The organism is Vibrio sp. KUL70, from assembly GCF_059725515.1.
This window is the reverse complement of the sequence record NZ_AP045835.1, coordinates 749051-864393: the sequence shown is the minus strand read 5'-3', so window position 1 is coordinate 864393 and position 115343 is coordinate 749051. Positions and strand designations below refer to the sequence as shown.

At 45.5% G+C, this 115343-nt stretch carries 98 protein-coding genes and 2 pseudogenes (2 of these 100 running past the window's edge); 40 read left to right on the top strand and 60 right to left on the bottom strand.

Annotated features, from left to right (window positions below):
- Window positions 1-3944, top strand: partial view of a pullulanase-type alpha-1,6-glucosidase gene (pulA, locus tag AC6I7V_RS17900; RefSeq protein WP_498011780.1) — the 3' portion only. The gene continues 475 nt to the left of window position 1, outside the view; 3944 of the gene's 4419 nt are visible here — the last part of the coding sequence; the start codon falls outside the window, past its left edge; the stop codon is at window positions 3942-3944.
- A 554-nt stretch (window positions 3945-4498) separates the two neighbouring features.
- Here the strand turns inward: pulA and AC6I7V_RS17895 are convergent.
- Together AC6I7V_RS17895 and lamB are read right to left on the bottom strand one after the other, a co-directional pair.
- Window positions 4499-5329 (bottom strand): MalM family protein, encoded by an 831-nt coding sequence (locus AC6I7V_RS17895; protein ID WP_261883391.1) that lies wholly within the window; start codon window positions 5327-5329, stop codon window positions 4499-4501.
- Window positions 5330-5495: 166 nt separating this feature from the next.
- Complete coding sequence (lamB, locus tag AC6I7V_RS17890) at window positions 5496-6737, bottom strand: maltoporin LamB (protein WP_261883390.1); 1242 nt, start codon at window positions 6735-6737, stop codon at window positions 5496-5498.
- 432 nt (window positions 6738-7169) lie between these two features.
- Between lamB and glgX the strand changes: the two genes are divergently transcribed.
- The 3 genes from glgX to AC6I7V_RS17875 all read left to right on the top strand — a co-directional run bounded on the left by glgX (window position 7170) and on the right by AC6I7V_RS17875 (window position 12016).
- On the top strand, window positions 7170-9152 hold the full coding sequence (glgX, locus tag AC6I7V_RS17885) for a glycogen debranching protein GlgX (protein WP_255232171.1): 1983 nt from the start codon (window positions 7170-7172) through the stop codon (window positions 9150-9152).
- A 242-nt stretch (window positions 9153-9394) separates the two neighbouring features.
- On the top strand, window positions 9395-11152 hold the full coding sequence (locus AC6I7V_RS17880; RefSeq protein ID WP_498012367.1) for a sensor domain-containing diguanylate cyclase: 1758 nt from the start codon (window positions 9395-9397) through the stop codon (window positions 11150-11152).
- Between the two features lie 126 nt (window positions 11153-11278).
- Entirely contained in the window at window positions 11279-12016 is a 738-nt protein-coding gene (locus AC6I7V_RS17875) for a tRNA (adenine(22)-N(1))-methyltransferase (RefSeq protein ID WP_498012366.1), read from the top strand.
- Window positions 12017-12099: 83 nt separating this feature from the next.
- Here AC6I7V_RS17875 and yihG read toward each other — a convergent pair whose 3' ends face one another.
- Window positions 12100-12987: a 1-acylglycerol-3-phosphate O-acyltransferase, YihG family gene (gene yihG / locus AC6I7V_RS17870; RefSeq protein WP_498012365.1), complete on the bottom strand. Its 888-nt coding sequence runs from the start codon at window positions 12985-12987 to the stop codon at window positions 12100-12102.
- A gap of 122 nt (window positions 12988-13109) precedes the next feature.
- Window positions 13110-14081 (bottom strand): GlxA family transcriptional regulator, encoded by a 972-nt coding sequence (locus AC6I7V_RS17865; protein ID WP_498011779.1) that lies wholly within the window; start codon window positions 14079-14081, stop codon window positions 13110-13112.
- 118 nt (window positions 14082-14199) lie between these two features.
- Here AC6I7V_RS17865 and AC6I7V_RS17860 point away from each other — a divergent pair, with 118 nt between their 5' ends.
- Window positions 14200-14991: an MBL fold metallo-hydrolase gene (locus AC6I7V_RS17860; RefSeq protein WP_498011778.1), complete on the top strand. Its 792-nt coding sequence runs from the start codon at window positions 14200-14202 to the stop codon at window positions 14989-14991.
- Window positions 14992-15085: 94 nt separating this feature from the next.
- On the opposite strand, the gene AC6I7V_RS17855 is transcribed toward AC6I7V_RS17860, so the two are convergent.
- Window positions 15086-17080, bottom strand: coding sequence for a TonB-dependent receptor domain-containing protein (locus AC6I7V_RS17855; protein ID WP_498011777.1), 1995 nt, complete (start codon window positions 17078-17080; stop codon window positions 15086-15088).
- 557 nt (window positions 17081-17637) lie between these two features.
- Between AC6I7V_RS17855 and AC6I7V_RS17850 the strand changes: the two genes are divergently transcribed.
- Both AC6I7V_RS17850 and AC6I7V_RS17845 read left to right on the top strand, forming a co-directional pair.
- Window positions 17638-18420, top strand: a complete 783-nt coding sequence (locus tag AC6I7V_RS17850) for a ferredoxin--NADP reductase (RefSeq protein ID WP_498011776.1) — start codon at window positions 17638-17640, stop codon at window positions 18418-18420.
- A 294-nt stretch (window positions 18421-18714) separates the two neighbouring features.
- Complete coding sequence (locus AC6I7V_RS17845; RefSeq protein ID WP_498011775.1) at window positions 18715-19713, top strand: 2-hydroxyacid dehydrogenase; 999 nt, start codon at window positions 18715-18717, stop codon at window positions 19711-19713.
- 62 nt (window positions 19714-19775) lie between these two features.
- Here AC6I7V_RS17845 and AC6I7V_RS17840 read toward each other — a convergent pair whose 3' ends face one another.
- Both AC6I7V_RS17840 and AC6I7V_RS17835 read right to left on the bottom strand, forming a co-directional pair.
- On the bottom strand, window positions 19776-20648 hold the full coding sequence (locus tag AC6I7V_RS17840; protein ID WP_498011774.1) for a patatin-like phospholipase family protein: 873 nt from the start codon (window positions 20646-20648) through the stop codon (window positions 19776-19778).
- A gap of 171 nt (window positions 20649-20819) precedes the next feature.
- Entirely contained in the window at window positions 20820-21989 is a 1170-nt protein-coding gene (locus AC6I7V_RS17835; RefSeq protein ID WP_498011773.1) for a glycerate kinase, read from the bottom strand.
- 230 nt (window positions 21990-22219) lie between these two features.
- Between AC6I7V_RS17835 and AC6I7V_RS17830 the strand changes: the two genes are divergently transcribed.
- A complete protein-coding gene (locus AC6I7V_RS17830) occupies window positions 22220-22429 on the top strand; it encodes a hypothetical protein (protein ID WP_498011772.1) in 210 nt (69 codons plus the stop codon).
- Between the two features lie 217 nt (window positions 22430-22646).
- On the opposite strand, the gene AC6I7V_RS17825 is transcribed toward AC6I7V_RS17830, so the two are convergent.
- The 6 genes from AC6I7V_RS17825 to AC6I7V_RS17800 form a co-directional block, all read right to left on the bottom strand.
- Window positions 22647-23543, bottom strand: a complete 897-nt coding sequence (locus AC6I7V_RS17825) for an L-ribulose-5-phosphate 3-epimerase (protein ID WP_498011771.1) — start codon at window positions 23541-23543, stop codon at window positions 22647-22649.
- A gap of 8 nt (window positions 23544-23551) precedes the next feature.
- Window positions 23552-24199, bottom strand: a complete 648-nt coding sequence (locus tag AC6I7V_RS17820) for a 3-keto-L-gulonate-6-phosphate decarboxylase UlaD (RefSeq protein WP_498011770.1) — start codon at window positions 24197-24199, stop codon at window positions 23552-23554.
- Between the two features lie 4 nt (window positions 24200-24203).
- Entirely contained in the window at window positions 24204-25025 is an 822-nt protein-coding gene (locus AC6I7V_RS17815) for a pyridoxal phosphatase (protein ID WP_498011769.1), read from the bottom strand.
- A gap of 20 nt (window positions 25026-25045) precedes the next feature.
- Complete coding sequence (locus AC6I7V_RS17810; RefSeq protein ID WP_498011768.1) at window positions 25046-25744, bottom strand: L-ribulose-5-phosphate 4-epimerase; 699 nt, start codon at window positions 25742-25744, stop codon at window positions 25046-25048.
- Window positions 25745-25753: 9 nt separating this feature from the next.
- Complete coding sequence (locus AC6I7V_RS17805) at window positions 25754-26221, bottom strand: PTS sugar transporter subunit IIA (RefSeq protein ID WP_498011767.1); 468 nt, start codon at window positions 26219-26221, stop codon at window positions 25754-25756.
- Window positions 26222-26293: 72 nt separating this feature from the next.
- Window positions 26294-28126: a PTS ascorbate-specific subunit IIBC gene (locus AC6I7V_RS17800; RefSeq protein WP_498011766.1), complete on the bottom strand. Its 1833-nt coding sequence runs from the start codon at window positions 28124-28126 to the stop codon at window positions 26294-26296.
- Between the two features lie 348 nt (window positions 28127-28474).
- On the opposite strand from AC6I7V_RS17800, the gene ulaR reads away from it, so the two are divergent.
- From ulaR to AC6I7V_RS17785, 3 genes and pseudogenes are all read left to right on the top strand, one after another.
- A complete protein-coding gene (ulaR, locus tag AC6I7V_RS17795; RefSeq protein WP_498011765.1) occupies window positions 28475-29230 on the top strand; it encodes an HTH-type transcriptional regulator UlaR in 756 nt (251 codons plus the stop codon).
- Between the two features lie 119 nt (window positions 29231-29349).
- Complete coding sequence (gene ulaG / locus AC6I7V_RS17790) at window positions 29350-30417, top strand: L-ascorbate 6-phosphate lactonase (protein ID WP_498012364.1); 1068 nt, start codon at window positions 29350-29352, stop codon at window positions 30415-30417.
- A 66-nt stretch (window positions 30418-30483) separates the two neighbouring features.
- A pseudogene (locus AC6I7V_RS17785) lies at window positions 30484-30725 on the top strand (hypothetical protein).
- Window positions 30726-30730: 5 nt separating this feature from the next.
- Here AC6I7V_RS17785 and AC6I7V_RS17780 read toward each other — a convergent pair.
- The 4 genes from AC6I7V_RS17780 to AC6I7V_RS17765 form a co-directional block, all read right to left on the bottom strand.
- Window positions 30731-31027, bottom strand: coding sequence for a hypothetical protein (locus AC6I7V_RS17780; RefSeq protein WP_498011764.1), 297 nt, complete (start codon window positions 31025-31027; stop codon window positions 30731-30733).
- 40 nt (window positions 31028-31067) lie between these two features.
- Complete coding sequence (locus AC6I7V_RS17775; RefSeq protein WP_498011763.1) at window positions 31068-31406, bottom strand: Fis family transcriptional regulator; 339 nt, start codon at window positions 31404-31406, stop codon at window positions 31068-31070.
- A gap of 218 nt (window positions 31407-31624) precedes the next feature.
- Window positions 31625-32602, bottom strand: a complete 978-nt coding sequence (locus tag AC6I7V_RS17770) for a Gfo/Idh/MocA family protein (protein ID WP_498011762.1) — start codon at window positions 32600-32602, stop codon at window positions 31625-31627.
- 3 nt (window positions 32603-32605) lie between these two features.
- Window positions 32606-32905 carry a putative quinol monooxygenase gene (locus AC6I7V_RS17765; protein ID WP_498011761.1) on the bottom strand — a complete coding sequence of 100 codons (300 nt, stop codon included), beginning with the start codon at window positions 32903-32905 and terminating at the stop codon, window positions 32606-32608.
- A 106-nt stretch (window positions 32906-33011) separates the two neighbouring features.
- Here AC6I7V_RS17765 and AC6I7V_RS17760 point away from each other — a divergent pair, with 106 nt between their 5' ends.
- Window positions 33012-33893 carry a LysR substrate-binding domain-containing protein gene (locus tag AC6I7V_RS17760; RefSeq protein ID WP_498011760.1) on the top strand — a complete coding sequence of 294 codons (882 nt, stop codon included), beginning with the start codon at window positions 33012-33014 and terminating at the stop codon, window positions 33891-33893.
- Here AC6I7V_RS17760 and AC6I7V_RS17755 read toward each other — a convergent pair.
- The 3 genes from AC6I7V_RS17755 to soxR form a co-directional block, all read right to left on the bottom strand.
- Entirely contained in the window at window positions 33885-35081 is a 1197-nt protein-coding gene (locus AC6I7V_RS17755) for a winged helix-turn-helix domain-containing protein (RefSeq protein WP_498011759.1), read from the bottom strand. The two genes, AC6I7V_RS17760 and AC6I7V_RS17755, sit on opposite strands and share 9 nt — an antisense overlap.
- A gap of 114 nt (window positions 35082-35195) precedes the next feature.
- Window positions 35196-35843, bottom strand: a complete 648-nt coding sequence (locus tag AC6I7V_RS17750; protein ID WP_498011758.1) for a DsbA family oxidoreductase — start codon at window positions 35841-35843, stop codon at window positions 35196-35198.
- Window positions 35844-35969: 126 nt separating this feature from the next.
- A complete protein-coding gene (soxR, locus tag AC6I7V_RS17745) occupies window positions 35970-36416 on the bottom strand; it encodes a redox-sensitive transcriptional activator SoxR (protein ID WP_255232187.1) in 447 nt (148 codons plus the stop codon).
- Window positions 36417-36500: 84 nt separating this feature from the next.
- Between soxR and AC6I7V_RS17740 the strand changes: the two genes are divergently transcribed.
- Entirely contained in the window at window positions 36501-37703 is a 1203-nt protein-coding gene (locus AC6I7V_RS17740) for an MFS transporter (RefSeq protein ID WP_498011757.1), read from the top strand.
- A gap of 79 nt (window positions 37704-37782) precedes the next feature.
- Here the strand turns inward: AC6I7V_RS17740 and AC6I7V_RS17735 are convergent, their stop codons facing one another.
- Window positions 37783-38580: a Cof-type HAD-IIB family hydrolase gene (locus AC6I7V_RS17735; RefSeq protein WP_498011756.1), complete on the bottom strand. Its 798-nt coding sequence runs from the start codon at window positions 38578-38580 to the stop codon at window positions 37783-37785.
- 264 nt (window positions 38581-38844) lie between these two features.
- Here AC6I7V_RS17735 and AC6I7V_RS17730 point away from each other — a divergent pair, with 264 nt between their 5' ends.
- From AC6I7V_RS17730 to glpD, 9 genes are all read left to right on the top strand, one after another.
- Window positions 38845-40008, top strand: coding sequence for a glycosyltransferase family 2 protein (locus AC6I7V_RS17730; protein ID WP_255232190.1), 1164 nt, complete (start codon window positions 38845-38847; stop codon window positions 40006-40008).
- Window positions 40005-40661, top strand: coding sequence for an START domain-containing protein (locus AC6I7V_RS17725; protein ID WP_255232191.1), 657 nt, complete (start codon window positions 40005-40007; stop codon window positions 40659-40661). Before AC6I7V_RS17730 ends, AC6I7V_RS17725 begins: the two co-directional genes overlap by 4 nt.
- A gap of 29 nt (window positions 40662-40690) precedes the next feature.
- A complete protein-coding gene (locus tag AC6I7V_RS17720; protein ID WP_498011755.1) occupies window positions 40691-41098 on the top strand; it encodes a glycine zipper family protein in 408 nt (135 codons plus the stop codon).
- Between the two features lie 86 nt (window positions 41099-41184).
- Window positions 41185-41523: an ArsR/SmtB family transcription factor gene (locus AC6I7V_RS17715; protein ID WP_032550585.1), complete on the top strand. Its 339-nt coding sequence runs from the start codon at window positions 41185-41187 to the stop codon at window positions 41521-41523.
- Between the two features lie 130 nt (window positions 41524-41653).
- A complete protein-coding gene (arsB, locus tag AC6I7V_RS17710; RefSeq protein ID WP_255232193.1) occupies window positions 41654-42709 on the top strand; it encodes an ACR3 family arsenite efflux transporter in 1056 nt (351 codons plus the stop codon).
- A 539-nt stretch (window positions 42710-43248) separates the two neighbouring features.
- Window positions 43249-44103: an MIP/aquaporin family protein gene (locus tag AC6I7V_RS17705; RefSeq protein WP_255232194.1), complete on the top strand. Its 855-nt coding sequence runs from the start codon at window positions 43249-43251 to the stop codon at window positions 44101-44103.
- A 59-nt stretch (window positions 44104-44162) separates the two neighbouring features.
- The gene (glpK, locus tag AC6I7V_RS17700) at window positions 44163-45689 is read left to right on the top strand and encodes a glycerol kinase GlpK (protein ID WP_498011754.1); all 1527 of its coding nucleotides are present in this window, start codon (window positions 44163-44165) and stop codon (window positions 45687-45689) included.
- Window positions 45690-45890: 201 nt separating this feature from the next.
- The gene (locus AC6I7V_RS17695; protein WP_372067361.1) at window positions 45891-46676 is read left to right on the top strand and encodes a DeoR/GlpR family transcriptional regulator; all 786 of its coding nucleotides are present in this window, start codon (window positions 45891-45893) and stop codon (window positions 46674-46676) included.
- A gap of 237 nt (window positions 46677-46913) precedes the next feature.
- The gene (gene glpD, locus AC6I7V_RS17690; RefSeq protein ID WP_498011753.1) at window positions 46914-48473 is read left to right on the top strand and encodes a glycerol-3-phosphate dehydrogenase; all 1560 of its coding nucleotides are present in this window, start codon (window positions 46914-46916) and stop codon (window positions 48471-48473) included.
- A 156-nt stretch (window positions 48474-48629) separates the two neighbouring features.
- Here glpD and AC6I7V_RS17685 read toward each other — a convergent pair whose 3' ends face one another.
- On the bottom strand, window positions 48630-49820 hold the full coding sequence (locus tag AC6I7V_RS17685) for an MFS transporter (RefSeq protein ID WP_498011752.1): 1191 nt from the start codon (window positions 49818-49820) through the stop codon (window positions 48630-48632).
- A gap of 150 nt (window positions 49821-49970) precedes the next feature.
- Between AC6I7V_RS17685 and AC6I7V_RS17680 the strand changes: the two genes are divergently transcribed.
- The 5 genes from AC6I7V_RS17680 to AC6I7V_RS17660 all read left to right on the top strand — a co-directional run bounded on the left by AC6I7V_RS17680 (window position 49971) and on the right by AC6I7V_RS17660 (window position 57315).
- Entirely contained in the window at window positions 49971-50738 is a 768-nt protein-coding gene (locus tag AC6I7V_RS17680; protein WP_498011751.1) for an ABC transporter ATP-binding protein, read from the top strand.
- A 15-nt stretch (window positions 50739-50753) separates the two neighbouring features.
- Complete coding sequence (locus tag AC6I7V_RS17675) at window positions 50754-51665, top strand: iron-siderophore ABC transporter substrate-binding protein (protein ID WP_498011750.1); 912 nt, start codon at window positions 50754-50756, stop codon at window positions 51663-51665.
- Window positions 51662-53659, top strand: a complete 1998-nt coding sequence (fhuB, locus tag AC6I7V_RS17670; RefSeq protein ID WP_498011749.1) for a Fe(3+)-hydroxamate ABC transporter permease FhuB — start codon at window positions 51662-51664, stop codon at window positions 53657-53659. The genes AC6I7V_RS17675 and fhuB overlap by 4 nt, the downstream gene beginning before the upstream one ends.
- A 210-nt stretch (window positions 53660-53869) precedes the next feature.
- On the top strand, window positions 53870-54826 hold the full coding sequence (locus AC6I7V_RS17665; protein ID WP_255232203.1) for a GntR family transcriptional regulator: 957 nt from the start codon (window positions 53870-53872) through the stop codon (window positions 54824-54826).
- Between the two features lie 332 nt (window positions 54827-55158).
- Window positions 55159-57315 (top strand): TonB-dependent receptor, encoded by a 2157-nt coding sequence (locus tag AC6I7V_RS17660; RefSeq protein WP_498011748.1) that lies wholly within the window; start codon window positions 55159-55161, stop codon window positions 57313-57315.
- A 71-nt stretch (window positions 57316-57386) separates the two neighbouring features.
- Here AC6I7V_RS17660 and AC6I7V_RS17655 read toward each other — a convergent pair whose 3' ends face one another.
- Window positions 57387-58919: a phospholipase D family protein gene (locus tag AC6I7V_RS17655; RefSeq protein WP_498011747.1), complete on the bottom strand. Its 1533-nt coding sequence runs from the start codon at window positions 58917-58919 to the stop codon at window positions 57387-57389.
- 207 nt (window positions 58920-59126) lie between these two features.
- Here AC6I7V_RS17655 and AC6I7V_RS17650 point away from each other — a divergent pair, with 207 nt between their 5' ends.
- The gene (locus tag AC6I7V_RS17650; RefSeq protein WP_498011746.1) at window positions 59127-59591 is read left to right on the top strand and encodes an ASCH domain-containing protein; all 465 of its coding nucleotides are present in this window, start codon (window positions 59127-59129) and stop codon (window positions 59589-59591) included.
- Between the two features lie 85 nt (window positions 59592-59676).
- On the opposite strand, the gene AC6I7V_RS17645 is transcribed toward AC6I7V_RS17650, so the two are convergent.
- Window positions 59677-60558, bottom strand: a complete 882-nt coding sequence (locus AC6I7V_RS17645) for a LysR substrate-binding domain-containing protein (RefSeq protein ID WP_498011745.1) — start codon at window positions 60556-60558, stop codon at window positions 59677-59679.
- A 166-nt stretch (window positions 60559-60724) separates the two neighbouring features.
- On the opposite strand from AC6I7V_RS17645, the gene AC6I7V_RS17640 reads away from it, so the two are divergent.
- Window positions 60725-61912: an MFS transporter gene (locus AC6I7V_RS17640; protein ID WP_498011744.1), complete on the top strand. Its 1188-nt coding sequence runs from the start codon at window positions 60725-60727 to the stop codon at window positions 61910-61912.
- A 60-nt stretch (window positions 61913-61972) separates the two neighbouring features.
- Here AC6I7V_RS17640 and AC6I7V_RS17635 read toward each other — a convergent pair whose 3' ends face one another.
- From AC6I7V_RS17635 to AC6I7V_RS17625, 3 genes are all read right to left on the bottom strand, one after another.
- On the bottom strand, window positions 61973-62533 hold the full coding sequence (locus AC6I7V_RS17635) for a sugar O-acetyltransferase (protein WP_498011743.1): 561 nt from the start codon (window positions 62531-62533) through the stop codon (window positions 61973-61975).
- Window positions 62534-62633: 100 nt separating this feature from the next.
- The gene (locus AC6I7V_RS17630) at window positions 62634-63629 is read right to left on the bottom strand and encodes a LacI family DNA-binding transcriptional regulator (RefSeq protein ID WP_498011742.1); all 996 of its coding nucleotides are present in this window, start codon (window positions 63627-63629) and stop codon (window positions 62634-62636) included.
- A 94-nt stretch (window positions 63630-63723) separates the two neighbouring features.
- Window positions 63724-65163 (bottom strand): 6-phospho-beta-glucosidase, encoded by a 1440-nt coding sequence (locus AC6I7V_RS17625; protein ID WP_498012363.1) that lies wholly within the window; start codon window positions 65161-65163, stop codon window positions 63724-63726.
- Window positions 65164-65642: 479 nt separating this feature from the next.
- Between AC6I7V_RS17625 and AC6I7V_RS17620 the strand changes: the two genes are divergently transcribed.
- Together AC6I7V_RS17620 and AC6I7V_RS17615 are read left to right on the top strand one after the other, a co-directional pair.
- Window positions 65643-66482 (top strand): DMT family transporter, encoded by an 840-nt coding sequence (locus AC6I7V_RS17620; protein ID WP_255232811.1) that lies wholly within the window; start codon window positions 65643-65645, stop codon window positions 66480-66482.
- A gap of 129 nt (window positions 66483-66611) precedes the next feature.
- Window positions 66612-67514 carry a homocysteine S-methyltransferase family protein gene (locus AC6I7V_RS17615; RefSeq protein ID WP_498011741.1) on the top strand — a complete coding sequence of 301 codons (903 nt, stop codon included), beginning with the start codon at window positions 66612-66614 and terminating at the stop codon, window positions 67512-67514.
- A 15-nt stretch (window positions 67515-67529) separates the two neighbouring features.
- Here AC6I7V_RS17615 and AC6I7V_RS17610 read toward each other — a convergent pair whose 3' ends face one another.
- From AC6I7V_RS17610 to AC6I7V_RS17600, 3 genes are all read right to left on the bottom strand, one after another.
- On the bottom strand, window positions 67530-68585 hold the full coding sequence (locus AC6I7V_RS17610) for an alcohol dehydrogenase family protein (protein ID WP_498011740.1): 1056 nt from the start codon (window positions 68583-68585) through the stop codon (window positions 67530-67532).
- Window positions 68582-69103, bottom strand: a complete 522-nt coding sequence (locus AC6I7V_RS17605; protein ID WP_255232213.1) for a TetR/AcrR family transcriptional regulator — start codon at window positions 69101-69103, stop codon at window positions 68582-68584. Before AC6I7V_RS17605 ends, AC6I7V_RS17610 begins: the two co-directional genes overlap by 4 nt.
- A gap of 186 nt (window positions 69104-69289) precedes the next feature.
- Window positions 69290-70225, bottom strand: a complete 936-nt coding sequence (locus AC6I7V_RS17600) for a LysR family transcriptional regulator (protein ID WP_255232214.1) — start codon at window positions 70223-70225, stop codon at window positions 69290-69292.
- A gap of 125 nt (window positions 70226-70350) precedes the next feature.
- Here AC6I7V_RS17600 and add point away from each other — a divergent pair, with 125 nt between their 5' ends.
- On the top strand, window positions 70351-71349 hold the full coding sequence (add, locus tag AC6I7V_RS17595; protein ID WP_032553834.1) for an adenosine deaminase: 999 nt from the start codon (window positions 70351-70353) through the stop codon (window positions 71347-71349).
- A gap of 172 nt (window positions 71350-71521) precedes the next feature.
- On the opposite strand, the gene AC6I7V_RS17590 is transcribed toward add, so the two are convergent.
- Window positions 71522-72067 carry a glutathione peroxidase gene (locus tag AC6I7V_RS17590; protein WP_498011739.1) on the bottom strand — a complete coding sequence of 182 codons (546 nt, stop codon included), beginning with the start codon at window positions 72065-72067 and terminating at the stop codon, window positions 71522-71524.
- Between the two features lie 72 nt (window positions 72068-72139).
- Window positions 72140-73456: an ABC1 kinase family protein gene (locus AC6I7V_RS17585; protein WP_255232219.1), complete on the bottom strand. Its 1317-nt coding sequence runs from the start codon at window positions 73454-73456 to the stop codon at window positions 72140-72142.
- Window positions 73457-73698: 242 nt separating this feature from the next.
- Between AC6I7V_RS17585 and AC6I7V_RS17580 the strand changes: the two genes are divergently transcribed.
- Window positions 73699-76053, top strand: a complete 2355-nt coding sequence (locus AC6I7V_RS17580) for a putative bifunctional diguanylate cyclase/phosphodiesterase (protein ID WP_498011738.1) — start codon at window positions 73699-73701, stop codon at window positions 76051-76053.
- Window positions 76054-76157: 104 nt separating this feature from the next.
- On the opposite strand, the gene AC6I7V_RS17575 is transcribed toward AC6I7V_RS17580, so the two are convergent.
- From AC6I7V_RS17575 to AC6I7V_RS17515, 13 genes and pseudogenes are all read right to left on the bottom strand, one after another.
- Window positions 76158-76655, bottom strand: a complete 498-nt coding sequence (locus AC6I7V_RS17575; protein ID WP_498011737.1) for a MarR family winged helix-turn-helix transcriptional regulator — start codon at window positions 76653-76655, stop codon at window positions 76158-76160.
- A gap of 287 nt (window positions 76656-76942) precedes the next feature.
- The gene (choV, locus tag AC6I7V_RS17570) at window positions 76943-78151 is read right to left on the bottom strand and encodes a choline ABC transporter ATP-binding protein (RefSeq protein ID WP_255232222.1); all 1209 of its coding nucleotides are present in this window, start codon (window positions 78149-78151) and stop codon (window positions 76943-76945) included.
- A gap of 2 nt (window positions 78152-78153) precedes the next feature.
- The gene (gene choW / locus AC6I7V_RS17565) at window positions 78154-78996 is read right to left on the bottom strand and encodes a choline ABC transporter permease subunit (RefSeq protein WP_255232223.1); all 843 of its coding nucleotides are present in this window, start codon (window positions 78994-78996) and stop codon (window positions 78154-78156) included.
- A 53-nt stretch (window positions 78997-79049) separates the two neighbouring features.
- Entirely contained in the window at window positions 79050-80015 is a 966-nt protein-coding gene (locus tag AC6I7V_RS17560; protein WP_498011736.1) for a choline ABC transporter substrate-binding protein, read from the bottom strand.
- A 99-nt stretch (window positions 80016-80114) separates the two neighbouring features.
- The gene (gene betA, locus AC6I7V_RS17555) at window positions 80115-81827 is read right to left on the bottom strand and encodes a choline dehydrogenase (RefSeq protein ID WP_498011735.1); all 1713 of its coding nucleotides are present in this window, start codon (window positions 81825-81827) and stop codon (window positions 80115-80117) included.
- 27 nt (window positions 81828-81854) lie between these two features.
- Complete coding sequence (betB, locus tag AC6I7V_RS17550) at window positions 81855-83315, bottom strand: betaine-aldehyde dehydrogenase (protein WP_255232226.1); 1461 nt, start codon at window positions 83313-83315, stop codon at window positions 81855-81857.
- 67 nt (window positions 83316-83382) lie between these two features.
- Window positions 83383-83985 carry a transcriptional regulator BetI gene (betI, locus tag AC6I7V_RS17545; protein WP_255232227.1) on the bottom strand — a complete coding sequence of 201 codons (603 nt, stop codon included), beginning with the start codon at window positions 83983-83985 and terminating at the stop codon, window positions 83383-83385.
- Between the two features lie 333 nt (window positions 83986-84318).
- Window positions 84319-86757: pseudogene (locus AC6I7V_RS17540) on the bottom strand (family 20 glycosylhydrolase).
- A gap of 143 nt (window positions 86758-86900) precedes the next feature.
- Entirely contained in the window at window positions 86901-87530 is a 630-nt protein-coding gene (locus AC6I7V_RS17535; RefSeq protein ID WP_076650568.1) for a bifunctional 4-hydroxy-2-oxoglutarate aldolase/2-dehydro-3-deoxy-phosphogluconate aldolase, read from the bottom strand.
- 20 nt (window positions 87531-87550) lie between these two features.
- Window positions 87551-88498: a sugar kinase gene (locus AC6I7V_RS17530; RefSeq protein ID WP_498011734.1), complete on the bottom strand. Its 948-nt coding sequence runs from the start codon at window positions 88496-88498 to the stop codon at window positions 87551-87553.
- A gap of 91 nt (window positions 88499-88589) precedes the next feature.
- Window positions 88590-90104, bottom strand: coding sequence for a sodium:solute symporter family protein (locus tag AC6I7V_RS17525; RefSeq protein WP_498011733.1), 1515 nt, complete (start codon window positions 90102-90104; stop codon window positions 88590-88592).
- A 201-nt stretch (window positions 90105-90305) separates the two neighbouring features.
- Window positions 90306-90698, bottom strand: coding sequence for a RidA family protein (locus tag AC6I7V_RS17520; RefSeq protein ID WP_008216122.1), 393 nt, complete (start codon window positions 90696-90698; stop codon window positions 90306-90308).
- An 85-nt stretch (window positions 90699-90783) separates the two neighbouring features.
- A complete protein-coding gene (locus AC6I7V_RS17515; RefSeq protein ID WP_498011732.1) occupies window positions 90784-92217 on the bottom strand; it encodes an N-acyl-D-amino-acid deacylase family protein in 1434 nt (477 codons plus the stop codon).
- Between the two features lie 176 nt (window positions 92218-92393).
- Here AC6I7V_RS17515 and AC6I7V_RS17510 point away from each other — a divergent pair, with 176 nt between their 5' ends.
- Both AC6I7V_RS17510 and AC6I7V_RS17505 read left to right on the top strand, forming a co-directional pair.
- Window positions 92394-93668 (top strand): amino acid deaminase, encoded by a 1275-nt coding sequence (locus AC6I7V_RS17510; protein WP_498011731.1) that lies wholly within the window; start codon window positions 92394-92396, stop codon window positions 93666-93668.
- Between the two features lie 89 nt (window positions 93669-93757).
- A complete protein-coding gene (locus AC6I7V_RS17505; RefSeq protein WP_498011730.1) occupies window positions 93758-94621 on the top strand; it encodes a MurR/RpiR family transcriptional regulator in 864 nt (287 codons plus the stop codon).
- A gap of 93 nt (window positions 94622-94714) precedes the next feature.
- Here AC6I7V_RS17505 and AC6I7V_RS17500 read toward each other — a convergent pair whose 3' ends face one another.
- From AC6I7V_RS17500 to AC6I7V_RS17475, 6 genes are read right to left on the bottom strand one after another with little or no spacing between them, the layout of a single operon-like run.
- A complete protein-coding gene (locus AC6I7V_RS17500; protein WP_498011729.1) occupies window positions 94715-95374 on the bottom strand; it encodes an HAD family hydrolase in 660 nt (219 codons plus the stop codon).
- Between the two features lies 1 nt (window position 95375).
- Window positions 95376-96395 (bottom strand): ABC transporter ATP-binding protein, encoded by a 1020-nt coding sequence (locus tag AC6I7V_RS17495; protein WP_498011728.1) that lies wholly within the window; start codon window positions 96393-96395, stop codon window positions 95376-95378.
- Entirely contained in the window at window positions 96395-97180 is a 786-nt protein-coding gene (locus tag AC6I7V_RS17490) for an ABC transporter permease (protein WP_255232237.1), read from the bottom strand. The genes AC6I7V_RS17495 and AC6I7V_RS17490 overlap by 1 nt, the downstream gene beginning before the upstream one ends.
- Window positions 97180-98085, bottom strand: a complete 906-nt coding sequence (locus AC6I7V_RS17485; RefSeq protein ID WP_255232238.1) for an ABC transporter permease — start codon at window positions 98083-98085, stop codon at window positions 97180-97182. The genes AC6I7V_RS17490 and AC6I7V_RS17485 overlap by 1 nt, the downstream gene beginning before the upstream one ends.
- Window positions 98082-98939: an alkaline phosphatase family protein gene (locus AC6I7V_RS17480; RefSeq protein WP_498011727.1), complete on the bottom strand. Its 858-nt coding sequence runs from the start codon at window positions 98937-98939 to the stop codon at window positions 98082-98084. Before AC6I7V_RS17480 ends, AC6I7V_RS17485 begins: the two co-directional genes overlap by 4 nt.
- A gap of 26 nt (window positions 98940-98965) precedes the next feature.
- Window positions 98966-100048 (bottom strand): ABC transporter substrate-binding protein, encoded by a 1083-nt coding sequence (locus AC6I7V_RS17475; protein ID WP_498011726.1) that lies wholly within the window; start codon window positions 100046-100048, stop codon window positions 98966-98968.
- A gap of 211 nt (window positions 100049-100259) precedes the next feature.
- Between AC6I7V_RS17475 and AC6I7V_RS17470 the strand changes: the two genes are divergently transcribed.
- Both AC6I7V_RS17470 and AC6I7V_RS17465 read left to right on the top strand, forming a co-directional pair.
- Window positions 100260-100988: a UTRA domain-containing protein gene (locus AC6I7V_RS17470; protein WP_261883325.1), complete on the top strand. Its 729-nt coding sequence runs from the start codon at window positions 100260-100262 to the stop codon at window positions 100986-100988.
- 169 nt (window positions 100989-101157) lie between these two features.
- Window positions 101158-101565, top strand: a complete 408-nt coding sequence (locus AC6I7V_RS17465; RefSeq protein WP_498011725.1) for a hypothetical protein — start codon at window positions 101158-101160, stop codon at window positions 101563-101565.
- 134 nt (window positions 101566-101699) lie between these two features.
- On the opposite strand, the gene gabT is transcribed toward AC6I7V_RS17465, so the two are convergent.
- The 8 genes from gabT to AC6I7V_RS17425 form a co-directional block, all read right to left on the bottom strand.
- Window positions 101700-102971: a 4-aminobutyrate--2-oxoglutarate transaminase gene (gabT, locus tag AC6I7V_RS17460; protein ID WP_498011724.1), complete on the bottom strand. Its 1272-nt coding sequence runs from the start codon at window positions 102969-102971 to the stop codon at window positions 101700-101702.
- Window positions 102972-102986: 15 nt separating this feature from the next.
- Entirely contained in the window at window positions 102987-104414 is a 1428-nt protein-coding gene (locus AC6I7V_RS17455) for an NAD-dependent succinate-semialdehyde dehydrogenase (protein WP_032553797.1), read from the bottom strand.
- Window positions 104415-104501: 87 nt separating this feature from the next.
- Entirely contained in the window at window positions 104502-105584 is a 1083-nt protein-coding gene (gene aguA, locus AC6I7V_RS17450) for an agmatine deiminase (protein WP_498011723.1), read from the bottom strand.
- 9 nt (window positions 105585-105593) lie between these two features.
- Entirely contained in the window at window positions 105594-106460 is an 867-nt protein-coding gene (aguB, locus tag AC6I7V_RS17445) for an N-carbamoylputrescine amidase (RefSeq protein ID WP_255232244.1), read from the bottom strand.
- Between the two features lie 25 nt (window positions 106461-106485).
- Window positions 106486-107763: an NAD(P)/FAD-dependent oxidoreductase gene (locus tag AC6I7V_RS17440; RefSeq protein ID WP_255232245.1), complete on the bottom strand. Its 1278-nt coding sequence runs from the start codon at window positions 107761-107763 to the stop codon at window positions 106486-106488.
- A 31-nt stretch (window positions 107764-107794) separates the two neighbouring features.
- Window positions 107795-109279, bottom strand: a complete 1485-nt coding sequence (locus AC6I7V_RS17435) for an aldehyde dehydrogenase (RefSeq protein ID WP_255232246.1) — start codon at window positions 109277-109279, stop codon at window positions 107795-107797.
- Between the two features lie 36 nt (window positions 109280-109315).
- Complete coding sequence (gene puuR, locus AC6I7V_RS17430) at window positions 109316-109873, bottom strand: HTH-type transcriptional regulator PuuR (protein WP_255232247.1); 558 nt, start codon at window positions 109871-109873, stop codon at window positions 109316-109318.
- Between the two features lie 16 nt (window positions 109874-109889).
- On the bottom strand, window positions 109890-110636 hold the full coding sequence (locus AC6I7V_RS17425; RefSeq protein ID WP_498011722.1) for a gamma-glutamyl-gamma-aminobutyrate hydrolase family protein: 747 nt from the start codon (window positions 110634-110636) through the stop codon (window positions 109890-109892).
- Window positions 110637-110979: 343 nt separating this feature from the next.
- Between AC6I7V_RS17425 and AC6I7V_RS17420 the strand changes: the two genes are divergently transcribed.
- The 3 genes from AC6I7V_RS17420 to AC6I7V_RS17410 all read left to right on the top strand — a co-directional run bounded on the left by AC6I7V_RS17420 (window position 110980) and on the right by AC6I7V_RS17410 (window position 114668).
- Window positions 110980-112323 carry a glutamine synthetase family protein gene (locus AC6I7V_RS17420; protein WP_498011721.1) on the top strand — a complete coding sequence of 448 codons (1344 nt, stop codon included), beginning with the start codon at window positions 110980-110982 and terminating at the stop codon, window positions 112321-112323.
- A 17-nt stretch (window positions 112324-112340) separates the two neighbouring features.
- Window positions 112341-113816 (top strand): Na+/H+ antiporter NhaC family protein, encoded by a 1476-nt coding sequence (locus AC6I7V_RS17415; protein ID WP_498011720.1) that lies wholly within the window; start codon window positions 112341-112343, stop codon window positions 113814-113816.
- Between the two features lie 228 nt (window positions 113817-114044).
- Window positions 114045-114668, top strand: coding sequence for an esterase/lipase family protein (locus AC6I7V_RS17410; protein ID WP_261883317.1), 624 nt, complete (start codon window positions 114045-114047; stop codon window positions 114666-114668).
- Between the two features lie 57 nt (window positions 114669-114725).
- Here AC6I7V_RS17410 and AC6I7V_RS17405 read toward each other — a convergent pair whose 3' ends face one another.
- Window positions 114726-115343, bottom strand: partial view of an arginine deiminase-related protein gene (locus AC6I7V_RS17405; protein ID WP_255232252.1) — the 3' portion only. The gene runs 357 nt beyond the window's last position; the window shows 618 of its 975 coding nt (coding positions 358-975); its start codon lies beyond the right edge, outside the window — the gene reads right to left on this strand; the stop codon is at window positions 114726-114728.

Below are 115343 nucleotides of genomic sequence, written 5' to 3'. Positions count from 1 at the left end.
GTTCACGTCAGGACACCATGCTTAAGGGGTACGGGCTTGACCAAGAAGGCACCGATGTAAAACTTCCTGAAGCACAGCCTCCAGGTGAGTTGCCTGCTCCACCAGCTAATCATTTCGCCGTTCACCTTTATGATCCTCTAGGCGATAAGAAAGAAGAAGGCGCAGACAAAGACGGTTACGGCAACCTTAACCTGCACATCTGGAATGATTCAAAGTGTGCAGCTGGCGATCCAAGCTATTTCAACGATGGCTGGGAAGACATCAGTGTCACACCAGATGACTCAGACCAGTTCGGCCCAGTTTGGTATGTTCCTGTCACTGACGACTCAAGCCAATGTTTCAATCTTATCTTACGTAATGCCAACAAAGACAAACTGATTGGTGCTGACCTTGTTATCGACATTTCTGGCCAAGCAGACAACCCAGCTGTCACTTACATGGCTGGTAGTTCAACGTCTTATGCGACTCGCAGTGAAGCATTTGAGCTTGCAGGTCCATCTTCTGAGTTCACTATCGACAGTGTTGGCGCTATCCTGATTGACGACCAAACACTGGTTTGGAGTGCAGGTAAAGACGCAGATCAAGTTCAAATCATGTTTAGCTCCAATGGTGACTATCAAGTTTCAGAAGATGGCGTCGTTAGCGGTGCATCTATCGTTCTTTCAAGCGCAACACTGACAGACGCTCAAAAAGCCAAATTCCCACACTTAGCGGATTACCCGGCATTCGAACTTCCTGACTTACCAGCAGAGCTATCACTTAGCTCATTAATGAAGGGGAGTTTGATTGCACTGTCTTCTTCTGATGGTGCTGAAGGCGAGCCAGCAGCGCTGCGCTCTTCAACAGCGGTTCAATACGCAGGTGCACTGGATGCTATCTTTGCCGAAGCAGCAACTGACCTTGAATACGGCCCTATCTATGGTGATGACGGTGTCACCTTCCGCTTGTGGGCACCAACAGCCTCCGAGGTTGAGCTTGTTGTTTACAACAGTGACAAATCGGAAGCTTCTCGCCACACCATGCAAGAAGACAGTGCAACGGGCAGTTGGAGCGTTGAAGTCGAAACTGATTCAGTCGATAGCAAGTTCTACCGCTATGCGATGAAGGTATTTCAACCAAGAGAGCAGAAAGGTTACAGCTACGAAGTAACAGATCCATACTCTGTTAGCTTGTCTATGAACTCTTTCTACAGCCAAGCTGTGGATCTAGATTCTGACGAACTGAAGCCAGCTGGTTGGGATGGATTAGATGCCCCACATTCACAAAACCCAGACAATGGCGATCTTGCGAATATGGTGATCTACGAATCACACGTACGCGACTTCTCAGCACGAGATCAAAGCACAGACAACAAAGGTAAATACCTAGCGTTTACTGAGCAAAACTCAGTACCTGTGAATCATCTAAAAGAGCTTAGTGATGCAGGCATGACACACCTGCACTTAATGCCGGTATTCGACATCGCGACCATCAACGAAGATCCAAGCCAAGTCGCAGATATCGACGAACCATTCAGCAAGCTTTGTTCTTTGAACGAATCGATTAAGAACGACAGCCGTTACAGCGACTACTGCACTAGCGGTGGCACAATCGCCGAAGCCTTTGAAGAGCTTAAAGCGACAGATAGCAAAGACAACGCAGTAGTAGAAGGTCTTAACGAATACGTCCGTTCTGTCGACTCTTACAACTGGGGTTATGACCCATTCCACTACACAGTACCAGAAGGCTCTTACGCGACAGATGCAGAGGGTACCGCACGTATTCTTGAATTCCGTGAAATGGTTAAATCGGTCAAGCAAGATGTCGGCATGAACGTAGTTGTAGACGTAGTGTACAACCACACTAATGCTTCGGGCATGAATGACAAATCGGTACTCGATAAAGTCGTACCGCTATATTATCAACGTCTGGTTCCAGATTCTGGTCTCGTAGAAACATCAACCTGTTGTGAAAACACGGCGCCAGAGCATGCGATGTTCGCGAAGCTGATCGACGATTCCATTCAAACTTGGGTGGAAGCGTACAAGATTGATGCATTCCGTTGGGACTTGATGGGCCACCATCCACTATCTCAAATGCAAAAAACGTTGGCTGCAGCTCGTGAAGTCAATCCAGAGGTGTACTTCTACGGTGAAGGTTGGAACTTTGGTGAAGTTGAAAACAACCGTCGCTTTACACAAGCAACACAACCTAACCTAGGTGGCACAGGCATCGGTTCTTTCTCGGACCGACTCAGAGATGCTGTTCGAGGCGGTAGCCCATTCGATGGTGGTGAAGCGATTCGTAAGACTCAAGGCTTCGCAACGGGCGCAGCAACACTGCCAAATGAGCTAATGGCCGATGATGAAGGCAATGTTTCTGATGTTGAATTGAAGCGTGCGTTACACCAAATCGACCTGACGCGTTTGGGCATGGCGAGTAACTTAAAAGACTTCAAGATGGTCGACTTCGAAGGCAACACCCAAGTAGGTTCATCCATTGACTACAACGGCCAAGAAGCGGGTTACGCAGAGCAGCCATGGGAAGTACAGAACTACGTATCAAAACACGATAACCAAACATTCTGGGACATCAACATGTACAAGGTATCGAAAGATGCTAGCGTAGATGTACGTGTTCAAATGCAGACCATTGGCATGTCTACAGTGCTACTAGGTCAAGCGATGCCGTTTAATCACATGGGTGGCGAACTACTGCGTTCAAAATCGATGCAACGTGACTCGTACGACTACGGTGATTGGTACAACCTCGTTGACTTCACTCTTAACGACAGTAACTGGAACAAAGGTCTGCCAGCGAAAGATAAGGATGCGGACAACTACGACCAAATCGCTCGTGCAACTGCGGATCTAAACTCTCAGCCTCAAGCTGAACACATGGAGCGCATGTACAATAACTACAAAGAGTTGTTGATGCTTCGTTCTGCTTCGGATCTGATGACGCTACCAAGTGCACAAGAGATCATCAACCGTGTTGACTTCCGTAATACGGGTAAAGGCCAAACAACCGGTGTGATCGCAATGACCATCGATAACGGTAGTACTCAAACCGCGGATATCGACAGCTCAGTTGATGCTGTTGTCGTTATCATCAATGCGACGCCAGAGACACAAACAGTCGGTGATTTCGTTGACCACGAGAGCAAACCAATTGTTCTGTCTGGCTTTGAATTGAGTGCTGCGCACGAAAACAACGGTATTGCTGGAAATGCATCATTTACTGAAGGCAAGTTCTCAGTACCGGCTTGGTCTACCGCGGTATTCGTTCAACCACGAGGTTCTGAGCGTGGCCTAGGTCTACCAGTTGCAGAGAAGAAAGCGGATTTACCTCCATTTGGTAAAACCAAGGTCTACATTGCCGGCGGCTTTGAGCAAGCTAACTGGGATCCAGCAGCGATTGAAGTGCCTTACACCAACAGCGGTTTGTACACTATCAAGTTAGGCTTGGCGTCTGACACAGGCTACAAATTCACTCATGGTGATTGGGATTCAGAGATTAACTGTGGTGGTGATAACTGCCCATCGAACTTCACTGAAATGGGTATGTATGAGTTCTCGTTGGACGCTTCAGATGTTGAGAGCCCAGTTATTGTCGATGCGGAGCTTTCTGAAAGCTACAAAGACAAAACGTGGTACATCCCGGGCACTATCTCAGGTAACTGGGGTCACGACGATGCACAGAAGATGACCACTAATGCACAAGACGAAACGATGGTAAGCTTCACCACTGCGGAACTGGCTGCAAACCAAGAGTTCCAATTCAAGTTTACTTGTGGGGATTGGGGACAGTGTGAGCATGGCTACAGTGATGTCGTGGTTGCTGAAACTTCACTTGCCGTTACTGACAATGGTGGCAACCTAGCCTTTACGCCTGCAAGTGAAGGCACCTACACAGTGACATTTGATATCATCTCTAAACAGGTGAACATCGCAGCGAATAAGTAAGTAATCGCTCGTTCAAAGCCTACAAAAACGCTGACTCAGGTCAGCGTTTTTTTTGTTGTCCAAACACCTGTTAATAACTCGATCACATTTATTATCGAGTAAACGGTAGCTCACCCTAATATCAAATAACATTTCGGCTCATTTTAGCTATTTGATTGTACTAATACGAAGATTTGGATTGCTGTTAATCTTGAATCAACTGTCACCAGTAGCTATCTAAGACAACAACCAGTCTATTTATTTCGCTCCTTAGATACGTGTTATACCAGCATGATTTAAATTTCTTCTAAATACAAATAACAACCTTTTGGATAACTGTGAAATACTATTAATTTAATAACAGGTTTTCTATCACGAATACAATTTCAACAAACTTAGTCAAAGGCTATCATGATACCGGCGACAGCAAGCACTATTGTATTATTTGAGCGAAATACGCTATTGAGTGTAATTGAGAAATTTGAGATCAGAGAATAGGTTTTGAGACACAAATGAAAACACCTAGAGCAAGATAACTGATTCTCACTCTAGGTGTTGGGGGTCTATTTAATTGACTATTTTTTAGTATTAACAGCCTTAACAAAGACTTCTTGTGCGCCTTCAATGCCCAGTGCTTTGGCCTCATCCAATAAACTCAACGCTTTAGGAAGGTTATCTTCTTTAACTGCCGCTTGAATCGCATTGTGGTAGTAAGTTTGTGTTTCTGGTTGAACAGAGTCTACCTTAGTTCCTACAACTGGTTTTGCATTTGAGCTAGAACTCGAACCAAATGAGAAAAAACTCACTCTATCAAGTGTCACTTCAATCTTACCTACATTCGCATTTGGAACGGGGATATCTTCCATTTCAGGTAAGTAGTTTCCTCGACCTTCTGCATCTAAGCGAGCAGGGTGAATCACGTTAGTAAAGCCACCAAGATCCTCTTGCTCAGTATAAATAACCAAGTAAACAGATTCCGATGTCGTGGGTGGGTAGAAATCGTTTTCCGCGACTAGGCGGTTACCTAAATGTAACCTTGGCTTTGTATACTCAAAACTATCTTTACTATAGCGCTCCAGCTCACGACCGTTCTTGTCATAGATTACAGCATTAGGAACAAACGCTGTGTCTCCGATCATACTGGTAATCTTAATAGAGTATTCACCGCGATCCGCTGGAAGTTCAATAGCTACTACTGGGCTATTGATACCATTGTAATTTAATATTTGGCTTTCGGGTGTTACATCAAAAACTGCTGAACTAGGAAGCTTCATAGGAGCAAATTGAAGACCAGCAATAGAGTGAACTTGATCAGCTTGTGCCACTTGCACTTGCTCGACTACTTGCGCAGATTGGCAACCAGCCAATGCAACGCAACCGCTTAACATAAGAGCTCTAAAATACATAACCCTTCCTTTTTGTTATTTTTTTAAGAAATTTACTAACTTTAATTACCACAAAGAAAACTATTCACCTAGGGAACGATCTACTTAATCGTACATTCCTTAAAAAAATAGCCGACGCGAGCCGGCTATGAATTAGGACAGTTTAGGATTTGGTTAAGCTATGTGTTTACCACCACGCTTCAGCTTGGATACCGAATACGTACTCTGTATCGTCACCATTAAATGCATCTTTGTCTTCAGTATCTAGGATGTAAGAACCGTATACACGGATTTCAGGACGAGCCCAGAAGCTATCACCCATAGCCCAAGCTTGAGCTACTGTGAATTTAGCGTTACCAAAGTCTTCAGTATCTAACCCCATCAACGGATTATTCTTGTCACTAATGATACGCTCACCAGCATTGTAGCCAACCTCAAAGATCGTACGCATTGTGTCATTCCACTTGTACATAGGACGGACAACTACAGAGTATTGGTCAATGTCAAAATTCTTACTGGTGTAATCTCCGTTTGCATCACTACCACCTACATCACTACCAGATAAGTAGGCTACTTGGTGACCCATTTCCCATGATTCGCCTAGGTTCATTACACCCCAGTTAATAGCACGGAAACCAGATGTGTTGTTATAAGCCTCAGTACCACGGGCGTAGTATGTGCCTGCTCCCCAGAAGTTCGCAGCTTGTACACCGTAGCCATTAGTACCGTATTGGAAAATAGTTTGGTGGAAACCATTACTCATACCTTGATGAAGGATTGCAGAAGCCAACACACCATCATCAGCAGATTCACTTTTATCATCCGAGTCAGTCGCAAAGTTATATGCTAGTGCAAACTCAAGAGAAGTATTTTCCCCAAGACTAATATTCGCTAAACGTGCATCAAAGATGTAGCCTGTAGAATCGTCGTGATCACCGTCTTGAATCAGCGCTAAAGATAGTTTTTGGTCACCAAGCGATAAGTTTTCAATACCACCACCAGTACCTGAAGTGTTTAGGTAGTAAAAGTCCGTGATGTGAATATCTTTACGTTGGTAGTAAGTTTTACCAGCCCAAAGTGTTGCTTCTTTATCAGAAGCGATAACACCTTTCGCCTTAACAGCGAACTGCGCCACATTGAAGTCACCATCTTCCCAACCGTTTGAGCCATTGTTGCCCTGCGCAATCATCGACTCTACACGCCACGTTTGCTCACCCGTTTTCAGTTCTTCCGCTAGACCAAACTCATAGTAGTTATCGTTTTCGTTACCTAGACGACCAACACCAGCTTTGTTGACAGAAAGGTCACCATTACCATTGCCACTAATACCAGTACCAGCACGCATGTAACCATTAAAGTCAACAGCGAACGCAGAGCCCGCAGCTAGCGTAGTCGCCACTGCTGCAGCAATCAAACTTACTTTTTTCATTCTTAACTCCATTAAGGACGATTTATTTTAGGTTTTATATTTTTGCTCTCTTGCGACAGCCAAAGGCAGTAATGGCGGACGTAAGATAGAGAGGTTTAGGGTTTCCCCTGATTCGTTTCAACGGGGTCAATACTAAGGGGGGCGCACGAGTTTGACTTCCTCCACCCCTAACTAAATTAAGGGGGATGAGAAGGGAGTAGAAAATTTACAGAATGGTGTTTAAAAGAGTTAGATCACTTAATCTAGGAGGAGTAGACAGTACACAGATCTAATTATTCATATCAAATGAGATCCAGCTCAAATATATTGTTTGAACTTAATCGCTAGATTATTTTTTTAACAATAAATTCTTCTTGAAGTTGCTTGACCTTAATGAAACAAAGCTTTTTACTAATAGTTCACCAAAGCTGTTTAACGAATAAGAAATCAAGCATGACTAGAACGCTCGGACGCCCATATCCACTCGGTGCAACGCTAGATGACACTGGCTGTAACTTCTCTATTTATTCCCCTGACTGCCCCAATCTCTCACTCGCCCTCTTTGATGAGAATGATGAATTTGTCACTTATAAATTAGAAAGCGAGTACGCCGGCATTAAGTACACCTATATCGAGGGGATCTCTGCAGGTCAAAAGTATGGTTTTATCGTTGATACTGAAGAAGGTTCATTGCTCCTCTCTGATCCTTATGGCAAAGCACTCAGCGAGCCGCTGCATTATCAAACGCCTTATACGCCGGAAAAGAGTTTTGGTATGGCAAAGTGTGTGGTGACTGATGACAGCTTCGATTGGCAAGGCATTCAAGGGCCAAAGATTTCCCGAGAAGAGACGGTTCTATTCGAAACCCACGTCAAAGGCCTCACTAATCTGCATCCAGAAATAGAAAGCAGCAGTAAAGGGCGTTACATGGGGTTGGTCAGCCCTGAAATGCTTAAATTCTACAAAGAACAGAACATCAACTCATTGCAACTTTTACCGGTTGCGGCTTGTATGCACGAACCGCATCTTTTAGACATGGGCAAGGTCAACTATTGGGGCTATAACCCCTACCTGTTCATGGCTCCAGATCCTCGCTACGCAGAACAAGACGCCGTCACTGAGCTTAAAACGGCCATTCGTGAGCTTCATCGCAATGGCATTGAAGTTATTCTGGATGTTGTTTACAACCACACTGCAGAAGGCGGCGAAGGCGGTTGTACTTTCAACCTAAAAGCGCTCGATCATCGTCACTACATTAAGCACGGTTGCCACTACGCAAACTTCACTGGTTGCGGTAATACCGTTGACCTTACCCACCAGGCATCACTTAACTTAGTGATGGATACGCTTCGCTACTGGGTGACTGAATTTAAGGTCGACGGCTTCCGTTTCGACCTTGCTGCAACTTTGGGTCGCCAAGGCGATCAATACAACCCAGAAGCAGCCTTCTTCAAAGCGGTCGCTCAAGACCCAGTATTGAAAGAGACCAAACTGATTGCGGAACCGTGGGATATTGGTCCGAACGGGTATCAGGTTGGAAATTTCCCATTGGGTTGGAATGAGTGTAACGACAAACTCCGAGACATAACTCGTAGCTTCTGGCGTGGTGATCAAGGCTATCTAAAAGAGTTCGCAACACGCCTGATGGGTTCCCGCGATATTTATAGTGCCGCGCACTGGCCTTACAAGCTAACCGTCAACTACATTACTTACCATGACGGCTTCACCATGCAAGATCTTGTCTCTTATAAACACAAGCATAATGAAGAGAATGGCGAAAACAACCGAGACGGCCACGGTGACAATCGCTCGAAGAACTATGGTGTAGAAGGTGAAACCGAAAATGCTTTAGTGATCGCTACTCGCGAGAAGCAGAAGCGCAACTTCATGGCGAGTTTACTGTTTGCCTTTGGTATCCCGCACATTTTAACAGCGGATGTGCTGTCTCATACCCAAAATGGCAACAACAACGCCTACTGCCAAGACAGTGAGACAAGTTGGCTAAACTGGGACCCGAGCGAGCGTAAATCTGACTTTAAACAGTGGCTCTCTGATATGATATCCGCTCGCCAAGAGTATATGGTGCCATTCATCAGAGCATTTAGTGGCGAACAGCGTAACTCGAATCGAATTTTCTGGAGCCGAGTAGATGGCACGCTAATGGAGCACGATGATTGGAATCGGCTCAGCTCTGTCGCTCTGCATCTAGGGATTGGTGAAGACGGCGACGAAATGATCTACTTGATCAACCAAACCAATGCACCTGCTCGCTTTAAATTGCCAAATGACAGAGAACAAAACTGGGTAACGCTTTGTGATACCAATTCTCACAATGTAAGACCAGGCTCTGCGGACGGCGAAATGCTGCTGTCACCGACTTCGATGGCCATTCTGCACTTTGCAGCGCCTAATCAAGCTAAAGATGCGGACACATAGAAAAAACTCAGTAAAAGAATAAGTTATATAAGAACCAGTTATATTTATAACTGGTTTTTTTATTGGGTAGATATCACAAATCCGATGCTTTTATATGGAATCATTTGCATTGATGTGAGTAAGAAAACTGTTTAGTATGCTGCCACTATAAAAATGAATCTATAACGTCTTTGGATATCATGGCTTTACCTAAAACATTAATTCGTCTTTTCAAACCTTATATCGTTTTACTCACAGGAGGTATGATCTATTTAGCTGCAGCTCAGTTAGAGCGTATGGAAAACTCGGCAAGGGAGCAGTCAGCTTCCAATATCCGAATTGGTAACTCTATTATCCGGTCTAATATTGAGGCCACATTTGGTAAACTTCACCTGCTTGAAGAGAGCTTACAGCAGGTTCAAACCGCTTCAAAAAATGCCTTCATCGAGTTAAGTGAAAACATCCTCAAACGTACACCTAACTTCTCCGACATCGTTTTATATCACCCAGATACCAAACAATATATTTCAAGCCGCGGCTTATCTCTCCCCTCGTCGACACTTAACAACCTGACATGGCACAGAATCGATAGTGTCACTGAAGATTTTTATGTTTCATCCGTCTATCAAAAAACCGGTGGCCGTTGGGTAGTCGCGATTAAACACGCCATTTCAGAACACTCAAAAGAGATCTGGATTGAGTTTGATCTTCTTCATACAACTCAAGGCTTACGTGATCTAAAAACACTCAACAATGGCTATATGTTTGTAATCGACCGCTCCACGGAAAGACTGATATTCCATCCTGACCCAGCGCGCATAGGCACAAAGTCGATCAGTTTCCATGCAGGGATCAGCCACCGGCTATCACAAGGTCAAACTTCTGGACAACATGAGTATTACTACCAAGATCACTTCAAAGTGTCAGTCTACGACGCAGATAACAGCTTAAATTGGGTATTCATTGCCGGTACCGATCGCCAAGACATACTGACGAGCTCGCATCAGTTTACCTTAACCGCGATTGTGCTGGGTTCACTGCTGTTACTTTGGGTCGTGGCCAATTATCTACTTCACAGGCTCCACCTTGCGCTTTCTCTACTCAATCAAGTAGAAGACACCGTTGCTTTTAAGCTTCAGCTTAAATCAATAATCAACAACTTCTGCTACAACAACGGTGTTCAGTTTTGTCTTTATGATTCAACCAACTATGCGTTTAGTACTATTGACTACCACGGAAACACATGCGTTGTGCATAATAATCAATCACTTGCGCAACAACTTCATCCCGACACTCTAATCTACCGCAATGGAAGTTATGCTGACTCACTCGCTCGAAGCCTTAAAATCAGTCAACGTCACTACTGTATTCCAATGCACTCGCGAACACAGCTGATCGCCGTACTCTACATCAACAGTACATTCCCTATTAGTCACTCTATTCTACGTATGATCAGAAGCGCAGCTGAAACGTCATTGGCAAATCTTCTGTTGCATCATCAATTAGGTTGCAAAGATCTGATGACTCAGCTCGACAACAAGAACAACTTTAATGCGGCTTTATCTGCTCACCTAAGTGAACCAGATACGTTTGTTGCTCTGATAGATATTGACCATTTCGAGCACCTGAAGAATGCCTACGGGGAGATGATTGGCGATCGTTTAATTCAGAATACTGCCGAAGCAATTCGGGCCCATTTTCCAAAACCTAAGAGTTTGAGTTTGGCTCGGATTGACGCTAAAGAGTTCGCGATTCTTTTTAAGGCCAACGATGAAAGTGATGCAAGAGCCCAGCTAAACCAGTGCAGAATATCTATTGCATCAAGCATGATTAAGACGCCGGATATTGATATTTCAGCCAGTGTTAGCATCGGATTTTCTTCACTCGAAGGTGAATCGGAACCAGCATTGGCGCTGGCAGAGCAAGCCAAAGTGATAGCCCAACAACTTGGTCGAAACCGCGTCGAAGGCTATTTTAAACCGTTATCACCGACAGACTCAGCTTCCATCGCTGCCGCATAAAGAGATAAAACCGACAAAAGCATCGAACCCACTCTTCGGTACTTTTGTTTTTTCTGAAACCGACTACAATGCCTCTCCGGTCATATCCAACGCAGTCATTCACTCAATAGAAAGAACCTTCTTATGATAAAGCTCAGTCATCGACTTCAATCTATCAGTGACCTCATCACTCAACCCTATGATCACATCTGGGATTGCTGCTGCGATCATGGCCACTTAGGTATACACCTATTGATTGATAAAAAAGCGCCGAATATTCACTTTGTTGATATTGTTCCCAGCCTAATGACCGAGCTGGAAGCAACACTGAGTCAGCATTTTTTCTCAGATAAGCTGAATACCCTAGACAACAAGACTCCTCCACAGTGGCATGTTCACTGTATGGACATGAGTCAGTTACCGCTATCTGATCACAGCGGCAAACATCTGGTTGTGATTGCGGGTGTCGGCGGAGAGCTAACGCAGACGTTAATCAAAGCCGTTATTTCAAATAACCCAAATATCTCCTTTGATTTTCTACTGTGCCCAGTCCATCAACTGTTTGAGCTGCGTGAATATCTCGGTAAAGGTGACTTCTCGATGATCGATGAAAAGCTTGTCGAAGAGAACCGACGCTTCTATGAAATACTGCATGTGAATTATCAACCGGCGATGAGTGAGTTAGCAAACACTCACTTACACCAACACAAAGTGTCTCCGATTGGTATCAAGATTTGGTTGCCTAACAATAAACAAGAGCAGCTCGTCATTGAGAGGTACAAGCAGCGTACCTTGCAGCACTATCAACGCATCTCTTTTGGCTTAGAAAGGCAAGGAAAGCCCAACTCAGTGGCTCATATCATTGAGCAATACCAAGCCATTTAAGTCGCTAGAACTGCAAATCGAAGACAAAGAAAAAGCCGATTGAAATCAATCGGCTTTCTTGTATCTGGCATCAATGACGTAGGCTATTGCTTACTGCTATACACGCCATCAAGGTACTGGTCTTTCTCTTCCCAGGTGCCATTTAACCAACCGTGGAAGCGGCGCTTGAACGCTTTATCTTCAAAGTAGTTACCGTCTAAGTTTTCATCCATTGGGTGTACTTTAATACGAACCACAACCTTGGTCATTTTGCCTTTAAGCATGTCTTCAAATGGTGACTTTTGATTCTCTGGGTACGCCAATGTTACATCAACGACACCATTAAGCATGTGCCCCATATTAGAAAGAGCAAACGCAACACCACCGGTTTTTGGCTTCAATAGGTGTTGATAAGGGGTTTTCACTGTCGCCAACTTATCGGCATTCACGCGCGTGCCTTCGACGAAGTTAACTACGGTGGTGGGTGTAGTTTGAAACTTCTGACAAGATTTCTGAATCGCATTAAAATCATCGTTACGACGCTCTGGATTTTTAATTAGAAACTCACGTGAGTGCCTTCTCATAAACGGCATATCTAAACCCCAACACGCCAAACCAACGAAAGGAACATAAAGCAGAGTGTGCTTTAGGAAGAACTTCGGCATTGGCATTCTGTCTTTCATCACCGACGCCAAAACTACAATATCCGCCCAACTGCGATGATTCGACATCATCAAATACCACTGCTCTTTAGATAGCTCCTCGCCCCCTTCAATTTGCCAATCGATACGGTTCATCGAAGACAAAATACCGAGATTCACCGTCGCCCAAAGCCAAAACACAGCATCAGACGCACGGTTAGACAATTTCGTTACCGAGGCAACAGGAATGAACAGTTTAATCAAGGCAAGCAAAGAGATCAGCAGCGTTATCACGGCAGTGTTGATAGTCACCAAAGTAACACTGATGACTAAACGAAGGTTATCTAACATATTGGCAAACAGTAACTTAACGAGATTCGGTATAAAACAGAAGCGCATATTATACCTTTTTCACAACCTCTCTATCTACCGATTGAAATATTTATGACACATTTACCGAGTGGTCATAGCAGTTAGGCTTTAGTGAATTTGTCACGCCATTGGGTGGGAGCCAAGTTAAAAGTCGCTTTAAAGTGCTTGCGAAAGACACTCTCAGACCCAAAGCCTGCTTGCTCTGCCACTTGGTGAATTGCGTAGTCGGTGGACTCTAACAATCGCTGACTGAGTTTCAAACGCTGCTGAAGTAACCATTCACCAAACGAACACCCATACGCGGCTTTAAACTGACGGGTAAACGTACGTCGACTCATTGCACACAATGAAGCGACCTCATCTAGGTTGTATGACTGAGTTAGGTTCTGCTCTATCTCTTGAATCACACCTTCAAAGCTAATTGCCTGAATTGGCTTGGTTTGTATCGGTGTCGGAATGTATTGCTGTTGACCACCAGAGCGATACGGGGCCGTGACCATGATACGCGCAAGTTGAGTCGCGACCTCAGTCCCACATACTTTCCTCACAATATGTAGGCAGCAATCCAACGCTGCTGCGGTACCCGCAGAAGTAATCGTGCTCTCGTTGTCGATAAACAGTGGTTGTTCATCGAATTCGACAAGAGGAAAGCGCTCCTTGAACTGCTGACTAAAAGCCCAGTGAGTCGTCGCCTTCTTCCCGTCGAGTAACCCCGCTTCTGCCAACACAAATGTACCCAAGCAGAGCCCGACAATGGTTTTACCCTTCGAATGACACAATATCAGTTCATCAATTAGGGCTTTCGGCACCTGAGGTAAAGAGTTGGGCCAACTCGGCACTACAATAATGTCGCAATCGCGGGCACGCTCAATCCCCTCTTCTATACTGATACCAAAGCCTGATCCCGAGGAAAACTCAGCCCCAGAGACACTGCACAAGCTCACTGAAAACTTGGGTTGCTGCTCAATGAATACATCTTGAAAAACCAAACAGGGCACCGACAAATGAAATGCGCTGATCCCTTCAAACGCGATCACAGCGACTTTTACAGGCTCAGTAGAAGACGAAAGCATAAAAATGACCTCAATAGAACAATGGCCCAATTTGAGCGATAGATTACCTTAAACACAGTATTACACTTTTTCACTCTGCACCATAATTGTTGGACATTAATTCATCGGAGCAAACATCATGAAAATTCATCACCTTCGCAGTGCCACTTTTATAATTGAATCAGGCCAATACCGTATTCTGATTGATCCGATGCTAGGTGAAAAAGGCTCACTGCCTCCGTTTTCTGTATTGCGCTTCAAAGCAGCCAAAAACCCGACCGTAGACTTGCCCGCCAATGCTGGGCCACTACTTGATACGGTGACTCATGCTTTAATCACACACAGTCAAACCTTTGGTTTCAAACCCCTACAACATGGTGACCATCTAGACACAGCAGGTGAAGCTTTCTTGGTTAATAACGGCATTACAATCGCCACACCAAGCAAAGATAAAGCTTACCTAGAGAAGTATGGGATTACCGTGAGTCATGGTTTAGACAGCTGGGTCGAGACGGATTATCTAGAGGGGAAAATCACCGCGGTGCCTGCGCAACATGGTCATGGCTGGATCCATAAAGTGATGGCAAATGGCTGTGGATTCTATTTAGAGCTTCCAAATGAACCATCAATTTACATCAGTGGTGATACGGTACTGACTGACGACGTGAAGCGTGCGCTAACTGAGCTAAAGCCCGATATTACGGTGGTCGCAACTGGTCAAGCTCAAATGGATGTGGGACAGCCTCTGTTGATGCCAACCGATGAAGTGATGGAGTTTATCCGCCTTTCTCCAGGTAAAGTGATCGCCAATCACATGGAAGCGTTGAATCACTGCCCTATCGAGCGTTCAACATTAAAGCAGACGCTTGAACATCATCAATTAGCTGACAAGGTGTTGATTCCTGATGATGGTGAAACACTAGAGTTCTAAATAAAAGATATTTACTCTAAATATCAAAATTTCTGTCTCCTAAAAGAACAAGCCCCGCGTAATGCGGGGCTTGCTCTAGGCAGTGTCTGTTTTTTTAGAAGCTGTAAGCAACAGAAGCTTTGAAGTTACGACCTGCTTCGTAGCTGGTGTATTTCTCAGAACCCCAAGAGATACCAAAGCCTGTGTGCTCAGCGTACTTCTTATCAAACAGGTTATCGACAGCAAAGTTAACCGATAGGTCCTTAGCGAAATCTGGAACGTAGGCCGCCCAAATGTTGTGAGTACCGAAACCAGCACGCTCAATCTTCACGCCATCTTCGTCTGTGTAGTCATTACCCGGAACAAAACGCGCATCCCAACCAAACACTAGCTCGTTCGATAGGCTGTAATTGAAGCCCGCTTTGATGTTATGAATACCAGTCTTGTTCATATGGCTTGTTGTGCCATCTTTTAGACTGGTTTGGTCACCATCAGAGAACGAGTGGTTCGCGTATAGCGCAAAGTCATCAATGCTGTATGTTAATACGGTCTCAACACCCCATACTTCAACATCGTACTGGTTTGCCAGTGTTGTGTTGTTCTTAGTTGGGTGCATCTGATTATCAAGATCATACTGGTAAACTGTGAAACCTAAGATGGCATGATCAGCTGCAAGCAAATCAGACAGATCGTAATCAAAGCCCACTTCGTAGTTGTTACCTGTCATCGCCTTTGTATCCGCTTGCTTTACATCGCTCGCAGCTTTCATCGTTAGCGTTTCAGGAAGTGCAGCACCTTTAAATAGACGACCGTAACCAACACGTAATCTTAGGTTGTCTGTTGTTTGATGCTCACCTTGGAACTTAGGTGAAAGTTGATCGTACTTACCAGAGAACACACCACCTAATTCGTGTACGTCATAACGTAGACCTGTCACAAAACGGAAATCACTGATTTCAAAGGCGTCTTGAGCATAGATACCGTAAGCAGTAACCGTACCACCATCCATGTCGTAGTTCTTAGTCTGTCCAATATTAGTACCAGACGTATACACACCTAAGCCAGAATCAATCCACTGTTTGGCTTTGTAACCTTCAACACCGTAAGTCAACTCATGCTCGCCGACCCATGAGATATTGCGAATATCACCACCAATGGTTGTCACATTGTACTCTCGGTCCGGAATGGATAGGTCACCGCTACTGGTATTAGAAACTACAGCATCACGGTCCATGTACTGACGGTTGTAGTATAGGTCAGTTGTTAGGTTTACAAGATCGCTACCATTATCGTAATGATGGTTTAGGGTTACAGTGTCACGACTAATTGCGTGATAATTGTGCTCATCATCTGCGTATAGAGCACCCGCTTTTTCACCTGATAGCTGGCGCTTACCACCATCTTCGTATTTGTTGAATGTCAGCTTAAATTCGTTGGCGTCGTTTGGAATAAAGACCACTTTTGCTAAACCAGACTTTAATTCACCTTGCTTAGAAGTTACATCATCTTCACCAGGGATATGTAAGTCACCATCTTCAGAGTAGTTTGCGATACCCATGAACTGCAGTTTGTCGTTTAGCTTTGCGTAAACCGCCACGTTAGTTGTGAAACGCTCATAAGCCGTTTGGTAGCCAGTCTTGACACGTGCCCCAATCGTTTCATCACCACGTAGTAAGTCACTCGGATCTTTTGTTTCGTAGCTGAATGAGCCGTTAATCGCACCCGCACCAGAAAGTACAGAGTTACCACCTAGGGTGATTTCTGCTGATTTCAGCATTGCAGGATCAAACGTCTGGTCACCTGAGTGATGGAACAGTTGACCTTCTTGGCGAGCGCCATCGATGGTAACAACCGAGAACTTATCCTCCATACCACGGATGAAGACTTTACGAGAGTATCGAGCGTTACCATCTACCGTTACACTCGGCATGGTATTCAGAACATCTTTAATATCTGACGCTTGTTTCTGTTCCAGAGTATCAGAGTTGATCTCCGTTTGAACGTGTTGATCTAGGGCAGAGCCAACAACAACTACGGTTTCATCGGCAGCTTGGGCAGCAAAAGTAGTAAGTGCAACGGTAATCGCTGCAGAGAGTGACTTCAGTTTCATAATGGTACTTATATTTTATAAACAACAACAAGAGCGGTGCATAATACACGATGAAAATGATAATTCATCTCATTTACATTCTTTACTTTTCCATGCTTTATTTTAATAAAGTTCCTATGTATTATTCATAAATGTTCACTGAACTCTTGTTTTTTGAACTGAATATTTCAAAAAATCCTAGGAATAGGTAGCCGCCAGCCCACTTCTGGCGGCTTTTAAATCAAAAACATCTCCAATCGACAATATTAATTAAATACCCACTCAAAAACTTATTCATAAAAAGAATCAAAAAAACAGCTCGTAAAGAAGCTCAAAAAGCGCATGCTATGAAGTTCTCACTCAGATCCATTCTCCAGGTTCCAAGCAAATCAATTTAAGTTAAAAAACATCTATACAGTCGTAATGACATATAACAACCCAGTCAATATGACATCAAAAGCGCGATAGTTGATTTTCAGATCTTATTTGATAACGATTCTCATTCTTGGCATGTAATCTGCTACTCTCATATGAGAATCTTTGATTATGCTTAGAGGACCTTATAGGAGAACAAAACGATGACAGAACTTCCACATGGCTTAGTCGCAGGGAAAGTCGTTAACCGAACTGATTGGAACCATCAACTTTTCTCAATTGAAGTGAAAGCGCCTATATCGCCCTATTTAGCAGGCCAGTTTACCAAGTTGGGGCTCGAAAACGATCAAGGAGAGCTAGTCAGACGCGCTTACTCAATGGTGAATGCGCCTTCACATACTAAGGGCCATCAACATTTAGAGTTTCTGATAGTGAAAGACTCTGACGGACAACTGTCTCCGAGACTCCACCAGCTCCAACAAGGTGATGAGGTGTTTGTTGGACGAAGTCCTAGTGGATTTATGACACTCGAAGAGATCCCTTCGACCGCTCAAGATCTATGGATGTTGTCAACAGGTACAGCAATTGGCCCCTTTCTATCGCTTTTAGAACAGCTTCAACAACAAGAGACACCTCTACCGTTTGAGCACCTTATCCTCGTTCACGCAGTAAGAACGAAGGCTGATCTTACTTATCAAGAGCGCATCCAAACATTCATCCAACACTTTCAAGGAGCACTTCATTATGTGCCAATTATTTCACGAGAATCCGTTGCCGGAACTTTGCGCGGACGAATCCCAAGTCTGTTACTTGGAGGCGACCTTGAGCAAGCCACGTCTGTCACTATCGATAAAGAGCGTAGTTTCTTCTACCTTTGCGGCAATCCAGAAATGGTTCACGACACCAGTGCAGCCTTAAATCAGCTCGGATTAGAAAAGCACCTACGTCGTAAACCCGGTCAATTCAGTAGCGAAAATTACTGGTAACCAGAAATCGCGTCTTAAAACGCAATAGCTATGAACATACTCTATGACCCATTTACGCATACCAAGCCACTGAGCGATTGAACGATCTAAATAAGGAGACCAAGAAGAGATTCAATACTCGAAAATAACAATGCTCTCTTAAGGTCTCCACTAGCAAGCAGCGTACATAATCGACCAATAACCATAATAAAAACAATGGTTAATCATGATAGACAACACATCTAAAGTGGCGCACACTGCGTGAAATGGTCATTTTGATAGTTATTATTGATGTTTAAGGTAAGAGAGGAAGCCATGCTCAACATTGCTTTTTTTAGCTCAAAATCATACGACGAGAAGTCATTCACACTGGCAAAGGGTGAACTCAAGGCTGAGTTTCATTTTCACGATTTTCGTTTAACAACCAAGACAGCAAAAATGGCTCACCATTGTGACGTCGTATGCGCTTTTGTAAACGATGACTTGTCTCGCCAAGTGTTGCAAGTACTGGCCGAAGGTGGCACTAAGCTGATCGCCATGCGTTGTGCCGGGTTCGACAAAGTTGACCTAGAGGCAGCAAAAGATCTTGGACTTCAGGTTGTTCGCGTTCCTGCTTACTCACCTGAATCCGTGGCTGATCACACCGTCGGCATGATGATGTGTCTAAACCGAAAACTGCATAAGGCGTATCAGCGTACTCGTGACGCGAACTTCTCTCTCGAGGGTTTGGTTGGTTTCAACTTTTACGGTAAAACCGTCGGTGTCATCGGTTCAGGTAAGATTGGTCTAGCGACCATGCGTATCCTAAAAGGCTTGGGAATGAACATTCTATGTTACGACCCATACCCTAACCCACTTGCTGAAAAGCTGGGTGCAAGATATGTTGAGCTCGATGAGCTATACCAACACTCAGACGTGATTTCTCTGCACTGTCCAATGAGCAAAGAGAACTATCACCTACTTGATGCGAAAGCCTTCAGTAAAATGAAAGATGGCGTAATGATCGTGAATACCAGCCGTGGCGAACTGCTGGATTCTACAGCCGCGATTGAAGCTCTAAAACAGAGCAAGATTGGCGCACTAGGCCTTGATGTGTATGACAACGAGAAAGAGCTGTTCTTCCAAGATAAGTCTAATGATGTGATTGTCGACGACGTGTTCCGCCGTTTGTCCGCGTGTCATAACGTGCTATTCACTGGACACCAAGCGTTTCTGACCAAAGATGCCCTATCGAACATTGCCAACACCACACTCGGCAGCATTACGGCTTACTTCAACCATGAGAAGAGTGGCAATGAGCTTATCGAGCTATAACCGATAGCTCTAGATACGAATGACCACGAGCTGACTTGGAGCTCGTGGTTCATTAAAAGATCCTAAATACAGAAGTGGCAGTTTTCCGTATCTAAACCATGCATTCCATTTCTAATCGCTAAATGTTCATTACCCGCATCGATACCCATTTGGTAACCCTCACTCAACAAAGATTGAGCCATAGTCAGCCTTTTTACGGCAAAGTTCTCAGGTGGGGCGATCACTTTGATCTTGGCATCTTTAGGGGGGTTACGAATAAACTCTAGTGACTGGTTATAGTTTTCAGCACGTACCGCCATCGATTCTGCAATATTGGGGTACTTTGAAAGTAGCTTTTTGATCACCCACTGATATTTCTGTGGCTTCATCTGATAGCTCAATGGGTGCGATAAGATCACCGTAATATCACGCGCACCGCGACGATAAGCTTCTCGAACGGGAATAGAATCTGCCACACCACCATCGGTATAACAGCCACCTGAAAAGCACGGTGTTTCTCGATACGCAATAGGCAGAGCGGTGGTCGCCTCTACGACATTGGATAGATTTTCTGGCTTCAGCTGATAGTAATTTGCATTGCCTGTTTCAACATTAGTCACAGCAGCGTAAAATGGGGTCTCACCAAACAAACGGCTGTAATCTAATGGGTAACGCACGTTAGACTCTTCCCACAACCATTTCACGTCAACCAAATTTCCCCCTTTGGCAAAACGCGCTGGGTTAAAAAAGGCTTTGTCTGTCGCCATGGTGGTGATCACATCTAGGCTACGACGAGGCGCATTAGAGAGGTAACCGATTAAGTTAGAAACACCGGCTGACACACCAATTGCAAAATCATACGGCTTAAACTCTTCCGCCATGAATGCATCTAATACACCTGCTGCGAAAATCCCACGCATTGCCCCGCCTTCTACAATCAGTGCTTTCTTACCCATTTTTCTACTCTATTTGCTGCTCTAAAACCGATTGAAGTAATAGTAAAGCTCGCTAGCCTCAAATGATAATGGGATAAATTTATAGATTTGATAGGCAAAATCTATCGCCTAAAACGCCGCTGGCGAGATCATCAGCGGCAACAAAGACTTAGAGAAGCTCGCTTGGTGAGTTTAGCTAAAGATCTTAGACCCGACTTTTAGCGTCGCTGCTATGTTTCGTGCGGTTCGAGTTAAATTAACTTCTGCCTCTCCCAACACTTGCTCTAGAAGCTGAGGAGAGCGCACAGTACCGAAAAGTGCTCCTATCGCCGAGTAGAGTTCATCAACTTCAGTGCCCAGCGATCCAGCGATTCCTATCGTTGGAATACCCTGTTTTTGTGCTCGCTGCGCAATACCGAAAGGGGTTTTACCTTGCAGGGTTTGATTATCCATCTGCCCTTCTCCAGTCACAACCAGTGAAGCGCCTTTAACTACCTCGTCAGCATTAAGAGTGTCGAGCACCATCTCAATACCTGGCTTTAACTGCATTGAAAACAGCAAGCTCAATCCCATTGGCGTGCCACCCGCAGCCCCATAGCCTGATATTTCTAAAGTGTCGCTTTTGGCAATGCTAGGGTGTTGTTGCATGGCAATGGTCGCAAAGTGATGAAGAGCCGAATCCAACGCTTGTACTTGTTCAGGCGATGCCCCTTTCTGTGGCCCAAAGATATGACTCGCACCATTTTCACCGCAAAGTGGATTTGCAACATCACAGGCAACTGTCAGGTCAATATTACGCAAGCGCTCATCTAATCCTGAAAGGTCGATCGTCGTTAGCTGAGACAGAGCAAATCCACCTAACGCGATCTCCTTACCTTGTTCATCAAGCAGTTTCCCTCCTAGTGCCTGAACAATACCTGCACCGCCATCATTGGTCGCACTGCCGCCTAAACCAAGTATGATCGCCTCTGCACCTTGCTCTATCGCCTCAAGCATTAATTGCCCAGTACCAAACGACGTCGCTAGCATCGGGTTACGCTTTTCTGGAGCGACCAAATCCAAACCAGACGCTGCGGCAATCTCAACAAGGGCCGTGCGCTTTGGGTTACTAGATGACGGCTCTAACATTGCCCATTGGGCGGAAACGGTATCACCAAGCGGCCCCATGACTTCAGTGGTGTACTTGTTACCCGACAATCCCTGAAGCAACACATCGACAGTGCCTTCTCCGCCATCGGCGAGAGGAAGTGCGACATACTCTGCATCCGGAAATACTTCTCGAAATCCGTTTTCAATACATTTCGCCACAGAAGCAGCGTCTAATGACTCTTTGAATGAGTCTGGTGCGATAACTATTTTCATTGGTAGGCACTCTACTAAATCAAGAACCAACCACGTTACTATATAGAAAAGAGAATATCGAACACGTAATAACGTAGTCCAACTCAGGTCTCCTTTACCAAATAAGCGATAGTTTTCTCTATTAAAATCTTATTTTGAGAAGGTACACCTACGTTTTACATGGGATACGGTAGAGTTAGGTAAATTGAAAATGATATAGTCCTGAAAAATTCAATTAATGAGATAATAATATGCATTCAACCGACGCAATTGAACTTGTCAAACTAGGCGTAAACATCGAAATCGCAAAAGACTCTTCTCTACACCCAACAGATGCACTAGAAATCGTAAAGATTGCCAGTGAGATTGGTACTCACGTTACCGTGAAGAAGAAGTACCACACTGAAGTTCTGATGGAGATGGCAAAGGTAGGACGCGACCACATCACTGTTGCTATGTAACCAACGGCGATCGAGTTCTTCACCGCAGATAAAGCAGAACGTGCAACATATTGGGGGCAATATGCTGCACGTTTTTATTGTCAGAAAGGAGCATGAATTTTCTGACATTAGCGATGTCTGATTCGCTAATCGATTAAGCCAACTGAGCTGCTATTCTGTTATTTTTTCGCAATTTCAATCTACGCGATTAGCTTCCAAACGCTTCTTGTCCAAACGATTAGCTTCCAAGCAATTCATTCCCAAACAGGGGCATCACTCCCGTTTGACGACAAACTTCGTTTAAGCGAACCTGAGCTTTCAAGATGTTCTCTTTCCAGTGTTCATCTTGCGCCCACATTTCGATAACAAGTGGCACTACGCACTTCGTTTCTTTCAATGTTTTGAAAATCGCATTGAAATCGACTTCTCCTTCGCCAATAACCAAGTCACGGAACTGCCCTTTATATTCAGGAGTGACGCGATACGTGTCTTTAAGGTGAATCTGCGTAATGCGCGGCTTACTCAGCTTAAGCTCTGTCACGATGTCATAATTCCAACCCGAGATATTGCCTACGTCTGGATACGCGGTGAAATAAGGCGAGTCAATCTCACGGCTCAACACTTCAAACTTACTCAGCGAGTTCAGGTAATCCGTGTCCATAATCTCAACCGCTAGCATCACCCCAGCGCGCTCCGCCAGTTGTGCCGAGAGCTTCATACCTTCGATAAAACGCAGATGTGTCGCTTCGTCAGCAGGCTCGTAATACACGTCATATCCTGCAAGCTGAATGGTGCGAATACCCAACTTGTACGCAAGCGTAATAGCCTTCTCCATATGTATAACGGCTTGCTCTCGCACTTTCGGGTCGGCTGAGCCAAATGGGAACTTGCGGTGTGCACTCAAACACATCGATTGTAGCGGCACTTGATGCTCTTCACACAAGCGGCGTAGGCCATAAACCTCTTCATCGCACCAGTCTAAGCGGCTGCGTCTTTCATCAGATTCATCGACCGAAATTTCAAGGAAATCAAAGCCTAACTCTTTCGTCGTTTTTAGCTTATCTTCCCAACTTAAGTCATTCGGAAGGGCTTTTTCATAAAGCCCGACACGATGGCGCGTTAAGTTTTGGTACATAACGCCTCCTAGTTCCAGTAGCGGTTGATTTGCTCTTTCAGTGCTTCAGCGGTTTCTTGGCCTTTTTCACCCGCCAACGCGCGGCCTGCAATGAAGGTTTTCGCTTTAATGCCTTCAAATAGGTACAAATCTTCTGGCACGATGCCACCTGTGATAGAAAGCTCGATACCCAGCTCAGACAGAGCACGCATCTTCACTAAGTCCGCTTCTGTCCAGCCCACGCCCGCCAACTCAGCGTCACGAGAACGGTGGTAGATCGCTTGTGTAATACCTAGGTCAACCCACGCTTGAGCATCTTCCATTGTCCAATTACCGTAGATCTCGATTTGAATTTCACCATTGAACTCATCAGCGACCTTCTTACACGCATCAATGGTTGCAATGTGCGCTGCTGCTGAAACCGTAATCCAGTCAGCGCCTGCTTCAAATGCCATACGAGCCAGAATCGCGCCGCCATCTGTGGTTTTCATGTCACACACTAAGATATGGTCAGGGTGGTTTTTACGCAGTGTCGAAACCGCCTTCATGCCTTCAGCGAACGCAAGGATAGTCCCCACCTCAATCACGTCTACGTAGCTCTCTACGTTGTTCGCCACTTCAATAGCAGCAGGTAGGGTTGTTTGGTCTAGGGCGATTTGAATCATTGGTTTAGTCATGGTTTTATCCTTTAATTTGTTCACGTATTAGATGGGCAAGGCCATCTTGATTGTTATCTGTTTTGCATACGGCTTGAGCGTTCGATTTGACGGTGTCGTCAGCATTAAACATCGCTACGCCTAAGCCTGCGTATTGAAGCATTGATATGTCATTATGGTTGTCACCAACGGCAATCACTTGGGAGGCCTGAAACCCCAGTTCATTCACGTATTCAGCAAGGCGTAGGCCTTTGCTATTGCCCTTGGCAGCAAAGTCGATTCGGTTCGACCAAGAACGTTCGCCGTTAAAGTGGTCTTTGACCCAAGGCGTTTGCATCAAACGATCAACCGACTCTTGCTCCCCTTCCACCACAAACTTCCACACAAACTCGGTGTTCTTAGCCGTTTCTGAGAATGAATCCACGCGATAGATATTTGGCTTGTGGTGCTCTGGCGCGTGCTCAGCCCACTCTTCCAACGCCAACATGTAAGCGAATGGGTTGTAGTTGGAGTAAGTCATCGCATCGGTGATATACATCACCATCTTCAGCTTGTATTCCTGTGCTAGGTCGATGAACGTCATAGCGTGCTGATGCTCGATAGCGTTCTGAGTTAAAACGGTCTCGGTTTGGTAGTCATACACATAGGTTCCATTGCAGCAGATAATCGGTGTATCTAGCCCTAGCTCATAGTAATAAGGCCTTGCTGCGGTGTGATGCCTACCGGTCACGATCATCACATGGCAATGTTGCTTGGCCTCTTGGATCGCTTCTTTCACTTCAGGATGGATGGTGTGATCATCGGTCAACACGGTTCCATCAAGATCTAACGCCAATACTTGATACATCGCCTCTCCTCACATCGCACTTATTGCTGCCCGTAGTAAGCATTTTCACCGTGCTTACGTAGGTAATGTTTGTCTGATAGCTCCGGCTGAATCTTAATGCCGCTGTTTAGCGAGCGTGTAGCCAATGCCATGGCCGACACTTCCTCTAGCACCACCGCGTTATGTACAGCGTCTTTGGCATCTTTGCCCCAAGAAAAAGGTGCGTGCCCCGCCACAATCACACTCGGTACTGCCATCGGGTCGATACGACGCTGAATAAACTCTTCGATGATCACCAAGCCAGTGTTCTTCTCATACTGTTCAGCAATTTCGCTGTTTGAGAGCTTGCGAGTGCACGGGATGTCACCATAGAAATAGTCAGCATGTGTTGTACCCAGAGCTGGAATATCAATACCCGCCTGCGCCCAAATCGTTGCACTGCGAGAGTGAGTATGCACAATGCCGCCGATTTCAGGGAACGCTTTGTAGAGCTCCAGGTGAGTAGCAGTATCACTTGAAGGGTTCAGTTTGCCTTCAATGATGTTACCCTCTAGATCCACCACCACCATGTCGTCAGCCGTCATGTCACTGTATTCAACGCCAGAAGGTTTAATCGCTATTACGCCATTTTCACGGTCAAACTCAGAAACATTACCCCAGGTAAATGTCACTAAACCGTACTTAGGAAGCTGCAAGTTCGCTTCTAAAACACGTTGTTTCAATTGGTTATATTTGGACATATCGACTCCTTAAGCCGCTTCAGCTTGTGCGAGCGCCATATCAATCAGGTTCGCGACATCTTGCGGTGTTTTACATGCACGTAGTTGTGAGAAATCTTCATCAAACTCGATCAGGTTCGCGACCTGCATCGTGCCTTCGATGTGTTCTTCTGAATCTTTACCTGCCAAGGTGATCAGTACATCGACTGGCTCGTCTACGTCATCAAAAAGAATTGGTGTTTCTAATACCGTTAGCGCAAAGCCTGTTTTGATTACGCCATCTTCTGGGCGGCAGTGTGGTAGAGCAAATGCATCGTGAATACAGATGTATGGGCCTTCAGCCGAAATCGCTTTGATGATCGCATCGTAGTAACGCTCTTCAGCCACACCTGCTTTAACCAGTGCATCAGTACCGATTTTGATAGCCGACTGCCAGTCGGTTGCTTTTGCATTAAGTTGAATTGAGTTGTTGGTAATCAGAGATTCTTTCAAGTTCATTGTTTTGCTCATTTAGTAATTTGTTATTAGTATTTTTATTAGCCCAACCGCTTTGCCGCTGGACTAGTTCAATTATTTGTGGAAGTTGTTTTCGATAAGTGAAATCAGCTCATCACCAAAGGTTTTCACCATGATCATGTTCTTCACTGCTAGCTGCTGTTTACCTTCGGGTAGATTGGTAATCTTTTCAGCCAGCGCAACCGAAGTAACGATGATGTCGAATGAACCTAAGTGTGATTTGTAGTCTGTGATTGCACTGTTGAATGTGGTTGCAGGAACCCCTTTCTTATCTAAGAACTCTTTGATCTTCTTAGAACACATCATTGAAGAACCTTGACCAGAGCCACAGCACACGAGAACTCGTACTGGTTTCTGTTGAGTGGCGCCACTCGCTTGTGGAGCCTCAGCCACCGCTTGAGATTTCAGAGGCGCTTCTGACTTAGCCGCTTGAGAATTAGGCGCTTCAACCTCAACTTCTACGCCTTCTGGAGTTACTGCTGTCATGGTTTGCGCTTGTTGTGCTTCGCCGTCTTCTTCAGCACGCAGTGCCTTCGATGCGAAGTACATGTAAACACCCGCTAGTGCGACAACAACAAAGAAGAACATACTAGAGCTAGAGATACCTTGCATGATTGGTGGGAATACAAGAGCCCAGTCAGCCATACCCATCCAGCCGTTAAACTCAGTACCTGATTGCGCGAAGATGTGAATCGCCCAAGCTGAACCAACCACCTCGATAATGCCCATCACGAAACAGATCTTCATCACCGCTTTCCAGCCACCGAAGTGGTTAGCGAAAACACCAATCGTTGCGTTAGAGAAGAACATTGGAATGAAGCCAGGGATAATCATGATTGGCGCATCGAAAGCCAACATCGCCAATACTGCTGTGAATTGACCCACTGCACCCCAAAGGAAACCGAACACCATTGCGTTTGGTGAGTATGCGTAGATAGCCGCACAGTCAATCGCAAGAACCGCGTTCGGGATGAGACGTTGAGAAATACCGTTGAACGCTTCAGAAAGCTCAGCAACGAACATACGTACACCGGTTACGATAACTTGAATCGCTACCGCGAATTTCAGACCCGTTTCGAAAATGTAGATAAGCCAGTGTGTGCTACCCGCCATCTCTTGAAGGTTATCAAGACCGAAAGAGAGAAGAATGATACCGAAGAATGCCGTCATGACTAACGTCGTCGCAGCAATACTGTCGTGGAAGATGTGTAACCATTTCGGTAGGTTGATGTGGTCTACACTGTCGTTCTTATCACCCAACTTCGGAGCAACTTTCGTTGCAACCCAAGATGCAAACTGCTGTTGGTGACCAATAGAGAAGCCTGCTCCGCCTGTCACTTCTTGTGTAGGCTTGAACATGATGTTGGAAGAGATGCCCCAGTATAGAGCCATCAAAATTGCAGAGTAGATGATGGTTTCCCACATCCCCGCGCCAAGCACGAAGTAGAAAACAGCAATCAAGCCAGCTTGTTGGAACATGATGTGTCCCGTAAGCATGATGGTGCGGATACCCGTAATTCTGCGGAAGGCAACCAATAGGATATTAATACCCAGCGCCATAAGGACTGCGTACCCAACCCAAGAGTAATTGTCACCCATGGTTTCCATGGTGGCCATCATGGAGGTATAAGGGTCGATTACCGAGCCTGTCAGTCCATGTATTTCACTCATTTTTTCGATAACCGGTTTAAAACCTGCTACCAACGTTCCTGCCCCCACTTGCACAATCATAAAACCAACTATGGTTTTGATTGAACCGGAGATAACGGTTGTTGCGTCACGTTTGAGAAGGATGTAACCGAGACAAGTTACGATACCAAGCAGCAAAGGTGCTTTGGTCATAACCTGACTGTAAAAAATATAGAAGATATCGTATAAGAACTCCATATCTTTACCCCTTGATATAATTTGTATTTTTAATGGTTTGTAGGTTTCAGTGATGTCTTGTTTTGCTTTTTGCTCACGAGATAAACTTTAACAATCAAAAGTAATCATGCAATGCTCATTTATGATTACTTTGATTTGTATCAATTATCCACCCCAACAATATGGTTAAATTGAGCACTGGATCACATTCAAAATAAAAACCCAACAAAAACAACAACTTAAATAAAAAAGTGATTAAAATCTGATTTTACTTACCTGGATATTTGACAATCATCAACGTGATTACTAGAATCAAAACAAATCAAAAACAATCATAAAGTTGTCACAGAGACAAATAGAGTGATAAATATGAATGAAGTGCAAAGACACAACGGCATCCTGTCGTTACTAGAAGAAATGCAGACGATTAACGTCTCTCATATTATTGATAGTTTTAGTGTTTCACCGGCTACGGCTAGACGTGATATCGCAAAATTAGATGAGCTAGGCAGGCTTCGAAAGGTACGAAATGGCGCCGAAAGAATAGAAAACCAAAAGAGAAAGTGGTCACCGCTCAATATCAACAGTACTGAGTTTTATGAAGAGAAAGCTCAAATAGCGCATGCCGCTGCCGAGCTTTGTCAGGCGGGTGACACCGTCGTCATAAACTGTGGTTCAACCGCTTTCTTACTGGGTCAGCAGTTGTGTGGGGATGATGTTCAGATCGTGACTAACTATTTCCCACTCGCTAGCTACTTGATCAACGAAGATCATGACGACGTGATCATCATTGGTGGCCAATACAACAAGGCACAAAACATCTTTTTAAACCCAGCACCAAACTCATTAGGTGGTTATGCCGGGAACTGGATGTTTACGTCTGGTAAGGGGTTAACTGATGCGGGTCTCTATAAAGCCGACATGCTAACTGCCGTTGCCGAGCAACAGATGTTAGAACAAGTCGACAAGCTGGTCGTTGTGGTCGACAGCTCCAAAGTTGGTCAAAGAACCGGAATGCTGTTTTGCGATACCAAGCAAATAGACATAGTAATCACCGGTAAAGATGCCAACCCAGACGTGGTTAAAAAGATTGAAGCTCAAGGGACGCAAGTCATCTTAGTGTAAATCTAATGGGCTAACCCGCCCTCAAATAATAATGAATGTCAGCTCAGTGCCTTAGTCCAAATTAAGGCGCTCGGCTCTCTACATCCAAAATTAATCAAATTAGTGAAATAAAAGGTATTATCATGAATGTAAACGAAATCACTCGCGAATCTTGGATCCTAAATACATTCCCTGAGTGGGGCACATGGTTAAATGAAGAGATTGAACAAACTGTAGTTGAACCAGGCACATTCTCTATGTGGTGGCTTGGCTGTACAGGTATCTGGTTAAAATCTGAAGAAGGTGCAAACCTATCAATGGACTTCTGGTGTGGTACTGGTAAGAAGACACAAGCGGTTCAAAAAATGAAAAACCAACACCAAATGATGCGTATGGGTGGTGTTGAAGCGCTTCAACCAAACCTGCGTACTGCTATCTTCCCGCTAGACCCATTTGCGATTAAAGAAATTGATGCAGTAATGGCATCACATGACCATGGCGACCACATCGATATCAACGTTGCAGCAGCAGTTCTACAAAACTGTGGCGATCACGTGAAATTCATTGGTCCTAAAGCGTGTGTTGATTTATGGATGAAATGGGGTGTGCCAGAAGATCGTTGTGTTATCGCGAAAGTTGGTGACGAGATTCGCATCAAAGACGTAAACATCAAGATTCTAGACGCATTCGACCGCACAGCTCTAGTAACTCTTCCAGAAGGTACATCTTCTATCGATAAAGACATTCTTGATGGCATGGATGATCGCGCAGTGAACTACTTGGTAGAAACAACTGGCGGCTCTGTTTACCACTCTGGTGACTCTCACTACTCGAACTACTACGCGAAGCACGGTAACGACCACAAAATCGATGTAGCACTGCTTTCTTACGGTGAAAACCCACGTGGCGTGACTGATAAAATGACGTCTTCAGATATCCTTCGTGCTGCTGAGTCTCTAAACTGTGAAGTAGTGGTTCCATTCCACCATGACATCTGGGCTAACTTCCAAAACGATCCTCGTGAAATCGAAATGCTATGGAACATGAAGAAGGAGCGTCTTCAATACGGCTTCGCACCTTTCTTCTGGCAAGTGGGTGGTAAGTACACTTACCCAACAGACAAAGGTCGTATGCACTACCAGCACTTCCGTGGCTTTGCTGACATCTTCAAGAATGATCCAGAACTGCCTTACCGCGCATTCCTGTAACCATTAACCTCACTCAATAAGGGAGCACTTTGCTCCCTTTTTTAATATTCAAATAAGGAAGTTGGTATGTTGCTACGTGAATTCAAAGAGCATTTTGAGCGAGGCGACCTAGATGAAGCAGTTGGCGTAATATCACCAGAGAAGAGTGGCTATTACCTTTTGGTTAAGAGCAAGAAATGGGGCGTGCAAAGCTTCCTTGAATCAGGAAAAGCCGCCAAACCTAGAGTATTTAAACGCAATACGCCTTAATGAATGCCGCTCAATCGATTGGGTTTCGGTGCTCTGATATTCGTATCCACGCTTTGTAATCGGATTAACCTTGCGCTCTAAGCACCTTCACGATACGAGCAGAAAAGAAGATCACTAAGCTAGCAACATAGATCATGGATACCCATAATCCGATATTAATCAGCTGATTCTCTTGCTCAATCAAAACTTGGTAATCGGCATTTGAAAGGTAAGGATCATCAAAAGGGGCAACGCTCACTCCCCAAAATATCCAAACAAACCAAACGATACCTCCAACGACCAGAAACAGCACCAGAAGTGAAAGTTGTTTCAAAGCGTATAACAGTGTTCTCTTGTTAAATGACCATTGAGCTGATTTCACTTTATGCCCTCTATCGTGGGAAATGCGTTGAACGAGGCGACTATAATCTCAAATTCCACTTACCTTGGTGGTCACGTTCGCAGTTTTCTTGAGTGTCGTAACTTATGTGCTTATCCGCATTCTTTAGTTTAATGCCAACTTGATTGAATGCATTTTGAATGACCGTAGCGACTTCCTGTTGGCCTCCACTCTCTAAGAAATGGGTTCTGTCTTGATTGGTATCGAATACACCAACAATTTTCAGGCTCTGGGGAAAAGAAGAGAAGTTGACCGTATGAGTCACCCAAAGAAAACCATCGTAGCCTTTCAACGTATCTTCACAAACGTCGGTGAGTACGTCTCTGACTTGGTTGTCAATTTTCTTATCCGATTTGCGCATGAAGAGCATTTCCTATTTAACACCTTAAAATATAAGGTTTTTACAACTCAAATTTGTTAAGCCATATTGGACACTGCGGCGGTTTGAATTTCAAAGTAATTATAGGGAATCAAAAGGGAAAATATTTGGGGGAATATATGAGAAAGGACAACCCACGTTGATTAGCTGAGCTATACAGCAAGGTAATCAAGCATGAGTCGTAGATACAAGTCTGGGGGTTAAGCGCTCGCCGCTTGTTCCCAATCCGTCAGCAATTTCATGATTACGCGTGAGTTTTGGTGAGTTGCCATTGGCGCAGCAAGTTCCTTGTTACCTTGCTCAACCGCTTGACGGATATTGCGCACTTGATAATGGAAGCCATCGCCTTGCGCTTCAACTTTCACTTCACGCTTCGACGTTTCATAGATCTCAACCGTGAATTTGTTTTCTTCAGTCGGTAACCATGGGTTGGTATCGAGCGTGATACAGCCTTTGCTACCTAAAATCGTAAAGCCATGCTTTAAACCGTGATCTTCTGCGGTGTGGATTTGCGCGGTAAAGCTATCATTGAAGCGCATCATCGCTGACGATTCGCAGATATTACCATCGTGACCGCGTCGACCAAGTGCAGAGATCTGTAGGTTTTCAAACATACTCTCGCCAAACTGCTGTTGCGCGACAGAGTGAATCAGAGACATCGGGTAACAACCTAAGTTGTACAATGCGCCTTTACTTTCTGGATTCACAAACTGATCAATCGCCGCGATGTATGACGCTTGAATCGAGCGTACTTCACCAATTTCGCCACTCGCTAACTCTTTATGAAGCGAAGCGATAAGTGGGTGGTTTAGATACATCAAGCCTTCAGCAAAGAAGACACCCGCTTCTTTAACCGCCGCTAGCGCTGCGTCTGTTTTCTCCATATCAACCGACAGCGATTTCTCACACAGAATCGCTTTGCCTTTTTGAGCGGCTTTAATCACGTATTCATGGTGAACGTGGTTTGGTAGCGCAATGTAGATGATATCAACCGACTCATCTTCGATTAGAGCGTCATAGCTATTAAAAGTGACGGTTGGCTGATATTGCGCAGCAAACTCGTTCAGGGTTTTCTCTGTACGCCCTGCAACTGCGTACAACTCACTTTGAGCATCGCCTTTGATTGCATCAGCCATGACACCCGAAATAAAGCTAGTTCCTAGGATTCCCCATTTCATCGCTTACTTCTCCTGCTTCTGAGTTTCAAATGCTTGTACCAGTTCAGTCATATCGGTCTGAATAAAGGCCTGCGTATGAGGCATACCAAAGTGTTGATTGATCGCCTCACGATCAGCGTACTGCTCAAGCAAGATAACTCTATCACTCTGCTTTTCATCATAGGTTGCAATTGCTTGTAAACAACCCGGTTCACTCTGCATGTCTAGGCAGAACTGCTCGATCGCTTCGATGGCTACAGAACGCTCTATGTTTGGCTTTATTCTTAGTTCAGCCGTTACGAAGATAGGATTCGTCATTTTCATCTTTCCACAGTTTTAGATCCTCACCAATATAATTACCCATTAATAATTGATAAACTAACGTTTCGTTTATTGTTTGTAAACTAAGAGTGTTTAATAGGACTTTATCATGGACAAACTGACTAGCATGAAAGTGTTCGCTTATGTGGTGGAGCACGGCAGCTTCCGACGCGCCGCAGACCACTTTTCCCTCTCAGCAACCATGATCAGCAAACACATTCACTCGTTAGAAGCCGGCCTGAATACCCAACTACTTCATCGCACTACACGCAAACAGTCTTTAACCGACTCCGGCCAGCTCTATTACCGCGAGTGTAAGCGAATATTGGAAGATATCAGTAACGCAGAAAACCTGATTCAGACACTCGAAAACAAGCCCCAAGGAACCGTTAAAATTAATAGCCCCATCACCTATGGAAATAAGGTTTTGGCTCCCATCATTGCCAAGTTCTTGAGCCAGCATCCTAGTATTAACGTTGAACTGATGCTCAACAATGACCTGGTTGACCCTTACTCTACGGATATCGATTTGATTGTGCGTATTGGGAAGCTCACCGATTCTAGTTTGGTTGCTCGTCATCTGGGCGATTATGAGATGATTTATGCCGTTTCCCCCTGCTATCTAGACAACCATCCTAAGATTGAATCGGTCGATGACTTAGCTAACCACCCATCTTTAGGTTTTAGTTACTCTAGCCGCGGTGATAGCCAAACCAAGCAGACTGCAATTCATTCTGGAACCTCTGACCACGTTCGATTGCATTCAAACAACGGGGATGTACTTCGCTATGCGGCTTTGCAAGGAGTAGGTGTGTTACTTCAACCTCGAATTTTGGTTGAAGAGGAGTTAGAAAAAGGCACATTGAAAGAGATTTTGCCAGGACACACGCCCAAACCAAAACCGGTTCACCTGCTGTACAAAACTAAACAACTCTCTTTGAAAAATAGAACTTTTGTCGATTTTTTGCTGAGCGAGTTAGACCTAACCTAATAGTTCCTTTATGCGCAGCGTTAAAACATCACGGACCTCCAGTGGCGTAGACTGATGAACAACACAGTGTGAACATTGATTAAACACCATGAAGTGATGCAGTTCTTGTACTAAGGCTTCAACAAACACCTCAAGCTGTTTGACTTTACTTTCGAGCACTAGATTATTGATGTGTAAGCACCCTTGTTTACGGTCAACTTTGCAATCCATGCGCGCTACCAACTCGCCCTGCCACAGCAAAGGCAAGCTAAAATAGCCATATTGACGCTTGGCCTCTGGGACATAACATTCGATCAGATAATCAAAGTTGAACAGGGCATTCATTCGCTTTCTTTGAATCAGAAGATTGTCAAACGGCGATAAGATTTTGAGCTTACCTCGGCTCAATGGTCGTTTAAGCAGGTCGATTGAGTGTGGAAGTAAATAGTAAGTTTGCTGATCAATGGCAACCTCTATCACCTCGCCCTCCTCCAGCATCTGCTGTAAGACTTGGTTAAGCAGCGGCTTGACATTCTTCAGTAGGTAACTCATTTCCGAAACGAGCCCCACTCCATTCGCCTGCAAAAATTGGACGATCAGATAACGAGCGTATTCGAACTCGCTGGGCACGCTGGTATCAATGTGGCTAGGAACGACGCGCTCGGTTAAATCATACACCTTGTGAAAATTAACTCGCTTGGGCACCATCAAGTCGCCCTGCATGAATAGGGTTTCCAACGCTTGTTTAGCAGGCTTACCGCCCCACCCACCTTTGTTGGCACGTTCACCCTCAAAATCTTTAGCCATTAACGGACCTTCTTGCTCAATTCGTTTGAGTACATTGTCCATCAAGCTTTGATCTTTCTTATACCAGTGTTTCAACTGTCCGGTTTTAAAGCCGTTTTTACGATACAGGCTGTAGCGATAATCGCGCATTGGTAAATAAGCGGCAGCGTGCGACCAATATTCAAAGATCTGCTTTTGTTCGAGCAGTACATCAAGATCTTTAGGTTGATAGCGAGCATTTCGATTCCAAAGCGTATGGTGGTGAGCACGCTGGATCACTGAAATAGTATCAATTTGGATATAGCCGAGGTGTTCAATGGCTGACAAAGTGGCTGATTTCGAGGGCTGTTTGACCTGCTTAGGTGGCAACAGTTGAGAATGCAGAATAATTTTTCGCGCTTGAGCAAGAGACAGCGAATCCATAAAGATCCTGAGAGTAATGAAGGGAATAAAAATAGCCTATCGATTCATATGTTTGCTGTAAAACGACGTAGTCACAAAACAGCAAACACTCTCAATAGGCTATGCAGATGGTTATTACTCTTGTTCTAGCTCTTCGAGTAAGATCTGTTTATACGTTTCTACCGTTTGTGCACCAGTCACAGCGCTGGTTCGGTTGATCACAACCGTAGGAACAGAAGAGATACCCAATCTTTGCCATTGGAACTCTTGCGCCTCTACTTGCTCGATGTAAGATGCCTGACTCAAACGCTCAAGCGCTTTTTCTGCGTCTAGACCAACTTGTTCTAACTCGGCTTTCACCACATTGAGGTCAGAAAGGTCTTTCTGTTCGCTAAAGTGTGCAGTGAAGAAGCGCAGTTTTAGGTCGGTTTGCTTTCCATGCTCATTCGCATATTCAAGCAATACGTGAAGATGACGGGAGTTGACCATTCTCATTTCATCGTAAAAGTCGAATGTAAAGCCAACCTCTTTACCACGTTCAGCGATATTTAGACGATTTTGCTGACTCTGCTCCGCACTGATTTGGTATTTACGCATCAGGTGCTCACGAAGGTTTTCACCCTCTTGTGGCATGTCTGGGTTTAGCTCAAAAGGCTGCCAAGTAAGCCCAACCTTCTGTTCTAGTCCAAGCTCTTGAATCGCCTTTTCCAAATTCTTGTAACCAACCACGCACCAAGGACACATGACATCGGAAACTACATCTAACTGGATTTTATTACTCATCGTTTTTCACTTAGTACTCTACGTACAGTTATGCTGGTCGAGACAATATAGATAATTATGAACAGTCGTTCAAGTTTAAATGAATTCTAGCTGATATACATCGAGTTACCTTGAAAAGCACCTTAACTACTCTTCGCTTTCTGGCCTTCCTTGAATCAAACTCCCCCCAGTTTGATGTACACCTTTAGTATCATCAGGGTTGTAAAGTTTGCATTTCTCCATCGATAAACAACCACAATAGATACAGCCACTTAACTCATTTTGCAGTGTTTTTAAGCTTTGAATCTTTGCTTCTAACTGCTTGTTCCAATCCAGAGCAAGTTGCTCCCACTCCTCTTTCTTAGGCGCTCGATGAGTGGGCAGCGTTGCTAACGCATCAATGATCTCTTGCAGAGACAGGCCGATATTTTGAGCTGCTTTAATGACTGCAATTCTTCGTAGGATTTGTCGATCAAACTGGCGACGATTCCCTTGATCTCGAGTACTGGTGATAAGCCCTTTCTGCTCATAGAAGTGTAACGTTGGCACACTTACACCAGCTCGCTTAGCCACCTGCCCTACTGTCATATGCATAAATTTTCTCCTAAAAGCCGTTGACCTCAAGTTAACTTTAGGATTTAGAGTAGCTCAAAACGAACACAATTACATGGACAGAGTATGAAAAGTAAAACCCCACCCTACCTTGCAGGACGATTCTTTGATGGCATTAGTTCTGGCCTCTTTATGTTGGCGCTACCCTGGTTGATGCTCAGCCAGCCCGGCCAAGGTGAGTTCGTCGCGCTCACGGCACTGGCTTGTACCCTCACTACTTTCTGTTCAACACCCTATTTCTCAGCTTTGATCGACAGACATTCACGCAAAAACATCTTGGTATGGATGCAGGTCATTCAATTTATGACGGCATTTTTGGTCGCTTTCATCTACGTTATCGGCTGGGGAAGCCTATGGGTGTTAGGGGTCGCGCAACTGATCTTTTGGGTATCGAGTAACTTAGCTTGGCACACCAATAATGCGTTTACTCAAGAAAACTACGACCAAACGGAGTATGCGAAGATCTCAAGTTATCAAGAGGTTGTCATGCAATCGACGACGCTAGGCGCTGGCGCTCTGGGAGTGATTCTGCTGGAACAGTGGAGCATTATTGAGTTTGGGTTGTTTGCAGGCATCGCCTCTTTGTTAGCTACCTTTAGTTACCTGCTGACCCCTTACCAAAGTCGTATAAAATCATCAGTTCGTACACCATTCAAACAACAACTGATTGAGATAAAGACACTGGTTGTTCAATCTCCTTCATTCTTTGCCTTTTTAATGGCGTCGTGTCTCTCTTATCCAGTGCTTACTTTTCTAAGTCGTCTGGTTCCAATCTGGTTCTCTGAAATCGACATCACTGGCGATTGGTTAGCCCTCTACAACATAGCTTTAGGAGTAGGAGCTTTGGTTATTGGTTTGTTGATACCTAAAATACTCAACATGGTTTCTCATCAAACCATCATGCAACTGTCGATGCTGATCATAGGCTTAACCTTAGTCGCCATCGGCCAGCTCAGCGATCCGGTTTATATCATCGCGCTAACCTTAGCACTGGGGGCGTTCAATGCTCTCAATCGAATCGCAAGAACTAACTGGATGCACCATTCCGTGGATATGGCTCATCGAGGACGCGTTGATGGTGGCTTAACCTTATTCGCCACTATGACGCAAAGCTTAAGTTACGTGCTGATCGCCTTCTTAGCTTCAACTGATGCGATTGTGTACGGGTTTGTGATTGTGGGAATCATTGTACTAGCCGCAGCACTTTGGATGACACAGTTTGTTAAGCAGATTAGCCCAGAGTGCACCTTGTCTAATCAGTGTGTTTGAGGTCTACAAGGAATGCGCAATAAAAAACCAGCTCATATAGGGAGCTGGTTTTCGATGCATAAGTAAGGAGTTGAATGAATTAGCTGAGAAGCTTTTCAATCACTTGGAAAACACCCGCTTCTTTATTGCTTGGCGCACTGAAACGCGCAATCTCTTTCAATTGGGGGTGTGCGTTGTCCATCGCATACGAGTGGTAGCTCTCTTTAAGCATCTCGTAATCGTTGAGGTAATCACCAAAGCTCATCGTCTGTTCGTATGTGAAGCCCAAGGTATTCTGTAGATGTTTGATCGCCGCACCTTTTGAGGCTTCCGCATTCATTACATCCAGCCAGATTTTAGCACTCACCACGACTTGAAAATCTTGACCAAACTTCTCTTTAATCAAAGGGTTAACAAATTCTTGCGAGCCACCGAAATGACAAATCGCAACTTTGATGAATTCATCGTCAACCGTCAGTAGATCATCCACCAGCTCACAGCGGTGGTAGTATTTTGCAAATTCAGTTGTCGCTTGCTCGTCTTGCGTTTCAATATACGCAGATTTCTTACCGCAAAGAACTAAATGAGCGCCGTCAATTTTGCGCGCCTCTTTGATGATCGCTTGAATCGATGCTTTATCTATCGTACAGCTATAGAGTTCTTCACCGTTATGCATCACGAGTGTGCCGTTTTCAGCAACAAACATCATACGATCTTTAATCGGAGCAAAGGTCTCCATCAAGCTGTAGTACTGACGACCAGAAGCCGCGGCAAACATAATATCTTGCGTTTCTAGCTTCTCATACAGGTCAAAAAATGCGGGATCGAGCTTACCGTGCTCGTTGAGTAGAGTGCCGTCCATATCAGCAGCGATAAATTTAATGTTGTGGTGTGGCATCTTCAAAACTTACCTATTAGTGAGAATTTAGCTAGATCCGTTACTGTGTATAACGTTCTACGTTCAATTATATCGCTAGAGTGACCTTTGAGTGCAATGCTTATTTTCGAACTCTAATAAATCAATTCAAATGTGATTCAAACGCAAAATCGAGATCACCGACATGTCACTTTGAATGACTAGACCCTACATACAAGAGATGAACGAACTCCCTAAAGGCTATACGCTCCATGACCTCTATCACTTTATTTGACAACTATAACCATGATTCTGGCCATTACTTCGACCTTATTTTGCATAATTACCATAAAGTTTCTCATCACTCTTGCCAATTTAGCGCGCCATCGGGTTCACATTACGCCTAAAGCTTCACTGAACAGAGCGAAATGGCCAACCGTGTCCATTATTATCCCTGCGAGAAATGAAGAAGATAATATTGAAACTAGCCTCAGTTCGCTAATGAAGCAGAATTATCCAAAAGACAAGTTTGAAATCATTGTTGTTGATGATTTTTCTACGGATTCCACAAGAGCGGTTGTTGATAGGTTAATCGAGACATCGAGTGTTAACGTTCGTTGTATAACAGGGAGAAAGTTACCACCCAATTGGCTAGGGAAAAGCAACGCTTGCATGGTCGGTTCACAGCAAGCAACAGGTGAGTATTTATATTTTATCGATGCTGATACACATTCGGACCCCTTGATGCTACAGAGTGTTGTAGATTTCGCTTCAAGACACAAAACGGATTTACTATCGTTCAATCCTAGACAAGCATTTACATCAACGGTTGAGAAGATCACTTTACCCGGGATATTTCTTTCCATTGCGTCTTACATGAACTTCAAAAACGCGAACGACAAGCTGAAAGAAGAAGCTATTGCGAATGGCCAAGCTATGCTCTTCACACGAAAGTCATACGATGCTGTAGGTGGACATAGTGCAGTAGCAAGCGAAATATCCGAAGACATCGCTTTTGCAAAACTCATGAAGACAAATGGTTTTAAAACATTTTGGGCTTTTGCAGACAAGCTCATGAGCACTCATATGTATTCAGACCTTGGTTCGATTTGGGCAGGCTTCTCCAAAAATATGAATCTAATTGTAAATTGCCAATCAAGATTACAAGTACTTGGTGCATTCATCAAAACAAATATCATTGCATGGGCTGCACCAGTAATGCTGCTTATATCAACTCACTATTTCATCGGAGATCCTTCATCAATCAATATCTATTCACTAACGATAAATGCTTTGATGTTGCTGGCTTCTATTATCACTTATCTTATTTTGGTCAAAGAACTCTTTATACCAACTCGCTATGCACTAACTGTCCCTTTCGGGGTTTCGTTACAAAGCTTATTAATTCTCAACAGCTATCGCTTAGCAAAAGACAATAAAATCACTTGGAAAGGGCGCTCACTGTCATGATAAACAAGATTCTAACATTCATTATTATTGCGACGTCTTTTTCAGTTTTAGCGTCAGACGCAAATGACTGGAAGCTCGTGCATGATAAAAAAGGCATCAAAGTCTACAATCGAAAAATTGAAGGTAACGACTTTAAGGAGTTTCGTGCAGAAGCGGATATACAAGCCAACCTTACCTCAATCATCGCGTTGTTTAGCGATACCTCAGTAGGTACTCAGTGGGTAGAAAACATAGATGAAATGGAAGAGTTAGCACATTTAAGCGAATCACACACTGTTACGAAGACATATACAAAAGCGCCTTGGCCCGTATCGGATCGTGAAGCCATTGTTGAAAATTTTATCGAGCAAGATCCCGACACACTAATCGTGACCATTACTCAACACGGTAGACCCAATTATCAACCGAATGACAATAAAAACATCGTTAGAGTGGCTTATTTGGAGTCGCGATGGGTTCTCACACCTTTAGACAACGAGACAACTCATATCTCTTATCAAGTGTTGAGTGACCCAGGAGGATCTATCCCATCTTGGCTAATCAATATGGTCGCTGTGTCTCAACCTTCCAAGACGCTTCTTGGTCTGTCTAAGATGTTGGATACATATGCATACTCTGATCGTAAACTTGATTTCATCAAAAACTATAAATAAATACAACAAACTCTCCAGAGGTATTCACTATGAAAATAAGACACACTCTCTGCACTGCAGTCTTACTGACAATATCGAGTGCAGCATTTGCCAATCAAATTATTGTTGATACTAAAGGCATCGATGAAACACAATATCATGCTGACCTATATGAATGTGAACAATATGCTCAACAAATCAAGCCTGAGGAAGTTGATTCTCTTGGAAAAGACATTGTTGGTTCAACAACGAAAGGAGCTGCTCTTGGTGCTGTTGGTGGAGCCGTTTCGGGGGGCAGCGGACACGATGGTGCGAAAATAGGTGCAGGAATCGGTATTATCAGCGGCGCTTTAAAACATGGTGCACAAAAGAGACACTCTGCCGAGCTATCAGAGCAGCAAAAATTTCAAGTTAATCGCAATTGCATGATAAATAGAGGCTATACAGTCCTAAATTAAGCAAAAATAATTTCACGTTGACTGATACAATAAACATGCTTACTATTAATCGTCTTTTAACGATTAGTAGTAAGCGAAACATCACCATGACAGCACAATGCGAAGCAAAGGGTAACTGCGGTACGCTACCACCTGGTAACAGTGAAGCGGAACAAGAGATGGCAGCCCTAGCCAAAGCACTTGCTCATCCTGCAAGAATACGTATTTTGAGTATTCTCTCTGCTTTAGAGAAGGCCGGTGGTTGTTTGAATAGTGACTTGGTTAGCGAATTGGGTCTGGCTCAATCGACGGTTTCTGAACACCTAAGAATTCTGAAAGCCAGTGGTTTTATTACAGCGGAATCCATCCCACCAAAGATGTGTTACCGCATTGACCGCGACAATATTCAGCGCTTTGAATCTATCTTTAATAACATATTGAAGTAACAGCCATTATTGGCTAGAAAACAACGATCACACTAAGCGACAGACCGAAATATAGCCTGTTCCCATTAGTGTGTTTTTTTGCCTCAATTAATCGTCTTTCGACGATTATCGATAAAATAGAGAGAATTGTATGAAACCGAAGTTGAGTTTTCTAGATCGCTACTTAACACTCTGGATCTTCATCGCCATGGGACTGGGTGTCCTTCTGGGTATTATGTTTCCACAAATTGAACAGTGGAACGAATCGATGTCAGTAGGCAGCACCAATATTCCATTGGCCATTGGTCTGATCCTAATGATGTATCCGCCACTGGCTAAGGTAAACTACAGCCTATTGGGTACAGTGGTTAAAGATAAACAAGCGATCAAACTGTCACTCATCATGAACTGGATTGTTGGTCCAATCTTGATGTTTGTTCTCGCAATTACATTCTTGGGTGACCACCCAGGTTACATGGTTGGCGTTATCCTAATCGGCCTTGCTCGCTGTGTAGCAATGGTGTTGGTTTGGAATGACATCGGTGGCGGTAACAAAGAGTACGGTGCGGCTTTGGTTGCTCTCAACAGCGCTTTCCAAGTTGTGAGCTACAGCTTTATGGCTTGGCTATTCATCAGCGTGTTGCCACCTGTGTTTGGTTACGAAGGTATGATGGTTGATATCTCTATGATTGATATCGCCCATAGTGTACTGATCTACTTGGGTATCCCGTTCTTAGCAGGTTTCCTAAGCCGTAAGATCTTGGTTTCGATGAAAGGTGAACAGTGGTACACAGAGGTGTTCATTCCACGCATTTCTCCAATGACTTTGATTGCACTACTAGCAACCATTGTTCTGATGTTCAGCCTGAAAGGTGAGATGATTGTTGAACTGCCAATGGATGTCCTGTTAATCGCGATTCCGCTGACAATTTACTTCACTGTGATGTTCTTTATCAGCTTCTTTATCGGTAAAAAGATGGGCATCGATTACGACAAGAACGCATCGATCGCTTTCACAGCAACGGGTAATAACTTTGAATTGGCGATCGCAGTCTCTATCGCGGTGTTCGGCATTAACTCTGACCAAGCATTCGCAGGCGTTATTGGCCCACTAATCGAAGTGCCCGTTCTGATTTACCTAGTAAACGTCGCTCTGAAAATGAAAGACAAGTATTACTCAGGTCAAACAGTAAAAACGCTTAACTAGTGTGAGCGTATACAACCACTGTTGATACAGAAACCAAAGGCTCATTCCGAAAGGTATGAGCCTTTTTAATTTCCGAACATCATTCAACAGCTGCACAGACATTTAATCTAGCAGGCTCTTCAAACAACGCTCTAACTATATTTAGGACTGGGCTGCACGACATTTAGTACATTCTGTTCATTACCAGGGTAACCTTGGGTGCAATTTAAACAGGCGTTTGATTATATTTCGGTCATCAAGGCAGTAACGTCACAAAATCAAACTCTCAGCTTGTCGTACCAGTTGTGCATTACCGCTCATACGAGTAGCTTTACCGCAAAGTGAACATTCGAAACTGTTATCGAAACAATCATCGAAATAACCATCCTTCTTTCATATGAGCTTCATTTGTGATCAAAGTTGCGCTAATTAACAATAAAATCTCGTTCTATTAACAAATATATGCTCAAACGCTCATTTTTAATGTTCGTTTGTTTTCGGGTTCGCAAATATATGCACAATACACGTGCTAGACAAGCAAACTAACAAGGACTCGAACAATGACAATAAAAAAACACCCCTCTCTATTCGGCGAATGCTTAGCAGAATTTATAGGGACAGGACTACTTATTTTCTTCGGTGTAGGCTGTGTAGCTGCACTCGTACTAACTGGCGCAGCATTTGGCCAATGGGAAATCAGTATTGTATGGGGCTTCGGCGTGACCATCGCAATTTACTGTACTGCTGGCGTATCTGGTGCACACATTAACCCTGCGGTTACTATCGCACTGGCTATGTTCCACGGATTTGATAAGGCGAAGGTTGTGCCTTACATCATCTCTCAACTACTTGGTGCATTTTGCTCAGCAGCGCTGGTATACACGCTATACAGCAACTTGTTTACTGACTACGAAATCGCAAATAACTTCGTACGTAGCAGCCAAGACGCTCTTGCAACAGCTGGTATTTTCTCAACTTACCCACACGCTTCCCTCTCTTTCTTTGGCGCTTTTGCTGTGGAATTTGTGATTACCGCTGTTCTAATGTTTGCCATTCTTGCGCTTGGCGATGAAAACAACGGCGCGTCTCGCGGTGCAATGAACCCACTGCTTATCGGTATTCTGATTGCTGTGATTGGTGGCTCTTTAGGTCCACTAACAGGTTTCGCGATGAACCCAGCACGTGACTTCGGTCCTAAGCTATTCGCTTACTTTGCAGGTTGGGACTACGCACTGAGCGGTGCTCGTGACATCCCTTACTTTATTGTTCCAATTCTGGCTCCTATTGCTGGCGCGTGTTTTGGTGGTTGGTTATATCCGAAAGCCATTTCTGCATACCTACCTGCAACGGGCCAAGGTTGTACTATCCCAAATCAATGTGAAACAGAAGAAGAAGCTGAACAAGCTCGTGCTTAATCCCTAAGCCTTCCAACATTTACTAAAATATAGATAACGAAATAAAAAGGATTCTTACCATGACCGAGCAAAAATACATTGTGGCGCTAGACCAAGGCACAACCAGCTCTCGCGCTGTTATCCTCGACCATGATGCGAACATTGTTAGCTCTTCTCAACGAGAGTTTACTCAAATCTATCCAAAAGCAGGCTGGGTAGAGCACGATCCAATGGAGATTTGGGCAACACAAAGTTCCACTCTGGTTGAAGCACTAGCGAAAGCAGGCATCCGCAGTGACGAACTAGCTGGTATCGGTATCACCAACCAACGTGAAACAACGATTGTTTGGAACAAAGAAACCGGTAAACCAGTTTACAACGCGATTGTATGGCAATGTCGTCGTACTGCTGATATCTGTGAAGAGCTAAAAGCACGTGGCCTAGAGGATTACGTACGTGACAATACAGGTTTAGTCCTTGACCCGTACTTCTCAGGTACCAAAGTTAAATGGATTCTAGACAACGTTGAAGGCGCTCGCGAAGACGCTGAAGCGGGCAAGCTACTGTTCGGTACTGTTGATACATGGCTAGTGTGGAAGATGACTCAAGGCCGTGTTCACGTCACTGATTACACTAACGCATCACGTACTATGTTGTTCAACATCAACGACCTATGTTGGGACGGAAAACTACTAGATGAGATGGGTATCCCAGCATCAATGATGCCTGAAGTGAAACGCTCTTCTGAGGTTTATGGTCAAACTAACTTAGGTGGTAAAGGCGGTACTCGTATCCCAATCGCAGGTATCGCGGGTGACCAACAAGCGGCACTATACGGCCAAATGTGTGTTGAAGCGGGTCAAGCGAAGAACACTTACGGCACGGGTTGTTTCCTTCTGATGAACACAGGCCAAGAGAAAGTAACATCGAAAAACGGCCTACTAACGACACTTGCATGTGGTCCGAAAGGCGAACCTGCTTACGCACTAGAAGGTGCGGTATTCATGGGTGGCGCATCAATTCAATGGCTACGTGACGAAATGAAGCTACTGGCTGATGCGAAAGACTCTGAGTACTTCGCAACAAAAGTAGATACATCGAACGGTGTTTACGTTGTTCCTGCATTTACTGGTCTAGGCGCACCATACTGGGATGCTTACGCTCGCGGTACTATTGTAGGTCTAACTCGCGGTGTTAACTCTAACCACATCATTCGTGCGACGCTAGAAGGCATCGCTTACCAGACTCGCGACGTACTAGACGCAATGCAAGCGGATTCTGGCATCAAGCTAGCAAACCTACGTGTTGATGGCGGCGCGGTAGCGAACAACTTCTTAATGCAGTTCCAATCTGACGTTCTGGATACAGAAGTTCACCGTCCTGAAGTCACCGAAGTGACAGCACTAGGTGCAGCTTACCTTGCCGGCCTTGCCGTTGGCTTCTGGGACAGCATCGATGAGCTTCAAGACAAAGCCGTTCTTGATCGTACATTCGAACCGCACCATGACGAAGAGAAACGTAACCGTCGCTACAAAGGCTGGAAACGTGCAATCAAGTGTGCACAAGTATGGTCTGAACTTCATGATGATGAAGAAAACGAAGATTAATTCGTTATAAATCGGGTGTGATTTAACCAAAATCACCAAACGAAACTCAAAAGAGCACGCCTGTCGTGCTCTTTTTGCGTTTTAGCCCCGATAACTCAGCATAGAAACTTCTCACATCGCGCCAATTCGCGCACAATAGAGCGAGTATATATTTTCGAAATTGGTGTTCTAGAGCGAGATCTAGGCACATGGGAGCAGTAAGTGAAGCAGATACCAAGGCACCAGCAGATTGTCGATCTGGTGAAAACACAGGGATACGTCAGCACAGACGAACTGGTTGAGAAGTTTGATGTAAGCCCACAAACCATTCGACGCGACCTTAATGAGCTCGCAGACAGCAACAAAATCCGCCGCTACCACGGTGGTGCCACTATCCCTTTAAGCTCTGAAAATACCTCTTACAACACGCGTAAGACACTCAATTTCAATGAAAAAGACGTCATTGCTGACGAGGTAGTCAAACACATTCCAGATGGCGCCACTCTATTTATTGATATCGGAACGACACCGGAAGCCGTCGCCCGCGCCCTCAATAAAAACCACAAACAGCTGCGTGTTGTTACAAACAACATCAATGTCGCGACCATCTTGCTGGCAAACCCTGAAATCAAGGTAATCCTCGCTGGCGGAGAAGTGCGCAATAAAGATGGTGGAATCATGGGTGAAGCAACGCTCGATTTCGTGAAGCAGTTCCGCTTAGACTTCGGTATCCTAGGTATCAGTGGCATTGACTTCGACGGCTCACTGCTCGATTTTGACTACCATGAAGTGCGAGTAAAACAGGCCATCATCGAGAATAGTCGTAGCATTTTCATTGCTGTCGACCACTCAAAGTTTGGTCGTAACGCGATGGTGAAATTAGGCAATATTAACCAAGCACACATGGTTTTCACCAACCAACAGCCGCCAGAAGAGATCCACACTATTCTCAAAGAAGCTGAAATCCCACTGGAAGTAATTGAAACACGCTCAACGCCTTCAGAATAGGCATTGATTTCGCGAACCTATCATTTTCACTCAGATATGTTCGCTTACGCAAAAAACCAATCTATACTTTAATCAATTGTTAATAAAAACCTCTATTCAATATCGAATAGAGGTTTTTTTATGTTCAAATCACATTAAACGCTCATAAACGAAAATAAATAGTGACCAAAAACGAAAGTTAAAGTAGGATTGAATGAGTTTCAAAAATGCTCGTTCGCTCACCAAGAGGTCAAAATCATGAGTGCTCAACAACATAATACAAATAATGGTTCATCCTCCACTTTAGATTTGATCGTTATCGGTGGTGGAATTAATGGCGCAGGTATCGCAGCCGATGCAGCAGGACGTGGTCTAACGGTAGGCTTGTACGAAGCGAGCGACTACGCATCAGCAACGTCATCAGCAAGTTCAAAACTCATTCACGGTGGCTTGCGTTACCTAGAACACTACGAGTTTCGTTTAGTATCAGAAGCGCTAGCAGAACGTGAAGTTCTGTTAAGAAAAGCGCCACACATCGCGCGACCAATGCGTTTTCGTTTACCGCATCGCCCATTCTTGCGCCCAGCGTGGATGATTCGCTGTGGCCTATTCCTTTACGATAACTTGGGTAAACGAACCACACTTCCAGCAAGTAAGACAGTTAACTTAGCGCAATCAGGTCTACTAAAACCCGAAATGAAAGTCGGGTTCGAATACTCAGACTGCTGGGTAGATGATGCTCGAATGGTTCTATTGAATGTGCTTGCCGCGAAAGAAAATGGCGCAGAAACTCGTAACTACTGTCGCGTAGAAGCAGCACGCAGAGAAGGCGGCGTATGGGTAGTAACGATTCGCGACGTGATGACAAATCAAACATTTGAACGCAAAGCCAAAGCCCTAGTGAACGCCGCTGGCCCTTGGGTAAAACAGTTCTTTGATGATGGTCTTGAACAAGAATCACCGCGTAATATTCGCCTAATCAAGGGATCACACATTGTTGTGCCACGTATTCACGACGAGCCTCAAGCGTACATTCTTCAAAACAAAGATAATCGAATCGTCTTCATGATCCCTTATCTAGACAAGTTCTCGATCATCGGGACAACAGATGTTGAATACAAAGGTGATCCTCGCGAAGTTGCAATCTCAGATGATGAAGTCGATTACCTAATCGATATTGTTAACCAGCACTTTGTTCAGCAGCTAACTACCGAAGATGTGGTTTGGACATACAGCGGCGTGAGACCACTTTGTGATGACGAGTCTGACTCACCACAGGCGATCACGCGTGACTACACGCTAGAGCTTAATGCTGAACTTGATCAAGCGCCACTGCTTTCAGTATTTGGTGGCAAGCTCACTACTTACCGCAAGCTTGGTGAAGCTGCATTGAAAAAGCTAGAGCCATTCCTACCTAATATGGGGCCAGCATGGACTGCAACCGATACGCTACCAGGCGGTAACTTTAGCTGCAGTCGTGAGCAGCTAGCTGAGATGATGAACTCTAAGTATCCTTGGGCTTCAAAAGGTCTACTGCTTCGCTACATCACGCAGTTTGGTACGCAAACCTGGGATCTACTCGATGGTGCTACTTGTGAAGAAGATCTTGGCAAGAAGTTCTCGTCGGAGGCGCATGGTGTTTATCAACGTGAAATCGACTACTTGATCACACAAGAGATGTCTCAAACTTCAGAAGACATGTTATGGCGCCGAACCAAACTTGGCTTATACATGAGCGAAGAAGAGCAACAAATGGTCACGGACTACTTAAAGACGACACTTGAGCAAAAAGTGGTGAGTTTTTCTCAAGTGAGCTAATAGCACCTAGCTAATTCGAACAACCAAAAGCTTAGTCTTCCCCCGGCTAAGCTTTTTTATTTTCAACAAAACCTAAAGAGTGTTTTCTCCAACCCGCTAATTATCATCATTTCAATACCGATAATGAGGTGAATGAAAATTCGTGCTGCCATCGGATTACTGCGTCTTCGATCGTCTTGTCCAATAGGCCAAAACGATAATCGCTGCAGAAAAAGCAATACAAAGATAAATCGGGTACAGTGGGTTAATCACAACGCTGAATGCCAACATCGCCGCAACGCCATAACCTATGGTGTGAGACATAGAAATGTAACCAGCCACCGTCCCCGGCGAGCTACTCCACTTATCCGTTGCTGACGCAGTATAAGCAGGCACCAATAAGGCAGCGCCCACAGAGGTGACAGCCATCGCCAACCCAAAGGTTAATAACTGAGGAATGGTGAACAGCGACATTCCAATCAAGAAGGCGATAGAGCCAACCCAGTACATCATTCTAGGCGTCACCCTCTCTTTCTTCACAATCCATACCTGGGAAAACAGTGTCACTGCAGCACTTATACTCAATAAAATACCGATCGCGTCGCTTAGTTTCTCAGAGGGCCACTCCGTAAACGAATAGATCAAGGGCGATAAACTGTATTGCAATAACGCGACCGATGCACAAAGTAGCAGCCCAGTAATGAGGTATGGCGATAAGCTTTTATTAGGTAACCAAGATTCACGTTTCTTATTATTGAAAATAGAAGGTTCTACCTTTGGAATAGGCATGAAAAACGCAAAAATAAGCGCAACCAATGGCAACAAAACCATCAAAAATAACGGTGCAAAAGGATTCAACTTGAGTGCAAAAATAGAAACAATAGGCCCCAATAATCGCCCACTACTTAATCCAATGCTGACTGCTGTTATCGCCTTTAGTCTGTGTTGTTCTCCGCACAGTATTATTGCCCAATGCTGACTCGCAGGTACCATTCCAGATACGGTGCATCCATAAATAACCCTTGCGATAATCAGCCCGAAAAAACATACCGATACATTAATCCCCTCCGATAGACTCACCATAGAGAAGAGTGCAAGTAACAGAAAACTGACGGTCATCCCTGATAGTGCTTGGATAACCACTCGATTCGGCCCGTGTTTATCACTATATCGTCCCCAAAATGGGGCTGATGGAAGAAAGAGCAAGCTGCCCACCGCAATCAACGCAGACCAAGTGGGCAGATCAAAAGCAGACTGTTCAACCAAAAATGGTAAAGATACAAGTAGTCCATTTTGCCCTATTCCCATCAACGCAGAAATGAGGCCAATTGACATTAAGTGAAAGGTTTTATTATTAATTGCTAGCATAATTTAAGGGCGTAATAAGAGTGAATAAGCTCGAAATGAAAAACGCCAGATCAGAATTTATTATTATTGATTATGTGAATAATTATCATTTTAATTTCATTATGATAACATTAACGGCTCTTTACCTATAACTCAACTTCATATTTCATTATGTATCAGCTTACCAATGCATCATTTGAAATCGACGGTAAGACAATTCTTTCTCCTACGAGCCTGAATTTTGAGCCTAAAAAAGTCACGACATTACTCGGCCATAATGGATGCGGGAAGTCGACTTTAATTAAGTTATTAAGCCGTCAAAATACTCCTACTCAAGGGCAAGTTACCTTTAATCAAAAGCCGCTTGCATCGTTCAGTCATCTTGAATTTGCCCATCAAGTCGCTTACCTACCTCAGCATCCACCGATCACCGATGGTGTAACAGTTCGCGAGTTGGTTTGCTTTGGTCGTTACCCTTGGAAAGGCGCATTTGGGCGTTACAGCAAAGATGACTACGCAATCGTCGATGACGCGATTGAGAAGGTCGGACTAAGCTCGTTTTCCGATCGATTCGTCGCCACACTGTCGGGAGGCGAAAGACAGCGCGCTTGGGTCGCGATGTTATTAGCTCAACAAAGCCAATGCATCTTGCTTGATGAACCCACATCAGCGCTTGATGTTGCCCACCAGCACGAGCTCTTAGCATTGATTCGCGAGCTTAATCAGTCACTAAATCTAACAGTCATCATGGTACTTCATGATGTAAACATGGCTGCTAAGTTCAGTGACCATCTGATTGCATTGCACTCTGGTCAGGTCATTGCCTCAGGTTCTCCGCAAGAGATGATGACCCCAGAGACGCTCACTAAGATCTACGGTATGGAGATCGCGCTATTCAGCCATCCAATAACAGGCCAACCGATCAGCTATATCCCCTAAAAAAAGGAACGTGTTGTGAAAAAATTCTTTACTCTGTTTGTATGCACTTTCAGTCTCAATGCTCATGCCTTAGACGTGACTCATGAGATGGGCACCACTAGCTTCGAAACCACACCGACCAAAGTTGTCGCTTTGGATTGGGCGCTATCTGAAACCGTTCTGAGTTTAGGTGTCGATCTCGAAGGCATTGCCGATGCAGAGGGTTACAAACAATGGGTGGTTGAACCACAACTCAACGAACAGGCAGTTGATGTGGGATCTCGCAGAGAACCGAACCTAGAACTACTCACCAAACTTCAACCTGATGTCATTTTAATCAGCAAACACATGGCCGCAGCCTATGAACCGCTTAACAAAATCGCTCCGGTATTGGTTTTTAGTATCTATAGCGAGAAGAAACACCCCCTAGACTCAGCAAAATCGGTCACACGCTCATTAGGACAACTGTTTGAACGTGAAGAGCAAGCACAGCAAGTGATTAGCCAAACCGAGCAGCGCCTTTCAGCAAACGGTGAGCAAGTACACGCAGCAGGTAATTCGACTCAACCACTTCTTTTCACACGTTTTATCAATGACAAAACGCTGCGAATTCATAGTGAAGGTTCATTGGCTCAAGACACTATCCATGCGATGGGCCTGAAAAACGACTGGAATGAACAAACCAACCTGTGGGGGTTCAGTACCGCTGGGATTGAAAAACTCGCAGAGCACCAAAAGGCTAACGTTATAATTTTCGGCCCTCTGGCCGATGACGAACGTAATCAACTGACTCGCTCTCCACTTTGGCAAGCAATGGCTTTCACTCGTACTGACTCGGTCTACGAATTACCCGCGATCTGGACATTTGGTGGACTGATTGCAGCCCAAAGATTTAGCGATCACATTACCGCGCAATTGACCAACAAACCTTTAAATCAACAACCATGATCTCAGTTCACGCTTCACCGCCAAAATTTGGTGTATTTGGAATCAAACCAGCAGGGCTAGTCGTCACTGCTGTTTTGGTGATCGGTTCACTGCTTCAGATAACCGCTCCATACTCTCAAGGGGTTGGCCTCATTTGGGACACCTTGTTTGACTATGACCCCACCAACTACCAACACATCATTACTCATTTAACTTACCTGCCTAGAATCACCGTCGCCCTGCTCTGCGGATTTGCTCTTGCAGTCGCGGGGTGTGTAATGCAGTTTGTACTGAGAAACCCAATTGCTTCACCGACAACTCTAGGTGTGGCAGCAGGCGCAGAATTGGGCATGGTGCTGGGTATTCTGTTTTTGCCTGCAGGTCTGAATTTTCCAAGCTTCATTCCCGCCTTCATCGGCGGATGTTTAGCTACCGGATTAGTGTTCTTGCTGAGCTCAACTCGTGGTTACTCACCACTGCACATGGTGCTTTCTGGTATGGTCGTAAGCCTGTTTTTGGGCTCGTTGAATACCATGTTACTCATGCTGCATGAGCAAAAACTCACTAGTTTGTTTGTCTGGGGAGCAGGCGTGCTCAACCAGAACGACTGGACCAGTACTCAGATTCTGTTGCCTTTGATCTGCCTCCCTACGTTACTGCTGCTGATGCTACAACGCCCTCTAGCCTCACTTCAGTTTGGCGATAATGTCGCGACATCACTGGGCGTTAACATCAAACAAGTGAAACTTCTTTGCTTGTCACTGGCGATTTTCATCACCGCAGCGGTTGTAAGCGAAGTAGGAATTATCGGTTTTGTTGGGATTGTTGCACCTGCCATCGCGCGTATGCTCGGCGTGCGAGCACTTGCCAAACAGATCATAACCAGTGGGTTCATTGGTTCGGCTATCTTGCTCACCGTCGATCTAATCATCCAACCCTTTTCTGGTGTAGGTGGTGAACTTCTGCCAACTGGAGCCATGACTGCTCTGATTGGCGCACCTTTCCTACTGTGGCTCCTTCAACGAACTAAGCTGAACTCCGAACTGAAAAGTCGCGGTGAACATATTGAACATTTCAAACATGTTGCCACAGGCAAGGTGCTTGTTGTCATGCTGTTGGTACTCGTCGTTGTATGTGCGGTTTCAATCACACTCGGGCGAAACCAAATCGGTTGGAGCCTAGAGTTAAGTCCATCTCTGCTTGAACTTCGTTTACCAAGGGTACTTGTTGCACTGTTTGCCGGTATTGGATTGGCCTTTGCTGGTACTATCATCCAGCGTATATCAAGCAACCCAATGGCTAGCCCGGAAGTTCTCGGCATCAGCTCAGGCGCAGCTTTGGCACTGGTACTCGGTACCTTGATGGGTGGTGCGATTGAGCGTGAACAGCAGATGTTATTGGGAACCATAGGCGCAGCATCGGTCACTGGTGTGGTTTGGTTGATGGGGCGCAAACACAACTTTGCGCCAACCCAAACCTTACTGACAGGTATTGCATTAAGTGCCGGATTGGATGCGCTGCTTAGAATCGCTATGAGCTCTGGCAATGAGAACGCCACCGCGCTACTGACTTGGTTATCTGGCTCCACCTACCTTGTCGCATGGAGTGATGTCATTCTGCTTGCTATCGGCGTTTTGGTGATCGGTTCATTGTCACTGTCGCTGCATCGCTGGATAGAGCTCATCAACCTAGGCGAAGTCACCACAACGAGCTTGGGTATGAACACGACCCTAATGCGCTTAGCGATGTTGCTGCTTGTCGCGGCACTTACCACGTTATGCACGATTGTAATCGGCCCACTGAGTTTCATCGGTCTATTGGCTCCCCATATGGCCCGCTCACTTCACCAATATCGCGCCATGCCTCAAATGCTCACCGCTGCCGTACTCGGCGCCGTTATCATGGTTTGTGCCGATTGGATTGGTCGAACACTCTGGTTCCCGTGGCAGTTCCCGGCGGGTCTACTCGCCTCTTTGATTGGTGGAGGTTACTTCCTCTACCTGATGAGACGCTAACGCGATTTCACTAACCAAGACTCGCTAAGAAAGCCCAGTGACCAATTAATCACTGGGCTTTTTTCTTATCGAAACAAGACTTTGTATTTCTGCAACAAAAACACAATTTATGGTATTCGCTCGTGTTTATGTTTACCATGAGCGCAACCACCTGCCTTAGGCGCAACAACCGACCTCAGGTTTAACAATACTCTGAACAATTTGGACGATATGGACACATCAGCAATCACACGCCTTCAACGAGATTTACTCTTCAAAGTTGTCACGCGGCTCAAAGAGGAGAACGCCGTGGCAGGGAGCAGTTTAAATGAATCCTCTCTTGCGCAGCAATTTGAGGTTTCAAGAACGCCGATGCGAGCCGTACTCAAGCATTTGTCCGATCAAGGTGTTGCTAAATCTGTTCCATACAAGGGGTTTGTGTTGCAGATCGACGCATGTGATATCAAAACTGGCGAGCAAAACAATCAAGAACAAGCCCGTCAAGAACAGCTCTATCTAAGATTACTCATGGACATCTTTTTCGGCGAGATCAGCGATTCATTTTCAGAAAATGAGCTCCAGCAACGCTATAATGCCAATCGTGGTGAAGTGCAGTCAGTACTCAGATTATTGGAAAACGATACCATATTCCGACGCAGCCCTGGCTACAAATGGCAACTGGATGGTGTACTCAATTCCCTTGAAAGGCACACCGAAAGTTACCGATGTCGTTTAATTTTTGAACCAGCTGGTCTACTTGAAGCAACGTGGAACCTCAAACGTGATGCACTTGAAAAGTGTCGCGAACGCCATGTTCAAGCAATCAAAAACCCTGATTCAATCACTGCTAGCCAACTTTTCACCTTGAGTGCAGACTTCCACGAAATTCTTGCAGCAAGCTCCGGAAACCGCTTCTTACTCGGTATGATGCAACAACAAAATCGACTGCGTAAAGCGACCGATTTAGTCTCTATGCATATCCAATCTTCCGTCAGCCGGTCATGTCAACGACGTCTAGATATCATCGAACTCGTTTTAGATGGGAATAATCAAGCCGCTTCAGAGAAACTCGCTGAGCTACTTGAAAATGATGTTCGCGTCATGAAGCGTACCTACCAAGATGTGATGAACGTATCTCAAGAGCAACGAGAGCAAATCATCAATAGTATTGCTCTAAAAAACCATTGATCAACAGGGTGGCCACTCAACGTACCGCCCTCACCCCTGTCACAGAACCACCACAATAAGTATTTAAATTCAATACCTTAAAACAAACCAAAACGAATAAAGACTAACTATCACCCCATTACCTATTTTTGCATTTGAAAATAAATCGCATTTGCATATTGTCTTTTCGCAACAAAAACACAATAATAATGATTCTTATTTAGAATCAAACTTAAGGGCAAGTATACGCTTGCTCTAGACTCCACCGCTTGATTCTCAATAAGGACAATAAAAATAAAGTCATCACGTTAAAGAATGTGTACAGCCTTTCATTGATAATTGCAGAGAATAAAATGAAAACCGAAAAAGGAAGTTTCAAACTTTCCACAGTCGCTCTAGCAGTAGCGGCGGTAAGTTCCGTATTCACAGCCCAAGCTCAAGAACACTCCACCGACGAAAAAATGGTTGTTGTATCGAGTCGCACCCCAAAAGCCATTAGCGATATTCCAGGTACTGTTTGGTACATAGAACCTCAGCAGATTGAGCAAGAGTACCGTGGCGGTAAGTCGTTAGGAGAAATTCTAGCTAGTGCTATCCCATCGCTTGATGTAAGCAGCGGTGCCCGTACCAACTACGGTCAAAACTTGCGTGGTAGAAAAATGCTAGTGATGATTGATGGCGTATCATTGCTATCTTCACGTCAAATCAGCCGCCACCTAGACTCCATCGACCCATTCAATATTGAACGAATTGAAGTACTATCGGGCGCAACATCAATCTATGGTGCTGGTGCTTCCGGCGGTGTGATCAATATCATCACCAAAAAAGCGACTGGCGAAGAGCTGGAGTTTGAATCTTTTGTTGGTGGTACATCAGGCTTCAACTCAGGTGAAGATTTCGACTACAAAGTTGGACAATCGATCTCAGGCGGCAACGAAACCGTGCAGGCACGCTCGTCAGTTATCTACACTGAAACTCAGGGTTTCTTTGACGCGGATGGCGATATTGTTACACCAGACATTTCTCAAGGTTCTCTGCAATTCAACAAGACTATCGACTTCCTAACAACCGTTGGCGTCAATGTCTCTGAGACGAAAAAGCTCAACTTCCTAGCGCAGTATTACGACAGCCAACAAGACTCTCCATATGGTCTATACATCGTTGGGCGTGACTTCGTGGATGTTCGCAAAGGTTTTGATTCTGATAGAGAACATGGCACCGAACGTATCATGCTCAGTGCGTCATACATTGATGAACAGTTCCTCGGCCATCAGCTGATTGCCGAAGCGTCATATCGTAAAGAAGACCAGACTTATACGCCTTACTTCCAATCTTCTGGTCAGCAGATCACCGATGTGCTCTCTATAAAAGCTGCGCTTGCGAAAAACTTCAATCGTTTCAACATTGTTTATGGTGTAGATGCTTACCAAGATACGCTTGAAAGCAACCAAGCACTTTACGACCCAACGATTGCTAACAACTCAGGCAACCTGATAAACAAGACTTTCGCTGAAGTCGGACGCTATCCGGGCGTTGAAGTTGCATCTATCGCGGGCTTTATTCAAGCTGGTTTCGACATCACGAGTGATTGGTCTGTAGAGGGTGGTTTCCGTTACCAATACATGAAAAACACCATTGACGACTTCGTTGGCTACCAACAGCAAAAGCAAATCGCAGCAGGTAACGGAACCAGCGCAGATGCCGTTCCTGGCGGTGAGACGGATTACGGTGTAGGTCTATTTAACTTAGGTACGGTTTATCATCTAAACAGTGATTCACAAGTTTGGGCCAACTTCTCACAAGGTTTCGATTTAGCCGATCCGGCAAAATACTACGGTCAAGGCAACTACACCTTAGTGGGCGATCACTGGACGCTGAATGACAGCATTAATGTGAATGACTCTAAGATGTCTGGCATCAAGACCAACAGCTTTGAACTGGGCTACCGCTTAGACACAGGCGACCTAAGCTTGCAATCTGCGGCTTACTACTCTCAGTCTGACAAGAATGTTAAGTACAACAAAAACACACTGCTGATCGAAGAGATCGACGACAAAAAACGTGTTTATGGTCTAGAGGCGCTTGCGTCTTACTGGGTACATGAAAACATTCAGCTAGGTGCATCGGGCCACTACGTTGTTTCAGAAGTGAAAGGCGATGATGGTTGGAAAGATCAATCAGCGGGTGAAGCAAGCACATCAAAAGCGAGTGCTTGGGCGGGTTGGTACGAAGAAGACTTAGCTTTGAAAGTTCAGAGCCAAACCATGTTTGACTACAAGGATGACAGCAAGAACGAGCTAAATGGTTACACCGTCTTCGACCTTGTTGGTACTTACCAACTGCCAGTAGGTAACCTAGGTTTTGGTATCCAAAACTTACTCGACAAAGACTACACCACCATTTGGGGTCAACGTGCTCAGATTCTCTATGCAACACACTATGAATCAGCCGCTTATGACTACCGTGGCCGAGGCCGTACTTACACTTTGAACTACCAAGTTAAGTTCTAAGGCTCACACATAAATGACAAAGGCTCCGAATAAGGAGCCTTTGCTTTATTAATGTATCCGCTACCACCGTTCTACAGATACTTCTCTATCGGTAGCAACTGCAAAAATCCAGATTGCGCACGCTCCCATTGACTCGTTTCTGGTTCGGAGTTCCAGCTTTCGTCACTGGAATACCACCGCACATTGCCATCTTCTAGATCGAGTCGCCAGCTATTATCGATGTTCATTGCCTCACTGATTGTCGAAGCCAGTTCACCTGCCACTTCGGGACTGTCGATCAACAAAACAGACTCGGTATTCAAATAGGTTGAACGAAGGTTGAAGTTAAACGATCCGATACTGGCAATTCGTTTGTCAAATACCACGGATTTCGCATGCAGACCGTAAGCGACATACGGCGCACATTTTTGCGCGTCTTTCGTTGAGGCTTCACATAATGCTGAGTCCGGCCTTAACTCAAACAATTCAATGCCGTGCTCTAACATCTCTTGTCGACGACCCGCATAAGCCGAATGGTTGGTCACTAGATCGTTAGACGCCATAGAGTTGGTCAACGCTCTAATTTCAACACCTTGCTTGTTAAGCACCTGCCACTCTTCAAGCTGTCCATCATCAAACACCAAGTAGGCCGACTCCAATAAGATCTCTTGTTGAGATTTCTGCGCGAGCTCTCCTAGGATCATAGCAGTCTCTTTCGGTTGGTTGGTTTCACCTGAATCGACAGGAATGGGGCGATCATACACAAAGTGCGCATCTACCCAGACCATATCCTCCATTAGTTGCTCAAGGAACGTATTTGCTTGCTCTTTTCCTTCCGGCAACGATGGATAGTTAACGTAGCTTGGTGTGCTAAGTCCCTCCAATAACGATAAATCTAGCACTTTATCTTTACTTAATAGAGAGACAGGGTAAGACCATTCGCTATTCCAATACTCAACAAAGCTCGATTGGATCTCACCGACCACATCACCTTTGACCAGTACATCTCGATCTCTGAAGTTGATTTCATCGGAATAATCAAAGTACTCGTCACCGATATTGCGTCCGCCGACTATTGAGAAAACGCCATCTACTGTGAAGGATTTGTTATGCATGCGTCGATTTAGACGAGAGAAGTCTGATAAGAAGCTGAACCATTTAGAAAAGCCACTACGACTAGGAGTAGGGTTAAAGACTCGAATTTCGACATTCGGGTGCGCATCTAACGCATTCAATAGCGCTTCTCTTTCATTCAAGTTGATGTCATCTAGCATCACACGAACTTTTACCCCGCGCTCGGCAGCGGCAAGCAGTCGGCTAGCCAGATAGCCGCCCGTGACATCAGAGTTCCAAATGTAATACTGAATATCTAAGGTGTATTCTGCAGCTTCAACCAGTGCCAAACGCTGAGATAAAGCATCCCAACCCGCCTCTTGAATCAGGACCGCACTGTCGCCAAATTCGTCAGATTGAGCTGGATTTTGATTGCTCACATTCCAAAGTGCGCCATGCTGAGGGGCGACTACCGATTCTTGAATATGATGAACTTGTTCTGGCAACGAAGAGCAGCCACCTAATGTAGCAATGAGTAACAAAGAGACACTGATGCGTTTAAGCGCAAGCATGAATTCCATTCCTTAATGGTGGTTGATCTACAAACCCTGACGGTTTCGGGGCGGTAAGTTTATAAGTCCTTATTAATGAAATATATCAAACTTTGCGCTTTTACCCACGAACTGCGCAATAATCATGACACTGCTGGACGAAGGCGAGTTGTGATACTCTTTTGGCAGATATTGTACAATTCACTCTTTCAAAACAGTTAGGCTCTCATGGACGATAGATCGCAACGTTACTTAGACAGTTTCCTCAATTCACTCACCGAACAATCACGCGCAAAGTACCACTCTTTTAGTTCTGACTACTTCTGCGGCGACGAATACAATGCCAATTTGTGCGCTGAACTTATCAAACAAGGGAAGAAAACGGCGACTTGCAGCATGGCTTACTGGTACGAGTCTGGCGAAGAACCGATGCCTACGGTTGGTCATCTACAAGTAGTGGTCGATTGGCACGGCAATCCTGTATGCATTATAGAAATAGATACCGTCACTCAGTGCCCATACAACGAAGTAACCGCTGAATTTGCCCAAGCAGAAGGTGAAGGTGATCTGTCTTTAGCATGGTGGAGAGAAGCACATTGGAACTTCTTTTCCAAAGAGTGTGCTGAGCTCAATATTGAGCCGCGCGAGGATATGATGTTGGTTCTTGAGCGTTTCCATGTGATACATCGATAAATATCAGCGCGATCTTATTAAAAATCAAAAGTTTAATACCCCCGCTTAAACTCTATTTTTAAACGGCCCTTTGAAAAGTACAACTTTACAAACTCAACCTTGGCTGTATGAAATCAATAAAAGCAGAGATGCGTTTAGAGACAGAGGAAGATTTGTAGTATACCGCATTGATGGCTTCACGCCCTGTATTGGTCAACTTCTCTTGCTCTAATATTGGGATGAGTCGCCCTGCTGCAATGTCTTGATGGACCATAAAGCCAGACAAACAAGCAATACCATTGCCTGCCAAAACGAGCTGACGCACCGTTTCTCCATTACTGGCTGTGATGGTTGGTTCAACATAGTTTTGGTTTGGGAGTGGCCAATGATTCAGCACCTTAGCGCCAGTAAAGCCAACAGTATGATGACTAGAAAGCTCTTCAAACTTTTGAGGAATTCCGCGCTTAGCGAGATACTCAGGGGAAGCTACCATATAGAGCAAGCTCTTACCTAGAGGACGAGCGTGGAGCGTCGAATCGGTTAACTGACCAATTCGTATTGCCACGTCAGTTCGCTTTTCGATCAAGTCAACAAACCCCTCATTTGAGGTCAGTTCAAGCTCAATATCTGGATAAGCACTATTGAATTCATTGACTAACGGAACGAGCTGATGAAATACAAACGGACTGGCTGCGTCTACTCGTAGCCGCCCTTTAGGAAGCTCACCACGCGAGACAATCTCCTCTTCTGCCTCATGAATGATTCTTAAACCGGATCGAATCGAGTCTACAAACTGCCTGCCTTCTTCAGTTAGCTCTACGCGTCGCGTTGTACGATTGAACAAGGAGACACCGAGCTGACTCTCTATCTTACTGATACTTCGAGAGACTCTCGCGACTTGAATATCAAGCGCCTGCGCAGCCGCTGAAAACCCGCCGCTATCGACCACAGTGAGCATAATCTCTAAATCATCCGAACGTGTTATCACTCGTTCCCCCTAAGTAGTAATCAAAACAACTATTGCATTTATAACAAAAGTAATTTGTTAATCACACTGTTTTTAGCAAAAGAAATTTCTCACATAATCCCTGCCAACGAAACGAGTCACATCCGACTCCCACTTTTATGTGTTACCCATTTTAAGAGAAATAATTATGCCTTTAGCTTTACTTGCATTGACGCTCAGCGCCTTTGCCATTGGAACCACCGAGTTTGTTATCGTTGGCTTGATACCAACTATGGCAACCGATCTCAACGTATCTCTTCCCTCTGCAGGCCTGTTAGTTAGCCTTTATGCACTGGGCGTTGCCGTTGGTGCACCAGTACTGACGGCACTTACCGGTAAGTGGAATCGAAAACTGGTACTACTCACCATTATGTCGCTATTTGTGGTGGGTAACTTGCTGGCTTGGCAAGCACCTGGCTACAACACTCTTATTGCCGCGCGTATATTAACGGGCTTGGCTCATGGTGTGTTCTTCTCTATTGGCTCAACCATCGCAACGGGATTGGTGGCCAAAGAGAAAGCCGCAAGTGCGATCGCGATTATGTTTACTGGTCTAACTGTAGCACTCGTGACTGGCGTACCACTGGGCACTTATATTGGTCAAACATTTGGCTGGCAAGCAACCTTTTTGATCGTGGCTTTACTGGGCTTAATTGCTCTGATCGGCAGTGCGTTATTGGTGCCTAACAATCTAAAACAACCACCAGCAACCAAGCTTTCTGCTCAACTCAAAGTTCTAACTCAACCAAGATTGTTGCTGGTTTATGCAATTACAGCACTGGGATATGGCGGTACATTTACCGCATTTACTTTCCTTGCTCCAATCCTAGAAAATGTGTCTGGTTTCGACTCAAGTGCAATCAGCCTAATCATGTTGGTCTACGGTGTTTCAGTCGCGGTAGGTAACATCTGGGGCGGTAAGATGGCTGACAAAATGGGGCCAATCAAAGCGCTGACGGTTATCTTTTCTGGTCTAGCTGCGGTCCTGGTTGTATTTAACTTCACGGCAGTTAACCCTTACGCATCAGTCGCTACTATTTTGATTTGGGGTGCTTTTGCCTTCGGTAATGTTCCAGGCTTACAAGTCTACGTGGTTAAACTCGCAGAGAAATACACGCCAGATGCAGTAGACGTCGCATCAGGCTTGAACATCGCAGCCTTCAACGTAGGCATCGCACTTGGTTCTTGGGGAGGTGGTATCATTGTCGCAGAGTCTGGCTTAATGAACACACCTTGGATTGGCGCGGTGATTGTCTTAGTTGCACTAGTACTGACTCGATACAGTGGTCTATTAGACAAGAAACAGACTCAGCAAATCGCTGCATCTAGCATCTAGTTAAAATAGAAAAAACAAAGCTCGAATCTAGGTTCGGGCTTTGTCTATTTGATGGTGCTGTTAGTCGTTATCAATCGTTCTCAAAACTCGACATGGGTTTCCGACTGCGACCACATTGTCTGGAATATCTTTGGTTACCACACTACCCGCACCGATCACGCTGTTCTTGCCAATGTTCACGCCCGGGCAAATGATCACACCAGCACCAATCCAAGCATTGTCACCAATCGAGATTGGCGTACCGAACTCAACGCCTTCATCAACACGGCTCTTCACATCCAATGGGTGACCTGCGGTAAGCACTTGTACATTAGGGGCGAACAACACATTGTCGCCAATCGTCACTTCTGCTACATCTAAAACGACGCAGTTAAAGTTGGCGTAGAAATTCTTACCCAGCTTAATGTTTGAGCCGTAATCACATCGAAATGGTGGCTCTAAATAAGCGCCTTCAGAATCAGGGATCAAGGTATCTATGGCAGAACGCCACTCATCACTGTCTGGGATGCTATTGTTGAGCTTTTGTAGAACCTTGCGACACTCAATTCGCTCTGCGTACAGCTCTTCATCCCATGTTAAGTAAGGCTCTCCAGCCAACATCTTCTGTTTTTCTGTCTTCATAATTTTCTCTGCTTTCCCAACGCTTTTCAGTGATGACCTCTAACCTACAAGGATTTGAATCACGATTTTTCTAGCCATTCTCCCATTACACTAGGTGACCTTAGCGGATGGACACTGAGTCTCGAATAACAAGGCTGCCAGTGGCGTTGATGGCATCTGCTTGTTCCGACTCACCAACGATGGTCAGAATCGCCTTTTGAGTCATTTGCTCAAGTGGCACGCTCACAGAAGTTAAGCTTGGCGTTAAAAACTCACCGACTTTGCTGTTATCAAAACCAACAATAGAGATATCTCCCGGCAATGAGTACCCCAACTCCGTTAACGCCTTAATCGCACCAATCGCCATATCGTCATTTTCAGACAAGATCGCAGTGAAATTTGCTCTATTTTCCACTAAAGCTCTCGCGGCACGATAACCACTCTCCATCGTCCAGTTACCCTGTGCGACTCTCGACTCGTCGTAAGCAATCTTGTATTTCGACAAAGTATCGCGATATGCGGCGAAGCGCTGTTCGTCGGTCGATGACCCTGCTTTTCCTCGGATCACAGCAATCTGCTGATGGCCTTGCTCAATAACATGCTCCATCATCGCACAAGCACTTTGGTAGTGATCTGTGGTAATCGCATGTTTAGGCGAAGATGGCATTTCACGGTTAAGCACAAGAATGGGAGTGTCAGTGCTCTCGATGATCTGAGCAATCTCGCTCTCACCTAGACACTGCGGATAGATGATGATGCCCGCACATTTAATATCAAGCAGGAAATTGATCGCCTTTCTTTCATCTTCCGCGCTGTGTTTTCCATCAGTAATCACCAACTGATGATTAGATTTTTCACTGTAAGAAGCCGCATGATACATCAGAGAGGAGAAGTAAGGGCCGTTGAACAAGTCATTAGTAATAACAAAACCGATAAAATTGGTCTTTTTGGTCGCCAGTTGCTGAGCTACCAGGTTTGGTCTGTAGCCTGTTTCCTGAATCGCATCAAAGACCTTCTTAGCAACCTCTGGCCTTACGATGTTTTTGCCATTTAACACACGCGAGACCGTCGATTTGGAGACGCCTGCACGGTTTGCAACGTCAAGCATGGTTACCATTCACTTACCCTTCTATAAAAATAGCCGGCCTATGCCGACTAATTGTATTGCTTAGTGAAACGACAGCGATCGCTGCCGTTTAGTTGCAGGCATTCTAAATAGTGACACCGTTTGATGCAATCACGCCTTTGTACCACTCGAAAGACTTCTTGCGCTTACGCTCTAGTGTTCCAGATTGATCATTATGTTTGTCTACGTAAATAAATCCATAGCGCTTTTTCATCTCACCGGTAGTGAACGACACCAAGTCGATACAACCCCAAGGGGTGTAACCAATAAGATCAACGCCGTCGATCACTACTGCTTTCTTCATCTCTTTGATGTGATCACCAAGGTAAGCGATACGGTAGTCATCATTAATACTGCCATCTTCTTCAATGGTATCGACCGCACCAAAACCATTTTCAACAATGAACAACGGCACTTCATAACGCTCGTAAAGAGAGGCTAAGCAGTAACGCAGGCCCGTTGGATCAATTGGCCAGCCCCAATCACTGGACTTAATGAACGGGTTTTCGACCGAATTCTCATGGCCACCGTCCATGACTTCTTCTGTTGATTGGTGAGACGACGAATCCAAAGTATTCGACATATAGTAACTAAAGCCAAGGTAATCCACTTTACCTTCTGCCAAAGTTTGCTCATCTTCAGGCAACATTTCAATGTTAAAGCCTTTCAATGCCCAATCATGCTTGGCGTAACTTGGGTAGTGACCACGAACCATGACATCAGAGAAAAAGTAGCGATCGCGCATCGCTTGCTGCGCTACCATGATATCTTCTGGCTTAGAAGAGCGAGGGTAGAAAGGCACCATCGCGCACATTGCACCGATCTGTAGATCTGGGTTTATTTCATGACCTTTCTTAACGACTAAAGCACTGGCAACAAACTGATGGTGAACTGCTTGATACATGGCTTCTTGTGGCTTTTCACACTGTGGGAACTTCACGCCAGAACATAACCATCCGAAGATGTCTGCCGAGGTGTTCATCTGGTTATTGATCTCGTTAAACGTCATCCAGTTCTTCACTTTATGCTGATAACGCTCCATCACCGTGGTTGAGTACTTAACGAAGAAATCGATCACTTTACGGTTCATCCAGCCACCGTATTCTTTGGCTAGATGGTAAGGCATTTCAAAGTGACTTAACGTAACGACGGGTTGAATATCGTATTTCAATAGTTCATCAAACAGATCATCGTAAAACTTTAAACCCGCTTCACACGGCTCCGCTTCATCGCCATTCGGGAAAATACGCGTCCACGCAATACTGGTACGGAAACATTTAAAGCCCATCTCAGCAAACAACTTAATATCTTCTTTGTAACGATGGTAGAAATCCACAGCGACTTGATTTGGGTAGTTTTCACCATCAATCACACCATCGGTGATTCTACGCTGCACACCATGTGCGCCAGCGGTCAATACATCGACAACACTTACACCTTTGCCATTTGCATCCCAGCCGCCTTCTAATTGATGTGCTGCAACTGCACCACCCCATAAAAAATCGTTTGGAAACTCGTTGTTCATACCATCACTCACTAAGAAAAAACATTTACCTAACAGAAACCAGAATTTCACGAAACAACCCTGAAACCGATTTCAAGACAACCAAAAGATACACTTTGAAATCGGTTTCAACAACCAATTTTTGACCTTTTTTATTCAGGATGATTGAATTTAAGAACCAAGTGTTCTGTATATTATTGAGATAAAAGAAAATAGGTTTTATTGAGAGGAAAATAAAAAATTAAGATAGCAAGACATACCGAACTGAATTTTAACTCGGAAACTGAGTACGAGTTTTTCAACAAAATGATTCATATGCCTTGCTCTAAATGAGTGTCGACAAGCTTGAAGTTGAACTGGACAACATATTTGTAACATTGTCTTGTGTATTGCAACTAATTGTTCCATAGTCGCTTTTTTGAACGGTCAGGTTATGAGCCATGTTAAGCTTCGCTAAACTACTGATACTCGCCTCTATTTGGGGTGGTTCCTTTCTTTTTATGCGGATAGCCGCGACGCCCCTTGGCCCAGCGATGCTGATTGAAGCTCGCGTACTTTTTGCGGCATTAACACTATTGCTGGTTTCGATTTATCTAAAGAAAACCCTCAAGTTTACCGCGCATACCCGACACTTCTTTATTCTTGGATTATTCAATACGGCACTGCCTTTTCTACTATTTGCCTATGCAGCTCAAACGTTAAATGCCTCCACATTGTCGATTCTTAACTCGACAGCACCCATTTGGGCAGCAATTATCGGAGCGATTTGGACCAAGACCCCACTCGATAGTCGCTTAATTTTAGGGCTTGGACTTGGCGTCGCAGGCGTTGGGATTCTGGTTGGGTGGGATGCGATCAACATTGGCCGTGAAGCGATTTTACCAATTGGAGCTGCTGTGGGTGCCGCACTCAGTTATGGCATCGCCTCTAACTACACCAAAATAGCCCCAAAAGTGGAGGCGTTCAGCAATGCTCACGGAAGCATGTGGGCCTCGGTGCTATTAGTTCTGCCGTTTGTTTTCTTTATTCCTGTAAGAGAAGCACCCGACTTAACCATCGCCACATCGGTGATATTATTAGGTGCAGTCTGTACTGGCTTAGCCTACCTACTCTATTTCAACCTAGTGAATGAACTGGGTCCGTCCCCTGCACTTTCAGTTACCTTCTTGGTGCCAGTATTTGGTATTTTGTGGGGACACCTATTTCTCGATGAACACATCGGCATCAATACTATCTTTGGTTCAGTATTTGTCATCATAGGCACCATGTTAGTGATGGGTCTGTCGCCCTACACTATGCTTCAAGCCGCGAAGAGACGAAGAGTCAAACAACCTTTGTAATTTCAGGTCATCCGGTTCACTCATGAGCGATACTCAAAGTTAAAGTGGAACATCACAGCGACGTAGTCTTAATCCTTCGCGTCTGATATGGTTGTCGCTAGTCTTTCTGTCACGGATATGGGTATTACTTTGAACAGACTCACAATATTGGACGGTGGTATGGGCAGAGAGCTCAAAGAGATTGGAGCTCCGTTTTCACAGCCACTGTGGAGCGCTCAAGCACTTATCGAAGCTCCACAATTTGTCACCCAAGCCCATCAACACTTTATCGATGCAGGTGCTGAGCTGATCATCACCAACAGCTATGCATGTGTTCCCTTCCACCTTGGTGAGCAACGTTTTTCTGAGCAAGGTTTTAACCTCGCAGAGCTATCTGGAAAACTGGCATACTCAGTCGCGAAATCTGCAAATCACTCTGTGACAGTTGCCGGTGCTATCCCACCACCATTTGGTAGCTACCGACCTGATCTATTCAAAGCTGAGCAAGCAAAACCTATCGTGCAAACCTTGTACAATGCACAAGCACCGTATGTCGATCTATGGATAGTCGAAACGTTATGCAGCTTAGAAGAGTTCAGCGCTATTCATAATATATTGAAAGAGTCAGACAAACCTTGCTACTACGCGTTCAGCCTTAGTGATGAGACGGGTTCTTCAGCAATGCTACGATCAGGGCAAGCCGTGACCGACGCTATCAGGCTTGTGGCTCAGTCCGGCGCAGCAGCTGTGCTATTTAACTGCTCAGTTCCAGAGGTGATGGAACAAGCAATTAAAGAGACTAAGCAGGTACTGAGTAAGTTAGACAGCTCAATCGAGATTGGTGTATATGCAAATAACTTTGCACCGTTCAACAGCGAACATGAGGCGAACGATACACTTCAATGTGTAAGAGAGCTATCTCCTGCAGACTATTTAGTTTATGCGCAACGTTGGCATCAGCTAGGCGCAACCATTATCGGCGGTTGTTGTGGTATTGGCCCGAAACACATTAAAGCACTTAGCGATTGGAAGTTAACACTGACTGGCCAATAAGCTAGTCGATTGTCTTTAACGTTTCGCGACTTCCAATACAATCTTACCGACATGGTTTTTCTTCAAGAACTCTTGTTGTGCTTGATGAATATCAGCTAATGGGAAAGACTGTGCGACAATCGGGCGAACCTGTTGTTTTTCGATTCGATCGATCAGATTTTGGAACACTTCGGGCTCAAGCACAGTACAACCAAAGAAGCGTAAGTCTTTGAGATAAAGTGTGCGCACATCTAACTCTACCATCGCACCGCCGATTGCACCTGAGACGGCGTAACGACTGCCTGGTTTTAACACTTCCAAGAACTGCGGCCACTGTTCTCCCGCTACCAAATCAATCACCACATTGACACTATTTACGCCAAGCGTCTCAATAAGGTTCGCATCTCGAGGAATCACTTCATCGGCACCGAGATCTAGCAGTTGCTGATTCTTGCTCGGACTGGTCATCGCAATCACATACGCGCCACGCGCTTTAGCAAGCTGAATCGCAGCAGAGCCTACACCACCAGAAGCGCCTGAGATCAACACGCGATCACCTTCAGCAACTTGAGCGCGAGTGAGCATGTTCTCTGCGGTTGAATAGGAACAAGGAAATGAAGCAAGCTCAATGTCAGACAGCTCACTTTGAACCGCGTAAGCATGCTTAGACGCAACCTTAGTGTATTCAGCAAAACCGCCGTCGCATTCAGAACCAAAGTACCAAGGCTGTGGTAGCTCTCGGCCATACACTTCTGTTAAACATGGTTCGATCATCACACGCTCACCAATACGAGAAGTGTCAACTTGCTCACCCACTGCAACGATAACACCACACACATCCGCACCTTGAATTCGCGGGAATGTCAAAGACTCACTAGACCAACTGGCATCATCAGAATCATCGCTCTTTGAGTACCACCCAATACGTGTATTAATGTCAGTATTGTTAACACCCGCCGCCATCACCTGAATCAGTACTTCGTTAGGTGCGGGCGTTGGAACCGCAACATCCTCTCGGTATTGCAGCATCTCTTCTCCGCCATGGCCTAACATCTCAACGGCTTTCATCGTTGCTGGTACATCAAAACTCATAATGAATCCTCAATTAACAGCGTGTTAGCTGTGCTTTTCGCAGAAGCGACGGCTGCTTGGCCGAGTACAGGCCATGCATTTGAAACGCCTTCATGCAATAGAAATAGTGGGGTAGATAACGCTTCGTTGTGACTCAACTGCCCTAGTAGATCTCGCACTTCATGTTTGTGGTCGAGTACAGCTTGGTTAATCAACTCATTGTCAGGGAACGCAGCAATCGCGTTCATAGACAAGCAACCGTGTGGTGCATACTCTTCCATCCAACTTTGCAGTCGCGTAAATACATGTTCGATACACTCTTTTGCGCTTTGCGGTGCCGCTTCGCGTAACAGACTCAAATAACGCTGGTGACGATGCTCAAGGGCTCCAACAATCATCGCCTCTTTTGAAGGGTAATGTTTGTATAAGGTTCTTAAGCTCACGCCACAAGCCGTTTTCAATTGAGCTACACTTGGTTCAGCAAAACCGTGTTGGCTAAATGCAACTTCAAGAGCTGCGGCAATTTGTTCTTTCAACATAGAGCGATCTCAATACGTTTCAGAGGAAGTACATCAACACACTCACAAAGGTAGAATGGTTGTTCTACCTATAGGGTAGAGCGATCATTCTACCCCTGTCAATCATTTTTGGTTCACCGCATAACAACCATGACTTTAATTCGAACAGCAGACAGGCAAGCGCCTTCGACGTTTCATCGAACACATCTATCGGGTCTGTTCGATAATCAGCTCTCTGAGCCATTTGTGACTTGGCTCAGAGTCGTAGTAACGGTGCCAAAGGAGAAATAGACCACCCGGCACCAACTCGATCGGTATCTGTTTCATCACCAGTTCGCCACTCTCAATGTAGTCTCTTACCGAGTTGTAGGGATAACACATCAATAAATCGCTTTGCTTACAGAGTTTCACCGCACTCGATATATCAGAGACGTTGGCTGCCTTGTTGATCTTAAGCTGCTTCGCTTGCAGTATTTCTAACAATAACCAATCGCCAACCCCACCCGTCACCAACTGAATGTGTCGATATTTGAGGAAGGTGTTTAGATTCCACTCTTCCTTCAATGCTGGATGATCTTTACGCATCAAACAGACTGAGTAATCTTGAAGTAACTCGACGTAATTCAGATCAGACGGAATACTATGAACGTGCGTGCTGGCGCGCTCGTCTAGCTCGAAAATACCGATACCGAAATCCACCTCTCGCTTTAACAGGCGTTTGTAGGTTTCACCTGTCCACGTCGTACTGTTTATGGTGATGTTGGGGGCTTGCGCTAGCGCGTTGGGCATAAATTGGGGATAGATCGCAGTGTAGGCCGTCTCGACGAGATCAATGTTAAAGGTGCGATCACTACCAAGAGGGTCAAAATCTTCAGGCACTGTAAGTTGTTCAACTTGAAGTAATATTTGATGCACTTTCGGTGCTATTTCCAGTGCTTTTGGTGTCGGAAACAGACCTTTAGACTCACGCTCGAACAAAGGATCATCAAACAAAGTACGAAGTTTTGTCAGTTGTTTACTCACTGCGGATTGGCTCAAAAACATGCGCTGTGCGGTCTTGCTTACACTGCGCTCTTCAAGTAAAACGTGCAAGCAAAGCAAAAGATTCATATCGCATTTCAGTAATCGCTTCACATCAACCATGACATTCCTTAGATTCACATCAAAAATGATTTTATGTCACTTTCAATCATATCATGAAGTTGGTAATTTAGACCCATATAACCTATGAGTTAACTACTCAAGAATAATAGAACTAAGGAATACTCATGAACTTTCTAGCACTCCCTAAGATTGATCTTCACTGCCACCTAGACGGAAGCGTTCGTCCAGACACCATCATTGATCTTGCAAAGCAATACGATATTGAGCTACCTGCAGACCGTGATGCCGTAGTTGAGTCTCTTACTGTGCCAGAAGACTGTAAGAACCTAGATGAGTACCTAGCGTGTTTCTCTCTACCGCTTAAAGTAATGCAAACTGAAGAAGCGATTGAGCGTATCTCTTACGAGCTGTACGAAGACGCAGCGCTCGAGAACGTGAAATACCTTGAAGTGCGTTTTGCACCTATTCTTCACGTAAACAAAGGTCTGTCGCTTGATACGATCATTGCGAGCGCTGTAAAAGGCATGAAGCGTGCAGAAGAGAAGTACGACATCAAAGGTAACTACATCCTTTCTGTTCTTCGTATGTTCCCGAAAGACTCTATCAAAGACGTGATCGATGCGGGCCAAGCTTACCTAGGTAAAGGTGTTGTCGCATTTGATATCGCAGGCGGTGAGAAGCCAGGTTTCTGCGCAGAGTTCCCAGAGTACACAAAATACGCCATCGAAAAAGGCTACCGTGTGACAGTACACGCTGGTGAGCAATGGCACGGTCAAAACGTTTATGACGCAGTAACGCTACTAGACGCTGAACGTATTGGTCACGGTGTTCACATCCAAGGTAACGAAGATGCGTACAACATCGTGAAAGAGAAACAAGTTGCCCTAGAAACGTGCCCAACAAGTAACGTTCAGACTAAGTGTATCCACAAGTTCAGCGACCACCCTATCTCTGAATTCCAGAAAGACGGTATCGTGGTAACGATCAACACTGATAACCGCACAGTATCGAACACAACCATGACTAACGAAGTTAAGCGTGTTTGTGAAACGTTCGACCTAACCAAAGAAGATTACGCTCAAATCTACAAATACTCTGTAGAAAACGCGTTTGCTTCAGACGAAGTAAAACAGCACCTAATGAGCTTTGCAGACCAAATCTAATAAGGTTTGAGTAACGCAAGATAAATCAGGAAGAGAAAGGCGAAAGCTTTTCTCTTTTTTATTGGCTTAGCAAAACTACACCATGCATCAACAACAGACCGTACGCAAAAGGTATCAGGCCAAGATAACCTAGCCTTAGCATGGTGCTTCTTGTTTGTGACATATCGCCTCCCTACAGTTGCTGCTCAATAGCATTTACTAAGGTGGCGCTTGAAGGTGAAGTCGAACTTCCGAATGTCCCTACTACATTGCCATCTTTATCAATCAGGTATTTGTAGAAATTCCATCGAGGAGAAACGCCTGCTTGCTTCTTGATTTCACTAAACACTGGGTTGGCGTCAGGCCCTGAGATTGAAGAGCGCGCCATCATCGGGAATGTCACGCCATAATCGAGATAACACACTTTGGCACTGTCTGCCTCGCTGCCTTTGTCTTGTCGGAAGTCATTACTCGGGAATCCAACCACTGTGAAGTTCTTATCTTTGTACTCTTGATGGAGCGACTCAAGCTGTCCAAACTGAGAAGTGAATCCACACTGGCTTGCGGTGTTGACGACTAGCAATGTTTTTCCTTGGAACTCCTCGCACAAGCTCACCTCCTCTGTGGAATTTAGCAAACGTTGTGAGCCTTTCAGTATATCTGGGCACGCTGCCGCAAAAGAGAGTGTCGTTATTGAGGTTAAGCAAAAGCCAACCAAAAGTTGTAGATATCTCGTCATGTTATTCTCTCAGTTAGAAACCATACTGGTTGTACTGCCCCTGAGCGTCTTTTGATCACTACTGCAAGCGATTCACAACACTTTTAGATAAGGTTGCACCAATTGGCGGATGTTGACCTTAGCACCAATTCTCGCGGCCAACAGATACATACCTCCGATCTTTCTATGCAGGAATAGAGCATCGGCAGGAGGCGTGTGCCAATACTCTTGCTCCATACTCAAGATCGTTCCAGCTTCCCGGAGCCTCTTGGCAAGGTCACTCTTTTTAAAGTCATACTGTCCTTCAACCAGCATAGGCTCGCACGCCATCTTGACAAGGTTAAGTACTGCCTGACGCTGGCTATCCACAATGGTATTACTGAAGAATCCGATCTCTTCTAGAGCTCGGTTGAGACCTAATTCATCCCCCTCGATCACGGAGCGAAACACTTGACGATAACCGTTACTGAACTTGTCGCTATACTCTCGCGTCGCTCCAAAATCGAGTAGGCCGATCTGATTGGTTTTTTCATTGTAGAGGTAGTTAGCGAAATTGGGATCGGTTTGCACCATCTTCAATTCAAATAGCTCCTTAAACAGCAGTTCAAGCAGACTGGACACGACAAAATCGCGTGTTTCTTGTGATGTGTGCTCAACCAACTCGACCGATTGTCCCTCAATAAACTCCATTGTAAGTACCGTATCAGACGAGCTTACAGAGTGGATTTTAGGTACGAGAAAACGACTATCAGCCTGCAGTGCTTGATGATAACGAATGGCAAACTGCGCCTCTCGTTGGTAATCAGCTTCATCATGCAGCTGCTTTTTCGCCTCTTCCAACAAGCCCTTGTAATCGACTGACTCAGGAATCAACCCCACCACTTTAAGTAGGGTACCGACATTATCAACATCGCTATCGATACTCTTTCGAATACCCGGGTATTGAACCTTAACCGCCAATTTATCACCCGCGTCACTATACGCTTGATGCACTTGTCCAATCGAGGCGCTCGCGATCGGCTTAAAATTAAAAGCGATGTACTCCGATTTCCAATTGGGTCCGAGTGAATTTTCCAGCACTTGATTCAGTTGCTTGGCAGGGAGAGGGTCCGCATCCGATCGAAGCCTGCTCAATATATCGGCGAGCTCAGGCTCAAGAACATCTCCTGCGTCCATCGACAACATTTGCCCTAGCTTCATGGCCGCCCCTCGAAGATGTGCGAGCTGTTCAGTAAGGCGAGCAATGTTCTGTGGTGTCAATAATAGATCTCGTGCTTTCGGTCGGTTACCTTGAGCTATTTGCTTGGTCCCTTCTGCCAGTACGTTGCCCGCAACACGAGTCGCCAGCGACGCAAACTTACCGAAGCGTGAAATTCTGTGGGTTGGGATATTCCTTTCTTTTACCGACATAAAAACTCCGTCAAAGTTAACTTCTCTGTATACGAACAGAAACCGACTCTGGATGATTGGAAATACGATTATTTATGTGAATGCTGCATCTCCCCTAAAACAACATATTTACATTGGTGGTTTTACAAAATACTCCCTCAAAACCCTTTACAAAGGTCATCGATCTGACCTAACTTCAATTATGTGCAAGGTAGCATATCAGTCGACAGGAGTGAATGACGACTGGGAGATTGGAGTGTTATATGGATTTAACGAACAGGGCCGCTCGCATTTTTATACCCGCTATTTTCATCCTTGTTTTTTCTAGCGGCATCGCTTACTACTTGGTCTATGAAAAGCAAATTAAGAACCAGATCGTAAGTAAGTGGTGTGTACAGCTTGAGTTTGTGGTGAAACAGATCGGAGAAGAGCTTCGTGATCAAAAAGCCTTCTTGAACAACATCGTAGAAAGAGAGAGTTTTATAAAGAGAGTAGACTTAAATCGAACAGTCTACGACGCGTTTTCGTCGATCGATACACAATTAGGCAGCACGCGATTTGACTATAACATCGACAATTCATACTCGTTTGCCATCATCGATTCGCACTCCAACCTCATTGCGAGCTCAGTACAAACGTTAAAGCATCAATCCAATCAACTGTTCCTAGACACAAGCCGTACTTACCTCTCTGACCCAAACAACTCAGAAAAGCTCTCTATCATAGATGGCAAACTCTATGCCATTACCGCACGCACTTTAGACGGCTACCATGACCGCATTGCAATCCTCATATTGCCCATTTCTGTATTCGATGACTTCAAAGCTACCTTAAAAGAGCAACTGCCATTAGGGTTCGCTTTTGACTACCGCTTTCTAACCGGTAAAGAGAGAAGCATGTTTTCGCCACACGAGGCAGAGCCGTTAGTGGTTGCGTTGACCAACTATCACGCCTTTGACAGCCGCTCGATGAAGATGGAAGTGGACTACTCTGATGGTGTCGCTTTTAAACACACGGACCCTTTCATTTCCGCATCCTTACGTGTTTTCCCTGAAAATTACCAAAACCAACTCAATCAAGCCAAGATTACAATAGGCGGCGCTACCTTAGCGATAACGCTACTGCTCATTTGTGGTGGTTACTTCCTATTTTATCGACAAGTACTCCAGCCTCTTCAGGCTTATACTCGAGAGCTCGATACATTTAAATCAAGCGACCCAACTCAACCGAGCAAAGATAAGCAGATAGACCCTCGCTATCAATCAGTATTCGAACGTGTCAAAACGTTAGTGGAAACCGATACGCTTACTGGTCTTGATAACCGCACCTTCTTTATGCAAAACCTGAAGAGACTGCTCTCTGAAGAGCACCACGGTACAAGTTATCTTATCTATATCGACCTCGATAAATTTAAAGCGATTAATGATAATTACGGTCACGATGCAGGTGACGAGCTCTTAATACGCTTTGCGTCATCCACTCAACAAATACTGCAACGCTCACGTGCTCGTCTGTTTGAATCTTACCTTTTTGCACGGCTCAGTGGGGATGAATTCGCCATTTACATCTATGGTATAACTCGCCTCTCCGACATTTTGAGCGTACTGGAAAGCATTGAAGCGCAGTTTGAATCCAACTTTTTTCTCGGTGATCAACGTTATCGTGTAGGGATAAGCTTGGGTGTGGTTGAGATCAACGAGCATAATGAGAATCTCACTACAGACTCGCTGATGATTCAAGCGGATAGAGCAATGTATGTGGCTAAAGAATCTGATGCTCGCCACTACTTTTACAACTCAGCTCTCGAAGAGGTAGTCGCTAAAGAGCTCCTGATTGAGCAGACTTTGATAAGAGCACTTAATGAAAATGGGTTTAACTTTTCATTCATGCCGATCATCAATGCTGCTTCAAAAACGCTACGGGGTTTTGAACTGTTATTGCGCTGCCCAGAACTAGCCGAGAAAAATATCGGCCCAGATGAGTTTATCCCATGCGCCGAACGGACAGGTATGATTCGTGACATCGACATGTGGGTGATCAGTAATGGTCTAGTGGCCGCCAAAAAAATTATTGATAGAGGAAACCGTTCACTCAAATTTTCTATCAACATCTCCAGTTTGGAGTTAATGTCACCGGGTTTTCCTGCAGACGTCAATCGTATGCTAATCAGCACTGGGGTACCGGCTGAGAACATAGAATTTGAAGTTACGGAAACTGCGTTTGTACCGGATGAAACCACTGAATTAGACGTGTTATTTGATTTGAAAAAGATTGGCGTAGACCTAGCCATCGATGATTTTGGTACTGGGTTTACCTCTTTCAATCAGCTCATTCGTTACCCATTTGACACCTTAAAAATCGACAAATCCTTCGTTGATCAAATATTTAATAACAACCCCTCCAAACAAGAGATGATAAACGTGCTTTATCGCTTAGCCAAAAATTACTCTCTTAAGGTTGTGGCTGAAGGAGTTGAGACCAAAGAGCAAGAAACCTTCCTAACTCGCTTGGGCTGTAACTACCTGCAAGGTTACTACTACGGAACGCCGGTCACCGAAGAAGATGTGTTAGCTCTGATTGCCAAGTTCCACAACCAACAAGAGACAAACGCCCGTTGACTCATTCAGATAAAATGGCAACAACACAAACGAAAAGACCACGCAAAAATGCGTGGTCTGGTATTTTAATCAACACAGTGACGTCCGCTTTGTCTTTGAACAGACTATTTCGCAGACTCGTCCGCTTTAATCGTATTCGCGATGCCTTCTAGCTGAAGCACAGGCGCTGCATCAATGTCTTCTGCATTCATCATCGAAGAGATGCGTTGCATCGAAGAGAGAAGTAGACTCTGTTCCCACGGCTCTAAGTTTTGGAACTTGTTAACAAAGTTATCTTGAAGAGGCGGTGGCGCACTGTTTAGCAGGTCTTGACCTTTTTCGGTTAGATTCGCGTGAACCTTACGTCTGTCTGACACACTGCGCACACGCTGTACATAGCCGTTTTGCTCCAAACGGTCAATGATGGTAGTCGTCGTCGCCTGACTCACATTAGTGTGGTTCGATAACTCTTTGATCGTCACATTGCCCATCTCTTGGATTGCTCTCATTAAAATCAATTGAGGGCCAGTCAATCCATACTCTTTACTCAGCTTTTTCGAGTGTAAATCGATAGCGCGAATAATTTGGCGAATAGCGACCAGGATTTCGTCATGTTTGTCCAAGATGCAGACCTTTGTTCTTTTTTGCTGTGAGTGAGTTTACAGAGCAAATCGAGTCGCGCGGTTATACTGCCGGCGAGATGAGAATTACACTGTAAATTGATAGATTAATTCATTGATTTTTCCGCATTGTACTTATGTTAATACTATTCTCAATCTTTTCTGAAACTCTAACCCTGCGCAATATGGCACTTTTGTGAAATCACCCAGGATAAAAGCATGACTGATATAGAGCTTAAAGGTAAATGAGACTACGAACGAAGGCCGTCTCATTTACCGATTAGAGCGGCTTAGGCTGCGCTGTTGAGCTGAAAATCTCCGGTCAACGCACTATAGAACTCGCTATCATCCAAAATACCTACCAGTTGTTGGTCTTCCACCAGCAAGATTGGGTAATCACTCTGCTGTTTGAGTTTGATTGCGTCACGCATACCAATGTCAGGACTCGCCAACACCAGAGTAGACGGCTCAAGATCCAAATGTTCTGAATCTGACGCCTGCCATGTATGAAGGTTGAAGTCGCTTTCTCCTTTTACGCTGAACGCTCCTTCGACTTGCTCTATCCATACGTCTTTACTCGCGCAAATTTTCCAGCTCTGATCTTGCTGTTCAAGGTCTGCCATAGGCTGCATTAAGGAGCGCCCTTTAAGCACATTCAATGGGTTGGTATGGGCAACAAAGTCCTTCACATATTCGGTCTTTGGCTTAAGTACGATCTCTTCTGGCTTGCCATGTTGAATCAATTTACCCGACTCCATGATCGCGATGTTGTTACCGATTTTAAGCGCTTCATCGAGATCGTGACTAACGAACAAAATGGTTTTATTAAGCTTATTTTGCAGGGTAATTAACTCGTCTTGCAACTGAGCTCGAATCAGAGGGTCAAGTGCAGAGAAAGGCTCATCCATCAGCAGAATATCCGTGTCCATCGCGAACGCTCTTGCTAAACCAACACGTTGCTGCATACCACCCGATAGCTCATGTGGGAATTTGGTTTCCCATTCAGCAAGACCTACCATTTCAAGTTGCTCACGCGCTTTCGCTCGACGTGCGTCTCTTGCCATACCTTGCATCTCTAAGCCAAAGGCCACGTTGTCCAACACGGTCATCCAAGGCATAAGAGCAAACTTTTGAAACACCATAGATACACGATGAGTACGAAGGTGGCGCAAAGTCGCTTCATCACACTGCGCAAGATCGACCTGCTTGTCACCATCTTTCACTTCAAGTGAGCCACGGCTGATTGGATTCAAACCATTCACCGCGCGCAGCAATGATGACTTGCCAGAACCCGACAGCCCCATCAACACACAGATCTCACCCTCTTGAATATTCAAAGACACGTTGTCAACACCGACTACTTGGCCTGTCTCATCGATAATCTCCTGACGAGACATACCTTGATCGAGTTTCTCAAGCGCCAATTGAGTCTTATCGCCAAATACAACATCGAGGTTCTTAATGGTAATCGCATCCATTTTTTGCTTGTCGTTATCCATGATTAAGCCTCCTTCTGATTTGGTGTTTTACACAATCGGTCAAGAATGATCGCCACAAGAACGATCGCTAAGCCCGCTTCAAAACCTTGAGAAATGTTTACGGTATTCAACGCTCGAACTACCGGTTTTCCTAGGCCATCTGCACCGACTAACGCTGCGATTACTACCATCGACAGTGACAACATGATGCACTGAGTTACGCCTGCCATGATGCTTGGTAGAGCGGCTGGCAGTTCAACTTTCATCAACAATTTCATGCGGCTGGCACCGAATGCTTTGCCTGCTTCGATCAACTCTTCTGGCACCTTAGTGACTCCGAGATAGGTCAAACGAATCGGTGCAGCAATGGCGAAGATGATGGTGGATATAAGCCCAGGTACAATCCCTAATCCAAACAGCACTAAGGTTGGAATCAGGTAAACAAACGTTGGAACAGTTTGCATCAAATCGAGGATCGGTCTTAATACGGTATAGAGCCAAGGACGATGTGCCGCCATAATGCCCAATGGAACGCCAATTAATACGGAAATCGTTGTCGCAGCAAAAACAAGGACAAAGGTTTCCAGCATTTCTTGCCAGTACCCAAGATTTAGGATGGTCAGTAGCGCCGCCACGACAAACACCACCAGTGAAATCTTACGATGTAAATACCATGCGATTGCCGCTGTGACTAAAATCGGCACAGCAGGTGGCATCCACTTAAATACATCAACAAGAAACAGAATAACCGTCTCCAAAAAAATAGAGATAGCATCAAACAGTCCTGCCGCATTGAGCGTTAGCCAATCGACACTCGCTTCCATCCATTGACCCACAGGGATTTTGTTGTCGGTAATAAAATTCACAATATTGCCTTTTCTGTGGTGAGCTGCGCAAACAACTCACCATTTCCTTCTAGTTACGCTTTTACTTGCTTTAGATACGCTGATACCGCATCTTGCGCTGAGTCGCCTTTAAGAGTTTTTACATTCTTGAGCCATGCTTCCACCTGCTCTGGGTTACTGTTTAACCACTGCTGAGCAGCTTTGCTTGGCTGAACGTTCTGATTAAGAATGGCTTCCATTAATTCATTCTCCATATCGAGAGTGAACTCTAGGTTTTGAAGAAGTTGACCGACGTTTGAACACTCAGACAGATAGTTTGCACGCACGTTAGTGTAAACATTGGCGCCCCCGTAATTCGGGCCAAAATAGTCATCACCCCCGTCTAAATACTCCATCTCAACATTACTGTTCATTGGGTGCGGTGCCCAACCTAAGTAAACGATCCATTGGTTGCGACGAGCAGCACGAGACACTTGTGACACCATGCCAGCTTCACTTGATTCAACTAGACTGAAGTCTTTCAAACCGAAGGCATCTGAATCGATCATCGATTGGATTAGGCGGTTACCGTCGTTGCCAGGTTCAATACCATAGATGCGGTCTTTAAACTTATCGGCGTGCTTAGCAAGATCAGCAAAGTTTTTCACACCGGCATCGTAGACATATTTTGGGACAGCTAGCGTATATTTTGCACCTTCTAGGTTAGCTCGAACTGTTTCAACAGTGCCCGCTTCACGGTACTTGGCAATATCGCCCTCCATCGTTGGCATCCAATTCCCAAGAAAAATATCGATGTCACCATTCGCCATTGATGAGTAAGTCACCGGCACAGAGAGTAGGTCTGTTTTGGTTGTATATCCCAGACCTTTTAGTAGCTCGGTCGTCACCGCTGTCGTTGCGGTAATGTCGGTCCAGCCAACATCCGCAAAGCGCACGTGTTCGCATTGTTGAGGCTCTACAGATGCATAGGCGTTAAACGCAAATAAGCTCACCGCACTAGCGGCCACTGTCTTTTTGGTCAAGGTTTGGATAATTGTCATAGTGATTCCTTATATTCTTCCTTTTCACCACATCGATGTGGTTTCTGACTCATACTTTTATGGCTCAGTCTTTATTGACGACTGAGTCTAGATTTGTAATTAGGTTTCGTTGGCTAAGGCTCTTAACGGCTCGTTTTCGCGCTGCGTCTCTTGCCATCGCGGTGCTATCCAAACGGGAACATCGGCTGCCGCCAGTGGCGTTTTACCCAATATCAAATCAGAGGCACGCTCAGCGACCATGATGGTGGGTGCATTTAGGTTACCATTGGGAATGGTTGGGAATACCGACGAATCGACCACACGTAGGTTAGCAACACCGCGTACTCGACACTCTTCATCCAGAACCGCCATTGGGTCATCATCTGAACCCATCTTGCAGCCACAAGAAGGGTGATACGCACTTTCTACATTCTGTTTTACCCACTCATCGATCGCTTCGTCGGAGGTGATATCTGCTCCTGGCTGAATCTCTTCTCCACGAAATTTGTCCATCGCGGGTTGAGACAGGATTTCACGCGTTAAGCGGATACAATCACGCCAATCTTGACGGTCTTGCTCTGTCGAGATGTAGTTAAAAATGATTTCAGGTTTGTCATGCGGATCGGCCGATGTAATCGCCACTGTCCCTCGACTCTCAGGCTTATTCGGGCCAACGTGGACTTGGAAGCCATGGCCATCAAACGCAGCTTGTCCGTCATAGCGCATCGCGGCTGGCAAAAAGTGGTATTGAATATTCGGCCACTTAAGACCTTTTCGCGAGCGGATAAAGGCGCAGGATTCAAAGTGGTTGGTCGCACCAAGTCCTTTGCGAGTCAAAATCCACTCAGCACCAATCATGCCTTTGCTGACTAAACCGAGTTTACTGTTAAGCGTAATGGGCTCATTACAGTGATATTGAAAGTAGACTTCGAGGTGATCTTGCAGGTTTTCACCCACACCACTGAGTTCATGCTTAAGCTCTACGCCCGCCTTTTCAAGCACGGCTTTAGGACCAATACCGGATAACTGAAGTAACTGAACTGAGCCGATAGACCCGGCCGAAGAGATCACTTCTTTTGAAGCCGATGCCGTTTGAATCTTGCCTGATTTTTCAAACTCAACACCTATCGCTTTCCATTCGTCAGACTCTTGCTCTAGCAATACCTTACGAACCACCACGCCTTTGATAAGAGTGAGATTGGAACGTTTTAACGCTCTACGCAGGTAGGCATTCGATGTCGAGGCGCGAACCCCTTTGTCCACCGTCATATGCATTGCGCCAAAACCTTCTTGCTGGTAACCGTTGTAATCTTTAGTTTCTGGGTAACCTGCATCCTTACCCGCATCAATGAACGCTTGATACAGCGGGTTGAGCGACATGTCATTACCGTTACAAGTTCCAACAGGTCCATCACCGCCTCGATAAGCATCACAGCCCTGATTCCAAGACTCAGCACGACGAAAGTAAGGGAGACACGCTTGGTAATTCCAACCCACAGCGCCCTGCTCTTCCCACTCGTCAAAATCGCAAGCGTGACCGCGAACGTAAACCATACCGTTGATTGATGAGCTACCACCGAGCACTTTGCCACGAGGACAGTGCAACTGACGGCCATCAAGGCCAGACTCTTGCTGAGTTTCAAATTGCCAAGCGTACTTTTCTGTATTCATCGGGTAAGAAAGGGCTGTCGGCATCTGGATAAAAATACTCTTATCCGTCCCCCCCGCTTCTAGCAATAAAACGTTATGTTGACCGCTTTCAGTGAGCCGATCGGCCAACACACAGCCGGCCGAACCCGCGCCGACGATAATATAATCGTAGCGTTGTTCCATGTTCTGTTCTCCGTGAGAGGTTAAGCGTTATGCATAAGGGCTGGCGTAGTCGCCTAGCTCAATAAGAATGCTCTTGGTTTGGGTGTAATGAAGTAGGGTTTCTGGCCCATTTTCGCGACCAACCCCAGACAACTTATAACCACCGACAGGCATCTCGGCAGGTGAATCGCCCCAAGTGTTTACCCAGCAAATACCGGCTTGCATTTGATGGATAACGCGGTGAGCTCGCGATAGGTTTTGGGTAAAGACACCCGCAGCTAAGCCATAATGGGTGTCGTTTGCGCGGCGAATAACATCATCTTCATCAGTAAACTTAAGTACCGACATCACAGGCCCAAAGATCTCCTGCTGGACATGAGGCATATCATCATCACAATCCACAAACACGGTTGGCACTACAAAATTGCCATCGCCTAAGCCATTCTCAGTGACTTGATAACCGCCTGTCAGCAGCGTTGCACCTGACTGTTTAGCCATATCAATCGCTTCAAGAACCTTAGATAGGTGTTGCTTGGAAATAAGTGCACCGATTTGTGTTTCAATGTCCATTGGATCACCGATCACGAGCTTTTCTGTGCGCACCTTTAGCTGGTCGACAAACTCTTGATAGATGTTTTCATGGACATAAACACGCGTACCATTGGTACACACTTCACCTTGGGTGTAGAAGTTAGCCACCATCGCTGCAGATACCGCATCATCAAGCTTGGCGTCATCAAAGATAATCATTGGCGACTTACCGCCAAGTTCCATAGTGACCGACTTAAGGGTCTTTGCACTATCAGCCATGACCGCTTTGCCCGTGCCTGTTTCACCAGTAAAAGAGACTTTGGCAATATCAGGGTGTGCCGTCAGCATTTGTCCCACACGGTAATCACCCTGAACAACATTAAACACACCATCAGGCAAACCTGCTTCCGTGAAAATTTCAGCCAATTTTAGTGCAGTAAGCGGCGTTTCTTCTGAAGGCTTGAACACCATTGCATTACCCGCAGCTAATGCTGGTGCGGATTTCCACATCGCTATCTGAATTGGGTAGTTCCATGCGCCAATGCCAGCACACACACCCAAAGGCTCTCGACGTGTGTAGAAAAACTGGCTTTCACTCAAGGGTTGCTGTTCACCTTGCAGAGTCGGCGCGAGACCTGCGTAGTACTCAATGACGTCTGCACCAGAAGCCACATCCACTTCAATCGCTTCTTGCAATGGCTTACCCGTATCAGCAACCTCAAGCCTTGCAAGGTCATCGTTTCGTGTTCTAAGTATTTCTACTGCCTTGTTCAAAATACGACTGCGCTCGACAGCACTCATTGCCGACCACACCGCAAAACCACGCTGCGCTGATTCAACCGCTCGATCGAGATCGGATTGAGATGCTTGGCCAATGATCGCAATAGGTTCACCATTGGCAGGGTTAGTGCTAACGAAGGTTTCCCCAGACGTAGCAGCAACCGTTTTTCCATCTATGTATAAAGAGTTCATTTCCATTTCAGTATCTGACTTAGTTTCTATTTCGGCTCTATTGGCCAATTAAAATGACAAGCATGTAACTGTGCTAATCGACATTCAGCGAGTAGAAGGTCAACTGTTTGTCGAGGTAATCGTTAATGATTGCGCGTGCTTTGTTTGCATCAATGCCTTCGGGGTTGAGCGTCCCACGTAGCCAAATGCCATCAATCAGAGATGCAATACCATGTGCCACCAACTCAGCTTGCTCCGGATCTAACAATGCCTTTAGTTCGATAAGCAAATGAGAAATTAGACGTTTTTCATTGACGCGTTGCAGCCGTTTGAGCTGATCGTCGTGCATTGAGTAGGACCAAAATGCCAGCCAAGTCTTCGCGACCTTGTTCTCTGCTTGGTAGCCTTCAAAATTTCCATTGATAATGGCGTTGATTCTTTGTTGATGAGAATGAGTCGGTAATTCTCTTAGAGCCTTGGTGATGGTCACCGATAGTTGGCGTAATATCTCACGCATCGTCTCTTCGAGTAGCCCGTGCTTACCACCAAAATAGTGGTTGATGATTCCAGTAGAGACTCCAGCTTCTTTGCTGATCAACGCAATGCTGGCCGAATGCAAACCAACGCGATCAATCACCGTCATTGTGGCTTGTACGAGTTGTGGTTTTCGGATATCTGGCATCCCTACTTTGGGCATTTTCGAGTCCTTTTATTTTTTATTGAACGTTCAATTAATTATAAAATGACAGAAAACTAGTTAGGGTTCAAATGATTATTTTAATAAAATGGATACGAACGGCTCTCAAAAAAGTCACAATTTCAATTAAAAACAACACCTTAATTAATAATTTGACCTCTAAATAAAAACTATAAAGATTTGAGGTATGATGTTTATTACTCGATAGTTTTGGGCGTAACTTGGTCATTTTACGAGCAAGGACGCGACTTCCAATCGTGTGAGTATTACAGACAAAAAAAGCCGCCCAACGACTCATTGGGCGGCTAAATTCATATATATCTTGGAGAAGCGTTACTGATTTAAGTGGTTTAACAAGCGCTCCGTTGGACGAACAATCGCAATGATCGATTCATCGTAGATCTTCGCAGCATCAGATAGGATAACTTGGTAGGCATTCGCGTCTGCTTCACGAACTTGCTCACCCGCTTTCGCTTTAGCAATCAAGGTTAACGCCAGATCAGCAACGTCGACCGTTTTCTCTGCCACCACCACGGTCTCTACCGAAGAGACATTGGCAGCAAAAATAGTTTTAGCGGCAAGTGCAGCCGATTTTGCTTGCTGATAATGCTCTGTAAGTTGCTCCAATGCCTGTTGATTGCCTGTCGCAACTTCGTTGACCAACTCTTGCATCTCATACACCGCGTAGCTTTCTACTGGCAGCGCATCAACAAAGCGATTTAGGCGCTCGTATTGACTGTACAAAGTGCCTTTAGGCTCTGTTGAGTTCCACTTCTCCCAGTTACGAGCATAGTATTGTGCTGGCTCGGTGTACTTTGAAAGAATACGAAGATCTTGGATATCTTGGCCTCTGGCAATACGCTTCAGCAACATATCTGCATCCGCGTGGTGACGCAGACCGACTGAGATTTCCGACCATGTGTCCATCGCTTTCATGCGTTTGTACATGCTGCGCTCATCGGTCAGTTCTGCATCCGACCAGAAACGTTCTGCAATCGCGTAGCTACGAGGCCATAAGTAGTTTTACCGTGAGGCTGTCTTTGTTCTCAAGCCATATCGTAATCTCACCACCCAGAATCAACTCTTTTTCTTTGTCGGTAAGCTCAGCAGGGTAACCACCATTAGGCTCAGGGATGACACTACCTTCAATATCGCTACTCGCAATCACTTCACCTGTGGTTGGCCAGCGCACGTTACCAATCAATTGATAACTGCCCTCAGAGAAGCCATTTGGATTGAGGTTCAGGTTGAACTCAGTGTAAGACATGAAGTTATCGAAGTGACCGACAAAGGTTTTGCCCGGCACATAATCAAGGATGTAGATCTCTTCACGAGACTTACCGTTGTAATCGCTAAACGCACGGAAAGTACCGTCTTTTGCTTCAATGATAGTAAGCGTTCCCTTACGAGGACTGCCTTTAGAACGAGGCTTTTGCCACTGGTAAGTCACGAATTTCTCACCGCTGTGAAGCTTATCATCAACCGTGATACCTGTTGGCATAGGGTCATTGCGATAGTGGTAGCTCGTAGGCTGAGGCTGGTCTAGGTAATAGCCAGTAGACAGAATGCCCGCATAACCTTCTTTGGCAGCACGACCGATACTGTCGTGACCTTGCCAGCTTTGAATCACGATAGAAGTTGGCAGATCTTTATGCCAGATCTCATCCCAACCCGTCATCTTCTTACCACGCTCTTCCAACATCTTCTCAACTCTTACGTTGAGGTAAGACTGCAAACCTCGCTCACCATCAATACCATTCTCTTGAATAAACTTCTGATGCTTTTCGCTATTGATCCATTGAGAGTAATTCGGCTCGTCGCCACCAATGTGGAAGTACTCATCTGGGAACAACTCGGTCACTTCATCAAACACATCACCCAGCATTTCATAAAGCTCTGGGTTTAGAGGGTCCATCAATGGCTCAAACACACCCCAGCCGCGCTCTTGGTCATAACTTTGACCTTCGCCACCCGACATTAAGTGTGGGTAGGCATGCGCCACAGCAGAAGAGTGCCCTGGCAGTGAGACTTCTGGAATCACACGAATACCAAGGTTACGAGCGTACTCGACTAGATAACGAACTTGGTCTTTGGTGTAGTAATCACCATCGGTAGTTTCTGACCATAGGCGCGGCCAAGATTCCGTTTGAATGCGGATACCTTGGTCGTCCCAGAAGTGCCAATGGAACACGTTCATTTTTGCAGAAGCCATCGCATCTAGCTGACGAATCAACACATCAAATTCAATAAAGTGACGAGAGGTATCGTAGGAAACGCCACGCCAACGGAAGCGAGGTTCATCAACAATTGTAACGGCAGGGCAGTCGCTGTTGTTTCAACGAGCTGTAAAAGGGTTTCTATACCGTGAATAGCGCCATAAGGACTTGGGGCGCTCAGCGTGATTTGTTCGCCCTGAGTGGTAATCTTATAAGACTCGTCTGAGTCGATGTTCTGAATTTCAGACTTTGGAGTTGCGTCAATATCAATGATCAGGTTTGCTTCGTCTGCGCTATCAACCTGCCAATTCAGAATCGGGATACCGGTTTGGCGTACCAAACGGTCGACAAAGCGTTTCGCCGTGTACTCAACACGATCAGAATTAAAGCCTTTGATGTAAACCTTGAAGTTACCGTCGACCTGTACTTGCCCTGCTTGTAGTTCAACCGTTTGAGGGTACGGCATTAAGTTAAGATCGGTATTCGGAGCCATTGCTAACGCCATTGGGGACACTACTGAACCTGAAATCAATAGAGATAATATAGTTTTTTTCATTATTAATTTTCCTATATAAGAGCGGTTCTGTTTGGTTTCTCGGAGGCGATTCACAAAACAGAACCATCAGCCACTGCTGCTGGTTACAGTGAGCTCAAAAGCCTCTCGCCTGGTTAAAAACGAATGAGCTCACAAATTTATGACTAGCTAACAAGCTCAACAGCTTCACGAACCAATACCGCGATCTGATCCCACTGCTCGTTTTCGATCATCTTTGGAGACACCATCCACGTGCCACCGCAGCACACCACGCGATCAACGGCTAAGTAATCATTGACGTTGTGTTTGCCGATACCACCTGTAGGCATGAGTGACACATCAACGTATGGCGCTAGCAAAGATTTCACCATGTTGATGCCGCCAGACGCTTCTGCTGGGAAAAACTTCAAGAAGTTAAGACCAAGTTCAAGCGCTTGCTCTACTTGGCTTGGGTTATTTACGCCAGGAACGATTGGCATGCCGATCTCTTGGCAACGCTTAACCGTGTTTGGGTTCAAACCAGGCGCTACGATGAATTCACTGCCCGCCTCTTTCGCAAGGTCGATCTGCTCAGGGGTTAATACTGTGCCAGCACCGATACACATCTCTGGATAGGCATCACGCATCGCACGAATCGAATCCGCTGCCGCTTCGGTACGGAAGGTCACCTCAGCCACTGGTAGACCGTTTTCTACTAACACTTTTGCTAGTGGAATCGCGTGTTCCACCTTGTTGATTTGAATAACAGGGATAACTTTGAATTGCTTAAGTGTGTTGATCATTTCTTGAGACATAATAATTTCGCTTTATCTTTCTATTTTTTGATTAAGTGGTTCATAGCGCTTACCGGGATAATGGCGCCTGAATATTGAATAACGGTAGAAGCCAGCTGGTGTCCGAGTTCAGCGGCTTCGGTAGCACTCTCGCCCGTTAAGCGTGCCGCTAAGTAACCCGCCGCAAAAGAGTCACCGGCAGCGCATGTATCAACAACGTTCGCAACAGCTGTGGCTGATACGTAGCTTTCTACTACCTTGCCGCTTTCTACCTGAACGATTTTGCATGGCTCGCAACCACGCTTGATAACGATCTCTTGGCAACTCAAGCGCAAGCAGCGTTGTTGAACGCTCTCTGAGTTACCCCATACAAGCAAGTCGTCGTCTTCAGTGATCAGCGCGATGTCTACTAAAGGCAATAACTTAGCGTACCAATGTTGAGCTTGGTCAGTGGTCCAAAGTTGCGGGCGATAGTTGTTGTCAAAAATCACCTTACCGCCTTGATTTGAGAACACACCAATGGCCTTCAAAAGGCGTTCACGTGAGGTGTCATCTAAAATCGCGATGCTGATGCCGCTGATGTAAACCGCGTCGACTTGTTTCTCTGTCAGCGCGATTTCAAGCTTATTCAGGTCGTCAGTTTGGAAGTAAGATTTGACTGCCGCGTCGTTGCGCCAGTAATGAAAGTGTCGTTCACCAGTCTCATCGGTTTCGACCATGTAGAGACCTGGAAGTTTGTTCGCAATGCGCTCTACGAAATGGGTTTGAATACCTTCTAACTGCCAGCTATCAATCATATTTTGAGACAGTTCATCGCCACCAAGACCTGTCGCGTAATGCACGGATAGGTCTTTGTTTTGAGTTAAGCGAGAAAGGTAAAGCGCGGTATTTAGCGTGTCACCGCCAAACTTTTTGGTTAATGGAGAGCCGCTGATTTCGACCATACATTCGCCAAAAAAAACAATATTGAAGTGAGAAGATACAGGCATAGCCGATCCTAAAATAGAGAGATAAACGAGGTGAAAAGGCCCTGCCACTAAACAGGGCCTGAATTAAGCAAACCAGTTGTGGAGACTAGGTTTAGCTTGTTTGATTTGCAGGGCGTTGAGGTGCCGCTTCTTCTTCAAGCACGCCAGTCTCAGACATTTCCATCTCCATCAGAGCACGCTCGTCATCAAGAATCGCTTTTGCCATTTCTGGTGTTATTTGGTTAGCCGGAGTCACTAGGCTCACGACCACACCTGCTGTGAGCGCGAATAGGCAAGAAGGAATCACAGGATTACCCCAGAAAGCAGTGAGGTCTGCGTTGAGCATGACGATGAATGAAGCCACAGAAGCACCCACTAGCGTTGCAATTGCACCTTGCCAGTTGTACCGTTTCCAGAATTTACCCAACATACCGCACACGAACATGCCTGACATAACCGTTGAAATCATCTTAGTGATGTAGCCAATGATGTCGTTTGACGTCAGTGCAAACAACAGTGCAAAACCAATCACCACAACCAAAGCTAAACGAGAGTAGTTCATCATTGATTCTTTGTTCGGTACACGACCTGTGAACATCACGTATACGTCACGCAGCAGGATAGACACACCAGCAATCGCATCTGAGCTTGCGCTCGACATGGTTGCAGATAGGCCGGCGATAAGAACAATCATGCCAACACCAACAGGCAGTACCGTTGCTGCAATGTAAGGGAACGAGAAGTTAGGGTTATCCAGCGTCGGGTCGATAGCGTGTGCTGCCATACCAATGATTGCTGGGATGATAGAGAAGAAGAAGTACAACACACCAGACGCTACGAATGAACGGCGTATAGTTGAAACGTCTTTACCAGAGTAAATGCGTTGACGGAATGAAGGCGTTGCCAATACACCAACACCGATGACCACAGCCAGAGAAACCGCAGGCAGAATACCTAGTTTATCGATTGCTAAAAAGCTCGTAGCAGCAGGGTCCATCGCAGCGTAAAGGTTATCCATGCCACCAATGTGGTTCACCGACATCACTGCCATCAAGATGAAGCCAGCAAAAAGGATGATTGCTTGGATAGTATCGGTCCATACAACTGCTGTGTAGCCACCGATAACAACGTAGATAGTGAATGCCGCTGCAATAATGATCTTCGCAAGGTTAAGGTCAATGTCAGCAATCCACGCTAGGTACATGCCACCACCAAGAATATGCGCACCTAACCAGCCGATGGATGCGATGAAGATAAGTAGGCCAACCACGTTTTTCACGATTCGGTTAGCACCCACGTAATACGCGAGCTCTTCACTCATTGTCATGAAGTTCAGCTTACGAACCGGAGCAAACCATAACGCAAGCAATAGTATGCCAACAGCACCGCCAATTCCGTACAGAGCACCAGCCCAGCCATTTGCGTAGCCGAAGCCAACCGCACCCATACTTGAACCCGTACCGACCATCGTCGCTACCGTTGTACCAAGTACTAAAAATAGTGGCAGGCCACGGCCGCCTAATAAGAAATCTTCGCCAGATTTTTGATTACGCGAGACAAACCAGCCTAACCAAATTAAAAAACATACGTACACGCCGAAGCCTGTAAGAAAAAGAGTGCTGTTCATTTGACACCTCTCAGTGAAATATTAAGTTCATTCCTGAACTTTTATTTATGATTCATTCATTTTATATTTCATATAATTACTTTATTTTTTGTATTTTAATTAAAGTAATTTTTATAAAGTAGGGTGAGAGTATTAAGGAATAATAACAAGGATAACTACGCCCTAATACTCTCTAAGTCGGTTATTGTGATTAGGTTATAACTAAACGCGATCAGCGCGGTAGCAAGTCACATCGACTTCAACTTTCACGTCTACAACTAAGTCGCAAACCATGCAGATACGTGCCGGTGGGTTAGCCCCAAAGAACTCTTTGAATACCTTGTTAAATGATTGGAAGTAACGAGAGTCTGTTAGTACAACCTTTACGTGTACTACGTCTTCTAGGCCGTAGCCTGCTTCAGTCATGATATCGACACAGTTTTGGATCGCTAGACGAGACTGGTCAATAATGCCACCCTCAACTACCTCACCATCTGTCATCGGTGTCTGGCCAGAAACGTATAGGAAACCACCTGCTTCCGTTGCGCGTGCAAATGGTAAATGTTGTCCGCCTGTACCTGTTCCGCCTTCAACACCGTAACGTTTAATAGTCATTTTTTAACTCCACTTCTTTATAGATAATATTGGTTTATTTCCAATATATTTAAATTAATTCGTCGTTTTATTTTCGCTTATTCAATTAATTACGATAAATAAAAACACCAGAACGATTATTTCTTACTTTTCCTTTCTGGTAACTTAGCTCACCATTTACAAATACACTTTCTATTCCTTCAGCAACTGAAATAGGATTTTCAAATGTTGCTGTATCTTTAATATTCTTTGGATCAAATAAAACTAAATCAGCAAATGCACCTTGGCGAATTTCACCTCTTCCCGCGAGGTTGTAGCGTTTAGCCGACATTCCGGTCATTTTGTGAATCGCTTCTGATAACGCGAACAGTTTTTCATCTCGGCAGTAGTGACCAAGCACTTTCGGGAAAGTACCCCACAGTCTCGGGTGTGGATGCGGGTCATTAGGCAGACCATCGGAACCAACCATGGTCAGCTTGTATTTCAATACACGTTTTACGTCGTTCTCATCCATGCAGTGATAAACCGCACCAGCTGGTTGAAGCGCTTTCGCGGCGTCCATCAATGGTAGGTTCATTTCACCAGCAATTTGCTTTAGGGTTTTGCCTGCATGTTCTGGTTTTGCTTGAGACCAAGTGATGAAGATGTCGAAATCGTCCGTCACCTGTTTCAAATCTAATGTCGAAGAGCTCGCAGAGTATGGGTAGCAGTCGCAAGACACATCTTGGTGCTCTGAAACCTTGTCCATCAAATCAAGCACTTCAACGGTTCTACCCCAGTTGCCCGCACCTGCACATTTAAGGTGGGAAATAACAACCGGCACTTTTGCATATTGCCCGGTCTCAAACGCCTCTTCCATCGCGCTTAAGATCTCTTCAAATTCAGTACGCATATGTGTGGTATAGATACCGCCATGGTTAGACAGCACTTTGGCTAACTGCATCACTTCATTTGCGTTCGCTTGTTTCGCACTTGCGTAAGCTAAGCCCGAACTCAAACCTAATGCACCTTGTTCCATCGCTAAATCAAGGTTGTTCTGCATCTCTGCAATTTCATCTTCTGTTGCGGTGCGTTGCAGGTCATCCATCACTTGGTTACGCAGCGTGGTGTGACCCACTAAGGCTGCGACGTTTACTGCAGGTTGTGCTTGCTCCACCGCTTGTGCATACGCGGCAAAGGTTGGGTATTTGAAATCAGCCTGCGCGCCTAAAAGGTTCATAGGATCTGGAGGGTCACCAGCTAAAACCGTCGGTGACGCACTGATACCGCAGTTACCAACAATCACGGTTGTCACACCTTGGCTGATCTTTGGCAAGCAGTCAGGGTAACGAATGACGTTGGTGTCGTCGTGTGTGTGCACATCGATAAATCCAGGAGCCAATGCTAAGCCTGCTCCTTCAACCAACTGGGCACAATCTTCATGATCAATGCTGCCAATTTCGGCGATTTTTCCATCTCGGATTGCTACATCGGCACAAAACGATTGTTCGCCGGTGCCATCGAACACCTCTACATTTTTAATTATCGTATCGAACAACATTTCTCACTCTCTCAATCCACTCTCTTGATGGAGCTATATTAAAAATCCAACCGATGATTTTCAGTGACAAAACACACATAATATTTTAATTTGTGTGATAGTTTCTATCACAAAACACATTACAGATATATTTAAACATTAAATAACAATCACTTAAATCATGTTAGGAATCAGCAATGAAACATAACCCTGCGCAAAAAGATGTTATAAAGTATCAAAAAGATTGTTTCGTCTTGACTGAAAAAGGCCAAAAAGGGAGAGCAATATCACAAACTGAGGACGGCGTTTATCGACTGGTCGATGAGGATATATCGCTTCCGGTAGCAATTATCAAACAATCAGCCTTAACCAATAATCTGAATTGGATGCAATCATTCGCCGATCATCATCAGGTGAAATTATCACCACATGGTAAAACATCGATGACACCTGATTTCTTTCGCCAGCAACTAGAAAATGGCGCTTGGGGAATTACTGTTGCGACACCTGCACAAGCAGAGGTTGCAGCAATGGCGGGAGCAAAAAGAATCATCATGGCCAACCAATTGGTAGGTAAAACCAATATTGCGATCATCGAACAACTTATTCGTGAATTCGACGTCGACTTTTACTGCTGTGTCGATTCACCAGTGAACGTGCAGCAATTGAGTCAACACTTCGCTAACACCGAGCAATCGCTAAAAGTTCTGATCGAGTTTGGAGTACCAGGCGGACGCTGCGGCTGTCGCTCACCACAAGAAGTTCTGGAGCTGGCGCAAGCCATTCAAGACGTGCCTGCGCTTTCGCTAACGGGTATTGAGGTGTATGAGGGGGTGATTCATGGTGACAATGCCGAGCAAGATATTCGTACCTTCATAAAGCAAGCACTAAGCTCTGTCAAAAACCTTGCATCAGATGGGCTGATCACAGGGCAGCCAATCATCACTGGTGCAGGTTCTGCTTGGTATGATGTGGTGGCAGAATGTTTGGCAAATCTAACCGATTACTTGGCGATAATCCGCCCAGGCTGCTATGCCATTCACGATACTGGGATCTACCTAGATGCTCAAAGCAAGGTGTTGCAACGAGCGCAGGTAAACCAAGGTTACGCCTGTGAATTAGGTGGGGATTTAGAGTCGGCGCTTGAGGTTTGGGCATATGTTATCTCTCGTCCTGAGCCAACCAAACTGGTGGTTGGGCTAGGTAAACGTGATGTGGCTTTTGATGCGGGTTTACCAATTGCTGAACGCGGATATCGCGATGGTGACGCTATCTCAGTAAAAGGTCTGACGGCGACTGCCGTGATGGATCAACATACCTTTGTGGAAACGGACGGTTCTTCAGAGATTGAAGTGGGTGACATGATTGCGTTCTCAACCTCACACCCGTGTTTGACTTTCGATAAGTGGCGTTACATTGCTATCAGCGATGACGACTATCAGGTAACAAACTGGGTAGAGACCTGCTTCTAGCTCGATTTTTCAATAGGCTAGAATCAGCCAAACATTCAGATATACTAACGGGGCTAAGGCATAGCCCCATCAACAAAGGATCAGGATTCTTGAGTTTAGAAGTAGATATCATTTCACAGATAACCGAGCGTTTTCCCGCTCTTCGTGATGCCGAGAAAAAAGTCGCCAAGCTGATCATGGATGACATTGAGTTTGCCGCCAAAGCCAGCATTACAGAACTCGCTGAAAACGCGCAAGTGAGCGAAGCTACCATTACCCGTTTTGCTAAGGCGATTGGCTGTAACAACGTACGTGACATGAAGATCAAGCTTGCTCAAACCCTAACGGTTGGCCAGCGCTTTATTCTCGAACCTGTGAACCAAACTGGCTATCAAGGTATCTACGAGTCGATCAAGCAGAGCCTAGACATCAACCGCACTCTGTTCAAAGAACAAGACATTGAAACCGCGGTAAACTGGCTACACAACGCCAGACAGATTATTGCTATTGGCATGGGTGGCGGCTCAACTATTGCCTCTCAAGAGCTGCAACACCGACTGTTTCGTTTAGGCTATCCAGTGGTGTCGTACAACGATGGCTTAATGTCACGCATGGTTGCCGCTACAGCCGATGCCAATGATGTGATGGTGATGATTTCGGCGACAGGCTTTACGCCCGTTATAACCGAAACTGCCGAACTAGCGAAACAATATGGACTTAAGATCATCGCGATTACGCCACAAGATACGCCACTATCAAACATTGCGGATATCTTGTTACCTATCAAGCACATGGAAACTGATTTCATCTACAAACCATCGGCGTCTCGCTACGCAATGCTAGCGTTAGTGGATGTACTTTCAATGGGTATGGCAGTCAATCACAAGAACCGCTCGCGCGATAAATTGCGCCGCTTGAAGGTTGCTTTAGACTCCTACCGAGGAGGGGGCGACCGGCAACCTCTTGGTGACTAAAACCCTTTTCAGTCATAAGCTTTGTCTCGATGTAAAAACAAAAAACTCCGACGCGATGTCGGAGTTTTTTTGTTCAAGCGGCCACAATCGGCATCAGTCCCAATTCAAGGTCTGCCAATTCGGTCTGTTGGCCAATGCCTTCAGTCGTGGGCATGGGTTCACCAAATACGCATAATCCGCATACTCACAAAGCGGCAGATCATTGATCGAGTCAGTGTAGAAATGAATCTCTGAGTACGTTGTCGGCTGCGCAGCAATCCACTGCTCTAAGCGTGTCACTTTACCCTCTCGATAGCTCGGCACGCCTTCTATTTTGGAGGTGTAGCGCCCTTGCTGCTCGACCAGATCGATACCAAGTGCCTCAGGAATGCCGAGTTTTTGTCCTACGACTTCAACCAAAAAAGTCACACTCGCAGAGATGATCAGCATGTCAATTCCATCGCGCTTTAGCTGCCCTATCAATGGCAGAGTCTGCTTAAACAGATTAGGTAGAACTTTGGTGTCAACGCACTCCTCAACCAAGGCATTCACTTGCTGTGTCGTCATATCAGCAAGCGGCTGCATGGCGAATGTCAGGTAATCTTCCATATCCAGCTTACCTTGGGTGTAAAGCCCCATAAGGCGCTGATCTTCTTCAACAAAACTTGCATCACTCACAATACCTTTTTCGACTAAGAACTCATTCCACATCATCGCAGCATCGCCGTTGACTAGGGTTTCATCCATATCAAATACATACAAAGGCTTAGACATCTTAGGCTCTCACAGGCTGAATTTCGTTTAAATTAAATAGCAACTCTAGTTGGCTACCGTTGGCCATTAGACGCTCAGAAGAACGATTTAACAGGTCGACAGTGAGCTCACACTCATCCACATCAACTTGATAGCGAATCACGTTACCCAGCAGCTGATGATTACGGATCGTACCCATTTTTGGTGCTGAAATATGTGCACCATACTGTCTTCCCTGCTCTTTGACATAAATGGATTCAGGGCGTATCGCGACCTTCCAATCGGTATCGATATCAAAAAGTTGCTTAGCTTTGTTCGCCTGCACCAAGTTGTAGTGCCCCATAAAACCTGCAACAAACTCATTGGCAGGTTGAGTGTAGATCTCTTCAGGTGTACCTGCCTGAACGATCTCACCTTTATTCATCAAGAAGATGCGATCGGACATGATCATCGCCTCTTCTTGGTCGTGAGTAACAAAGATAGTCGTCAGATCCATCTCTTTTTGGATATCACGGATCTGCTGACGAAGGTGCTTACGGATCTTAGCATCCAATGCAGAAAGCGGTTCATCAAGCAGCAAAATACGCGGCTTCACCACCAACGCACGCGCTAGAGCAACGCGTTGACGCTGACCACCTGATAACTGATGTGGATAGAAGGTCTCTTTACCTTTCAAGTCCACCAGCTCAATCACTTTTGCTACTTCACGTTTAATCGCTTCGCCAGCCAGCTTTTTCATTTTCAAACCAAAGGCGATGTTGCCCTCTACCGTCATGTTTGGGAACAATGCATAGGATTGAAAAACCATACCGATACCACGCTGCTGTGGCGCTTGGTGAGTGATGTCTTCACCATTGACCCAGATTTGACCATCATCGACTGGGTTTAGCCCTGCCAAGCTACGTAGCAGGGTTGATTTACCACAACCACTTGGCCCAAGTAGGGTAATAAACTCACCTTTCTCGATAGTGAATTGAATGTCTTCAAAAACGGTGTTGTCACCGAAACTTTTCGTTAGATTGTGTGCGTTTACATAACTCATTATTTGACTCCACGGCTAAAACGACTTGCCATCCAAGTCAGTAAGAAAATGAATAGGAAGTAGGTCATCACCAAGGCTGAAGTAAAGTGGCCGCTGGTCTGACGCATGTTGTATAGATAAATTTGTAGCGTCTCGTAGCGTGTTCCAACCAAGATGTTGGCAAACACGAACTCACCCAGTAGGAACGAGAACGATAGGAATAGAGATGCCATCAAGCCCTTCTTCAGGTTCGGTAAAATAATCAATAAGAAAGCCTTTGTGGTGCTCGCGCCGAGCAGGTGCGCGGCATCCATCAAATCATGCAGATTGATCGCCTGAAAGCTGTTAGCGATAGCGCGATACATGAATGGCAGCGCAATGGTGAAGTAGGTACCAATTAAGATCCAAGGTGTGCCGATAAGTGCAATTTCGCTATCGGCATACAGCTGTAGCAGGCCGACAGAAGAGACTACTGGTGGCACAGCGAACGGCAATAAGATCATGATATTCATTACTTTGTCCAGTTTCGGGAAATAGTAGAACACCACAAATATTGCCGGAAGAATCAGCACCACACTCAGTGCTAATGCCGCGATACAGATAAACAGTGAACGACCAAACGCTTGTAGGAAGCGCGGGTCCGTCAGTAGGCTAACGTACCAATCCAGAGTAAAACCATCAGGTAGAATAGTTGCTCCCCAACGTGATGACAGCGAGTACACGAACGTGGCAAGAATTGGAATCATCATGATGCCAACGATCGAGAAAACCACCGTTTTATGAAAGCGAGTATTAACGTTTTGCATTAGCTTTTCTTCCCTGCATAACTCTTACTGATAAGCCATTGGTTAATCACGGTGATAAATGCCAGCATCGCCATCAGAATCACAGAAATTGCAGCGGCTAGATTTGGTTCAAGGAACAGATCACCCGAAACCAGACTCGCGATTCGAATAGTAATGACATTGTAGTTACCAGAAGTGAGTGCATAGACACTGGCGTAAGCGCCTATCGCGTTGGCGATCAGAATAATAAAAGTGCCGAATAGCGCTGGAGATAAGACAGGCAAGCCAACCTTAAGCCAGTACTGCCACGTCTTTGCGCCAAGCAATGCAGATGCTGCCTGCCAATCGTCGCTCAACGCATCAAACGCTGGGTATAACAGCAACACTGCCAGTGGAATTTGAAAGTAGATATAGATCGCCAATAAGCCCCACTTTCCGTAGAGGTCAAACTCTCCCAATAGACCATATTGCTTCAGCAACAAGGTTATCGCACCGTTGGTACCAAGGATGATGATGAAAGCGAAAGAGAGTGGTACACCGGCAAAGTTGCTACTCATGTTGGTAAAGGCGATCACGCCGTCGCGAATTTTGCAGTCAACGCGACGCAGAGAAGAAACCAATAAGGTAGCAATCGCTAGACCAAACACACTCGACCATACGGACAGCCACAAACTGTTACCAAAGGCTTGCATCATGAAAGCAGAATCAAACACCTCGGTGTAGTTTTCGAGCGACAACTCGCCGTCGTAAAAGAAGCTGTTAATCAGCACCCAAACCATAGGGGCTAGCTGAAACAGGTAGAAAAACAGCGCGAACGGTGCCAACCATAAAGCGGGCTTAAAGCGTTTGAACCAAGAAGAGGCCTTAGGTTTCGACGCGTTTACGTTTAGTGAATTCGATTTTTGGGTAATGGCAGGACTGCTCATAGTGCTAACAATTCCTGAGTGTAAGATTTATTGTGTTCTAAATTAAGGAGTTGGCACACAGTGCCGCAAATATCGGTCTGCTTTATCTGGCACTCTTGATGCGTGAATTTATCGCCAATCACAAAGAACGGGACTTCGCGCTCTTCCGCCAGAATGCCACCGTGAGAAAGGTCGTCGTTCATACCGTGATCGCTGGTCACAATCACTTGATAGCCATCTTCGATCCACCCTTTAATGTAGTTCGATAGGAATATATCGGCACCACGCGCACTATTGCGATACTGGCGCGAGTCCAGTCCATGCTTGTGGCCCATATCGTCGATATTCATTGGGTGGATCAGCAAGAAATCTGGCTGATACGTTAAGCGCAAGTGCTCTGCATCCAGAAACAGCGCCTCATCTGGGTAGTGGTCCCAGTGATAGAAGCAGCCGTGTTGAATGTTCAAACTCTCGTCGTGAGTAAAACGATCACGAACCGGATCGAATGGCGCACGATTATAGAGCTCGCTCACCCAGTGATACGCAGCCGCAGCAGTGGTTTTGCCCTGCGTTTTTGCCAAGCTAAAGATCGACTCGTGATTGGAGAGACGCACAATCTGGTTGTTAACGATGCCGCTCTCCACAGGACGAACCCCGGTGAGAATGCACTCATACAGTGGGCGTGACATAGATGGCAGTTCACACTGCATCGGATAAAGCGTCGCGCGCATTTTGCCCTGCAATGGGCTTGGTGAATCACTCTGATTACTAGGCGAGTGACTCAGTTCTAGAAGACCATTCAGGTAGCCCATGCAATTGCGGGCTACCTGATAATTCAGTCCATCTAGAACAACAAGGATGACCTTATTGCTCATGATTTATTCTCTTACTCAAATGGGGATTATTGCTGGTGAATCAGAACACTTTCTTGCCATTGGCGTGGCAGGCGACGTGCTGATTTTTCCCATGCAGAGAAGTCAGTCACAGGGTGAACATTGCCATACTCTTCATTCGCAATAAGCTTGTCTTGTACTGATTGAGGCAGAGTAATGTTGGTACGAATTGGACGCGCATATCCCTCAGCTAGATTGATTTGGCCTTGGTCGCTGAAGATGTATTCACGAGCAAGCTTCGCCGCGTTAGGGTTCTTCGCGTATTTGTTTATGATGGTGGTGTAACCCGAGATAACAGAGCCATCTTGTGGAATGCTAACGGTGAAACGCTCACGATCAATCTTGTCGCGGTAGTTCAGTGCGTTGAAGTCCCACATGATCGCTACTTCAACTTCACCTTTTTCTAGGTTAGCCATATTTGGATCGGTGTAAGACAGACGCCCCTGTTTCGCGAGCTCACCAAAGAACTTAATCGCAGGTTTTAGGTTGCTTTCATCGCCACCGTTGGCAAACGCGGCTGCGAGTACTGCGTTATTTGCTTGCGCTGCAACGCCTACATCACCAACCGTCACCTTGTAGTCGCCTTCAATTAGGTCACTCCATGTCTTAGGCGCGTCTTTGACTAGATTGTTGTTTGAGATGAACGAGATAGTTCCAGTGTAAGCCAGCGCCCAGTGACCATCTTTGTCTTTCGCCCACTCAGGAATATCATCCCAAGTTGAGGGTTTGTAGGGTTGAGTCACGTCTTTCTTCACTGCAACACGAGCAAAAGCAAAGCCCACATCACCAATATCAGCGGTTGCATTGCGCTTCTCAGCCTCAAATTTTGAGATCTCTTGCGCCGAGCTCATATCTGTATCTTGGTGCTTTAAGCCGTAGTTTTCCTTTAGGTCCGCCCAAGTGTCTTTCCAGTTCGCCCAACTATCTGGCATACCCACACTGTAAACCGCGCCCTCTTTTTGAGCGGCTTTTACTAGTGCGTCTAAATCTGCGTCATTCGCCATCGCTGGCATTGAAATGGTCGCTGTCATCAAGGTTGCGCCAATCAGTTTTGATGGTGATAGCGTTGAACGGCAAAGCAAAGTTTTCATTGTCTCTATCCTTCTGGACTAGGTCAGTAAGTTCACTTTGTATGCTAGAGGCGGATTGTTACGGTTTATGGCAACTTATTTGACAGTTCAAATGCATTTATATGGCAGAACTATTTCAACAGCCCAGCTTTTAACCACAACGTACTGTCACATTATTGTTAAACAGCCGACATATACTGGTAACGACAATGAATCATGGACTAGATCAACAATGAGAATGCCGGGCAACAGCCATTCAGAGACACAATTAGGAAAAATCAAAAACAGTATCCGCGAACAGATCCAGTCTGGGATCTATAAAGAGGGGCAAAAGATTCCTTCAGAAAGAGAACTCAGTGAACTCTTTGCTACCACTCGCATCACGCTCAAAGATGCGCTTATCTCTCTTGAGACTGAGGGGCTAATCTATCGTGAGGATCGACGTGGTTGGTTTGTCTCTCCTGAGCGTATCCGATACAACCCTCTATCTCGCTCTCACTTTCATCAAATGATTCGCGATCAAAATCGAATTGCAGAGACTCGTCTTATCAATACCCGTTCAGAAATGGCCGCAGGTGAATACGCCAAGGCACTAAAAGTGGAAAGCATCACACCAGTTCATGTTATTGAACGGCTGCGCTACATCGACGGAAGAGTGGTGCTGTTTGTGGAGAACGTACTGAAGGCAAGTTTGTTTCCTGAGATCCTCTCGCACGATCTCAAGATGTCACTCACCGATATCTACAAGAAGAACTACGGTTACGAAACCCAGCGTTCTCGATTTGATGTGATACCCACCTCTGCGCCAGCCCATGTCGCCAAGGCACTCAACCTATCAGAAGGTCAACCAGTGCTGAAGATTTGCCGTGTGAACTACAAGCAAGATGGTGAGCTGATGGATTGCGAATTCGAGTACTGGCGACCAGATTCAGTGATGATTCATATTGATAGTGTTGGCTAAAAGCATGATTGGCAGCCTTTAAAAAGTCCAACTTAGTTAAAGAGTTAATGACTGTTATCGAAGCTATTAGCGTTATGCGATATCGAATACAGACTATAAAAAACACTGTGCAATTCTGGTTTAAATCCGATAATATTGACCCAGGTTATGAGTGATTCAAGGTTTTATAATGAAAGTAATTACACCGTTATTACTAATATTTTCTGGGTACGCCCTAAGTGCAGGAACTTCAAGCACAGAGGGTTCAAGTGCAGGCAGCTCAAGTGCAGAAAACCCGGAAGTGTTGGATATCAGTTCGATTAAAAACCTGCCAATCCACAACCTATCAACTCAACACTTACCAGCAGCACCAGAGCTGCATCATGATTGCCAAAGCATAGTGTGTAACGGCTACGCATCTTTCGAGACCAGCTCGACTTCTAACGATTACGACAACATCACTGTGGTTAACGTGCCAGAAAGAAACGCCAATGAAACTCTCGATGCTATTGGCAGTGCTCTATATATCATCGGTGAGATAGGCTTTGCTGAGAATCTATCTGAGCCTGACTATCACAACAATGTTTCTAATGAATAGGTGCTCAGTGAGCAAAGAGATTCTACAAACCCAAAACCTTAGGCAACTCGCGAAAAGTCCCATTTACATTGTAAATCCGCACAAAAAAAGAGCACTCAATGGTGCTCTCTCTAAATTAAAATGAATAACTTGAGTTACGCGACTTCAATAATGATCTTCTCGAGCTTATCCAAACCCTCGCTAAGAACTTCTGACTCGATCGTCAATGGTGGCAATAAGCGGATTACGTTCGCTTTCACGCCACAAGACAACAGAATTAAGCCATTCTCTTGCGCTTTGCTGATAACGGCTTTAGTGAGATCTTGCAGAGGTTTGCCCGTTTCAGGACAAGCAAACTCAATCGCCATCATCGCACCCGTAGTACGGATTTCACCAATTGCAGGCACTGACTCTTGAAGCTTAGTCATACGAGCATTAACCACCTCACCAATGCCCATCGCTTTCGCACACAACTGCTCTTCTTCGATAATTTTGAGAACCTCAAGACCCGCAACACAACCCAGAGGTGAACCTGCGTATGTACCACCAAGGCCACCTGGCAGTGCCGAATCCATCACATCCGCTTTGCCTACCACAGCAGAGATAGGGAAACCGCCTGCGATGCCTTTCGCCATGGTCATCATATCTGGTTCAATGCCTAGGTATTCCGTAGCGAACATTTTACCAGTACGCGCAAAGCCAGTTTGGATTTCATCGGCAATGAGCATGATGCCGTGTTTATCACACACTTCACGTAGCCCTTGCGCGAATTCAGCTGGCGCTTTGTAGAAGCCCCCTTCGCCTTGCACAGGTTCGAAGATGATGGCTGCAACGCGTGATGGCTCGATATCACATGCAAACAGGTCTTCAAGCGCTTGTAGGCTCTGCTCGGTGCTCACGCCATGGAAGGCATTTGGGTATGGTGCATGGAAGATCTCATTCGGGAAAGGACCAAAGCCCGCTTTATATGGCGCGACTTTACCTGTCAGACCCATCGTCATGTTCGTACGACCGTGGAACCCACCTTTAAATGCGATAACGCCACTACGACCAGTATGGGCACGTGCAACTTTCACTGCGTTCTCTACTGCCTCTGCGCCTGTGGTCAGGAAAATCGCTTTCTTTTCGCTATCGCCCGGTGCAAGTTCAGTCAGTTTTTCCGCCAGTTCAACGAACGAAGCGTAAGGTGTCACCATCGCACAGGTGTGAGAGAAGTTATCCAACTGCGCTTTCACTGCTTCACTGATGCGTTTGTTTGAGTGACCGGTATTGGTTACCGCAATGCCTGCAGCAAAATCGATGTATTTGTTGCCATCTACGTCCCACACATGGGCGTTCTCTGCTTTCTCAACGTAAAGTGGATAAAGTGCGCCCATACCTTGAGCGATTACTTGGCTTCTTCTTTGGTGTAGTTGTTGGTTAGTCATTGATTTGTCCTTAAATTAGTTGCCGCCAAAGCAGAGATATTTGATGTCCATGTATTCATCGATACCTTGTTTTGCCCCTTCACGTCCGATACCGGACTGTTTTACCCCACCGAACGGAGCCACTTCGGTAGAAATCATGCCTTCATTAATGCCGACCATGCCGTACTCGAGCGCTTCAGCGATCTTCCAGACGCGATGGATGTTTTGACTGTAGAAGTACGATGCGAGGCCGTAGATGGTGTCGTTAGCCATCTCGATCAATTGCTCGTCGTTATCGAATGCAATCACAGGCGCGACAGGACCAAAGATCTCCTGCGAGACAATATGCATGTCATGAGTTACGTTCTTGAGTACCACCGGCTGCATGAACAGGCCATCAAGATTCGGCACTTCCGAAACTGGCTGCGCACCTTGCTCGATTGCACCATCAATCAGAGCTTGAATGCCTGCTTTCGCTGACTCGCTGATCACAGGGCCAATGTTCACACCTTCATCTAAGCCATTACCGACCTTGAGCTGCTGAACCGCTGCGTCAAACTTGGTCACGAACTCATCGTAGACTTTGCTGTGAACATAGAATCGGTTGGCGCACACACACGTTTGACCTGCATTACGGAACTTAGATGCCATCGCACCCGCTACGGCTGCGTCGATATCTGCGTCATCAAACACAATAAATGGCGCGTTGCCGCCCAGTTCCATTGAGGTGCGTTTGATGTCGTGCGCACTTTGCTGCATCAGAACGCTACCCACTTGAGTTGAGCCCGTGAACGAGAACTTACGAATCAGTGGGTGAGAAGTAAAAATCGCACCGATCTGACGAGAGCTTTCGCCCAGAGTCACCTGCAATACATCGCGCGGAATGCCCGCTTGGTACGCTAATTCAGCGACAGCGAATGCAGACAACGGTGTCGAGTCCGATGGCTTCACGATGAAACTACAACCTGCAGCAAGTGCAGGCCCGGCTTTGCGAGTGATCATTGCAATTGGGAAGTTCCATGGCGTGATTGCGCATGCGACACCAATGGGCTGCTTGATCGTTACAAGACGCTTATCACCACTCGGGGCAGGGATCGTTTCGCCATAAGTACGCTTAGCTTCTTCAGCAAACCACTCGATAAAGCTTGCACCATAGAGTACCTCGCCCTGCGCTTCTGCGAGCGGCTTACCTTGCTCTAGCGTCATTAGACGGCCAAGATCTTCTTTGTTTTCAAGCAGCAGTTGATACCACTTGTTCAATAGAGCAGCGCGTGCTTTTGCAGGCATTGCCGCCCACTCTTTTTGCGCGACACTTGCGCGTTCAACACCATCTAAAATGGCTTGCTCTGAAGAGACTGGGGCATAACCCAACACTTCACCAGTAGCAGGGTTGGTGACAGCAATGCCCTGCTCTTGGTCCGACACCATAAACGATAGCAATGTTTGGTTGTTAATTTGTTGCATGGTGATTCCTTTTGACAGCTAAACAATGCCGCTCTTTGTTGACTGATTCAGTCATCCGCGGCTATGAGTAATTTTAATTGATGATGGCTAAGCAGGGATCTGCTGGGTAATGCAGTGAATGTTGCCACCACCCAATAATACTTCACGTGATGGGATCCCAATCACCTGATGCTCAGGCATTGCCTGTTGCAGTATCTCTATCGCTTGCGAGTCGGTTGTATCATCGAGCAGAGGTAAAAAGACATACTCATTTACGATAAGAAAGTTTGCATAAGAGGCACTTAGGCGTTCTCCCGCATCGCGCACCATGCCTTCACTCTTATCGACACCGTTGGCTTCAGCCTCGCTGTAGTGCAAAGGCCCCGGCAACGGCAAGCGGATCACTTCGATGTTTCGGCCTTGAGCATCAGTTTGCGATTTAAGTGCTTGTTCCGCTTGACGTGACAGGTCGAACTGCGGGTCACTTGGATCATCAGTCCAGCTCAACACAACCTTACCCGGTGCAATAACGTGCATCAGATTATCGACGTGACCGTCGGTCTCGTCGTTAAACAGCCCCTTTGGTAGCCAGATAACTTTATCGATACCAAGATACTCTTTTAGGTTCGTTTCTATCTGTTGCTGACTCATCGCTGGGTTGCGCCCCGGACTAAGCAAACACTCTTGAGTGGTATACAGGGTCCCTTCGCCGTCGGTATGAATGGCGCCGCCCTCTAGAACAAACGGGGCTCGATAATGATCAAGGCCAATGATGTCACACACCGAGCTCGCGACTAAATCGTCTTGCTGCCAGTTGTCATACAGACCATTGTAATCCCCGCCCCACGCATTGAACTGCCAGCTGACACCGCGGCGGTCGCCTTGCTCGTTCACCACTACCGTTGGACCTATGTCACGCATCCAAGCATCATTGTATGGGATCTCGACCAGTCTAATATCGGAATGAAGCAAATCACGAGCTCTATCAAACTGCTTACAGCTAACCGCTACGCACACCTTGGTTACTTCCGAAATCGCGTTGGCAATGCGGGCAAAGGTGCGCTGTGCAGGCTGTGCTTGTTCACGCCAATTATCTTTTCGCTCAGGCCAAGCAAGCCACACTTCACTTACCGGCTGAAACTCTGCCGGAAAGTAGAAGCCATCTTGTCGAGGCGTGGTTGATAGCTGCATAGTGCCCCCTTATACCGCCAGTTTGCCTACACTGCCGTAGAGATCTGGTCGACGGTCACGGAATAACCCCCATGAATGACGAGCCTGCGCCGTTGCCGCTAAATCGACTTCGGCATAGATGATCGCTTCACCTTCACGTGGCGCTTCAGCAAGCTTGCCACCAGTATGGTCGGTGATGAAAGATGAGCCGTAGAAGGTCGTCTCAATACCATCATCCACTTCAGTACCCACTCGGTTTGACGCGATGACAGGGACCAAGTTCGCAGCAGAATGGCCTTGCATCGTGCGTTGCCAATGATCACGTGAATCAAGGGTTGGGTCTTGTGGCTCGCTACCGATCGCAGTTGGGTAGAAGATCGCTTCAGCGCCATGCAAGGCTAAGCTGCGAGCCAGTTCTGGGAACCATTGATCCCAACAAATGCCGGCGCCAAAAGTGCCATACTTGGTCTTCCAAACCTTGAAGCCTGTGTCACCTGGGCTGAAGTAGTACTTCTCGCTGTAGCCCGGTCCATCTGGAATGTGTGACTTGCGGTAATTGTCGAGTACCGTACCATCCGCATCGATCATCACTAACGAGTTAAAGAAGGTGTTACCCGCTTTTTCAAAATAGCTCACTGGGATCACCACACCCAGCTCTTTAGCGAGTGCGCTCATCTCTTTAATCAGTGAGCAGTTTTCTGTCTCTTCTGCCAACTCGAAGTATTTCGCTTCCTGTTTCTTACAGAAGTAAGGCGCTGCAAACAGCTCTTGTGGCAGAATGACGTTGGCACCGTTGCTCGCTGCTTCACGAATCGCCTGCTTGGCTTTGTTCAGATTATCTTCCAGATCCCAGCTCTTAGTCAGTTGTAAGGCTGCAAATTTCACTACTCTACTCATTCGATATTCCTTATCTATGTCTGGATTAGATAGCCAGTTTGTCTCTTAGGTTGTAATACGCTGCACCTACTGCTGTGAATGGGATTTGGAAGTGGCGACCACCCGGGAAGGCGTAGTGCTTCAACGCTGCGAAAGCATCAAATCGCTCTGCGTGTCCGGTTAAGGCTTCCGCCAATAGTTTGCCTGCAAGGTGAGTACAAGTGACACCATGGCCGCTGTAACCTTGTAGGTAGTAGATGTTGTCGTCGAATGCGCCGAACTGAGGCATACGCGAGTAAGTGAGCAGGAAGTTACCCGTCCAAGTGTAATCAATCTTAATCCCTTTCAATTGAGGGAAAACCTTCTCGAGCTTAGGACGAATCAAAGCTTCGATATTCTCTGGGTCACGAGCACCGTACACCACGCCACCACCAAACAGCAGTCGTTTATCAGCACTTAGACGGAAGTAATCCAGTAGGTAATTACAATCTTCAACACAGTAGTCGCTTGGCAGTACTTGCTTAAGTTGCTCATCAGTCAGCGGCTCTGTCGCCACCACTTGGGTACCACACGGAATCGCTTTGTTGCTGATATTCGGAGCCAGGCCACCAAGATACGCGTTCCCTGCCAACACTAGGTACTTACACTTCACGCTGCCGTGAGCCGTTCTAGCCACAGGGTTTACGCCCTTCTCTAGCGACGTTACTGCAGACTGTTCGAAAATTTGACCACCCAAAGAGACAAACGCTGCTGCTTCACCGAGCGCCAGTTTTAGCGGATGGATGTGACCACCACGCATATCGAGCAGACCGCCAGTGTAAACCTGTGTACCAACTGCCGCTTCTACCTCATTGGCATCAAGCAGAGTCAGTTGGTCATTGCCGTAACGCTCCCAGTTTTTCTTGTGGTGCTCTAGACCAGCGAGCTGCTTTTTGTTCAGAGCTGTAAATAGGCCACCGCGCTTATGATCACATTCGATATCGTACTTATCGATAAGGCCACGAATGATGTCACCACCTTCAAAGATCATGTCACACAGTGCTTTAGCTTGAGATTGGTCGTAACGGCTTTCAATTACGTCAACATCTCGGCTGTAGCTGTTAACGATCTGACCGCCGTTGCGACCGGTTGCGCCAAAACCGACTTTCGCACTTTCTAGCACCACCACTTTGAAGCCTTTCTCTGCCAGATGCAGTGCTGAAGATAAACCAGAGAAACCGGCACCAACCACACACACATCACACTCGATGTTGTCTTGAAGTTGTGGGAAATCTGGCATGTTTGGTACTGAGTGCGCGTAAAACGAGTCCGTATGCTTATTCATTGCTTTATTCCTTTGTTATTCGTCAGCAGGCTTAAGGGTGTAGGCGAATCCAAGTCGTTTTGGTTTCTGTGAATTTTTCAATGGCGTGCAGTGATTTATCACGGCCGTTACCACTCATTTTGAATCCACCAAATGGGACAGTCATGTCACCTTCGTTATAGTTATTGACCCAGACAGAACCCGCTTGAAGCTGCTTAGCCACACGGTGAACACGATTAATATTGCTGCTCCAAAGAGCGGCACCTAGGCCATATTTAGAATCGTTAGCAATGGCGATCGCCTCTTGCTCATCTTTGAAAGGAATCACGCACAACACAGGGCCAAAAATCTCTTCCTGCGCGACACGCATCTTATTGTCGACGTTGTCGAGAATGGTTGGCTCAACGAACGCGCCTTTGCCATCGACATCACCACCGCAGCGCAGTGTTGCACCCTCAGTTTGACCAAGGTGGATGTACTCCAGCACTTTGGCTTTATGCCCTTGATCGATCAGCGCGCCCATAGAACAAGTGGTGTCCATTGGGTCTTTTGGCGTGAAGGCTTTAGACGCTTCAATCACCTTCTCAACAAACTGATCTTTAATGCTTTCATGAACCAGCAATCGAGTTGCTGCGACACACACTTCACCTTGGTTATAGAAGCAGCCACCTGCCGTTTCAGCCGCTGCGCGGTCAAGATCGTCACAGTCTTCGAACACAATATTGGCATTCTTACCGCCCGCTTCTGCAAAGACACGTTTGAGGTTAGTCTCACCAGAGCGAACCATTAACTGACCAGCGATTCGGGTTGAACCGGTAAAGGCGATGCAGTCAACATCATGGTGTTTAGCTAGTGCATCCCCAGCTTCATGACCATAGCCAGTAATGACTTGGAATACGCCACGAGGAAGACCTGCTTGATTGGCAAGCTTGCCAAGGAAGATTGCAGTGAGTGAGGATTTTTCTGACGGCTTGAGAATGACGCTGTTACCAGCCGCGAGCGCAGGGCCGAGCTTCCAACAGGCTAACCATAGAGGGAAGTTCCACGGAACCACCGCGGCGACAACACCAATAGGTTGGTGAGAGATGTAGGCGTGTACATCTTTTTCGGTTGGTGCGACTTCACCGTAGACTTTATCAATCGCTTCTGCGTACCAACGCAAAGAGCCTGCAGCGCCCGGAATATCGGTAGAGACACTGTGATTAATAGGTTTTCCGGTATCGAGTGTTTCCAGTAATGCGAGCTCTTCACGGTGCTCATCAATAAGATCAGCGAATAAACTTAGGACAGCTTTACGATGAGATGGAGCACTGTTGCTCCATTCACCCGCTTGAAAGGCTTGACGAGCGCATGTTACCGCAAGATCAACATCTTCTTCTTGGCAACGCGCGATTTCTGTAAGCGTTTCGTCCGTTGCTGGGTTGATGACATCAAGCATTTGACCGCCGATGGCAAGCGTGTACTCGCCGTTAATAAATGCTCGATTTTCGATGTTTAGACTGTTTTGTAATTCAATCCATTGTTCCTGGGTTTTCATACGCTCTCCTTGTTATCACAACAAGGCAAGGCCCACTTAGAATGTGGTTGGCGTATGCGCGCTTATCATTCGACAAGCCTTGTCTGTGTGATTTGTAAACTTATGCGGCTGAGTTGTATCAATGACGTACGACTCGCCTTGTTTAAGGACGTAAGACTGGTCTTTATACTCAAGCGTGATTTCACCCTCAAGAATGGTCCCGATCTCTTCGCCTTCATGTTTAATTTCTGCCGCACCAGTCGTTCCATGTGGGGCATACTCTTCGATTAAAAACCCGATGACCTGATCTTTACTGCCATTGGTAACTAGCTTCATTGAAACAGACTCACTGCCCATCTCCACCAAATCATCAGGGGTAACGACAACCTTTACTTCATCACTGGCTGGCTTTTCAAAGGTGAAAAACTCCGATAGCGACAAAGAAAAAACGTTCACTATTTTTTGCAACGAGCTCACTGAAGGGCTGACCTTAGCGTTCTCAATAGAGGAGATAGCACTATGTGTAATGCCAGCTCGCTCGGCTAATTCTCGTTGTGACAATCCATGTTCTTTTCTTAACTGAACAATATTTTTACCAATCTCTTGATTGTCCATGTATCTGGCTCCTAACTTATAGAGAGGCAGCCATCATAAATTCTTTGAACAAAATTTGAGAGAAATGATTGGTTTTCGCTTTCCATTCTGGGTGCCACTGCACGCCAACGAAGAATTTTTGTCCTGGAAGGCTGAACGCTTCCACCAAACCATCTGGTGCTTTCGCTTCTACCTGCAGTTGTGGAGCAAGTTGGTCAACACCTTGATTATGAAGCGTGTTTACTTCAAAAAAGACCGTGGTTTCCCAGTGATTCTCTGTCAGCCATTTCTCAAAAAGGCTCTGCTTTTGCACCAGTACTGCATGTGATGGTGCGTACTTCTCTTCAAAGTCGTCGACGTCGATCTCTCGATGATCATTAAAGCCCGAATCATGAACTGCTGGATTCAACGATCCACCCAGCGCCACATTCATCTCTTGAAAGCCACGGCAGATCCCTAAACATGGAATGTCTTTATCGATCGCTTTACGTAGCAATGAAAAAGAGAGCTCGTCACGCGCTTCATCTTTCTTCGCCTCTTGATGCGTCGCGTTGTAATGGTGCGGTGCTACGTTCGAATGACTGCCCGGAAATAAAAAGCCATCACACATTTCGAAGATTTGTTCGATATCTTCATTCGACATATCTGGTGCTAACATCAGCGGCAACCCGCCGAAATCTTTTACTGCCGCCAGATAGAAATCATTAACGGCTTGTATTTGATAACCACCCAACTCTTTCGCGCAGCTAACAATTCCAATAATGGGTTTTCTTTGTGTAGACATGTCATTTCCGTGCTCGATTTATTTAACATTCACACTACAAACCATGTACAAAATTATCAACGCCAATGTTAGATATTCTGACCAAAACGTGACCAACGCCCCTTTTTTGGTTAAAAAAACATCTAATTTTGCTCATTATATTGAGCAAAAAGAACCCACCTGTTACAAAATAGTTAACAAAAACATCTTTCAAAAACCTTACAACTGAAAGATAAATCAAAATAAATCATTGTATTTTAAGCAAATAAAGCGAATTACATAGACTTTTGTCTAATGTGCGCAACACAGTTGTTTGTTTTTTGTTTCGTTAAATTTGCTGTACAGAGGCTAGTTGGAGAACTCAATGGAATCGTATCTACAGGAAGTTAAAAATTTTCGACAAACATGGCCCAACATCGAGTTTGTTGACCTCATTTTCACCGATATCAATGCCACACCAAGAGGGAAAAGAATCCCAGTTGAAGCACTAGATAAGTTATCGAAGGGGGTTGCGCTACCACTCTCTACTATTACTCTCGATACTAAAGGCAATGTGGTAGAGAGCGCTGGTTTAGGCGAAGATTTAGGCGAGCCAGACAACATCTGTTTCCCTGTCGCTGGCACACTGATGCCAACGGCGAATGAGGCAGTCGGTCAAGTGTTGTTAAGTATGATGGATGAGACAGCGGAACAACCCAATCCACTATTCATTCGTAATATCGTTGAAGACATGCTCGATAAACTGCACGCTAAAAACCAGTACCCGTGCGTTGCCTTAGAGCTGGAGTTCTACCTCATCGACAAAAAGCGTGGCGAGATGGGTGCTCTACAAACGGCTATTAACCCAACCAAAAAGTCACGTGAGAAAGATACTGAGGTGTACGACCTAGACGGTCTCGATGACTACGCCGACTTCCTCTCCGACCTTAACAAGGTCGCCCAAGAACAGGGATTAAATACCTCTGGCGCACTCTCTGAATCCGCACCGGGGCAGTTTGAGATTAACTTCAACCACTCAAAAGATGTGCTCAACGCATGTGATGAAGTGATCATCGCCAAACGTTTAATTCGCCAGATTGCCCACCAGCACGGTTTTGATGCCACCTTTATGGCTAAGCCGTTTAGCGACCAAGCTGGCAATGGCATGCATATTCACCTTAGCTTGGTGGATGCACTCGGCAACAACCACTTTAGCCAAACCGATGGCGAAGCCAGTGACCTCTTTTATCAAACTATGGCTGCGATGTTAGCTCAAACATCCGACGCCATGGCGTTGATTTGTCCTAACGTAAACTCCTACCGCCGTTTTGTTCCTGGCGCTTACGTACCTACGAAAGCCGATTGGGGAGAAAACCACCGCGGTGTTGCGATGCGCGTGCCCATCAGCGATAGTAAAAATCGCCGAATTGAGCATCGCATAGCAGGAGCTGACGTTAACCCTTATATTCTCGCTGCAGTAGTACTTTCCGCGGTATTAGCGAGTGAAAACTATACCAAAGACCAATGTCCTAAAGCCCTCAGTGATGATGCAATTGACCTACCACTGCGTATGTCAGAAGCACTCGACCAGCTAGAACGCAGTGAGCTGGCTCCGTACATCTCTAAAGACTTTATCGATTTATATATAGCTTGCAAACGGAGTGAACTCGCCGACTTTGAACGCGAAATCACCCCATTAGAAATCGAATGGATGTTGCACTCAGCATAAATAAAGGAAATATACGTATGACTACGCAAACCAAGGCGTTGGACGCGCCGCTGAAGATCAACACTCAACACATTATGGTATCCCTACTGGTAGTGGCGACGTTTGTCTTCTTCACTACAATTGGATTGAACCACCAAGAAGGAGAAGCTTACGGGTGGATGAGCTTGCTTCCAACGGCTCTGGTGTTGGTGTTCGCACTCACGACGCATCGCACCGTAGAAGCACTATTTAGCGGCACAATCGCAGGTGTTTTGCTACTGAACCCAACCGAAGCGGTGGAGTTGCTCGTTGGCATCTCAATGGATGTGATGATGAACGAAACCATTGCATGGATCGTGCTTGTTTGTGGCCTGATGGGCGGCTTAATTGCAATTCTGGAAAAGGGCGGCAGTATCCTAAGCTTCTCTGACATGCTGGTAACTAAGGTTAAGAGTCGTAAGCAATCCATGCTGATGACCTTCTTCCTCGGCATTCTGATCTTCATTGATGACTACCTAAATGCGATTGCTATATCCTCTTCAATGAAGAAGATCACGGATAGCTACAACATTTCTCGTGAAAAACTCTCTTACCTCGTAGATTCGACCGCGGCCCCTATCTGTATTCTGGTACCAATTTCAACGTGGGCAATCTTCTTTAGTTCATTGCTGGAAGCAAATGACGTTGCTGAAGCAGGCCAAGGTATCAAAACTTACATCGAAGCCATTCCTTACATGGCATATGGCTGGGTAACACTAGCAATTGTGCTTCTCGTTGCAATGGAAAAGCTGCCTGACTTGGGTGCAATGAAGGTGGCTGAAGAGCGCGCGAAAAAAGGACAAGTTCGCCCAGATGGCTCAGCAGATATCGACTTTGGCGAGGATACCTCGGCGCACACTAGTCCAACTATGGGCCTAATCAACTTCTTACTACCAATGGTGGTGTTGGTTGCAGCGAGCTGGTACTTCGGTATCGATCTACTCGCTGGTGTGTTTGTCGCAATCATATTTACTATCTGTTTCTACGGTGTGCAGCGTCTTATCTCGATGAACGATATGTTCGAAGCAGTATACGACGGTATCAAAGTAATGTTATTGCCACTGGCAACGGTAATTGGCGGCTTCATGCTAAAATCGGTTAACGATTCTCTAGGCGTGACCCAGTATGTCATCGAAACAGTAAGCCCTTACCTATCCGTGTCTTACTTTCCTGCAATCATCTTCATGATCACCGGAGCGCTCGTATTCGCGACCGCATCTTCATGGGGCACATTCGCAGTCGCAATGCCAATCGTATTACCTCTAGGTGAGCAGCTTGGCGTACCACTGCACCTTACTGTAGCGGCACTTCTATCAGCATCAGCGGCGGGCAGCCACTCTTGTTTCTTCAGTGATTCAACGGTTCTATCAGCACAAGGCTCAGGTTGTACATCAATGCAACACGCAACGACTCAGTTCCCGTACGCACTGATCGGTATCGTCGCAACCGCTCTCTTCTTCCTAGTGATTGGCTAAAAACAAAGTGAGTTAAGTCAAAAAAACAGAGCGAGTTAAGTCAAAAAAATCCGAGTGTTGCGCAGCACTCGGATTTTTTGGACCATGAGTTGTCACTTGAGGCTTGTTTAATTAAAGCCACTGATGGTTCCGCTTTATCATGTACCGTTTTCACTCCGTCGCGATCGATTTGTATTGAGTTTGCTTGGGCAAATAAATACACTGAAGAGAGCATTAATCGGAGGTGAAATGAACAATAAAAACAAACACATAATATTAATTCACGGCCTCTATATGCCTGCACTGATCATGCAGTATCTAGATAGAAACTTTACAAAGCGCGGCTTTCAAACTCATAAGTTTGCCTATAACTCTTTGCGTTTTCCTTCCGCTTCCAAACGATTGAATCGATTTGTCACTGCCCGTTTTGATGAAAATGATGAGGTCTACTTCTTTGGGCACTCACTGGGTGGTTTACTGATTCGTCACTACTTCAAGCATTATCAGCCAAAGTTTGCCGATACCTGCATCATTACCGCAGGAACGCCACACAACGGCGCAACCATCGCCAAAATGTTGTCAAATCATGGACTCGGATTCATTTTTGGCTCCACCAAACACATCCTAAATGACGGGCTAGGAGACTATGATAACGATGTTCCAATTGGCGTTATCACTGGCACTTATGATGCGGGGGTAGGCCGAATTGTACTCGGAAAGAATCAAGGTGATGGCACGGTAACACTGGAGGACGCCAACCTAAAAGGAGCAACCGACACCTGCGCGCTCAACCTTAATCACACCGCACTGGTGTACTCGAAAGAAGTGGTGCAGCGTTCCAGCCACTTCATTGAACATAAGAGTTTTCGTTAGGGACAATCAAGATACAAAAAACCACTTCAACTGAAGTGGTTTTTTGTTCTCTGAAAATTACAAGCGATTCACTCTGGTAGGTAAGAACACCTCACCAAGCATGCAGCGTACTGAGCCACCGCCAATATCTTCAATGGTTTTCACATTGAATGGCAGCAGTTTTCCGTGCGTCGCGAGCTGAGCGCGTTGTGCAGGAGAGAACGCATCAAAAGCCGACTGCGACATCGCAATCACTTTATCGCCATTTACCGTTTCAAGTTGAAGGATGTTGCCGCAGAAACGGTTCATTTGATCAATCGAAATCGAGATCACTTGCTTGTCTTTAGCAAGGGACTTCACAACGAAGCGACGCTCGAACTCCGGAATCACTTCATCACAGATCACACAGAAATTATCACCAATCGCCATCATCACATTGGTATGGTAAATCGGTTGACCTGAAGGCAAAGCTGTCTGGAAAGAAACCACTCGCGAATAACCGATACGCTTTGCGTAATCTTCCAATACTTCTCTATCACAGCGTTGAGAAAGGGCTGCATAGATGGTTTTGTTGATGTGATCGATCACCATTACGCCTGTACTTTCAAGGTAAGCACCCTGCTGTAAATAAGATTCAAGCGTATCCACATGATTGACGATACGACCAGCCGCTTCGAGCGCTTCGATGAGAGCGTT

Excerpts from the sequence above, each read along its gene's own strand:
- AC6I7V_RS17480 (WP_498011727.1), bottom strand. The coding sequence starts at position 98,939 with ATGAGCAATAAGGTCATCCTTGTTGTTCTAGATGGACTGAATTATCAG.
- choV (WP_255232222.1), bottom strand. The coding sequence starts at position 78,151 with ATGGATAACGACAAGCAAAAAATGGATGCGATTACCATTAAGAACCTC.
- ulaR (WP_498011765.1), top strand. The coding sequence starts at position 28,475 with ATGAATGAAGTGCAAAGACACAACGGCATCCTGTCGTTACTAGAAGAA.
- AC6I7V_RS17625 (WP_498012363.1), bottom strand. The coding sequence starts at position 65,163 with ATGAACAACGAGTTTCCAAACGATTTTTTATGGGGTGGTGCAGTTGCA.
- AC6I7V_RS17530 (WP_498011734.1), bottom strand. The coding sequence starts at position 88,498 with ATGCCTGTATCTTCTCACTTCAATATTGTTTTTTTTGGCGAATGTATG.
- AC6I7V_RS17485 (WP_255232238.1), bottom strand. The coding sequence starts at position 98,085 with ATGAGCAGTCCTGCCATTACCCAAAAATCGAATTCACTAAACGTAAAC.
- AC6I7V_RS17415 (WP_498011720.1), top strand. The coding sequence starts at position 112,341 with ATGACTACGCAAACCAAGGCGTTGGACGCGCCGCTGAAGATCAACACT.
- AC6I7V_RS17520 (WP_008216122.1), bottom strand. The coding sequence starts at position 90,698 with ATGACTATTAAACGTTACGGTGTTGAAGGCGGAACAGGTACAGGCGGA.
- AC6I7V_RS17495 (WP_498011728.1), bottom strand. The coding sequence starts at position 96,395 with ATGAGTTATGTAAACGCACACAATCTAACGAAAAGTTTCGGTGACAAC.
- AC6I7V_RS17590 (WP_498011739.1), bottom strand. The coding sequence starts at position 72,067 with ATGACGAGATATCTACAACTTTTGGTTGGCTTTTGCTTAACCTCAATA.
- AC6I7V_RS17740 (WP_498011757.1), top strand. The coding sequence starts at position 36,501 with ATGAAAAGTAAAACCCCACCCTACCTTGCAGGACGATTCTTTGATGGC.
- AC6I7V_RS17750 (WP_498011758.1), bottom strand. The coding sequence starts at position 35,843 with ATGAGTAATAAAATCCAGTTAGATGTAGTTTCCGATGTCATGTGTCCT.
- AC6I7V_RS17880 (WP_498012367.1), top strand. The coding sequence starts at position 9,395 with ATGATCTATTTAGCTGCAGCTCAGTTAGAGCGTATGGAAAACTCGGCA.
- AC6I7V_RS17490 (WP_255232237.1), bottom strand. The coding sequence starts at position 97,180 with ATGCAAAACGTTAATACTCGCTTTCATAAAACGGTGGTTTTCTCGATC.
- glgX (WP_255232171.1), top strand. The coding sequence starts at position 7,170 with ATGACTAGAACGCTCGGACGCCCATATCCACTCGGTGCAACGCTAGAT.
- AC6I7V_RS17620 (WP_255232811.1), top strand. The coding sequence starts at position 65,643 with ATGCGGATAGCCGCGACGCCCCTTGGCCCAGCGATGCTGATTGAAGCT.
- AC6I7V_RS17805 (WP_498011767.1), bottom strand. The coding sequence starts at position 26,221 with ATGAACTTGAAAGAATCTCTGATTACCAACAACTCAATTCAACTTAAT.
- AC6I7V_RS17855 (WP_498011777.1), bottom strand. The coding sequence starts at position 17,080 with ATGAAACTGAAGTCACTCTCTGCAGCGATTACCGTTGCACTTACTACT.
- AC6I7V_RS17835 (WP_498011773.1), bottom strand. The coding sequence starts at position 21,989 with ATGAAAATAGTTATCGCACCAGACTCATTCAAAGAGTCATTAGACGCT.
- AC6I7V_RS17435 (WP_255232246.1), bottom strand. The coding sequence starts at position 109,279 with ATGAAAACCCAGGAACAATGGATTGAATTACAAAACAGTCTAAACATC.
- soxR (WP_255232187.1), bottom strand. The coding sequence starts at position 36,416 with ATGCATATGACAGTAGGGCAGGTGGCTAAGCGAGCTGGTGTAAGTGTG.
- glpD (WP_498011753.1), top strand. The coding sequence starts at position 46,914 with ATGAGTGCTCAACAACATAATACAAATAATGGTTCATCCTCCACTTTA.
- AC6I7V_RS17585 (WP_255232219.1), bottom strand. The coding sequence starts at position 73,456 with ATGTCGGTAAAAGAAAGGAATATCCCAACCCACAGAATTTCACGCTTC.
- AC6I7V_RS17655 (WP_498011747.1), bottom strand. The coding sequence starts at position 58,919 with ATGCTTGCGCTTAAACGCATCAGTGTCTCTTTGTTACTCATTGCTACA.
- AC6I7V_RS17650 (WP_498011746.1), top strand. The coding sequence starts at position 59,127 with ATGGACGATAGATCGCAACGTTACTTAGACAGTTTCCTCAATTCACTC.
- AC6I7V_RS17720 (WP_498011755.1), top strand. The coding sequence starts at position 40,691 with ATGAAAATAAGACACACTCTCTGCACTGCAGTCTTACTGACAATATCG.
- betB (WP_255232226.1), bottom strand. The coding sequence starts at position 83,315 with ATGGAAATGAACTCTTTATACATAGATGGAAAAACGGTTGCTGCTACG.
- AC6I7V_RS17580 (WP_498011738.1), top strand. The coding sequence starts at position 73,699 with ATGGATTTAACGAACAGGGCCGCTCGCATTTTTATACCCGCTATTTTC.
- AC6I7V_RS17715 (WP_032550585.1), top strand. The coding sequence starts at position 41,185 with ATGACAGCACAATGCGAAGCAAAGGGTAACTGCGGTACGCTACCACCT.
- betA (WP_498011735.1), bottom strand. The coding sequence starts at position 81,827 with ATGGAACAACGCTACGATTATATTATCGTCGGCGCGGGTTCGGCCGGC.
- puuR (WP_255232247.1), bottom strand. The coding sequence starts at position 109,873 with ATGGACAATCAAGAGATTGGTAAAAATATTGTTCAGTTAAGAAAAGAA.
- AC6I7V_RS17420 (WP_498011721.1), top strand. The coding sequence starts at position 110,980 with ATGGAATCGTATCTACAGGAAGTTAAAAATTTTCGACAAACATGGCCC.
- AC6I7V_RS17635 (WP_498011743.1), bottom strand. The coding sequence starts at position 62,533 with ATGAAGACAGAAAAACAGAAGATGTTGGCTGGAGAGCCTTACTTAACA.
- AC6I7V_RS17525 (WP_498011733.1), bottom strand. The coding sequence starts at position 90,104 with ATGAACAGCACTCTTTTTCTTACAGGCTTCGGCGTGTACGTATGTTTT.
- AC6I7V_RS17440 (WP_255232245.1), bottom strand. The coding sequence starts at position 107,763 with ATGAATAAGCATACGGACTCGTTTTACGCGCACTCAGTACCAAACATG.
- AC6I7V_RS17800 (WP_498011766.1), bottom strand. The coding sequence starts at position 28,126 with ATGGAGTTCTTATACGATATCTTCTATATTTTTTACAGTCAGGTTATG.
- AC6I7V_RS17470 (WP_261883325.1), top strand. The coding sequence starts at position 100,260 with ATGAGAATGCCGGGCAACAGCCATTCAGAGACACAATTAGGAAAAATC.
- AC6I7V_RS17475 (WP_498011726.1), bottom strand. The coding sequence starts at position 100,048 with ATGAAAACTTTGCTTTGCCGTTCAACGCTATCACCATCAAAACTGATT.
- AC6I7V_RS17425 (WP_498011722.1), bottom strand. The coding sequence starts at position 110,636 with ATGTCTACACAAAGAAAACCCATTATTGGAATTGTTAGCTGCGCGAAA.
- AC6I7V_RS17560 (WP_498011736.1), bottom strand. The coding sequence starts at position 80,015 with ATGACAATTATCCAAACCTTGACCAAAAAGACAGTGGCCGCTAGTGCG.
- AC6I7V_RS17895 (WP_261883391.1), bottom strand. The coding sequence starts at position 5,329 with ATGTATTTTAGAGCTCTTATGTTAAGCGGTTGCGTTGCATTGGCTGGT.
- AC6I7V_RS17610 (WP_498011740.1), bottom strand. The coding sequence starts at position 68,585 with ATGAGTTTTGATGTACCAGCAACGATGAAAGCCGTTGAGATGTTAGGC.
- glpK (WP_498011754.1), top strand. The coding sequence starts at position 44,163 with ATGACCGAGCAAAAATACATTGTGGCGCTAGACCAAGGCACAACCAGC.
- AC6I7V_RS17865 (WP_498011779.1), bottom strand. The coding sequence starts at position 14,081 with ATGCTTTCGTCTTCTACTGAGCCTGTAAAAGTCGCTGTGATCGCGTTT.
- AC6I7V_RS17410 (WP_261883317.1), top strand. The coding sequence starts at position 114,045 with ATGAACAATAAAAACAAACACATAATATTAATTCACGGCCTCTATATG.
- aguB (WP_255232244.1), bottom strand. The coding sequence starts at position 106,460 with ATGAGTAGAGTAGTGAAATTTGCAGCCTTACAACTGACTAAGAGCTGG.
- AC6I7V_RS17775 (WP_498011763.1), bottom strand. The coding sequence starts at position 31,406 with ATGCGCAAATCGGATAAGAAAATTGACAACCAAGTCAGAGACGTACTC.
- AC6I7V_RS17455 (WP_032553797.1), bottom strand. The coding sequence starts at position 104,414 with ATGCAACAAATTAACAACCAAACATTGCTATCGTTTATGGTGTCGGAC.
- AC6I7V_RS17680 (WP_498011751.1), top strand. The coding sequence starts at position 49,971 with ATGTATCAGCTTACCAATGCATCATTTGAAATCGACGGTAAGACAATT.
- betI (WP_255232227.1), bottom strand. The coding sequence starts at position 83,985 with ATGCCCAAAGTAGGGATGCCAGATATCCGAAAACCACAACTCGTACAA.
- AC6I7V_RS17605 (WP_255232213.1), bottom strand. The coding sequence starts at position 69,103 with ATGTTGAAAGAACAAATTGCCGCAGCTCTTGAAGTTGCATTTAGCCAA.
- AC6I7V_RS17820 (WP_498011770.1), bottom strand. The coding sequence starts at position 24,199 with ATGACTAAACCAATGATTCAAATCGCCCTAGACCAAACAACCCTACCT.
- AC6I7V_RS17725 (WP_255232191.1), top strand. The coding sequence starts at position 40,005 with ATGATAAACAAGATTCTAACATTCATTATTATTGCGACGTCTTTTTCA.
- aguA (WP_498011723.1), bottom strand. The coding sequence starts at position 105,584 with ATGCAGCTATCAACCACGCCTCGACAAGATGGCTTCTACTTTCCGGCA.
- AC6I7V_RS17535 (WP_076650568.1), bottom strand. The coding sequence starts at position 87,530 with ATGTCTCAAGAAATGATCAACACACTTAAGCAATTCAAAGTTATCCCT.
- AC6I7V_RS17755 (WP_498011759.1), bottom strand. The coding sequence starts at position 35,081 with ATGGATTCGCTGTCTCTTGCTCAAGCGCGAAAAATTATTCTGCATTCT.
- AC6I7V_RS17735 (WP_498011756.1), bottom strand. The coding sequence starts at position 38,580 with ATGCCACACCACAACATTAAATTTATCGCTGCTGATATGGACGGCACT.
- AC6I7V_RS17765 (WP_498011761.1), bottom strand. The coding sequence starts at position 32,905 with ATGAAAATGACGAATCCTATCTTCGTAACGGCTGAACTAAGAATAAAG.
- AC6I7V_RS17770 (WP_498011762.1), bottom strand. The coding sequence starts at position 32,602 with ATGAAATGGGGAATCCTAGGAACTAGCTTTATTTCGGGTGTCATGGCT.
- yihG (WP_498012365.1), bottom strand. The coding sequence starts at position 12,987 with ATGTTAGATAACCTTCGTTTAGTCATCAGTGTTACTTTGGTGACTATC.
- AC6I7V_RS17845 (WP_498011775.1), top strand. The coding sequence starts at position 18,715 with ATGCTCAACATTGCTTTTTTTAGCTCAAAATCATACGACGAGAAGTCA.
- add (WP_032553834.1), top strand. The coding sequence starts at position 70,351 with ATGAACTTTCTAGCACTCCCTAAGATTGATCTTCACTGCCACCTAGAC.
- AC6I7V_RS17660 (WP_498011748.1), top strand. The coding sequence starts at position 55,159 with ATGAAAACCGAAAAAGGAAGTTTCAAACTTTCCACAGTCGCTCTAGCA.
- lamB (WP_261883390.1), bottom strand. The coding sequence starts at position 6,737 with ATGAAAAAAGTAAGTTTGATTGCTGCAGCAGTGGCGACTACGCTAGCT.
- AC6I7V_RS17630 (WP_498011742.1), bottom strand. The coding sequence starts at position 63,629 with ATGGTAACCATGCTTGACGTTGCAAACCGTGCAGGCGTCTCCAAATCG.
- AC6I7V_RS17850 (WP_498011776.1), top strand. The coding sequence starts at position 17,638 with ATGACAGAACTTCCACATGGCTTAGTCGCAGGGAAAGTCGTTAACCGA.
- AC6I7V_RS17705 (WP_255232194.1), top strand. The coding sequence starts at position 43,249 with ATGACAATAAAAAAACACCCCTCTCTATTCGGCGAATGCTTAGCAGAA.
- AC6I7V_RS17510 (WP_498011731.1), top strand. The coding sequence starts at position 92,394 with ATGAAACATAACCCTGCGCAAAAAGATGTTATAAAGTATCAAAAAGAT.
- AC6I7V_RS17810 (WP_498011768.1), bottom strand. The coding sequence starts at position 25,744 with ATGTCCAAATATAACCAATTGAAACAACGTGTTTTAGAAGCGAACTTG.
- AC6I7V_RS17600 (WP_255232214.1), bottom strand. The coding sequence starts at position 70,225 with ATGGTTGATGTGAAGCGATTACTGAAATGCGATATGAATCTTTTGCTT.
- AC6I7V_RS17515 (WP_498011732.1), bottom strand. The coding sequence starts at position 92,217 with ATGTTGTTCGATACGATAATTAAAAATGTAGAGGTGTTCGATGGCACC.
- AC6I7V_RS17500 (WP_498011729.1), bottom strand. The coding sequence starts at position 95,374 with ATGTCTAAGCCTTTGTATGTATTTGATATGGATGAAACCCTAGTCAAC.
- AC6I7V_RS17815 (WP_498011769.1), bottom strand. The coding sequence starts at position 25,025 with ATGTATCAAGTATTGGCGTTAGATCTTGATGGAACCGTGTTGACCGAT.
- AC6I7V_RS17465 (WP_498011725.1), top strand. The coding sequence starts at position 101,158 with ATGAAAGTAATTACACCGTTATTACTAATATTTTCTGGGTACGCCCTA.
- AC6I7V_RS17760 (WP_498011760.1), top strand. The coding sequence starts at position 33,012 with ATGGACAAACTGACTAGCATGAAAGTGTTCGCTTATGTGGTGGAGCAC.
- fhuB (WP_498011749.1), top strand. The coding sequence starts at position 51,662 with ATGATCTCAGTTCACGCTTCACCGCCAAAATTTGGTGTATTTGGAATC.
- AC6I7V_RS17640 (WP_498011744.1), top strand. The coding sequence starts at position 60,725 with ATGCCTTTAGCTTTACTTGCATTGACGCTCAGCGCCTTTGCCATTGGA.
- arsB (WP_255232193.1), top strand. The coding sequence starts at position 41,654 with ATGAAACCGAAGTTGAGTTTTCTAGATCGCTACTTAACACTCTGGATC.
- gabT (WP_498011724.1), bottom strand. The coding sequence starts at position 102,971 with ATGACTAACCAACAACTACACCAAAGAAGAAGCCAAGTAATCGCTCAA.
- AC6I7V_RS17825 (WP_498011771.1), bottom strand. The coding sequence starts at position 23,543 with ATGTACCAAAACTTAACGCGCCATCGTGTCGGGCTTTATGAAAAAGCC.
- AC6I7V_RS17860 (WP_498011778.1), top strand. The coding sequence starts at position 14,200 with ATGAAAATTCATCACCTTCGCAGTGCCACTTTTATAATTGAATCAGGC.
- AC6I7V_RS17830 (WP_498011772.1), top strand. The coding sequence starts at position 22,220 with ATGCATTCAACCGACGCAATTGAACTTGTCAAACTAGGCGTAAACATC.
- AC6I7V_RS17665 (WP_255232203.1), top strand. The coding sequence starts at position 53,870 with ATGGACACATCAGCAATCACACGCCTTCAACGAGATTTACTCTTCAAA.
- AC6I7V_RS17685 (WP_498011752.1), bottom strand. The coding sequence starts at position 49,820 with ATGCTAGCAATTAATAATAAAACCTTTCACTTAATGTCAATTGGCCTC.
- AC6I7V_RS17730 (WP_255232190.1), top strand. The coding sequence starts at position 38,845 with ATGATTCTGGCCATTACTTCGACCTTATTTTGCATAATTACCATAAAG.
- AC6I7V_RS17840 (WP_498011774.1), bottom strand. The coding sequence starts at position 20,648 with ATGGGTAAGAAAGCACTGATTGTAGAAGGCGGGGCAATGCGTGGGATT.